The 115,343-nt window shown below is 43.7% G+C and carries 95 protein-coding genes, 9 tRNA genes, 1 other RNA gene and 1 pseudogene (1 of these 106 running past the window's edge); 35 read left to right on the top strand and 71 right to left on the bottom strand.

Features of this window, described 5'->3' with window-relative positions; all coding sequences use genetic code 11:
- The 7 genes from nudC to L1070_RS06370 all read right to left on the bottom strand — a co-directional run.
- Window positions 1-235, bottom strand: partial view of an NAD(+) diphosphatase gene (gene nudC, locus L1070_RS06400; protein WP_170829124.1) — the 5' end (the start) only. It extends 689 nt beyond the left edge of the window; only the first 235 of its 924 coding nucleotides appear in the window; it begins with the start codon at window positions 233-235; its stop codon lies off the left edge, out of view.
- A 148-nt stretch (window positions 236-383) separates the two neighbouring features.
- Window positions 384-1,178 (bottom strand): glucosamine-6-phosphate deaminase, encoded by a 795-nt coding sequence (gene nagB / locus L1070_RS06395; RefSeq protein WP_237124901.1) that lies wholly within the window; start codon window positions 1,176-1,178, stop codon window positions 384-386.
- Between the two features lie 256 nt (window positions 1,179-1,434).
- A complete protein-coding gene (locus L1070_RS06390) occupies window positions 1,435-2,568 on the bottom strand; it encodes a DUF5009 domain-containing protein (protein ID WP_237124899.1) in 1,134 nt (377 codons plus the stop codon).
- Between the two features lie 62 nt (window positions 2,569-2,630).
- A complete protein-coding gene (gene nagA / locus L1070_RS06385; protein WP_237124897.1) occupies window positions 2,631-3,755 on the bottom strand; it encodes an N-acetylglucosamine-6-phosphate deacetylase in 1,125 nt (374 codons plus the stop codon).
- Window positions 3,755-4,666, bottom strand: a complete 912-nt coding sequence (locus L1070_RS06380) for a BadF/BadG/BcrA/BcrD ATPase family protein (RefSeq protein ID WP_237124896.1) — start codon at window positions 4,664-4,666, stop codon at window positions 3,755-3,757. The genes nagA and L1070_RS06380 overlap by 1 nt, the downstream gene beginning before the upstream one ends.
- Before the next feature lie 271 nt (window positions 4,667-4,937).
- Window positions 4,938-5,780: a 2OG-Fe(II) oxygenase family protein gene (locus L1070_RS06375; protein WP_237124895.1), complete on the bottom strand. Its 843-nt coding sequence runs from the start codon at window positions 5,778-5,780 to the stop codon at window positions 4,938-4,940.
- 282 nt (window positions 5,781-6,062) lie between these two features.
- Complete coding sequence (locus L1070_RS06370) at window positions 6,063-6,857, bottom strand: M48 family metallopeptidase (RefSeq protein WP_237124894.1); 795 nt, start codon at window positions 6,855-6,857, stop codon at window positions 6,063-6,065.
- A gap of 130 nt (window positions 6,858-6,987) precedes the next feature.
- Between L1070_RS06370 and L1070_RS06365 the strand changes: the two genes are divergently transcribed.
- Window positions 6,988-8,226 (top strand): Bcr/CflA family multidrug efflux MFS transporter, encoded by a 1,239-nt coding sequence (locus tag L1070_RS06365; RefSeq protein ID WP_237124893.1) that lies wholly within the window; start codon window positions 6,988-6,990, stop codon window positions 8,224-8,226.
- A 28-nt stretch (window positions 8,227-8,254) separates the two neighbouring features.
- On the opposite strand, the gene grpE is transcribed toward L1070_RS06365, so the two are convergent.
- Both grpE and L1070_RS06355 read right to left on the bottom strand, forming a co-directional pair.
- Window positions 8,255-8,857 carry a nucleotide exchange factor GrpE gene (gene grpE, locus L1070_RS06360; protein ID WP_070984877.1) on the bottom strand — a complete coding sequence of 201 codons (603 nt, stop codon included), beginning with the start codon at window positions 8,855-8,857 and terminating at the stop codon, window positions 8,255-8,257.
- Between the two features lie 58 nt (window positions 8,858-8,915).
- Window positions 8,916-9,860 (bottom strand): HrcA family transcriptional regulator, encoded by a 945-nt coding sequence (locus L1070_RS06355; protein WP_237124892.1) that lies wholly within the window; start codon window positions 9,858-9,860, stop codon window positions 8,916-8,918.
- Between the two features lie 86 nt (window positions 9,861-9,946).
- Between L1070_RS06355 and nadK the strand changes: the two genes are divergently transcribed.
- From nadK to recN, 3 genes are all read left to right on the top strand, one after another.
- Window positions 9,947-10,831, top strand: coding sequence for an NAD(+) kinase (gene nadK, locus L1070_RS06350; RefSeq protein ID WP_070984872.1), 885 nt, complete (start codon window positions 9,947-9,949; stop codon window positions 10,829-10,831).
- Window positions 10,832-10,897: 66 nt separating this feature from the next.
- The gene (locus tag L1070_RS06345; RefSeq protein ID WP_237125011.1) at window positions 10,898-11,491 is read left to right on the top strand and encodes a hypothetical protein; all 594 of its coding nucleotides are present in this window, start codon (window positions 10,898-10,900) and stop codon (window positions 11,489-11,491) included.
- Between the two features lie 90 nt (window positions 11,492-11,581).
- On the top strand, window positions 11,582-13,255 hold the full coding sequence (gene recN / locus L1070_RS06340) for a DNA repair protein RecN (RefSeq protein WP_237124890.1): 1,674 nt from the start codon (window positions 11,582-11,584) through the stop codon (window positions 13,253-13,255).
- 180 nt (window positions 13,256-13,435) lie between these two features.
- On the opposite strand, the gene L1070_RS06335 is transcribed toward recN, so the two are convergent.
- The 3 genes from L1070_RS06335 to L1070_RS06325 form a co-directional block, all read right to left on the bottom strand.
- Window positions 13,436-14,851 carry an FAD-dependent oxidoreductase gene (locus L1070_RS06335; protein ID WP_237124889.1) on the bottom strand — a complete coding sequence of 472 codons (1,416 nt, stop codon included), beginning with the start codon at window positions 14,849-14,851 and terminating at the stop codon, window positions 13,436-13,438.
- An 8-nt stretch (window positions 14,852-14,859) separates the two neighbouring features.
- Entirely contained in the window at window positions 14,860-19,314 is a 4,455-nt protein-coding gene (gene gltB / locus L1070_RS06330; RefSeq protein WP_237124887.1) for a glutamate synthase large subunit, read from the bottom strand.
- 525 nt (window positions 19,315-19,839) lie between these two features.
- Window positions 19,840-20,187 carry a Grx4 family monothiol glutaredoxin gene (locus L1070_RS06325; RefSeq protein ID WP_070985589.1) on the bottom strand — a complete coding sequence of 116 codons (348 nt, stop codon included), beginning with the start codon at window positions 20,185-20,187 and terminating at the stop codon, window positions 19,840-19,842.
- Window positions 20,188-20,428: 241 nt separating this feature from the next.
- On the opposite strand from L1070_RS06325, the gene L1070_RS06320 reads away from it, so the two are divergent.
- The 4 genes from L1070_RS06320 (at window position 20,429) to L1070_RS06305 (ending at window position 25,971) form a co-directional block, all read left to right on the top strand.
- On the top strand, window positions 20,429-21,010 hold the full coding sequence (locus L1070_RS06320) for a Fe-Mn family superoxide dismutase (RefSeq protein ID WP_070984864.1): 582 nt from the start codon (window positions 20,429-20,431) through the stop codon (window positions 21,008-21,010).
- 203 nt (window positions 21,011-21,213) lie between these two features.
- Window positions 21,214-23,136: a PrkA family serine protein kinase gene (locus tag L1070_RS06315; RefSeq protein ID WP_070984862.1), complete on the top strand. Its 1,923-nt coding sequence runs from the start codon at window positions 21,214-21,216 to the stop codon at window positions 23,134-23,136.
- Window positions 23,137-23,163: 27 nt separating this feature from the next.
- Window positions 23,164-24,447 carry a YeaH/YhbH family protein gene (locus L1070_RS06310; RefSeq protein ID WP_237124886.1) on the top strand — a complete coding sequence of 428 codons (1,284 nt, stop codon included), beginning with the start codon at window positions 23,164-23,166 and terminating at the stop codon, window positions 24,445-24,447.
- An 18-nt stretch (window positions 24,448-24,465) separates the two neighbouring features.
- Complete coding sequence (locus L1070_RS06305; protein WP_237124885.1) at window positions 24,466-25,971, top strand: SpoVR family protein; 1,506 nt, start codon at window positions 24,466-24,468, stop codon at window positions 25,969-25,971.
- Window positions 25,972-26,007: 36 nt separating this feature from the next.
- On the opposite strand, the gene L1070_RS06300 is transcribed toward L1070_RS06305, so the two are convergent.
- Window positions 26,008-27,006, bottom strand: coding sequence for a sensor domain-containing diguanylate cyclase (locus L1070_RS06300; RefSeq protein WP_237124884.1), 999 nt, complete (start codon window positions 27,004-27,006; stop codon window positions 26,008-26,010).
- 4 nt (window positions 27,007-27,010) lie between these two features.
- Window positions 27,011-28,015: a response regulator gene (locus tag L1070_RS06295; RefSeq protein WP_070984852.1), complete on the bottom strand. Its 1,005-nt coding sequence runs from the start codon at window positions 28,013-28,015 to the stop codon at window positions 27,011-27,013.
- 220 nt (window positions 28,016-28,235) lie between these two features.
- Between L1070_RS06295 and tpx the strand changes: the two genes are divergently transcribed.
- Window positions 28,236-28,817 (top strand): thiol peroxidase, encoded by a 582-nt coding sequence (gene tpx / locus L1070_RS06290; protein ID WP_070984849.1) that lies wholly within the window; start codon window positions 28,236-28,238, stop codon window positions 28,815-28,817.
- A 70-nt stretch (window positions 28,818-28,887) separates the two neighbouring features.
- Here the strand turns inward: tpx and adk are convergent, their stop codons facing one another.
- From adk to recR, 3 genes are all read right to left on the bottom strand, one after another.
- Window positions 28,888-29,532, bottom strand: coding sequence for an adenylate kinase (gene adk / locus L1070_RS06285; protein WP_070984846.1), 645 nt, complete (start codon window positions 29,530-29,532; stop codon window positions 28,888-28,890).
- 156 nt (window positions 29,533-29,688) lie between these two features.
- The gene (gene htpG / locus L1070_RS06280; protein ID WP_237124883.1) at window positions 29,689-31,602 is read right to left on the bottom strand and encodes a molecular chaperone HtpG; all 1,914 of its coding nucleotides are present in this window, start codon (window positions 31,600-31,602) and stop codon (window positions 29,689-29,691) included.
- A gap of 387 nt (window positions 31,603-31,989) precedes the next feature.
- Complete coding sequence (gene recR / locus L1070_RS06275) at window positions 31,990-32,595, bottom strand: recombination mediator RecR (protein ID WP_237124882.1); 606 nt, start codon at window positions 32,593-32,595, stop codon at window positions 31,990-31,992.
- A 175-nt stretch (window positions 32,596-32,770) separates the two neighbouring features.
- On the opposite strand from recR, the gene L1070_RS06270 reads away from it, so the two are divergent.
- Window positions 32,771-33,145 (top strand): hypothetical protein, encoded by a 375-nt coding sequence (locus L1070_RS06270; protein ID WP_237124881.1) that lies wholly within the window; start codon window positions 32,771-32,773, stop codon window positions 33,143-33,145.
- Window positions 33,146-33,370: 225 nt separating this feature from the next.
- Here the strand turns inward: L1070_RS06270 and L1070_RS06265 are convergent, their stop codons facing one another.
- The 7 genes from L1070_RS06265 to L1070_RS06240 all read right to left on the bottom strand — a co-directional run bounded on the left by L1070_RS06265 (window position 33,371) and on the right by L1070_RS06240 (window position 39,022).
- Window positions 33,371-33,697 carry a YbaB/EbfC family nucleoid-associated protein gene (locus L1070_RS06265; protein WP_070984834.1) on the bottom strand — a complete coding sequence of 109 codons (327 nt, stop codon included), beginning with the start codon at window positions 33,695-33,697 and terminating at the stop codon, window positions 33,371-33,373.
- A gap of 57 nt (window positions 33,698-33,754) precedes the next feature.
- On the bottom strand, window positions 33,755-35,986 hold the full coding sequence (gene dnaX / locus L1070_RS06260; protein ID WP_237124880.1) for a DNA polymerase III subunit gamma/tau: 2,232 nt from the start codon (window positions 35,984-35,986) through the stop codon (window positions 33,755-33,757).
- Window position 35,987: 1 nt separating this feature from the next.
- Complete coding sequence (gene apt, locus L1070_RS06255; protein ID WP_237124879.1) at window positions 35,988-36,533, bottom strand: adenine phosphoribosyltransferase; 546 nt, start codon at window positions 36,531-36,533, stop codon at window positions 35,988-35,990.
- A gap of 159 nt (window positions 36,534-36,692) precedes the next feature.
- Window positions 36,693-36,815, bottom strand: a complete 123-nt coding sequence (locus L1070_RS20330) for a hypothetical protein (RefSeq protein ID WP_275423248.1) — start codon at window positions 36,813-36,815, stop codon at window positions 36,693-36,695.
- 69 nt (window positions 36,816-36,884) lie between these two features.
- Complete coding sequence (locus L1070_RS06250; RefSeq protein ID WP_237124878.1) at window positions 36,885-37,631, bottom strand: putative DNA-binding domain-containing protein; 747 nt, start codon at window positions 37,629-37,631, stop codon at window positions 36,885-36,887.
- On the bottom strand, window positions 37,631-38,473 hold the full coding sequence (locus L1070_RS06245; RefSeq protein ID WP_237124877.1) for a DUF692 domain-containing protein: 843 nt from the start codon (window positions 38,471-38,473) through the stop codon (window positions 37,631-37,633). The genes L1070_RS06250 and L1070_RS06245 overlap by 1 nt, the downstream gene beginning before the upstream one ends.
- Window positions 38,474-38,536: 63 nt before the next feature.
- Entirely contained in the window at window positions 38,537-39,022 is a 486-nt protein-coding gene (locus tag L1070_RS06240) for a hypothetical protein (RefSeq protein ID WP_070984825.1), read from the bottom strand.
- A gap of 154 nt (window positions 39,023-39,176) precedes the next feature.
- Here L1070_RS06240 and L1070_RS06235 point away from each other — a divergent pair, with 154 nt between their 5' ends.
- A complete protein-coding gene (locus L1070_RS06235) occupies window positions 39,177-40,169 on the top strand; it encodes a tRNA-dihydrouridine synthase (protein ID WP_070984823.1) in 993 nt (330 codons plus the stop codon).
- Between the two features lie 29 nt (window positions 40,170-40,198).
- Window positions 40,199-40,558 (top strand): conjugal transfer protein TraR, encoded by a 360-nt coding sequence (locus L1070_RS06230; RefSeq protein WP_070984821.1) that lies wholly within the window; start codon window positions 40,199-40,201, stop codon window positions 40,556-40,558.
- Here the strand turns inward: L1070_RS06230 and L1070_RS06225 are convergent.
- From L1070_RS06225 to L1070_RS06180, 10 genes are all read right to left on the bottom strand, one after another.
- Entirely contained in the window at window positions 40,555-41,553 is a 999-nt protein-coding gene (locus tag L1070_RS06225; protein ID WP_237124876.1) for a hypothetical protein, read from the bottom strand. The genes L1070_RS06230 and L1070_RS06225 overlap by 4 nt on opposite strands.
- Window positions 41,554-41,613: 60 nt before the next feature.
- Window positions 41,614-42,873 carry a tetratricopeptide repeat protein gene (locus L1070_RS06220; protein ID WP_237124875.1) on the bottom strand — a complete coding sequence of 420 codons (1,260 nt, stop codon included), beginning with the start codon at window positions 42,871-42,873 and terminating at the stop codon, window positions 41,614-41,616.
- 11 nt (window positions 42,874-42,884) lie between these two features.
- Complete coding sequence (locus tag L1070_RS06215; RefSeq protein WP_070984817.1) at window positions 42,885-43,499, bottom strand: energy transducer TonB; 615 nt, start codon at window positions 43,497-43,499, stop codon at window positions 42,885-42,887.
- On the bottom strand, window positions 43,499-43,903 hold the full coding sequence (locus L1070_RS06210) for a biopolymer transporter ExbD (RefSeq protein WP_070984814.1): 405 nt from the start codon (window positions 43,901-43,903) through the stop codon (window positions 43,499-43,501). Before L1070_RS06210 ends, L1070_RS06215 begins: the two co-directional genes overlap by 1 nt.
- Window positions 43,904-43,917: 14 nt before the next feature.
- Window positions 43,918-44,442, bottom strand: coding sequence for a MotA/TolQ/ExbB proton channel family protein (locus L1070_RS06205; protein ID WP_070984812.1), 525 nt, complete (start codon window positions 44,440-44,442; stop codon window positions 43,918-43,920).
- Window positions 44,442-45,806, bottom strand: a complete 1,365-nt coding sequence (locus L1070_RS06200; RefSeq protein WP_070984810.1) for a MotA/TolQ/ExbB proton channel family protein — start codon at window positions 45,804-45,806, stop codon at window positions 44,442-44,444. The genes L1070_RS06205 and L1070_RS06200 overlap by 1 nt, the downstream gene beginning before the upstream one ends.
- A 6-nt stretch (window positions 45,807-45,812) precedes the next feature.
- Window positions 45,813-46,583, bottom strand: coding sequence for a DUF3450 domain-containing protein (locus L1070_RS06195; RefSeq protein WP_070984809.1), 771 nt, complete (start codon window positions 46,581-46,583; stop codon window positions 45,813-45,815).
- Window positions 46,584-46,996: 413 nt separating this feature from the next.
- Window positions 46,997-47,635, bottom strand: a complete 639-nt coding sequence (locus tag L1070_RS06190) for a CatA-like O-acetyltransferase (protein WP_237124874.1) — start codon at window positions 47,633-47,635, stop codon at window positions 46,997-46,999.
- A gap of 72 nt (window positions 47,636-47,707) precedes the next feature.
- Window positions 47,708-48,748: a Glu/Leu/Phe/Val dehydrogenase dimerization domain-containing protein gene (locus tag L1070_RS06185; RefSeq protein ID WP_237124873.1), complete on the bottom strand. Its 1,041-nt coding sequence runs from the start codon at window positions 48,746-48,748 to the stop codon at window positions 47,708-47,710.
- A gap of 343 nt (window positions 48,749-49,091) precedes the next feature.
- Window positions 49,092-50,618: a fumarate hydratase gene (locus tag L1070_RS06180; RefSeq protein WP_070984802.1), complete on the bottom strand. Its 1,527-nt coding sequence runs from the start codon at window positions 50,616-50,618 to the stop codon at window positions 49,092-49,094.
- Between the two features lie 156 nt (window positions 50,619-50,774).
- On the opposite strand from L1070_RS06180, the gene pabB reads away from it, so the two are divergent.
- The 3 genes from pabB to L1070_RS06165 all read left to right on the top strand — a co-directional run bounded on the left by pabB (window position 50,775) and on the right by L1070_RS06165 (window position 54,171).
- The gene (gene pabB, locus L1070_RS06175) at window positions 50,775-52,124 is read left to right on the top strand and encodes an aminodeoxychorismate synthase component I (RefSeq protein WP_237124872.1); all 1,350 of its coding nucleotides are present in this window, start codon (window positions 50,775-50,777) and stop codon (window positions 52,122-52,124) included.
- Window positions 52,125-52,135: 11 nt separating this feature from the next.
- Window positions 52,136-52,705 (top strand): NUDIX domain-containing protein, encoded by a 570-nt coding sequence (locus L1070_RS06170; protein WP_237124871.1) that lies wholly within the window; start codon window positions 52,136-52,138, stop codon window positions 52,703-52,705.
- Window positions 52,706-52,794: 89 nt separating this feature from the next.
- On the top strand, window positions 52,795-54,171 hold the full coding sequence (locus L1070_RS06165; RefSeq protein ID WP_070984798.1) for an L-serine ammonia-lyase: 1,377 nt from the start codon (window positions 52,795-52,797) through the stop codon (window positions 54,169-54,171).
- 98 nt (window positions 54,172-54,269) lie between these two features.
- Here the strand turns inward: L1070_RS06165 and L1070_RS06160 are convergent, their stop codons facing one another.
- The gene (locus L1070_RS06160; RefSeq protein ID WP_237124870.1) at window positions 54,270-55,703 is read right to left on the bottom strand and encodes a serine hydrolase domain-containing protein; all 1,434 of its coding nucleotides are present in this window, start codon (window positions 55,701-55,703) and stop codon (window positions 54,270-54,272) included.
- Between the two features lie 129 nt (window positions 55,704-55,832).
- On the opposite strand from L1070_RS06160, the gene L1070_RS06155 reads away from it, so the two are divergent.
- Window positions 55,833-57,929, top strand: coding sequence for a winged helix-turn-helix domain-containing protein (locus L1070_RS06155; RefSeq protein ID WP_237124869.1), 2,097 nt, complete (start codon window positions 55,833-55,835; stop codon window positions 57,927-57,929).
- Window positions 57,930-57,980: 51 nt separating this feature from the next.
- Entirely contained in the window at window positions 57,981-58,595 is a 615-nt protein-coding gene (locus tag L1070_RS06150; RefSeq protein ID WP_237124868.1) for a LysE family transporter, read from the top strand.
- A gap of 66 nt (window positions 58,596-58,661) precedes the next feature.
- Here L1070_RS06150 and L1070_RS06145 read toward each other — a convergent pair whose 3' ends face one another.
- The 5 genes from L1070_RS06145 to dapB form a co-directional block, all read right to left on the bottom strand.
- Window positions 58,662-59,243: a rhomboid family intramembrane serine protease gene (locus L1070_RS06145; RefSeq protein WP_237124867.1), complete on the bottom strand. Its 582-nt coding sequence runs from the start codon at window positions 59,241-59,243 to the stop codon at window positions 58,662-58,664.
- Window positions 59,244-59,371: 128 nt separating this feature from the next.
- A complete protein-coding gene (gene greA / locus L1070_RS06140; RefSeq protein WP_070984787.1) occupies window positions 59,372-59,848 on the bottom strand; it encodes a transcription elongation factor GreA in 477 nt (158 codons plus the stop codon).
- A 45-nt stretch (window positions 59,849-59,893) separates the two neighbouring features.
- The gene (gene carB / locus L1070_RS06135) at window positions 59,894-63,112 is read right to left on the bottom strand and encodes a carbamoyl-phosphate synthase large subunit (RefSeq protein ID WP_237124866.1); all 3,219 of its coding nucleotides are present in this window, start codon (window positions 63,110-63,112) and stop codon (window positions 59,894-59,896) included.
- Between the two features lie 15 nt (window positions 63,113-63,127).
- Window positions 63,128-64,264 (bottom strand): glutamine-hydrolyzing carbamoyl-phosphate synthase small subunit, encoded by a 1,137-nt coding sequence (gene carA, locus L1070_RS06130; RefSeq protein ID WP_070984783.1) that lies wholly within the window; start codon window positions 64,262-64,264, stop codon window positions 63,128-63,130.
- 209 nt (window positions 64,265-64,473) lie between these two features.
- Complete coding sequence (gene dapB, locus L1070_RS06125; protein WP_237124865.1) at window positions 64,474-65,277, bottom strand: 4-hydroxy-tetrahydrodipicolinate reductase; 804 nt, start codon at window positions 65,275-65,277, stop codon at window positions 64,474-64,476.
- Window positions 65,278-65,504: 227 nt separating this feature from the next.
- Here dapB and L1070_RS06120 point away from each other — a divergent pair, with 227 nt between their 5' ends.
- The 3 genes from L1070_RS06120 (at window position 65,505) to L1070_RS06110 (ending at window position 68,880) form a co-directional block, all read left to right on the top strand.
- Window positions 65,505-66,812, top strand: a complete 1,308-nt coding sequence (locus L1070_RS06120; protein WP_070984780.1) for a Na+/H+ antiporter NhaC family protein — start codon at window positions 65,505-65,507, stop codon at window positions 66,810-66,812.
- 82 nt (window positions 66,813-66,894) lie between these two features.
- Window positions 66,895-67,683: a nucleoside-binding protein gene (locus L1070_RS06115; RefSeq protein ID WP_237124864.1), complete on the top strand. Its 789-nt coding sequence runs from the start codon at window positions 66,895-66,897 to the stop codon at window positions 67,681-67,683.
- A gap of 153 nt (window positions 67,684-67,836) precedes the next feature.
- Window positions 67,837-68,880 (top strand): hypothetical protein, encoded by a 1,044-nt coding sequence (locus L1070_RS06110; protein WP_237124863.1) that lies wholly within the window; start codon window positions 67,837-67,839, stop codon window positions 68,878-68,880.
- An 89-nt stretch (window positions 68,881-68,969) separates the two neighbouring features.
- On the opposite strand, the gene L1070_RS06105 is transcribed toward L1070_RS06110, so the two are convergent.
- The 14 genes from L1070_RS06105 to L1070_RS06040 form a co-directional block, all read right to left on the bottom strand.
- Window positions 68,970-69,920 carry a hypothetical protein gene (locus tag L1070_RS06105; protein ID WP_237124862.1) on the bottom strand — a complete coding sequence of 317 codons (951 nt, stop codon included), beginning with the start codon at window positions 69,918-69,920 and terminating at the stop codon, window positions 68,970-68,972.
- A 228-nt stretch (window positions 69,921-70,148) separates the two neighbouring features.
- A tRNA-Leu gene (locus tag L1070_RS06100) sits at window positions 70,149-70,235 on the bottom strand.
- Between the two features lie 35 nt (window positions 70,236-70,270).
- Window positions 70,271-70,344 (bottom strand) — tRNA-Cys (locus L1070_RS06095).
- A gap of 15 nt (window positions 70,345-70,359) precedes the next feature.
- Window positions 70,360-70,435, bottom strand: a tRNA-Gly gene (locus tag L1070_RS06090).
- Window positions 70,436-70,542: 107 nt separating this feature from the next.
- Window positions 70,543-70,618 (bottom strand) — tRNA-Gly (locus tag L1070_RS06085).
- A 30-nt stretch (window positions 70,619-70,648) separates the two neighbouring features.
- Window positions 70,649-70,735 (bottom strand) — tRNA-Leu (locus L1070_RS06080).
- Between the two features lie 27 nt (window positions 70,736-70,762).
- A tRNA-Gly gene (locus tag L1070_RS06075) sits at window positions 70,763-70,838 on the bottom strand.
- A 107-nt stretch (window positions 70,839-70,945) separates the two neighbouring features.
- Window positions 70,946-71,032: transfer RNA gene (locus L1070_RS06070), tRNA-Leu, on the bottom strand.
- Between the two features lie 35 nt (window positions 71,033-71,067).
- Window positions 71,068-71,141, bottom strand: a tRNA-Cys gene (locus tag L1070_RS06065).
- Between the two features lie 15 nt (window positions 71,142-71,156).
- A tRNA-Gly gene (locus L1070_RS06060) sits at window positions 71,157-71,232 on the bottom strand.
- 221 nt (window positions 71,233-71,453) lie between these two features.
- A complete protein-coding gene (pgsA, locus tag L1070_RS06055; RefSeq protein WP_070984773.1) occupies window positions 71,454-71,999 on the bottom strand; it encodes a CDP-diacylglycerol--glycerol-3-phosphate 3-phosphatidyltransferase in 546 nt (181 codons plus the stop codon).
- A 42-nt stretch (window positions 72,000-72,041) separates the two neighbouring features.
- Window positions 72,042-73,865 carry an excinuclease ABC subunit UvrC gene (gene uvrC / locus L1070_RS06050; RefSeq protein ID WP_070984771.1) on the bottom strand — a complete coding sequence of 608 codons (1,824 nt, stop codon included), beginning with the start codon at window positions 73,863-73,865 and terminating at the stop codon, window positions 72,042-72,044.
- Window positions 73,866-73,877: 12 nt separating this feature from the next.
- Window positions 73,878-74,528: a UvrY/SirA/GacA family response regulator transcription factor gene (gene uvrY, locus L1070_RS06045; protein WP_070984768.1), complete on the bottom strand. Its 651-nt coding sequence runs from the start codon at window positions 74,526-74,528 to the stop codon at window positions 73,878-73,880.
- A gap of 178 nt (window positions 74,529-74,706) precedes the next feature.
- Window positions 74,707-75,852, bottom strand: coding sequence for a dicarboxylate/amino acid:cation symporter (locus L1070_RS06040; protein ID WP_237124861.1), 1,146 nt, complete (start codon window positions 75,850-75,852; stop codon window positions 74,707-74,709).
- Window positions 75,853-76,068: 216 nt separating this feature from the next.
- Between L1070_RS06040 and L1070_RS06035 the strand changes: the two genes are divergently transcribed.
- The 3 genes from L1070_RS06035 to L1070_RS06025 all read left to right on the top strand — a co-directional run bounded on the left by L1070_RS06035 (window position 76,069) and on the right by L1070_RS06025 (window position 80,533).
- The gene (locus tag L1070_RS06035; protein ID WP_237124860.1) at window positions 76,069-78,408 is read left to right on the top strand and encodes a DUF5916 domain-containing protein; all 2,340 of its coding nucleotides are present in this window, start codon (window positions 76,069-76,071) and stop codon (window positions 78,406-78,408) included.
- Window positions 78,409-78,542: 134 nt separating this feature from the next.
- Window positions 78,543-79,511, top strand: coding sequence for a cysteine synthase A (cysK, locus tag L1070_RS06030; protein ID WP_237124859.1), 969 nt, complete (start codon window positions 78,543-78,545; stop codon window positions 79,509-79,511).
- 122 nt (window positions 79,512-79,633) lie between these two features.
- Window positions 79,634-80,533: a transporter substrate-binding domain-containing protein gene (locus L1070_RS06025; protein WP_170829123.1), complete on the top strand. Its 900-nt coding sequence runs from the start codon at window positions 79,634-79,636 to the stop codon at window positions 80,531-80,533.
- Window positions 80,534-80,579: 46 nt separating this feature from the next.
- Here the strand turns inward: L1070_RS06025 and putP are convergent, their stop codons facing one another.
- Window positions 80,580-82,058 carry a sodium/proline symporter PutP gene (putP, locus tag L1070_RS06020; RefSeq protein ID WP_237124858.1) on the bottom strand — a complete coding sequence of 493 codons (1,479 nt, stop codon included), beginning with the start codon at window positions 82,056-82,058 and terminating at the stop codon, window positions 80,580-80,582.
- Window positions 82,059-82,337: 279 nt separating this feature from the next.
- Between putP and L1070_RS06015 the strand changes: the two genes are divergently transcribed.
- From L1070_RS06015 to L1070_RS06005, 3 genes are all read left to right on the top strand, one after another.
- A complete protein-coding gene (locus L1070_RS06015; RefSeq protein WP_237124857.1) occupies window positions 82,338-83,570 on the top strand; it encodes an EAL domain-containing protein in 1,233 nt (410 codons plus the stop codon).
- Window positions 83,571-83,678: 108 nt separating this feature from the next.
- Window positions 83,679-85,697, top strand: a complete 2,019-nt coding sequence (locus L1070_RS06010; RefSeq protein WP_237124856.1) for a TonB-dependent copper receptor — start codon at window positions 83,679-83,681, stop codon at window positions 85,695-85,697.
- A 102-nt stretch (window positions 85,698-85,799) separates the two neighbouring features.
- The gene (locus L1070_RS06005; protein ID WP_237124855.1) at window positions 85,800-86,027 is read left to right on the top strand and encodes a DUF3820 family protein; all 228 of its coding nucleotides are present in this window, start codon (window positions 85,800-85,802) and stop codon (window positions 86,025-86,027) included.
- Here the strand turns inward: L1070_RS06005 and L1070_RS06000 are convergent.
- The 5 genes from L1070_RS06000 to ilvY all read right to left on the bottom strand — a co-directional run bounded on the left by L1070_RS06000 (window position 86,024) and on the right by ilvY (window position 93,589).
- On the bottom strand, window positions 86,024-87,010 hold the full coding sequence (locus L1070_RS06000; RefSeq protein ID WP_237124854.1) for a sterol desaturase family protein: 987 nt from the start codon (window positions 87,008-87,010) through the stop codon (window positions 86,024-86,026). The genes L1070_RS06005 and L1070_RS06000 overlap by 4 nt on opposite strands.
- Before the next feature lie 63 nt (window positions 87,011-87,073).
- Window positions 87,074-89,299, bottom strand: a complete 2,226-nt coding sequence (locus tag L1070_RS05995) for a TonB-dependent receptor (RefSeq protein WP_237124853.1) — start codon at window positions 89,297-89,299, stop codon at window positions 87,074-87,076.
- Window positions 89,292-90,560, bottom strand: a complete 1,269-nt coding sequence (locus tag L1070_RS05990) for an imelysin family protein (protein ID WP_237124852.1) — start codon at window positions 90,558-90,560, stop codon at window positions 89,292-89,294. The genes L1070_RS05995 and L1070_RS05990 overlap by 8 nt, the downstream gene beginning before the upstream one ends.
- An 87-nt stretch (window positions 90,561-90,647) precedes the next feature.
- Window positions 90,648-92,396: a DUF4856 domain-containing protein gene (locus tag L1070_RS05985; RefSeq protein ID WP_237124851.1), complete on the bottom strand. Its 1,749-nt coding sequence runs from the start codon at window positions 92,394-92,396 to the stop codon at window positions 90,648-90,650.
- 299 nt (window positions 92,397-92,695) lie between these two features.
- A complete protein-coding gene (gene ilvY, locus L1070_RS05980; RefSeq protein ID WP_237124850.1) occupies window positions 92,696-93,589 on the bottom strand; it encodes an HTH-type transcriptional activator IlvY in 894 nt (297 codons plus the stop codon).
- A 122-nt stretch (window positions 93,590-93,711) separates the two neighbouring features.
- Here ilvY and ilvC point away from each other — a divergent pair, with 122 nt between their 5' ends.
- The 4 genes from ilvC (at window position 93,712) to L1070_RS05960 (ending at window position 99,639) form a co-directional block, all read left to right on the top strand.
- Window positions 93,712-95,184 (top strand): ketol-acid reductoisomerase, encoded by a 1,473-nt coding sequence (ilvC, locus tag L1070_RS05975; RefSeq protein WP_237124849.1) that lies wholly within the window; start codon window positions 93,712-93,714, stop codon window positions 95,182-95,184.
- A 285-nt stretch (window positions 95,185-95,469) separates the two neighbouring features.
- Window positions 95,470-97,383: a methyl-accepting chemotaxis protein gene (locus tag L1070_RS05970; protein WP_237124848.1), complete on the top strand. Its 1,914-nt coding sequence runs from the start codon at window positions 95,470-95,472 to the stop codon at window positions 97,381-97,383.
- A 200-nt stretch (window positions 97,384-97,583) separates the two neighbouring features.
- Entirely contained in the window at window positions 97,584-98,762 is a 1,179-nt protein-coding gene (locus tag L1070_RS05965; RefSeq protein ID WP_070984737.1) for a tetratricopeptide repeat protein, read from the top strand.
- Window positions 98,683-99,639: a M28 family peptidase gene (locus L1070_RS05960; RefSeq protein ID WP_237124847.1), complete on the top strand. Its 957-nt coding sequence runs from the start codon at window positions 98,683-98,685 to the stop codon at window positions 99,637-99,639. The genes L1070_RS05965 and L1070_RS05960 overlap by 80 nt, the downstream gene beginning before the upstream one ends.
- On the opposite strand, the gene L1070_RS05955 is transcribed toward L1070_RS05960, so the two are convergent.
- Window positions 99,567-99,887, bottom strand: a complete 321-nt coding sequence (locus L1070_RS05955; RefSeq protein ID WP_237124846.1) for a GIY-YIG nuclease family protein — start codon at window positions 99,885-99,887, stop codon at window positions 99,567-99,569. The two genes, L1070_RS05960 and L1070_RS05955, sit on opposite strands and share 73 nt — an antisense overlap.
- Window positions 99,888-100,009: 122 nt before the next feature.
- On the opposite strand from L1070_RS05955, the gene L1070_RS05950 reads away from it, so the two are divergent.
- A complete protein-coding gene (locus L1070_RS05950; RefSeq protein ID WP_070984732.1) occupies window positions 100,010-100,369 on the top strand; it encodes an outer membrane protein assembly factor BamE in 360 nt (119 codons plus the stop codon).
- An 80-nt stretch (window positions 100,370-100,449) separates the two neighbouring features.
- Here the strand turns inward: L1070_RS05950 and L1070_RS05945 are convergent, their stop codons facing one another.
- Window positions 100,450-100,770: an RnfH family protein gene (locus L1070_RS05945; protein ID WP_070984729.1), complete on the bottom strand. Its 321-nt coding sequence runs from the start codon at window positions 100,768-100,770 to the stop codon at window positions 100,450-100,452.
- Entirely contained in the window at window positions 100,770-101,204 is a 435-nt protein-coding gene (locus tag L1070_RS05940) for a type II toxin-antitoxin system RatA family toxin (RefSeq protein ID WP_237124845.1), read from the bottom strand. Before L1070_RS05940 ends, L1070_RS05945 begins: the two co-directional genes overlap by 1 nt.
- Before the next feature lie 140 nt (window positions 101,205-101,344).
- Between L1070_RS05940 and smpB the strand changes: the two genes are divergently transcribed.
- Window positions 101,345-101,827 carry an SsrA-binding protein SmpB gene (smpB, locus tag L1070_RS05935; protein ID WP_070984725.1) on the top strand — a complete coding sequence of 161 codons (483 nt, stop codon included), beginning with the start codon at window positions 101,345-101,347 and terminating at the stop codon, window positions 101,825-101,827.
- 103 nt (window positions 101,828-101,930) lie between these two features.
- On the opposite strand, the gene fabB is transcribed toward smpB, so the two are convergent.
- Window positions 101,931-103,145 (bottom strand): beta-ketoacyl-ACP synthase I, encoded by a 1,215-nt coding sequence (gene fabB / locus L1070_RS05930; RefSeq protein WP_070984722.1) that lies wholly within the window; start codon window positions 103,143-103,145, stop codon window positions 101,931-101,933.
- Window positions 103,146-103,320: 175 nt separating this feature from the next.
- Here fabB and mnmC point away from each other — a divergent pair, with 175 nt between their 5' ends.
- On the top strand, window positions 103,321-105,306 hold the full coding sequence (mnmC, locus tag L1070_RS05925) for a bifunctional tRNA (5-methylaminomethyl-2-thiouridine)(34)-methyltransferase MnmD/FAD-dependent 5-carboxymethylaminomethyl-2-thiouridine(34) oxidoreductase MnmC (RefSeq protein WP_237124844.1): 1,986 nt from the start codon (window positions 103,321-103,323) through the stop codon (window positions 105,304-105,306).
- A gap of 59 nt (window positions 105,307-105,365) precedes the next feature.
- Here the strand turns inward: mnmC and L1070_RS05920 are convergent, their stop codons facing one another.
- Window positions 105,366-106,202, bottom strand: coding sequence for an OmpA family protein (locus tag L1070_RS05920; protein WP_083330471.1), 837 nt, complete (start codon window positions 106,200-106,202; stop codon window positions 105,366-105,368).
- A 198-nt stretch (window positions 106,203-106,400) separates the two neighbouring features.
- On the opposite strand from L1070_RS05920, the gene rnt reads away from it, so the two are divergent.
- A complete protein-coding gene (rnt, locus tag L1070_RS05915; RefSeq protein ID WP_070985583.1) occupies window positions 106,401-107,069 on the top strand; it encodes a ribonuclease T in 669 nt (222 codons plus the stop codon).
- Between the two features lie 351 nt (window positions 107,070-107,420).
- Here the strand turns inward: rnt and gap are convergent, their stop codons facing one another.
- From gap to L1070_RS05895, 4 genes are all read right to left on the bottom strand, one after another.
- The gene (gap, locus tag L1070_RS05910) at window positions 107,421-108,425 is read right to left on the bottom strand and encodes a type I glyceraldehyde-3-phosphate dehydrogenase (RefSeq protein ID WP_070984714.1); all 1,005 of its coding nucleotides are present in this window, start codon (window positions 108,423-108,425) and stop codon (window positions 107,421-107,423) included.
- 17 nt (window positions 108,426-108,442) lie between these two features.
- The gene (eda, locus tag L1070_RS05905; protein WP_237124843.1) at window positions 108,443-109,063 is read right to left on the bottom strand and encodes a bifunctional 4-hydroxy-2-oxoglutarate aldolase/2-dehydro-3-deoxy-phosphogluconate aldolase; all 621 of its coding nucleotides are present in this window, start codon (window positions 109,061-109,063) and stop codon (window positions 108,443-108,445) included.
- A 25-nt stretch (window positions 109,064-109,088) separates the two neighbouring features.
- A complete protein-coding gene (gene edd, locus L1070_RS05900; protein WP_237124842.1) occupies window positions 109,089-110,942 on the bottom strand; it encodes a phosphogluconate dehydratase in 1,854 nt (617 codons plus the stop codon).
- Between the two features lie 365 nt (window positions 110,943-111,307).
- Window positions 111,308-112,936 (bottom strand): FapA family protein, encoded by a 1,629-nt coding sequence (locus L1070_RS05895; RefSeq protein WP_237124841.1) that lies wholly within the window; start codon window positions 112,934-112,936, stop codon window positions 111,308-111,310.
- Window positions 112,937-113,184: 248 nt separating this feature from the next.
- Here L1070_RS05895 and ssrA point away from each other — a divergent pair.
- Window positions 113,185-113,541, top strand: a transfer-messenger RNA (tmRNA) gene (ssrA, locus tag L1070_RS05890).
- Window positions 113,542-113,624: 83 nt separating this feature from the next.
- Here ssrA and L1070_RS05885 read toward each other — a convergent pair.
- Both L1070_RS05885 and L1070_RS05880 read right to left on the bottom strand, forming a co-directional pair.
- Window positions 113,625-114,542 (bottom strand): pirin family protein, encoded by a 918-nt coding sequence (locus tag L1070_RS05885; RefSeq protein ID WP_237124840.1) that lies wholly within the window; start codon window positions 114,540-114,542, stop codon window positions 113,625-113,627.
- Window positions 114,539-115,100, bottom strand: a pseudogene (locus tag L1070_RS05880) (hydrolase); the annotation flags it as partial. The gene L1070_RS05885 and the pseudogene L1070_RS05880, both read right to left, overlap by 4 nt.
- Window positions 115,101-115,343: the final 243 nt, after the last annotated feature.

Here is a 115,343-nt window from a genome sequence, read left to right as displayed (position 1 = left end):
AAGCAAAATAACTATGTTGTTCATCAACACCGAGTAAAATGGCATTTTTTTTATCAAATCGACTGACTTCACTTAGGCTGAGTAACTGCAACTCACAACACGCGACATTGACTAGGTTTCGGTCTTTGTCAATGAGTAGCCAACGGCTGTTTGAATTTATTTGTTGTTTTAACCACTGCTGATCTTTGCGTTCGTTAGTGGCACGATTGAGGTGCATATACGAGTAATGTAACAAAGCCTGTTCCTTGTCTAAAATGTTTGCATAAAGCTACCACATACACGCAAAAAGCTAAACTCTTACCACCTTGCAGGGCACACCATGACTCCTGAAAAAAAACAAAAAAAAAGCCCTTTCGGGCTTAAAGCTATAGTGTAACTCCACACTACAGAGAGGCAAGGTAGTCTTGAAGCTTTTGGTTTTCAGCTTCAATATGTTGATAAAATTCAATATCTTTAAGCTTAGATGCTGCTTTTAAGTCAACCACGATCACTGCATCTTTGTGCAATTGCAAGGCTGAAGCTGGACAAGCGGCTGTTAATGGCCCTTCAACCATTGCATGAACAGCTTCCGCTTTGTTTTCACCAGTGGCCAGCAAAACCACTTTTTTGGCATCTAAGATAGTGCCAATACCCATGGTGATAGATAGGTGTGGTTGGTACTCCCCTTCTTCAAAGAAACGTGCGTTGTCTTCGATAGTTTCTCGGGTGAGGGTTTTAACACGCGTGCGAGACGTTAAACCAGATGAAGGCTCGTTAAAGCCAATGTGACCGTTACGACCAATACCCAATAGCTGTAAATCAACGCCCCCAGCGGCTGCCATACGTGCTTCATAATCTTGACATGCAGTAAGTGGGTTTTTGGCATCACCCGGTGGAACATGTGTCTTGTCTTTATCAACATCAATATGATTGAACAACTGCTCATCCATAAAATAGCGATAGCTTTGTGGGTGGGAGCCGTGTAGTCCGAGGTATTCGTCTAAATTAAACGTGGTTGCGTCTTTGAAACTAACCAACCCTTCTCGATTACGACGAATAAGCTCCTGGTACAGAGCCACTGGTGTTGAGCCAGTTGCCAAGCCTAAGACTGATTCAGCTTTGCGTTGTAACTGAGTTGAGAAAATATCTGCGCCATAGGCTGCCACTTCTGCGGCATCATTCAAAATAACAATTTGCATAGTATAGGCTCGGTGTTGAGTACAAAGAAAAATGGGATCTGAACCTTACTTCGCGTGCAATCAAAGCAAGGCCAGATCAAACCTAATTGGGATACACTGTAATTAGGCATTACCATTATGACAACGCTGTCATTATTATCAGAATAAAAAGCTTTGTAAAGTAAAAGTGAAGAAAATTTCTCTATTTTTAGGTCAAAAACACGCAAGCCCGCAATAAATGCGGGCTTGCTAACGTTGAAATAAATTAATTTTGCTATCAAACACTGACAAAAATCTTGCGTTTATACATCCAGTGCAATACCAATAACTGCACTAATAATAGCGCTACAACTGAGAGCAAAGGCTGCCATTGCGGAGCTGACGCACTCACCAAGCCGCCAAACACACTTTTACTAATGTAACTCCAATTGACCAATGAAGAAGCGAGATAAATTATGATGGAGTTGGCACCAATGATGATAAATGGATAAGCAAGACGCTGAGTATTCAAAATATCCACTAAGGCATAGAAAGCTGCAAATAATATTGTACTCCAGCCTACCGTTACTAATACAAATGAACTGGTCCATAACTCTTTATTCACGGGAAAATACCAATCCCATATCCAGCCTGCCAAGACACTTACCAGCCCTGCCGAGAATAGCGTTATCACACTACGCCACGGACCAAAATGCTCCGCTTGAGCGATAAAGCGGCCAACAAATACGCCTGCAATCGCATTCACAACTGCTGGTAAGCTTGAAAGGATACCTTCAGGGTCAACAACACGGTTTTGGTAACTTATCCCAGGGAGAAAATGTTTATCGAACCAAGCGTTCCAGCTGCCCGCACCCATGGCACCCAAGTCGCCAGACATGCCTCCCGGTACAGGAATAAAACACAGTAAAAACCAATAAAACAGTAGAATACCAACTGCAACCATCGCCTGCACTCGCGCACTGGTATGCCACACTAATAACGCACAAAAAAACCAAGCAATTGCAATACGTCCTAATACACTCGAATAGCGTATTTCGTCCAGCGCAGCGGGTATACCCGTTCCCCAACCGTGATTGTATAAAACACCTAAAAAACACAATAACAACAGTCTTTTCACTGCTTTTTGATAATAAAGCTTGCGCTCGGAAAAAGGGAGCGAATCAATGCGTTTAGGAGCAAGCCCCATCGCCACGCCCGAAAGGAAAATAAATAACGGGAATATTAAGTCATAAAAAGTAAAACCATGCCAAGGACTATGCACCGTATGTGCTTCAAAAAGCTTCCAACCTTGCCAACCGGTCAACACAAAGAGTGCGGCAAAAATTGACTGCCCTCCTAAGATCCAAAACATATCCATTCCTCGCAATGCATCCAGTGACGCGAGGCGCTTTTTCTTTGTTATTGTATTCATGCAAGCCCTCTTAAAAGGAAAAAGCCCCGTTAAACTGCAACGGGGTTTTCATTCAGGGAAATCTATATTTGATGTCCAGCGATGTAAGTCGATTGCGAAAACAGTTGCTCATCCAAGACAACGAAGTCTGCGTCAGCTCCTTGGAGTAGGTGTCCCTTGCCCTTAAGCCCTAAATACTGAGCAGGATAGAGTGAAGCCATTCGTAGGCTCTCGCCCAATGACACGTCTAAATCATTGACCGTATTGCGTACGGCACTGGCCATATCTAATACGCTGCCCGCCAGTTCTCCTGTGGTGGAGTTCAGCCTATCACCTGTTCTTATCACCTTACGGCCGTCAAAAAAATCGAATTCCATATCATTTGTACCCACAGGCGGCATGGCGTCCGTCACCAGCATAACTTTACCGCGTTGCTTTGTACGAATCGCTAATTTGGCCGAAGCGCTATGTACGTGATGTCCATCAACGATTAATCCACACCAGCTATTGTCATCCCACAGTGCTGCACCAACAACACCTGGTTCACGAGATGTAAACGCAGACATCGCATTGAACAGATGTGTAAAGCCATCGGCACCGACTCGCAGTGCGGCCATTGTCGTGTCAAAGTCAGCATTTGAATGACCAATGCTAACTTTAACTCCCAGTGCTACCAACCGTTTAATATCATCAAGAGGTACTGTTTCGGGCGCTAACGTCACCATTTTGATGCCTATATCTTGACGAGCATAGATAGCAAACTCTTGCTCCGAAATAGGCCGGATGTATTGCTCGCTGTGGGTCCCTTTTTTAGGATAAGACAAATGAGGCCCCTCGAAGTGAATACCTACAATGCCCTTTTGCTTCTGAGCCAAAGCTTGCGCAGTGGCGTCAGCTGCCGCTTTCATCACATCAACTTTGTCAGTGATCAAAGTTGGCATCAACGCCGTTGAGCCAAATTGTCCATGAGCTGATACCATTTTATCTAAACATGCGGTGGACTGCTGAGCATTGAAAAACGCCCCCCCACCACCGTTTACTTGAACATCAACAAACCCAGGGACTACTAGCCCCGACAGAGTTTTAATTGAGTCGCTGCAAGCGTCAACATCAAAGCAAATTTTCCCGTTCTTAACGGCAAAACAAATGTTTTCTTTAAAATCAAAACCGTCAAATAGCTTACTCGCTCGATATAGGTGTGTCGTCATTAGTTAACCTTTTCCAAATTCTGCTCTACATTTTGAATCGCAAAATAAATTGCGCCCATCTCTGGCGGCTGCTTGGGAAGCTCAACTCGCGCAGCAATATCTGGGTCCAACCATTTATTTAATGGCTCAGCCAACCCGCCAATCATGGACAAACGTGGCGGTTGGTTTTCTAATAAACGTTTTGCCAAACGGCTAATATAGTCGGCACCTTGAGTAACAATCGCGAGCGCAACTTCGTCCTCTTGCTCTGCAGCATTAAACACAAAGCGCGCTAATTTAGCGTATCCACTAGACGGTTGCCCTGCCATTTGCTCAGCAATGCCCATAGCGGTCAACGTGTTGAAATGAGATTTAAACATGTCACTCATTGCCGTTGCTTTGCCTAGACCATCTAAATCTAGTAATACAGCTTTTATGGCTTCCAATCCCATCCATGCACCACTACCAATATCACCTTGCGCAAAACCATGGCCGCCATAGTTCACGGAGCGACCACTGACGATAGAAAAACCACACGAACCAGTGCCGGTAATAATCACTGCGCCATCTTGCCCTTCATGTGCACCAATGCAGGCCGTATGCAAGTCCGTAGTTAAGAACATTTGTTGGAATGGGTGATCCCACTGCATAATTTTGTCATATAAAGCTGGTAGATTGACACCAGCGAGGCCCATACCAGCGTTGAGTTCATGAACTTGTTCCACTCGCAAACCAGCATCTTGCAAGGCCAACTGGGTAGAAACCATGATTGACTCTAACGTACGTTCAAGACCATGAAGTGGATTCGCCGGACCTCCCAGTCCAGTGCCTAGCACACCGTGTTGCTTCGAGTAGATAGTAGCGCGGCATTTCGTTCCTCCGCCGTCTATACCTATATATAACTGGTCTTGTTGCACCTGTTTAGCCATCATGTAGCGACCTCTATCGATTGGAGTTGGCTCAATTTTATAATTATTGCTGAGCATTGAGTCGTGTTGAATTAATGTTACACACAAAATGACAGCGTTGTCATTATTTTTTTGACGATTTTGTTCGACATTGAAAAATTCTAATATTGCACAGAATCATCAGGTTGTCAGCGTAAATTTGATGAGTATATTGATATTATAGGAATAAAACTGCCGAGTTAGGGTTGTTAAACGATTGAATTACATAAAAATAGAGCGGCTAAGCCGCTCTATTCTATTTAACGCCAAGTTCAGTTAATCTTTCCTGAAGATAGCTATCTGCTGTGTATCGCTCAGACAACACAACGTCAGGACGAGGATGTAAAAACAGCGGTAAAGAAATACGAGACTTCGTAGAAGCTTTTCCTGTTGGGTTAATTACTCTGTGAATCGTTGATGGAAAATATCCACCAGATGCCTCTTGCAACATATCACCAATGTTGATGATTAGAGAACCAAAGTCACAAGGCACATCAAGCCAACCGCCCTCTTTGGTTTGCACCTGTAAACCTGGCTCATTGGCCGCTGGCAGTACCGTTAACAAATTAATGTCACCGTGCGCTGCGGCACGAATTGCCCCAGGCTCTTCATCGCCCGTCATTGGTGGGTAATGTAATATACGCAGCAAAGTTTGCTCTGAGTCAGCAATCATATCTTTAAGGTCGATTGAGAACTTTGCTCGCACATCTTCCGGCGCTTGCGCTTGCACCCAGCTTAACAACTCTGCAGCAAACTCGTTTGCTAATCGGTAGTACTCACGAACTTCCGCCTCTAGTTGCTCAGGTACACGGCCTTTAGGGTAAACATGAAAGTATTCTTTGATGTCTTTAACGGTAAAGCCTTTTGCAACCTCAGATACATCAGGTGGAAAATAGCCATCTTGAGTTTGTTTGTCATACAAAAATTCATGCTTTTGCTCAGAGTTAAAAAACTCTTGCCAGTTTTTGTAGATAGACTCAACTAATTGCTGTGGGATTGGGTGGTTTTTCAACACACCAAAGCCTGTATTGCGTAAAGACTCGACAAATTGTGCTGCGGCATCTGGCGCACGATAATCGACCGTAGGTAATTGTTGCATAATGATTCCACTTGATTATTGCATGAGTTCACTGGTAAATAAGCAATTGGTATCTAAACCCGCCTATCTATGTGTTAGCCCTGTGTAGATAACTGGCGAGGATAGATAAATAAACCCCCTCAGATAAGGACTTTTGTCCTCTCCTATGTTGTGTTGCCACCTATTTTGAGCCAGATCAAATTTCACTAAGACACGACGGCTAAACTACTTATTTAATGTGCGAATTAAACTATAGCAGTCAATTCGCACTCTATAAGGTTAGCTCTATAACTTGTTCGCCGTTTATTTACACTGGGGTTTACGGCCTGATTGCCAAGCCTGCTGCTTGAGTGCTAGGGCGTTATTCATGCCTTGTTGCAAGTTTGCGATACGAGTATTTGGCGCAGGGTGCGTAGACATGAATTCAGGAGGGCGCTCGCTAGAGGCAGCCTCCATATTACGCCATAAAGCCACAGACCCTTGAGGGTCAAAGCCTGCTTTGGCCATTAGATCTAAGCCAATTACATCCGCCTCACTTTCATGAGAACGACTAAAAGGCAGTGCCACACCAAACTGCGCCCCGAGTCCTAACCCTTGCATGATGGCATCACGATATCGAACATCCCCCATTTGCAACGCCACATTACTCGCCTGCAAGCCAAACTGGAGTAAACTATTTTGCGATACACGTTCATTGGCGTGCTGGGCAATAACATGCCCCACTTCATGGCCCATCACCGCTGCAAGTTGATGCTGGTTTTTCGCCACCTCTAATAACCCTGTATGCACACCAATTTTGCCTCCTGGTAATGCAAACGCATTGGCACTGGGTTCTTTAAATACCACAATTTCCCATTGCTGATTCGCATATTCAGCAGGCAATTGGTCAATCAGGTGATCCGCAATACATTTCACATAAGTATTAGTCGCCTTATCCGCCTCAATAGGCTGCTGTTCTTTCATTTGTGCAAAGCTGGCAAGCCCCATCTCACTCATTTGCTGGTCTGAATATAACGTAATCTGTGTGCGCCCAGTCGGTGAAGTTTTACACCCCGAAATAGCGAACGTAATCACCAAAGCGGTAAGTATTTTTTTCATGCAGTTAATTCCCGTAACATTAAGTTTGTCGCTAGTTTAAAACATTTGACTTGCTACTCAAGCGTCGATTCGAGCAAAAGCCAAGTCTTGTCTCAAATTATTGCACTCTGACTCAGAATTTTCCCTGAATATGTCTCAGTTTGTTAGACTTACCACAAACTCATCATTTTGGACGCCTGTGCAAAACGCTCACCCTCTTGGTCGATTATTCTTACCATTATTAGCCAGTATAGTGGCGTTAACACCGCTTGCAATAGACCTATATCTACCAGCTATGGTCGTGATAGCTGAACAACTCAATACGTCTTTGGAGAAGGTGCAGGTTTCTTTGAGTAGCTACTTGGCAGGTTATGCGTTAGGTATGTTGATTTTCGGCCCATTAGCTGACAGGTTTTCCCGTACCCTCTTAGCACGGTTTGGATTGTTTGGGTTTGCCATCAGTTCAGCACTACTTGCGCTTTGCACAAACATAGAAACATTCAATCTGCTTAGGGTCATTCAGGCCTTTACAGGCGCTGCCGCAAGTGTCGTGGTACCTGGAATAATTCGGCATTATTATCAGCAAGATACCGCCAAAGGCATGTCTTATGTATCTATGATCATGATGCTAGCTCCGCTGCTGGCACCAAGTATTGGTGCAGGTCTGATGCTCATTTGGCATTGGAGTGCAATATTTTGGTGCTTAACTTTATACGCCATCGTAGTTTTTGTTTTTATTACCTTCGCTGATATCGATGTACCAAGGTTTAACAAAGATAAGATCTCTGCACGCTTCTTTTTTAAAAACTATCAACAAGTATTGTCCAACAAGCTATGTCGCATGGATATACTCACGTCTATGGCTGCGTCATTTGCATTCTTTTGCTTCCTTACGTCCGTTCCTTTCGTCTACCTTGATTACTTCAAAGTCTCCGAGCAGCTGTTTGGTATTCTATTTGCGCTTAATGTGATGGCGCTCATGTTTGGTAACTTCCTAAATACACGGCTAGTACCAAAGCTGGGTTCAAGACGTTTACTCTATCTTGGCCTAATCATAGGAATGATAGCGGGCACCACCTTAGTGTTCGAAAGCACTCAACAGGTCAATGTATGGGTCTTCGCCAGCACCATTGCACCATTGATGATGAGCCTAGGGATTATCGCTAGCAACGCAGATGCCTTAATTTTAATCGCTTTTGAAAAGCACACCGGAACCGCCACTGCTGTAATTGGAACTTTGCGTTTTGGCAGCGGTGCCTTAGTCGGGCCTATTTTAGCACTCATTAAGCCAAGTACCGCATTGCCGTTTGCTTGTTTGATGCTAAGCGCCGTTATAGCGTGTTGTCTGTATCAAGTTTGGCAAAAATCAGGCATAAAAAAAGCCGATTAACTCGGCTTTTTTTATGCCAAAGATATGCTTATTCCGCTTCTTTAGAAACCATAACCATCGCAGGTCGTAATAAGCGACCGTTTAGCGTATAGCCTTTTTGCATTACCGCAAGCACGGTGTTTGGTGAGACATCATTGCTTGGTTGAATAGACATAGCCTGATGTAACTCTGGGTTAAATGCTTCTCCTTGAGGATTAACAGTTTCAACACCAAATTTGGCAACTGCGTCAGAAAAGCTCTTTAATGTCATATCGATACCTTCGAGCACCGGCTTTAAGGTCTCATTTTCTTTATCAGAGAATTCAATCGCGCGTTCTAGATTGTCAATCACAGGCAAAAGCTCATTGGCGAACTTTTCTAAAGCAAACTTATGCGCCTTCTCAACATCTTGCGCTGCTCTGCGACGCATATTCTCAACGTCAGCAGCAGCACGTACAACACTGTCTTGTTGATCAGCAATAGTCTGCTTTGCAGCTTCCAGTTCAGCGTATAAACCAGCTATTTCTTCCTCTGGGCTTAACTCAGCTTGCGCTTCATCTTCTACTTTTGTTTCTTCTTGTGTTTGAGCTGCTTGCTCTACTTGCTCAGCAGCGTCTTGTTCATGTTCAGGGGCATTGGTTTGCTCAGACATGTAAGATTTCTCCAATTCTTTACAACTGTGGCTAATTATGGGGATTGAATTTTGAGATTCAAGCCCCTAATGGCGTGATTTGGGAAAATTGTGTAATGATAGCCTCAATCGGCGCATTAGATGGGCAAATTACACAAAATCTGCTTTGATATTCACCTTTTTGAAAATACGGAACACTCAAAACAACGGACTGTTTAACATTGAGTGTGCTCAGCTCAGTACCAAGTACAACAGACAAACCATTCTTAAACGCTAACTTATCTTCAACCTGATGCAAGAACGACACACCAATATTGAGTTCGGTTTCTATGTCTAACCCTTGATATAAATATCTTTCACCTACAACAATACTGTTATCAGTGCCTAGCTGGTGGTGAAGTTCTCTCGTCCATTGAGCTAATTGCTCTCGACAATTTTCAGGGGCGCTGTGCGCCATCGCACGCATCCGGTGTAAACCTTCAATGAGAGTCTGTTGACTAAATACCGTATTCATCCAAGCCGCGAATAAATACCTATGCTGATCACTGTCATCTTTAGGTTTATTGATACAAATATTTTGTGACTGACCTGCTCTATCAATTAGGAGCACCAACCAAGAACTACTATCAAATGCGAGTACTTCAACACGAAATACCAACTGTGAACTTGCTTGCGGTAAACCAACACAACAACACACATTGAATTTTTGGCTTAAGTTGTGCGCAAACTCTATCAACTGGTTTTGTTCTGGCTGCCAGTAATTGGCTATCTGTGGGAGTGCAAAATACTCGTCCAGCCAATATTTCAAGCCAGAATCTGTCGGAACTCTCCCGGCTGAGGTATGGGGAGAATAAAGTAAGCCTTCTCTTTCTAATCTGGCCATTGCATTGCGAACGGTTGCAGAGCAGACTGCCATGCCTTTTTGCTTCGCTATTTTACTCGAAGCAACAGGATGCCCCTCGCCGTTACAGTACAAGCTCATTACGGCAAAAAAGATTTGTTGGTCGCGTGCTGTTAATTTCATATTATTTATGTAGTGACATCATTTGCCAGTTTCAAGTCATAACTTTTTAAGTTAGTCTTGCGCTATTATTATCAAGGACATTCAACATGACGACTCCCTTCAAAACCATTGGTTTAATTGGTAAGCCGAGTCATGAAGGCGCGGCGTTGACCTTACAACGCTTATATACCTTTTTGCAAGCACTTGGTTACACCGTATTGGTTGAAGCGCGCGTAGGAGCGCAAATATCTAACATTGATAACAACTCACTTACAGAACTGGTGGAGCTAGGCAATCAATGCGACTTGGCCATTGTCGTCGGTGGTGATGGTAATATGCTAGGCGCAGCACGCGTACTGGCGCGCTTTGACGTGGCAGTAATAGGTGTAAACAGAGGTAACCTTGGCTTTTTAACGGATTTGAATCCAGATGGGTTTGAAGCAAGCCTTGAAGAAGTGTTGCGTGGGGAATTTATTTCCGAGTCTCGCTTTTTATTAGAAGTAGAAGTGTATCGTCACGCAGAGCTCAAAAGTGCAAACCTTGCAGTGAATGAAGCCGTACTTCACGCTGACAAAGTTGCACACATGATAGAGTTTGAAGCATTTATCAATGGAGAATTTGTTTTCTCACAGCGCTCAGACGGACTGATTGTTTCGACGCCGACTGGGTCAACTGCATATTCTCTGTCTGGTGGTGGGCCAATTCTCACACCTCAGCTTAACGCCATGGCGCTAGTCCCCATGTTTCCGCACACGCTTTCAAGTCGCCCGTTAGTGGTTGACGCTAACAATGAAATTCGGCTCAAACTCAGCCTTGAGAATACCGATAGCCTACAAGTGAGCTGCGATAGCCATGTGGTGCTCGCTGTGCTTCCTGGTGACGAAGTGGTCATAAAAAAAGCAGAGAAATCTTTGCGTTTAATCCACCCAAAATCATACTCGTACTACAACGTACTTAGACAAAAATTAAATTGGGGTAGCAGGCTTTACTAATACCTGTAAGATACCGCAAAATACATAAAAACTATTTTTCTAATTTAGGAAAGTTGAACCGACATGATCAGTTATATTGTTTTTTTCACACTACTTCTTCTGATTACATTACTTGGAGTGTACGTTGTGATAGAAAATAATCGTAAAAAGGCACGTGAAGCCGAAAAGAAAATTTTTAATAACCGTTTAAAAGAGATAACAACACACTTTAAACAAAGAACGGCCGAGTATGTAGACGCTAAAATCCTGCGCCCTAAATACGCGCCAAAAATTAACGCTATTGTCGGTAACTTTTTTGTCGTTCAAGCACACACGGAAGCCAATCTGACTCAGCTTGAAGTTGTTAGTGAGTTATTTACCCGTACCGTCGGGACTGAATTAGGTAAGTGTCGAGTAACGGGTAATACCGAGCTACTCGCAGAACAGCTACAGTACTTTGTAGCGGAATTACCCAGTAATGGTATTGCCTACAACAAAGATTTTTACTATGAAATCTTACCTGCGTTGATCACCTTGATTAAAACACCCGATGTTCCGATGAACCTAGAAATCGATGAAGAACCACTAGAGGACAGCGCACAAAGCGACAATGACAATGAGCTCGGCGAACAAACAAAGCAGCAAATGCTAGATGCAAGACAAAGGCTAACAGCCAGCTAGCCAATATTGTGCTGATTTAGTCAAATTCGAGTTGCTTTTAATCAGCATACTGTATAGATTAACAGTATAACCACTGTTTGGATGCACAGTATGCTTATTAACTTAGAAATTAAAAACTTTGCTATTGTAAACGCGCTACAAGTTGAATGGCGTTCGGGTATGACCGCCATCACAGGCGAGACGGGCGCTGGTAAGTCTATTGCTATAGATGCGCTTTCATTGTGTTTAGGTGAGCGAGCCGATGCCTCAGCCATTCGCCCCGGAGCTGACAAAACTCAAATAAGTGCACACTTTGATATCTCAAAATTACCCGTCGCAAAACAATTTTTAAGTGAGCATATGCTCAACAACGAAGATCAAGATTGCATTTTACGCCGCGTCATTGGTAAAAACGGCCGCAGCAAAAGTTATATCAATGGTATTGCTGTTACCGCAGGCCAACTTAAAGAGCTAGGCCAACATTTGATCTCTATTCATGGTCAGCATGCTCACCAATTGTTACTCAAACCAGAGCATCAACTCCACCTACTCGACGCTTATGCTGGGCACCACGCTTTACTTAACGCAGTCAATGCGCAATACAGCCACTTCAATAAACTACAGCGCGAATACAGCGAGTTGCAAAAGCAGCAACAAACGCAAGTTGCAAAGCAACAACTGCTTGAATATCAAGTTGCAGAATTAGATGAGTTTGCTTTACAAAATGGCGAGTTTGAGGAAATAGAAACAGAGCACAGTCGCTTAAGTCATAGTCAAACGATACTAGAAACCTGCCAACGTGAGCTTGCGCATCTATACGAGGATGATCAAACCGTACTGAGCCAACTTCAACACAGCGCGCAAAAATTTTGTGAGTTAGCCGGCTACGACAACCAGCTCAGTTCTATCGCACAAATGCTTGAAGAAGCCGCCGTACAAATAGAAGAAGCTTGCCGAGAAGTACGTAGCTATGGGGAAAACATCGAGCAAGATCCAATGCGCCTACAAGAGGTGGAAGAGCGCTTGTCAAAAGCAATGGACTTAGCCCGTAAACATGCAATTAAACCAGATGAGCTATTTGCCTTTCATCAGCAATTAAAACGAGAACTCAACGAAATCTGTTCAGATTCTGAGCGCTTAGATGCGTTAGAGCAAGAAATTGCAGACGCCATACATGCCTACAACATTGCCGCAAAAGGGCTAAGTGAAAGCAGGCAAGCAGCCGCTGGGCAACTTAATGAATTGATCTCCAAAAGCATGGCATCACTCGCCATGGAGAATGGCCGTTTTGCGATTGAGTTGACACAAAAGCCACAACAAAAACCTGCGGCCAGCGGATTTGATGATATTGAGTTTTTGGTCTCAACTAACCCTGGCCAACCATTACAACCACTAGGTAAAGTTGCCTCTGGGGGAGAGCTTTCACGTATTAGTTTGGCAATTCAGGTTATCATCGCCCAGCGTGTCACCACGCCAACACTCATATTCGATGAAGTAGATGTAGGTATTTCTGGCCCCACCGCATCGCAAGTAGGTAAGTTGCTCAGACAATTAGGTCAATCCACTCAAGTTATTTGTGTCACGCATTTACCACAAGTTGCATGTAGTGGCCACCAGCAGTTTTTTGTTGCTAAAGTTGTTGAAAATGGCGAAACCTTCACGTCTATGAAGCCACTAGAGCATGAGATGCGCGTTGAAGAAATTGCCCGTCTGATCGGTGGTGATAAAATCAGCGCTACCACCAAAGCCAGCGCACAAGAGTTGCTTTCGGTGCAAAGTGCATAGATTAGTGGCGTTGGTCGAATAAGCGAAACGCCATCCTGCTTTTTGAAAATATAGCCATGCGGGATGGCTCTACTTCGCAGCTTATCGAGCCTAAAAGTGAAAGTTCGCCACAAAAAAGCCCGCTGTCGCGGGCTCGATGGTCTTACTACTTAGTTTGAATCTTAAAGCCTTTATTGGTGTTTACACATCCAAATAATCCAGTATTCCCTCGGCCGCATTACGGCCTTCAAAAATAGCGGTTACAACCAAATCTGAGCCTCTGACGGCATCACCGCCGGCAAAGATTTTTGGATTGCTGGTTTGGTGGGTGAACTGCCCTTTTTCTGGCGCTTCAATACCACCCCAGTGATTAATTTCTACATCATATTGTGCTAACCAATCTAAGCTATGTGGCTTAAACCCGAATGCCATTAATACCGCATCGGCGTCCAAGGTATGTTCAGAACCGGGGACTTCTTCGGCTCTTCTTCGGCCATTCTCATCTGCTTCACCGAGCTGAGTTTGTACCATTTCAACACCTTTAACATGGCCATTGTCATCCACCACAATGCCCTTGGGCTGGAGGTTGAACTTAAACTCAACCCCTTCTTCTTTGGCGTTCTTTACCTCACGACGAGAGCCAGGCATGTTCTCTTCGTCACGGCGATAGGCACACACTACTGAGGCTGCATTTTGTCTCACCGATGTACGTACACAGTCCATGGCCGTATCTCCGCCACCAAGCACAACTACCTTTTTACCTGCCATGTCGATGAAAGGCTGTTTTGTTTCATCATATCCCATCACGCGGTTGGTATTACCTACCAAAAATGGTAGCGCATCATATACACCCGGAGCATCTTCGTTTGCCAATCCTCCTCGCATGCTTTGATATGTACCAACACCTACAAACACGGCATCATACTGAGATAGCAACTCATCCATACTGATGTCTTTGCCCACTTCAGTATTCAACTGAAACTCAACACCCATTTCGCTAAATATTTCTCTGCGCTTCTCCATTACCGACTTTTCAAGCTTGAATGAAGGAATGCCAAAGGTGAGCAGTCCGCCAATTTCTGGGTTACGGTCAAACACTACCGGCTTCACGCCATTACGAACCAATATATCAGCACACCCTAACCCTGCTGGACCGGCTCCAATAATAGCAACTTTTTTATCACTCCAAACAACGTAAGACATGTCTGGCTTCCAGCCTTGGGCAAATGCGGTATCTGTGATGTATTTTTCAATATTACCAATGGTAACCGCGCCAAATTCCTCGTTTAGTGTACAGGCGCCCTCACATAGCCTATCTTGTGGACAAACACGGCCACAGACCTCAGGCAAGCTGTTAGTGCGATGAGACAGCTCAGCCGCTTCGAATATACGCCCCGTTCTGATCAGTTTTAGCCATTGTGGTATGTAGTTGTGTACCGGGCATTTCCACTCACAATAAGGGTTGCCGCAGTCAAGACAGCGATCTGACTGCGAATTTACCTGACTGGTAGAAAAAGGTTCGTAAATCTCCACAAAAGATTGCTTGCGCGTTGAAATTGGTTTCTTACGCGGGTCTACCCTTTGTACGTCAATAAACTGATAAACATTTTCGCTCATACTTCCCCCTATTGAGCCTGCACACGAAGCTCTGCGCTACTGCGCGCTCTATGCCCTAATAGGCTTTTTACATCGCTCGATTTTGGCTTTACCAATTTAAACATTGGTAAGTACAAATCAAAATTAGCTAACACCTGCTCTGCCCTTGACGAACATGTTAATTCAAGGTGTTCGGCAATCAGGCCGCGTAAATGCTCTTGATGAGATGGCAATTGTGTTAGCTCTACAACTTCAACCAATTCTGGGTTAATGCGTTTAGCAAAGTCGTTACCTTCGTCTAAAACATACGCAAAACCACCAGTCATACCCGCACCGAAGTTGACACCGACAGCACCTAAGATACATACAACGCCACCGGTCATATATTCACAGCCATTGTCTCCTACTCCTTCGACAACGGCTTGCACGCCCGAGTTACGAACAGCAAAGCGCTCGCCAGCTCGGCCCGCAGCAAACAACTTACCGCCCGTTGCACCATACAAACAGGTGTTACCCATAATAGTGGCTTGGTGACTGGCAAAGCTTGACCCCATGGGCGGTCTAATAACCAACTTACCACCGGCCATGCCTTTACCCACGTAATCGTTCGCATCACCCACCAGCGTCATTTCTAGGCCGCCAGCATTCCAAACACCGAAAGACTGACCCGCAGTACCATGTAATTCAATCGCAACTGGGTCCGCTGCCATACCCTGATTACCGTGTTTACTGGCAATATAGCCCGATAGCATGGCACCTACAGAGCGGTCTGTATTACTGATGCGATTAACTAAAGAGATCCCTGTTTTGTCATCAATTGCTTGCTTTGCTTTATCCAACAGAAGCTCGTTCAACTGACCTTGGTAGTGAGAAGTATTTGCTGCGCTGCAGTAAAGCGTTTCACCCGATGGGTTATTTGGCTTAGCAAGTAAACCTGACAGGTCTAATTTAGCCTGTTTGGCAGTGCGCCCTTCTATCATCTCTAGTAAGTCGGTACGACCAATAATATCAACCAAGCGAGTGACACCCAATGCCGCCATCAGCTCTCGAGCCTCTTGCGCAATAAACTTAAAGTAGTTCATCGCCATGTCTGGTAAACCGTGATAATGCTTTTGGCGCAATGTTTCATCTTGAGTAGCAACACCCGTTGCACAATTGTTCAAATGACAAATACGCAAGTACTTGCACCCCAAAGCAACCATAGGACCTGTGCCAAAGCCAAAGCTCTCCGCACCCAAGATGGCAGCTTTGATGATGTCTAAGCCCGTTTTCAAGCCACCATCTGTTTGCAAGCGAATACGGTGACGTAGTCCATTTTCAACCAAAGCTTGTTGAGTTTCGACTAAACCCAACTCCCACGGGCTACCTGCATACTTAACTGATGTCAGTGGACTCGCGCCTGTGCCTCCGTCATAACCTGCAATGGTAATGAGATCGGCATATGCCTTTGCCACACCTGTCGCTATCGTGCCAACCCCAGGCTCCGATACCAGCTTGACCGAGATTAAGGCATTTGGATTCACCTGTTTTAGGTCGAAAATAAGCTGCGCCAAGTCCTCAATTGAATAGATATCGTGATGTGGTGGTGGTGATATTAAAGTCACACCAGGCACAGAATAACGCAGCTTGGCAATATAAGGCGTGACCTTTTCACCCGGTAGTTGCCCACCTTCACCCGGTTTAGCACCCTGTGCCACTTTGATCTGAATTACATCAGCACTATGTAAATAATGAGGTGTGACACCAAAGCGACCAGAGGCTACCTGTTTAATTCGTGAATTTTTCTCAGTGCCAAAACGAAGTTTATCTTCACCCCCTTCACCTGAGTTAGAGCATCCACCTAAGCGGTTCATCGCAATGGCTAATGCTTCATGGGCTTCGGGAGACAGGGCGCCAATACTCATCGCTGCTGAATCAAAACGCTTGTAAAGCTCTGTTGCAGGCTCTACATCATCGATATTGACTGGGGTCTGAGTTTTTAGCGCCAGTAAATCTCGTAAGTTCGTCACTGGGCGATTGTTTACCAGTTGCGCATATTTCAAGTAGTCTTCATAACTACCCGAACGTACCGCTACTTGAAGGCTTTGCACAACATCTGGGTTGTAGGCATGATATTCACCGCCGTGAACATACTTAAGCAATCCACCATGACTTAACAGCTTACGCTTGCTAAACGCTAGTTTATGTAACTTTGCCTGATCCTCAGAAAAGTCTTCAAAACATGCACCTTGAATGCGATTAGCAACACCTTTAAAGCACAGCTCAACCACACTATCTGACAGCCCTACCGCTTCAAATAACATTGAGCAACGATATGACGCAATGGTGCTGATCCCCATTTTCGACATGATCTTGTACAACCCTTTGTTAATCGCATTGCGATAAGCCAAGGTGACTTCTCGATAAGTTTTTTTGATCACGCCCGAGTCACACATCGCAACCAAAGACTCATATGCCAGATAAGGGTATATCGCTGTTGCTCCAAAACCGAGTAATACAGCAAATTGATGCGGATCTCTGGCACTGCCTGTTTCAACAATAATGTTTGAGTCGCAGCGCAGGTTACTATTTACTAACCTTTGTTGCACCGCTCCAACAGCCATCGCCGCAGGTATCGGAAGCGTGCCTTCACTAATCTCACGGTCGCTGAGTACAACCATTACGCAACCAGCTTGCGCTTTTTGCTGAGCTTCATCACAGACTCGAATAATGGCATTTTGTAAGCCTTCTTCCTGTGTGTACTGCAAGGAAACTTTACAGATAGAGTAATGTTCGTCATCTGCATTGCGTAACTGCTGCATATCAGAGTAAGACAATACGGGTGAATCAAATTGTAAGCGCTTGGCGTGTCCGGTCGTCTCATTAAATACGTTTTGCTCTCGGCCAATACAAGTTGCCAATGACATCACGTGATTTTCACGAAGTGGGTCGATCGGTGGATTGGTCACTTGCGCAAACTTTTGACGGAAATAGTCAAACAAAGAACGGTAACCCTCTGATAGTACAGCAAAAGGTGTATCATCTCCCATCGAGCCAGTTGCTTCTTGGCCGTTTTGGCCCATCACCCGAAGCACCTGCTCTAGCTCTTCGTTGCTGTAACCGAATAATTTCTGATATGTCAGTAGCGTTTGCTCATCTAAATCTCGACCACCAGCCTGCTGTTCGTCTAGTTGTTCAAATGGCGTTAACCGCTTGACGTTTTGTTCTAGCCAAGCTTTGTAAGGGTGTCGAGCCTTGAGGTCTTGGTCAATTTCATCCGATTGCCAAATTTTGCCATGTAACGTATCGACTACCAACAACTCCCCAGGACCAACACGACCTTTATCGATAACTTCATCCGCCGCATAATCCCAAATACCCACCTCAGATGCGAGCGTGATAAAACCGTCTTGCGTCAGTACATAACGCGCGGGTCGCAAGCCATTTCTATCTAAGTTACAAGCTGCAAAGCGCCCGTCAGACATAACAATACCTGCAGGCCCATCCCATGGCTCCATATGCATTGAGTTAAAGTCATAAAATGCACGTAAGTCTTCGTCCATCGCTCGGTTCTTCTGCCACGCTGGAGGTACAAGCATACGCATAGCACGAAATAGATCCATTCCGCCTGCTAGAAACAGCTCAAGCATGTTATCTAAGCTAGATGAGTCAGAACCTTCTTCATTAACAAATGGCGCTGCGCTTTGTAAGTCAGGCAATAAAGGCGAAGAGAACTTGTAAGCACGTGCTCTAGCCCATTGACGGTTACCCGTGATGGTATTGATTTCACCATTGTGAGCCAAATACCTAAACGGCTGAGCTAACGGCCAACGTGGTTGTGTATTAGTTGAAAAACGTTGGTGGAACACACAAATCGCGCTGGTCATACGCATATCAGCTAAATCAAGATAAAAGTTTGGCAAGTCCGCTGGCATCATTAGCCCTTTATAGACGGTGACCAAACCAGATAAGCTCGATATATAAAACTGTTTATCATCGAATAAACGCTTCTCGATGCGACGTCTAGCAATGTACAAGCGACGCTCAAGATCTTTAGGGCGCCAACCTTCAGGCGCACTCACAAATACTTGCTCAAACTTTGGTAACTGTTTTAACGCAATTGGACCTAGCATAGATGGGTCGGTGGGTACTTCTCGCCAACCAACAAGCGTCAAGGTTTCTTTTTCTAATTCTTCATTAACAACTTTTCGTGCTGCTTGGGCAAGTTCACTATCAGTGTTTAAGAACATCATACCAACCGCATAATTCTTTCCTAACCGCCACTGTTGCTCAGCAGCAATAGCACGGAAAAAGCTATCGGGTTTTTGTAATAATAATCCGCAGCCATCACCAGTTTTACCATCGGATGCAATACCACCACGGTGCTGCATTCGGTCTAACCCAAGAATTGCCGTGCGAATGAGTTTGTGGCTCGCCTGACCATTGATATGTGCTATCAAGCCAAAGCCACAGTTATCTTTTTCTAGTGCCGAGTCATATAACATGGACTCCTCCCCTTGCTACAACTGCCATTGGTTACACTTCTAACGAGATTTTTGACAGATATTCAAAACTAGCGAGGTTTTATATTGGAGTCAATACAATTATGAATACATATTCATTAATATGAATATTTCTCATTGGTATGACAAATTAACCGAAAGTAAGAAAAATCGCTCCACACCGTAATAAATGACTAAAAAAAGACCATGACACCAGTGTCAATTTAAAATAAAAGTTAACAAAAAAGCTATCCACATTCAGTTTACGTAAACGTAAGCCAAGTAACAAATGAATAATTATTCACTCAATCTTTACTTACCAAGCGTCGTTTTAGCAATGCAGTGCATATTATTCAATAGCCTTTTTGATCACATCGAGTTGGCATTTGTAATGAAGAGAAATTGTCGGAAGATAAAGTTAACGTTGACGTCAACTTTCATTCAATACTAAAGAGTTACTTGCATGCTAGGTACAAAAAAGCCCAACTTTTAGTTGGGCTCAAAGTGAATTGCTCTGATTGCAGTGGCTTACTCAGCCGAACTAGACTCTTCAGTCTTATATTTTGCTGCTGTTTCTTGAATTAGTGGCTGTAACTCACCACGTTGAAACATTTCAATGATAATGTCGCAGCCACCAATCAGCTCACCTTCAACCCATAGTTGTGGAAAGGTTGGCCAATTAGCGTAATGTGGTAATTCAGCGCGGATATCTGGGTTAAGAAGGATATCAACATACGCAAATTGCTCGCCACATGCCATTAATGCTTGCGCAGCTTGTGACGAAAAACCACAGTTAGGTAATTTTGGAGAGCCTTTCATATAAAGAAGAATCGGGTTTTCAGAAATTTGCTGTTTAATTTTATCAATGGTTTCCATCTTTAACCTCAAAGTGACGATAGCGTTTTGGTCTGTGATAGTAATGCGTGCTTGAAATATCACCATTAAGACCACATTTACGATTAGTATTAAGGCAACGCCATTGCTGTTTGCCAAAACTTGAGTAAAATACTCGGGAATTATAGTATCACTATAATGCCAATTCGTATAGAACAGAGCAGTTATCTACGCTATGTTTGGTATTCTGATTTGGCATTCAAACAACAAAATGGAGATTAACATGGCATTTGAACTACCGTCACTACCTTATGCAATCGATGCGCTTGAGCCTCACATTTCACAAGAGACTTTAGAGTTTCACCACGGTAAGCACCACAACACTTACGTTGTTAAACTAAACGGATTAGTTGAAGGCACTGAATTCGCTAACAAAACTTTAGAAGAAGTGGTATGTAGTTCAGAAGGTGGAGTATTTAACAACGCTGCGCAAATCTGGAACCACACATTCTACTGGCACAGCCTATCACCAAACGGTGGTGGCGAGCCGGCTGGTAAAGTAGCAGAGCTAATCAACGCTAAATGGGGCTCATTTGCAGCATTCCAAGAAGCGTTCAACGACAAAGCCGTTAACAATTTCGGTTCAAGCTGGACTTGGTTAGTGCAACTAGCAGATGGTTCACTAGATATCGTGAACACTTCAAACGCTGCAACACCGCTTACAGAAGCAGGCGTAACACCAATCCTAACTGTTGACCTTTGGGAACACGCGTATTATATCGACTACCGCAATGTTCGTCCTGACTACCTGAAAGGTTTCTGGGCATTAGTTAACTGGGAATTTGCGAATAGCAACCTAGCTTAACAATTACGACTTATTCGGCAATAGAATTATTGCAATAAAAGGCACTTTCAGTGCCTTTTTTATTTCCTCGTTTCCCGCACACAAATGCATTAAATATTTGGAATTTTTAGGCAAATTTCAAATATCAAGACTAAGCTTAAGATAACCTTTTCCTTTGTAGATAAAACAGCTTTTTTTATGTAAGCAGGTTATTGGAGGTCGTTATGACGATATTTGAACACTACCAAGCCAGATACGAAGCCGCACAAGAAGAAGAGTACAGTATCGCCGAGTTTCTAGAGATCTGTAAAGAAGATAAATCGGCCTATGCAAGTGCTCCTGAACGCCTATTGATGGCCATTGGTCAACCTGAAATGATCGACACTGCAAGCGATGCACGCCTTAGCCGGATTTTCTCTAACCGCGTGATTGCACGCTATCCTGCTTTTAGCGAATTCTACGGAATGGAAGACGCGATAGAGCAAATTGTGTCTTATTTAAAACACGCCGCCCAAGGACTAGAAGAATGTAAGCAGGTACTCTATTTGCTAGGCCCCGTTGGTGGTGGTAAGTCATCCATTGCTGAAAAGCTAAAATACTTGATGCAACAAGTACCTATATACGCAATCAAGGGCTCGCCTGTAAATGATCATCCACTTTCCTTATTTAACCCAATTGAAGATGCTGAACTACTAGAAAAAGAATATGGTATTAAACCCCGCTACCTAAAAACAGTGATGTCACCATGGGCGGCAAAAAGGCTACATGAATTTAACGGCGATATTAGCAAGTTCAGAGTGGTTAAGCGCTATCCATCTATTTTGGACCAGATTGCTATCGCTAAAACAGAACCTGGCGATGAAAATAATCAGGATATTTCGGCCCTTGTAGGTAAGGTAGATATCAGAAAGCTTGAGCACTATGCCCAAAATGACCCAGATGCTTATTCGTATTCGGGTGCTTTGTGTCTTGCAAACCAAGGCTTAATGGAATTCGTCGAAATGTTTAAAGCGCCAATCAAAGTGCTTCACCCGTTGCTTACAGCCACTCAAGAAGGCAATTACAACGGAACCGAAGGGATTTCAGCACTCCCCTTCAGTGGCATGATTTTGGCGCACTCAAACGAGTCTGAATGGCAGACCTTTAAGAATAACAAAAACAATGAAGCGTTCTTAGACCGTGTTTATATTGTCAAAGTACCTTACTGTTTGCGTGTCTCTGAGGAAGTTAAGATTTATAACAAACTCATAGAAAATAGCGAACTGGCGCTTGCTCCATGTGCTCCAGGTACGCTTGAGACTTTAGCAAAGTTTGTTTCACTGTCACGAATTAAAGAACCTGAAAACTCAAGCATCTACTCAAAAATGAGAGTATATGATGGAGAAAGCTTAAAAGACACAGATCCTAAAGCAAAATCCTATCAGGAGTATCGCGACTATGCGGGTGTTGATGAAGGTATGACAGGGCTATCTACCCGTTTCGCGTTTAAGATCCTCTCTCGCGTATTCAACTTTGATCACGCAGAGGTTGCTGCAAACCCCGTACATTTGTTTTATGTACTAGAACAGCAAATTGAACGTGAGCAATTCAGTGCCGAATTACAGGAGCGCTACTTAAGCCACCTTAAGGGCTATCTCATTCCTCAATATGTTGAGTTTATAGGTAAAGAGCTACAAACCGCTTATCTAGAATCTTACTCTGAATATGGCCAAAACATTTTTGACCGCTATGTTACTTATGCTGATTTCTGGATCCAAGATCAGGAATACAGAGACCCCGATACCGGCCAGTTGTTTGATAGAGCAGCCTTAAATGCTGAACTTGAAAAAATTGAGAAACCTGCTGGGATCTCTAACCCTAAAGACTTCCGTAATGAGATAGTTAATTTTGTTCTACGTGCTCGTGCGCACCATAATGGGCAAAACCCTGTTTGGACCAGCTACGAGAAGCTACGTACCGTTATAGAGAAGAAAATGTTCTCTAATACCGAAGAGCTGCTTCCTGTTATTTCGTTCAACGCTAAAACTTCGGCTGAAGATCAGAAGAAACATGAGGACTTCGTAAACCGCATGGTTGAAAAAGGCTATACCCAGAAGCAAGTACGATTACTCTCTGAATGGTATCTAAGAGTTAGGAAATCACAGTAAGACGATTAGAAACTGAGAGGGTGATTTATGGCGCATTTTATAGACCGTCGCCTGAACGGTAAAAACAAGAGTACCCTAAACCGACAACGTTTCATTAGACGTTATAAAAAACAGATAAAAGAAGCCGTGTCGGATGCTATCAATAAACGCAGTGTTACTGATACAAGTAGCGGTGAGAGTATCTCTATACCACAACGAGACATCAGTGAACCTATTTTTCATCAAGGTAAAGGTGGAGACCGTGAGCGGATCCACCCAGGCAATGATCAATTTAGTACTGGTGACAAGATCCAACGTCCCCCTTCGGGTCAAGGAGGGGGCGCAGGCCAAGGCGATGCCAGCGACCAAGGTGAAGGCGAAGATGATTTTGTGTTTTCTATCTCCAAAGATGAATATCTGGACCTACTATTTGAGGATTTGGAGCTACCAAACTTAAAACAAAGTCAGCTAGATAAGCTAGTACAAATGAAAACGCATCGTGCTGGTTTTTGTAACGATGGGATGCCAAGTAACTTAGATATAGTGCGCTCACTACGCGGGTCGCTCGCACGTAGAGTTGCCATGTCTGCGAGTAAACGTAGACGTCTGGCAGATGCTGAAGAAGAGCTACAGGCTCTACTAAACGAACCTGTACCACCTCAACAAAAAATTACTGAGCTTGAAGCGGAAATAGCTGATCTAAAGCAAAAAATCGCAGCGGTCCCTTTTATAGACAACTACGATTTACGGTTTAGAAATTATGAAAAACGCCCTCACCCTACAAGCAAAGCGGTAATGTTCTGTTTGATGGATGTGTCTGGGTCGATGGACCAAGCAACAAAAGACATGGCAAAGCGCTTTTATATTTTGCTGTATCAGTTTCTTACACGCACTTACAAAGATATTGAAGTGGTGTACATCAGACACCATACTCAAGCCAAAGAGGTTGATGAGCAGGAGTTTTTCTACTCGCAAGAAACTGGTGGAACAATTGTTTCTAGTGCTTTGAAGTTGATGGATGAGATTGTCAAAGAGCGCTACTCTCAAGGCGACTGGAATATTTACGCTGCACAAGCTTCGGATGGTGACAATTGGGCAGATGACTCTCCTCATTGTACGGATATTATGACCAATAAATTACTCAAGGTTGTGAGGTACTATGCCTATATTGAGATCACTACCCGCGCACATCAGAGTTTATGGCGGGAGTATCAAGCAATTGCTAATACTCACGATAACTTCGCAATGCAGCACATTCGCACCGTGGAGGATATTTATCCCATCTTTAGAGAGCTGTTCAAGAAAAACCGTCAACAACAAGGCGCAGCTTAGCCACATTGGAGGAAGCTTATGAGTTATAAGCCAATGAATGATGGGCCTGATTGGACCTTTGATCTGCTGAATGAATATCAAGTTGAAATTGCCCGTGTCGCAGAACATTACAGGTTGGATACATACCCTAATCAAATAGAAGTGATCACCGCTGAGCAAATGATGGATGCGTATTCGAGCGTTGGCATGCCAATTGGCTATAGTCACTGGTCATTTGGTAAAAAGTTTATTGCAACCGAACAAAATTATAAGCGCGGACAAATGGGGTTAGCTTATGAAATCGTTATTAACTCAGATCCATGTATAGCCTATTTGATGGAGGAGAACACTCTTCCGATGCAAGCACTTGTAATGGCACATGCGTGCTACGGGCATAATTCATTTTTTAAGGGGAATTATCTATTTAAAACGTGGACTGACGCATCATCTATCATTGACTACCTAGTCTTTGCGAAGAATTACATCGCCGAATGTGAAGAAAAGCATGGCATCGATGAAGTAGAAAACTTGTTGGACTCATGCCACGCATTGATGAACTACGGCGTTGATCGATACAAACGCCCCCAGCAAATTTCAATGTACGAAGAGCAAAAACGTCAAAAAGAGCGTGAAGACTATCTGCAATCACAAGTAAACGAACTTTGGCGTACCATTCCAGTGAGCCAGCAGGAAGAACGCATGAAGAAAGTGCGTTTTCCCAGTGAGCCACAAGAAAATATTCTTTACTTTATTGAGAAAAATGCCCCTTTATTAGAATCATGGCAGCGTGAAGTCATTCGCATTGTGCGCAAAATATCCCAGTACTTTTACCCACAAAGACAAACCCAAGTAATGAATGAGGGCTGGGCTACGTTCTGGCATTATACAATTTTGAATCACCTCTACGATGAAGGAAAAGTGTCAGATGCCTTTATGTTGGAGTTTCTACAAAGCCATACCAATGTTGTATATCAGCCTCCATACAACAGCAAGTTTTACTCCGGTATAAACCCCTATGCGCTTGGCTTTAACATGATGGTCGATATTCGTCGCATCTGCGAGAACCCAACCGATGAGGATAAATACTGGTTCCCCGAATTTGCTGGAAGCGACTGGCTGGATACGCTGCATTTTGCAATGGAAAACTTCAAAGATGAAAGCTTTATTAGCCAATTTTTATCTCCAAAGCTAATTAGAGATTTCAAGTTATTCACCATTATCGATAAACAAGCAAACCCGCACCTAGAAGTGGGTGCCATTCATAACGATGAAGGCTATCAAAAAGTGAGAGCATCGCTGTCTGCGCAGTACAATCTGAGTAACAACGAGCCGAATATTCAAGTGTATGACGTGGATGTTAGAGGGGACCGTTCCCTGACCCTAAGGTATGTTCCACAAAATGGCATTCCGCTTGCGGAGTCAAAAGCAGAAGTTTTAAAACACCTCTACAGACTTTGGGGCTTTGCTGTAAGGCTTGAACAAGCCAACGAAAATGGGGAAGTACAAGTCATTGCACAATGTCCCGTTGTTGAGGAAGAAGATTAGTCACTTATTTAAGTAACACAAGCGAGCTTGTGTTACTTAATTTGCTTTACTCGCCTTACTGGTGTCTTTTTTCAACTCTGGCGTATATTGAGTAACTTGGTTTCGACCAGACTCTTTTGAATGATATAAAGCCATGTCAGCGGCTTCAATCCATTGTTCATGCTTATTAAATTTTGGGCTATAAGTGGCAAAGCCCACACTCACAGTGATCTTTATTTGCTGTTCGTCATAAAAAATGGATGACTTTTCTATGAGGCTTCGCAAGCGCTCTGCAAATACTTTAGCCCCTTCGGCATCCGTATCCACCAAAGTTACTGCAAACTCTTCACCACCATATCTGCCCGCGGTATCCGTTTCACGTAACGTTTTCTTTAATAGATCAGAGATATGCCTTATCGCTTCATCACCACCACTGTGACCATATTCATCATTTACCGTTTTAAAATGGTCAATATCAAACATCAATAATGAGCTACAACCATTACTACGCTTTAGCCGTAAAAACTCATTACGTAATCCAGCTTCCCAATAACCCCGGTTGGCCAGCTGTGTCAAACTGTCGGTTCGACTAATACGCTCCAGTTCATGGTTAGCCTTTTCAAGCTCAATCTTGTTCATCGCCTCATCGGTGACATCATAAATAATGATGCATATGTGCCCTACTTCGCCCGTCACCATTGACAATGGAATAATGGTAGAGTTTTGATACATGTAATCCGCTTTCCCAGTAATTGGGCGATAGTTTTTAAAACGGAAGATATAAGGCTGCTGCTCCCAGATAGTGAATGAGCGATTCTTCAGAACAAAGACCGACTCAGCTTTAGAGCGAAACCATTTTTCATCAATACTTGGAAAAATATCAAAAATATCTTTATCTTTTACTGCACTGGGCAATAGCCCTGAATGGTTTTCCATAAAACCATTCCAAACACATACTCTATACTCTCTGTCTAGCACCACTAGGCCAATGTCAACGGTATTGAACATATCCATTAACCAGTGTATTTCATTCATTTCAAAATCAGCAGCAGGCATAGTTTTAATCTTCTAATAAATAGGCGACTTTATATTTTAGGGTTTTCAGTGAATCTTCTGTAAACAGCAACATCAGGTCACAGTTAATATTATGGTTTTCTATACCATAACTGATCTCTATCGCTAACGTTCTTTGCCATCGGCTCTTATTTGCCTTAACTAAGTCAGATACATCGCAATGTTGCCCTAAAACCACGGGGTGCCCTTGGCTAAAAGACATATCCAGTTGTTTTGATAAACCAGTTAAAATAGCACCGATCAAGATATTGCTAATATCCATCAACAGCTCTAATTCTACCTTATCGTTTAGCTCACCTTGATAGTTCATAAGCGATGCGACTTCTTTAAAACTAGAGTCGTTTAACAAAAGAAGCGCTTCACCAGAAACACCACCACCAATAAACCCTTGGCATACACCCGATGTACTGGCATTAGCATCAATGGCTTGCAGTGCCATATGTAACTCGCTTACTTCTAACACGTTGACATTAGGAATTGGTAACTCTACAAACACATTCAATAAACGCGCAAGCAAGTCCCCCGCTTGCCCCATTGCCACGTTTGTCAGCTCTTGATATATGTCTCTGATCTCGGGCTCTAGCTGCTCCCCCAGTTTATGGACCAAGCTTTCTCTAATCGCTCTGTCACGAATACCATGATGTTCTATGATCTCCACGAGCTTAGCTGCATCACAAGGTTTGCGAATAAAGTCTATTGCACCAAGCTCAATAACTCGCTGATGTGCGTTTGGCTGAATGTCTCCAGAAACCACGACGGTGAGTACACTTAAACCTTGTTCATTGATTGCTTGCAGAACGCCATAGCCATCCATTTGTGGCATGTTCAAGTCTAGGAAAAGAATTTCTGGTGAGTATTTTTTAATTTTTTCAATACAATCAATACCATGCTCTGCAAATTCGACTTTTATGTCCCAATCACTTGGCAACGAGCGTGCTAGCTGTCTGCGCGCCAGTTTTGAGTCATCACATATTAAGACCAATGTTGACATAAAAGCTCTCTTACATTGACAAACCACAATATTAATGAGATGTTATTAAATGGTTGCATTTATTATTATAGGTATTCTGTATTTGAATACCGCTTATTTTTACGGCACATGTTAATAAAATCAGCCTTGATTTACAACGTTATTCCTACCGTAGGCTTGGTTCATAGCTAACAGTATAATACACTCTTCATGATTACGATAACTGACTTAGGACTTGTTTATGCATAAAGCAATCATACTGGCTACAGCATTGTTTTCAGCGCAAATTTTTGCAACAGATTTTAAAGAAAATCAAATAGATAATGGCAAGGTTAACGCGAATGGCAAACCTGTAACTTTATTAGGTAATGGCGTAAAAGTAGGCCAACAAGCCCCTGATTTTAAGGTTGTTGATGGTTCGTTTGTTCCAGTTACATTAACAGACTTCAAAGATAAAGCTGTTTTAATTAGTGTGGTACCAAGTTTAGACACCGGCATATGTAGTTTACAAACCAAACATTTTAATGAAAAAGTTGCTGGCGAATTTGGTGATGTAGTCATGCTAACCATCAGCGCCGACCTGCCTTTTGCACAAAAACGTTTTTGCCAAACTGAAGGCATAGACAAAATACAAACACTCTCAGATTCAGTTTGGCATGACTTTGGTAAAAACTACGGTTTGTATATAAAAGATATGGGATTGTTGAGTCGTGCTGTTTTCGTGCTGAACAAGGAGCACAAAATAGTGTACAAACAATTGGTTGAAAACTTGGCTACCGAGCCAAATTACGACCAGACTTTAGCGGCACTAAAAGCGCTATAAAACAGCCGTTGTAAAATATCTAGTCATAAAAAATGCCAGTCACTGACTGGCATTTTTTTGTAATCTACAATTACCCTAACAATTGTGCTAACTGCTGGCTTACAGCGTCAACTGCCTGTGTACCATCAAGTTTGTGGTATTGCGTGTTACCTGCATCAGCTTCAGCCTGATAGTATGAAACTAACGGCTTTGTTTGGTCGTGATAGATACCAAGACGCTTACGAACTGTTTCTTCAACGTCATCATCACGAATGATCAAGTCTTCGCCCGTCACATCGTCTTTACCTTCAACCTTTGGTGGGTTGTAAACTACGTGGTAAACACGTCCTGAGCCTGGGTGAACACGGCGTCCGCCCATGCGCTCAACGATGATCTCGTCAGCAACATCAAACTCAATAACATGGTCGATGCTGATGCCATTTTCTTTCATCGCATCAGCTTGAGGAATAGTACGAGGGAAACCGTCAAGCAAGAAACCTTTTGCACAATCTTCTTTAGCGATACGCTCTTTTACTAGGCCGATGATGATTTCATCAGAAACCAACTGACCTGCATCCATCACTTTTTTAGCTTCTAGGCCAAGTGGTGTTCCCTCTTTGATAGCAGCACGTAACATGTCACCAGTAGAGATTTGCGGAATACCATATTTGTCCATTAAAAACTGTGCTTGAGTGCCTTTACCTGCACCCGGCGCGCCTAAAAGGATAATGCGCATAATTATGTTCCTCGTTTTCGGAGTTTATTTGAAGTTGGCTAAATTTTTTCACATGCGTCCAAGATTCTCAAGCGACTTATACTAATTGCCTACCTTAATAGTCATATAAATGCAAAAAAGGGCCGCTAAGGGCCCTTTTAAATTTAGAACTTGAGCTTATTTACTCATTTCAAGCATCAATTTGTTCAAGCGTGTTACGAATCCTGCTGGATCTTTTAGGCTACCACGCTCTGCAAGTAGTGCCTGATCTAACAACACTTCTGACCACTGTGCAAATTTATCTTCGTCTTGTTCCACATTTAAATGTTTAACAAGCTGATGCTCAGGGTTAAGCTCGAACACAGGTTTAGCTTCTGGTACTGCCTGCCCTACTGACTCCATGAGTTTTTGCATTTGTGAGCTCATATCATGATCGTCTGCAACAACACATGCTGGTGAATCAGTTAAGCGGTGCGTAAAGCGTACTTCTTTAACCTTGTCACCAAGTACACCTTTCACGCGATCAATTAAGCCCTCAACTTCTTTTTCACTTTCTTCTTGAGCCTTTTTGGTTTCTTCGTCATCCAGTTCACCTAAGTCTAGGTCGCCACGTGTAATTGACTGTAGTGGTTTTTCAGCAAACTCTGTCAGGTGGCTCATCATCCACTCATCTACTCGATCTGAAAGCAACAACACTTCAATGCCTTTCTTGCGGAAGATTTCGAGGTGAGGAGAATTCTTCGCCGCTTCAAAGCTGTCAGCTACCACGTAGTAGATCTTGTCCTGACCTTCTTTCATACGCTCAATGTATTGCTCTAAAGACACATTCTGAGTGCTTTCATCTGTATGTGTTGAGCTAAAGCGCAGTAATTTTGCAACAGTCTCTTTATTGGCAGAGTCTTCCGCTGGACCTTCTTTAAGTACTTGGCCAAACTCATCCCAGAAAGTTTGATACTCTTCTGGCTTGTTTTTACCCATACGTTCTAACATTTTTAGCACACGCGATGTACAACCCTTACGAATAGCTTGGGTGATCTTATTGTCTTGCAAAATTTCACGCGATACGTTCAATGGTAGATCGTTTGAATCTAATAGACCTTTCACAAAACGCAGGTAGCTCGGCATAAACTGCTCAGCGTCATCCATAATGAATACGCGTTGTACGTAAAGCTTTAAACCACTTTGACGTTCACGATTCCATAAGTCAAATGGCGCTTTTTTCGGAATGTACAATAAGCTGGTGTATTCAGTTTTACCTTCAACTTTGTTGTGCGCCCATGTTAGAGGCTCTTCCCAATCATGACCAACATGCTTATAGAACTCTTTATATTCTTCGTCGCTGATTTCAGACTTATCACGTGTCCAAAGTGCAGTTGCGCGGTTAATCGCTTCCCACTCGCCAGGCTTGCCTTCAATCTTCTCGCCATCAGGGCCCTCTGACTCTGGCACTGGCGCTTTATACATTTCAACAGGAATTGAAATGTGATCTGAGTATTTGGTAACGATGCCACGTAATCTAAAGTCATCTAGGAATTCTTTCTCATCTTCACGAAGATGAAGAATGATATCCGTACCACGGCCTTGCTTTTCAACCTCTGCAAGCGTGTACTCGCCTTCTCCTTTAGAGTGCCATTCTACGGCGCTCTTTTCACCGGCTTTACGGGTAACGACGGTAACCGCATCGGCAACAATAAATGCTGAATAGAAACCAACACCAAATTGACCGATTAGCTGTGAGTCTTTGGCTTGGTCGCCTGTCAGGTTTTGGAAAAACTCAGCGGTACCCGATTTTGCGATAGTACCCAGTGAGCTGATCACCTCATCGCGTGTCATACCAATACCATTATCAGAAATGGTGATGGTGTTGGCATCTTTGTCTACGCTAACACGTACGCGAAGCTCCGCGTCGCCTTCGTATAAGTCACCATTTGATAAAGCTAAAAAGCGTAGTTTATCTGCTGCGTCAGATGCGTTTGACACCAGTTCACGTAAAAAGATCTCTTTGTTTGAGTACAAAGAATGGATCATTAGGTTTAATAGTTGTTTGACTTCTGTTTGAAAGCCTAATGTTTCTTTTTGAGCTGCGGTCATTGTTCTCTCCGGTATAACCAATAGATGCAGTGTTAATATGTCAAAGGATATGGGGTGGAGTTTTTCGACTTCAAGGGGATGGTGTAAATTTTTTTGAGTAAATTGAGGGCTTAAACTTTAGTTATTTGCGAGATATAGGATAAAACTATCTAAATCGCGGTGCCGACGACTCAAGTTAGCACTCATGAAGCCACCTTTAGTGCAGCAATATTGTTTTTAAAAAACCGAGAAGATTACGCTTACAATGTATTATGTCAGGAAGACGACCGCCGTATATCAGCGCATTGTCGTCTTATTAATTAGATCCATTGTTGCTGCTATTTTGTCATCCTGAACTTGTTTATGGATCTCATCACCTTACGAGTAACGTAAAACAAATATGCGTGGTTATTGATTCAAACTACGCCTGCCAGAAAACGCATGCATCAGTGTCATGCCATCAACGAGATCCAACTCACCACCCACAGGCATACCGTGCGCAATACGCGATGCCTCTACTTGGTATTTTTGACACAACTCAGCAATAAAGTGAGCGGTTGCTTCGCCTTCAACGGTTGGATTGGTGGCCAAAATCACTTCATCGATGTTGCCTGCCATCAGCTTTTGCTCTAAAAGGTCTAAGCCAATTTCTTTAGGCCCAATACCATCAATGGGTGACAAATGACCCATCAAAACAAAGTACAACCCCTGATATTGACCGGTTTGCTCAATCGCCAGCACGTCTGTTGGCGACTCAACAATACACAGTAGACGGCTATCTTGGCGTTTAACACTCTGACAAATATCACATTGCGCAGACTCAGAAAACGTTCGACACGACTCACAATGACCAATCACTTGCATCGCCTTAGTCAAACACCCACCAAGTTGCGTACCACCATCTCGGTCTCTCTCAAGCAGATGAAACGCAATGCGCTGTGCTGATTTAGGGCCAATGCCAGGTAAGCAACGTAATGCTTCGATTAATGCGGTTAAGCTGGGTGATAATTGCATAAATATGATTTTCTGAGTCTAATTAGGCCTAGCGCGTACATCTTTGACTAAGCGTTGAGTGATACGCCGAAAAATATCATAATCACCACCCAGAGTACATAAACGCCGGCATAAGGCAAACAAAATAACTATTCACACGCATCTAAGTGACAACATCGATGCGGGGAACCTGCCCATGAGAGAAAAACACCTTAAGCCAATGGCTGCTTTGTTATTGCTGGTAGGCGGTATCTTATCGCTATACAGGGTTGCTCACGCAAGCAATGGATCGCTATCTGAATTCCATGTACTTTCGTGCACTAAAATAAAGCATGAGAACCAACGATTGCTACTTCATCTTGGTCAAATAGATACCGAAGCGGCTCACGCAATGCAACAACAAGTAGACAAAACATTGGCACAAATGAACGTGGCGCACAAGCAAGCTTTTCGATGTACGCAGCTTATTAATCAGCTAAAAAACAAAGGCCAAAAAGTAGCGACCAACTATGTGTTAGTGATTGCCGACGCACCATTAACCCCCCCTATACAACATACGAAAAACTTTTGAAAAGCAAGGTATGAAAGGAGTTTATATGTTCTTGAAATCTCCATCTCAAGATGTTCGTCTGTGTTAGTTCAGCGCGGAAAAGCGTCTTCAAAGTGAACAAAAAACCAGAAATATGTCTGAACCAATAAACTTTCGAGTTTTAATGTTTACCGTCAGCACAACTTTAAAACAAAAAAATAGCGCCTAAAGGCGCTATTTTTACTCAAACTTTTAAAGCATTCTAAATTAGAACGGCATTTTGAAGCCTGGTGGTAATTGCATACCGCCTGTAACTTCTGCCATTTTCTTTTCAGACTCTTCAGCAACGCGGCGCACTGCATCATTACATGCCGCGGCTAGTAGGTCTTCAATCATGTCTTTGTCATCTTCCATTAGACTTTCGTCAATTTCAACACGACGTACATTGTGGCTACCTAGCATGGTCACTTTAACCAGACCTGCGCCAGCTTCACCTGTTACTTCTAAACTTTTAATGTCTTCTTGGGCTTTTTGCATGCGCTCTTGCATTTGCTGCGCTTGCTTCATCATGTTACCCATTCCACCTTTAAACATAATATGCTCTCTTACATCAATTCAATTGGGCTAAAAGATAAGGGCTATTGTCGTTGATTACAATGCCTGAACTGTATTTTCGTCGACCGTTGCATCAAATTCTTGCACAAATTGTACTACGTTAGCATCCTGATTAATGACATCTACAGCCTGCTGATAACGGTCGGCGTCTATTTTCTGTTGTATTAAATAAGGTGAATCAATCACCCCTGGCGCAAAACTTATGTCCAGTTGTACTTCGTAGCCATATATCTCACATAAGGATGCTGTTAACTTTTGCCTTAACATCGGGCTATCTAGATGTTGCTGGCTTTGGTCTACTTCTAACTGAAAAGTATGCCCATCTTTGGTAAAAATTGAATGCAGTGCAAATTGGCGCATTCGTCCACCAAGCCCCATACGTTTAATTAAGTGTGCCCATTCATCTTGCTGGTGGGCAAATTTAATATCACTGATTGGACTGCTGAAGTCTTCAGGCACAGGAATACTTGGTGCTTGTGGCTCGACCTCTTTTTTACTTTGAACAGGCGCTATTTGCTGCAATAGCTCTGGCGCTAGTTTACTTTCATCCGTTTTATGTCGCGTTTTAAAGTCAGCTTTCTTTTTGACTGGTGTCGGTGCCTGGCTTATTGGCGCTGGCTGCGCCTGCGGCTTTTTTGCACCATCCTCCGACGCTCGTGCCAACTGGCCCGCACCGGATATATTTCGGTTTTGCAAGATACGAGCAATCGCCGATTGCGCTTGTTGCTCTTTGTCAGCAAGGTTTGCAGCTGGGTTTTGGCCCTGTTTCACCTCAGGTGAAACAGGTGGTGCTTGCTCAGGCGCTGCCGCAAAGCCCTGTTCACTTGCTTGTGCCATCACCTGTTCATACTGCTGTGAAAACTCTTGTTGTAGCGCATCGTCAATATCATCTGACTCAGCATGCACGACCGTCTCAATTGGCTGCAGTTGAGGTGCCAAAGGCTCATCAGAAGTTTCTACTACAGGCTCCGTCACTGGCTCTTGTACTGCTGGCTGCTGAACCTCAGTTTGCTGCGGCACAGTCTGCGCCGCCTGTGAAACAGGGTTCAGTGTTTCAGGCTCTACCAAATGCGTGGTGGCAGTAGCGCTATCTGATTTTTTAAGTAGCGCACGCAAGCCCCCTACTTTGCCGTTAGCATCTTCTGTAGGTTGAGCTGGTGTTGACGGTGCGGTTGTTTGCAAGTTCGTTTTTTCAAACGCCAACAAGCGCAACATTAGCATTTCAAACCCTAGCTTTTGCTCTGGAGCCCACTGTAGGTCTCGTTTACCATTAAGTAGCAATTGATAATATAGCTGAACCTTTTCTGGGCTAAGCTGCTGCGCCAAAAGCGCAACATCTTGAGGTTCAAAATCGCTCAAGCGGGCCGCTTGTGGTACCAACTGAGCCAACTGCATAGCATGAGTCAGTGCTATCAAATCATCTAACACACTAACAAAATTGCCATTTTGCATTGCTATATTGTCCACCGCTTGTAGCAATGTTTCAGCTTCCTGACAGGCAATCGCCGTCAGTAAAGTGACTGCATGTGCGCTATCCATCAACCCCAGCATTTGCTGTACTGCAGCTAGCGTAAGCGCACCATTGGTTTGCGCAATAGCCTGATCAGTCAAGCTCAAAGCATCTCGCATACTCCCGTCAGCCGCTTTTGCTAACGCTTGTAGTGCTGGCAGCTCAAAACTAACTTGCTCTTTGGGCAAGATATCGCTCAATTGCGTAATAATCTCTTGCTGTGACATCGCATTGAGGTTGAACTGTAAACAGCGTGACAAAATGGTGACGGGTAACTTTTGAGGATCCGTTGTTGCAAGCAAAAACTTGACGTGTAGCGGTGGCTCTTCAAGAGTTTTCAATAAGGCATTGAAACTATGCTTGGACAGCATGTGCACCTCATCGATTAGGTACACCTTGTAACGGCCGCGAGTCGGTGCATACTGCACGTTATCAAGAATTTCTCTGGTATCTTCAACTTTTGTTCTTGAAGCCGCATCTATCTCAATGAGATCAATAAATTTACCGGCTTCAATATCCAAACAGCTATCACATTGACCACAAGGGTTAGAGGTAACGCCTTGATCGCAATTAAGGCTTTTGGCAAAAATACGGGCGATGGTCGTTTTACCAACGCCCCGGGTTCCGGTAAATAAGTAAGCGTGGTGCAACCTTTGTTCATTCAACGCATTGACCAATGCCTGCTTAACATGTTGCTGTCCCACCAACTGGTGGAATGTTTGCGGACGCCACTTTCTTGCCAGAACCTGATAACTCATATTATTCGCCTTCGAATTCTACGAGCTTAAGCACCTTAATGCCCATATCCACCACACGCTGTTCGCCGCCAAGCTCAGGTAGTGACACAACAAATGCGGCATCTGTCGCATTGCCACCTAAACGAGCAACGAGTTTAGCTGTTGCTTCAATGGTTCCGCCTGTCGCGAGCAGGTCATCAACTAACAGCACTTTGTCTCCTTCAACAATTGCATCAGCGTGCAATTCCAGAATGTCTTCTCCGTATTCTAGTTGATAAGCCTGTGAAATGACTTCTCTTGGTAGCTTGCCTGGTTTGCGTACCGGGATGAATGGAATACCTAAGGCATAAGATAAAGGCGCTCCGAAGATAAAGCCACGCGACTCAGTACCGATTATTTTTGTAAAACCTTGGTCTTTATAAGCCGCAACAAAACTATCTACGGTTGCTTGAAACGCTGCTGGGTTTGCCATAAGCGTTGTTACGTCACGAAACATAATACCCAGCTTAGGGTAGTTAGGAATAGTAACAATACTGTCTTTGATCATAGACGAATTAACTTGTGTCATTTTGGCACGCTTTGTTAAATAAATATTCAAAACATTGATTATAACAAGATTGACCAAACATGGAACGCTATGGAAAGGGAATCTGAAGGAAACTGCTCAGAACGATGCTAAAATGTACAAAAAAGGCTGCAAATGCAGCCTGTTCAATTCTTAGTTCACTTAAACAGCGAGCGCTGTTGCCCAACCAAGAATCGCATTTAAACATCCAATGCCTGCAAAAACAGCAAGGAATGCAATGAAGTAAGTTGCATTGAACGGATCTTTAAATTCACCTTTAGACATAATACTACCTTATTTTTAGCACGACAAAACGGCGCACATAATAATCGATATGCCCTAAGGGTTAAAGTCTTAATGTGAGTTTTTACTCGCAATAATGCCCAGTTGTGTAAAGGCTGATAATGTTTGCTGCGCACCTTGGTAAAGTTGTTCAAAGCTAAACTGTGGTAGCTGCTGATGCACAAGCTCAATTAGTTTTCTCAGCACAATACCCGGGTTTTGCGCTATTACTTGTAGTAGCATTGCGGTCATTGCATTTGACGATATGAAAGCAACTTCCTCTTCCTCGTCTCGATAAATGACAAAACAACAAGGTTGCTCACTGGGTTGTTGGGGCTGAAAATCTTTGCTTATTTGATGTACAGGATACTGATAACTCAGATTTCTAGCCGTGTCTTTAAAATACAGTGGTTGCTGCTCAATATCATCAATAGTGACGTAGTCATCGCTACTTTGATATACAGCCACATCAAGCTCCGACCACTCATAATGGGCAAGTTCCAGCATAAACTGAGGATCATTTGCTTGGCGCTCATACTCAAATTGTAAGTAATGTAAAAACTCCTGACTGATCTCTAAAAAGTAAGGCGATTTGCAATCGTGCTCGACAAAAAATTGTCTCACCAGTGCTTGCCAGGTTGATTCATCATATAAACTTTTCAGCACGGGAAATGCTGACGATACAAAGCCCTCGATATTATTGAAAAATAACTCTCGATAAACTTCAAGTCGACGGTCTTCGATGTTATCAGGGGCCGATTCTTTTTCTGGGTTTCTAATATGCGCCATAAAAGCGTTTTGTACATCGATGAACGACATTAAGCCACCCCTTTGACATGCTCAATAAACGGCTTTTGGATAGTCTGAATATGTGCCAGCTCTGATTGTAAATCAGCCATACTAGGAATATTGAAGTCTCTTTCTAGTAAAGTTGGAAATACGCCGTGTGATCTGTACGCCTGTTCTAGAAGTTGCCATACAGGATCACAAACCGGCGCGCCGTGAGTATCTACTAGTAAATCTGCGGCTTCTTCATAGTGACCGGCAACATGTCCGTAGGCGATTCGCTCCCGTGGCATAGCTTGTAAAAACTCTAATGCGTTATACCCGTGATTAATACTGTTAACATAGATATTGTTTACATCGAGAAGTAAATCACAGTCAGCCTGTTCTAATACCGCTAGCGTAAACTCTAACTCTGACATCTCTTGGCCAGGCGCGGCATAATACGACACATTCTCTACCGCTATGCGCCTTTGTAAAATATCCTGAACCTGTCTGATCCGCTTTGCAACATGATCCACGGCTTCTTCTGTAAACGGGATTGGCATTAAATCGTACATATGCCCTGTTCCGGAGCAATAACTTAAGTGTTCACTATAAAGAAGAATATTATGTTCATCAAAAAACTGCTTTAACTCCTTCACAAAATCAACATCTAACGGGGCGGGAGATCCCAGCGATAATGACAAACCATGGCAAATAAATTTATGCCTTTGGGTCAACTCCTTAAATTGACGACCGAACTTGCCGCCCATTTTGAGCCAGTTTTCAGGGGCTACTTCAAAAAACTGCGCCTGTTTTGGAGCATCAATCAATAGCTCATCCAGCATTTCCCTGCGCAATCCTAGCCCTACCGCACCTAGTTCACTAATTTGCATTCTCTACCTCTACATAAAGACAGAGCAACCTAGGTTGCTCTGCATTGTGCAATTAATCAGTGATTAGCGTGAACCGCATTTACCTTCGCCACACTTACCTTCTTTTTTGCCTTTGTGCTCGCCGCCACATTTGCCTTCGCCGCACTTACCTTCTTTTTTGCCTTTGTGCTCACCACCACATTTGCCTTCGCCGCACTTACCTTCTTTTTTGCCTTTGTGCTCGCCACCACATTTACCTTCGCCGCACTTACCTTCTTTCTTACCTTTGTGCTCGCCGCCACATTTGCCTTCGCCGCACTTACCTTCTTTTTTGCCTTTGTGCTCGCCGCCACATTTGCCTTCGCCGCACTTACCTTCTTTCTTACCTTTGTGTTCACCACCGCACTTGCCTTCGCCACATTTACCTTCAGAACCGTCCAACTGATAACCAGCTGTCATAGTTTCAAAAGCGAAAGGGTTTGCTTGCACATCAGTTGCAGTTAAACCAGCTGTACCAACAACAACAGCACCAAGTGTTAAAGCTATAGAGTTTTTCTTTATTGTGTTCATAACGGTTTCTCTTTTAGGAATAAACGATTCTTTCTACAAGACCATAGATGAACTAAAAATATTTCATCAAAAAGCGAAAAAAAGCAAATTTACACTTAGCAAATCTTTACTGCTCGTTTAAAATGGCCGCCTTTTTAGCCAAGCACTGAGTAGTATGAAACTAGTATTAGCCCCAATGGAAGGCGTTGTAGACTTCAAAATGCGCCAATTACTTACGGATATTGGTGGCTTTGACCTGTGTGTTACAGAGTTTATTCGAGTTGTTGATTTAACTCTGCCACGACGTGTTTTTACCCGCTATTGCCCTGAGTTACTCAATAAAGGTAGAACCCGCTCCGGTACACCTGTGCGCATACAATTACTTGGACAAGTACCTCATGTGTTAGCAGCAAATGCGCGAAAAGCGGTCATGCTTGGGTCGCACGGTGTCGATCTTAACTTTGGCTGTCCTGCAAAAACGGTGAATAAAAGCAAGGGCGGAGCCGTATTGCTCAAAGAGCCCGAGCAAATCTACCAAATTATTAAGGCCGTTAGAGAGGCGGTGCCTGCTGAGCATGTTGTTAGCGCGAAGATTCGTCTTGGCTTTGATGACGATAGCAATAGCACTGAAATAGTAGATGCCGTACAAAGTGCAGGTGCTTCAAGTCTTGCTATTCATGCACGAACAAAAAGAGATGGCTATAAGCCACCGGCATATTGGGAAAAAATCCCACCGCTGCTATCGCGGTTATCGATTCCCGTTGTTGCAAATGGCGAAATATGGCAGGTAGAAGATGCCTTGTTATGCCAGCAAAGGAGTGGCTGTAACGATTTAATGCTAGGGCGAGGGGCGTTAGCGATGCCCGATTTAGCAGCAAAAATAAAAGCCAAAGTATATAACCGTTCCCACCAAACATTGAGCTGGGAGAACGTTATATACCATATCCTTCACTCTTCTATGCACCAAGACCCTAATGTAAGCGAAAAGTACTTTTCGGCCAGAACCAAACAGTGGTTAGGTTATTTAAAGCGTCAGTACCCACAAGCTCATGGTCTATTTGATGAAATAAAAACCCTTAAGCATAAAGATGATGTGGTTTTAGTGCTTGAGAAATATGCAAAGTGTCCGTCACTTGATTCAAATCATATTAGTCTGCTACAAAGCTGATGATAATAGACGCTCACAGGAGGGCGACTATGAATTCAGACACAACAAGACACTTTCAAGATCAATTGCAGAGCGAATTAACTGCGGTTAGAAAAGCTTTGCTGGAGGAGTTGAAACAATCTAGCCAAAAATTTGCTAACGAGCTTGCCAAGTCGTTAGAGCAAAGCTCACCTTCTGAGTGGCTGGATATTGCAGCCACCCAGCTCAACCCACAGCAATACCCGAATTTCCAGAGATTGTTAAAACTTGAAGCGGCATTGTGCCAAATCGACATAGGTCAATTTGGCTACTGCTGTGATTGCGAAACTCAGCTTAACATGGCTGAGTTAAAAGCCGATCCTACCATTCAACGATGTAATAGTTGCTGCCAAAAACGCCATACTAGTTAAAGACTCGCGAGAAACACCAGTACGCTAGCCGGATGCAGCACAACATTTTCCACAAGACTTAGAGCTTGCTGATCGGTCAGCTCTATTCGTGCCTGTAGGGTTACTTTTGCTTGTTTATATGACCACCCTTGGTAGTGGACACCTAAATCAACTTCCATGAGTGCCAGCAAGGCGTGTTGGTCATGTAAGGACAATTTAGGCTGACAGGATGAAAGAGTTTCTGGCAAATTAACATAGCCGTCTAGCCAGTTCAGTCCTCTTTGTGGCGAACAAAGCCTCTTTATCAGGCTAAGTGCCACGGACTCGCTCTCATCAAACGATAAAACATTTGCTGACGTGCCACCTCCTGTGACGAGCCTTTGCTGCAACTTGGTAAGTAGTTTATTTGGTGCGATTGGCTTTCCATAGTAGAAATTAAGCTTACTTTGGTACCATTCCTTTCCGTTTGGTAACTGATATAAACCAATGCCACTTCGTGGTTTGTAATCATCTAGATAGTTGAGCAGCACTTGACCCTCTGGCTGGCCTGCTAAATAGCCTTTTAATCGATTAAGTTCAATTCGAGACAGATGGATGTTGCTGTCTTTGGCACTCTCAAGTTTCTCGACTACCAGTTGCATCCACTGGCTTATACTTGCCGAGTCGACACCCTGTTGCTTGGCATTGCTAATTACGTTTACCTGTGCAGGCCATGGCAGGTAACGCTCAGGATAGCGCTCTTGAATCTTTAAATAGTTTAACTCTTGAAGCTGAGCTGATGTGAGCCCTGTTTCATCAAGCTGTTGATAAGCCGAATGCCTAAGCTTTAGGTAGGCCTCAGAAAAAGGAAAAATATGGTTGTTTACTGACAGCCCAGAGGGAAGTAAAAGGCTGTTAAGCACGCGTAACTCTTGCTGTGCTGCGTGGTAGTCCAAATGAGGTTTACGCTGTTCACAACCCGCTAAATAAATGACTATGGCCACGCTTGCCAGCAGTCGCAAGAAATTTGAAATCATATTGAATATATAACTTAGGTAGTATCAGATAATAAAAAAGCCCCTTGCGGGGCTTCTTTGTTAGATCTTAACGCCGTTGCGTTGTGCTTTGTCTTTAATAAACGTCGCCCAACCTCTAGCAAACTTGCGTGTTCTAGGATCTTCTTGTGCTTTTACGATGGCTTGGTATGCCTGCTTATACTTTGCTTGATATAAGTAAGCTTCAGCTAAGTCAGAGTATGTACTCCCTTCCTTATCTGTGCCAAGCTCGAGTGCTTTATTCAAACGCTCAACCGCTGCACTAAACTTCTGCTCGGTTAACAGTAAGCTACCCGCCTTTCTATAAAGTTCAGCATCGTCATCAAACTTCGCTGCTTCTTCATAGTACTTCGCCGCATCAACTAAGTTTTTGGCTTGGTGGTGGTAACTCGCTATCGCAGATACATTGCGCTTATTACGTTCAACTTTTCCTTCCTTAACCGCTCTTTCAAACACTTTAGCGGCCTTGTTAGGAATTTCATTCAACGAATAATAGCTGCTCAAAATCTTATAGTGATTCTCTTTATCAAAGTAGCCTTTGTTATATGCCACTTCCATCACAGTTTGACCTTTTGAATATTCTTCAACCTGCATGTAGAAAGAACCCAGTTGTGTCCACATTTTCGGATCTTCTGGGAATAACTTCACTAGTGTTTCGGCAACTTTTACCGCATCTTTGTATCTCTTAAGTTCGAAGAAAGCACCAATCTTAATCATATGATATTGTTTGTTTGGTTCTTTTTCTAACTTAATCGCTTTGTCAGCCGGTTCTTCAACTTTAGCGTACTGCTTTAACTCGTAATAACCTTGAGCGATACGTGCATATACCTTTGAATCTTCTTCACCTGTGAAGTCCATCCACTCTTTATATGTCTTGATCGCTTCTTGGAATTTACTCGTTCCTGCGTACAAATCACCTAACAGTTTGTACAAATCTGCTTGGTCTTTAAAGTTGAGCGCATCTGGAGCAATCGCTAGGCGAATATACTTAATCGCTTCGTCATACTGCTCTTTTTGTGCATACATGTTACCTAAGTAACGGTTAACCGTTGCTTTGTCAAAATCATCAGACGGCTCAAGCTCTTTCAACAAAGCGATTGCTTCGTCAATCTTGTCTTCATTGTATAGGTCAAAAGCTTTAACTACTTTTTTACCTGTACGCTCGCCCATGATTTTGGTTTTAGCGTTTTTACGTTCCTCAATCTCTGCATAATCAGGTGCTGCTACAGCTGCTGTGCTGTAAACAGTTCCTGATAAAGACATAAGTAGCGCAAGAGCTGTAGCTTTCTTGAATTGCGTCATTTCTTGCCTCCTTAACCTTGATTGAGTTTAAAGTCTAGCTGAACTGTAATGCCAGGTTGTTTCTGAGGTTTCCCATCAACAATCTTTGGACGGTATTTCCACTTACGTAATGCACGAATTGCTTCACGGTTAAAAATACGCTTTGGTTCAGCATCAATAACTTCTACATCTTCAACACCACCTAGCTCGTTGATAGTAAATGAAAGTTGTACCCAACCTTCTTTACCGTCACGTGCCGCTTGAACCGGATACTTTGGTTCAATACGTACGATAGGTGTTGCGTCGCCGTCGCGACCGAATTCACCAGGGCCACTCAACCCGCCTGATGTTCCCCCTAAGTCGATGCTTGGCATATTAAAACCAATTGCACCAGCTGCAGGGTTAGCAGTTTCTGGTTGAGGCGGCTGCGGTTTAGGCGGCTGCTTCGGTGGAGGTGGCGGCGGAGGCGGAACACGCTTCCGCTCCTGCACCTCAGATTCAGGTGGATTCGTCAAAATTTCGACCACTATCTGTTCTTTTTTCTCATCAGCCCTATCAGCTCCACCGGAGATCAGGTATGACATGAAAAAGAATAAGCCGAAAGTAACTGCCCCACCTGCAATCAGTGAAAACAGAAAACGAATCATTACTTAGCTCCAGCTATTGAAATCTTCAGGCCGTCATCAGTCGCCTTGATTTGGTCCATTACTTTTACAACCACACCGTGCTTAGCGCCCTTATCCGCTTGGATAATAACAGTCTCAGTCGGTTGTTCAGCTAGGATACTCTCAAGGTTTGCACTAACACGTTCAACATCTACCTGACGCTTGTCCATCCAAATCTCACCATTCTCACGAATAGCAATAAAGATGTTAGCGTTTTTAGTTTGTTGAGCTTGCGCAGCCTTTGGCTTCTTAACTTCAATACCAGCTTCTTTTACGAAAGAAGTGGTAACGATGAAGAAGATCAGCATGATGAATACGATGTCAAGCATCGGCGTCATATCTACTGCTGCTTCTTCCTCTTCACGAAAACGTTGTTTACGTGCCATATTTATATCTCTCTCTAGTGATGTGGCAAGCTGTCAATCAGCTGTTCTTTAGCCATTTTCGCTCTAGCTTCCAAACGAGTGCTGAAGAATACACCTGACAGTGCCGCAACCATTCCTGCCATTGTTGGTACCGTCGCCATTGAGATGCCTGAAGCCATCAAACGTGCATTACCAGTACCCTGTGTAGCCATGGTTTCGAATACCGAAATCATACCTGTTACTGTACCTAGTAAGCCGATTAATGGACACATTGCAACCAATGTTTTGATAATCAACATACGCTCATCTAATTTCTCAGACGCTTCAGAAATCCATGCATCGCGGATTCTGTGTGCGTACCAAGACGTGGTGTCTTGGCGGGCGTCCCACTTAGCTACGATATCCGCTTTCATTTTTGGATATTCAGCTAGTAGGAACCAATAGCGCTCAATCATTAAAACCCACATAATAAAGAGTGCTATCGCGACCACGTATAAAACCTGGCCGCCTGTGCCAACAAAATCCCTGATAGATTCCCAGGTCTCCATCAGGACTAGCATTAGGCTTTCTCCTTCTCCGCGTGTGCAGCAACGATGCCTGCACTTTGCTCGTCAAGGATATGTAGAACTGCTTTACTACGACCTGAAACGATAGCGTGTAATAGGATTAGAGGTAGAGCAGCTATCAGACCTAGTGCTGTTGTTACAAGCGCTAGAGAGATGTTACCTGCCATGATCCTAGGATCACCAGTACCAAATAGTGTGATTGATTCGAAGGTTAAGATCATACCAACAACCGTACCTAGTAGACCTAGTAGCGGTGCAATAGCAGCTAAGATCTTGATGATGTTGATACCAGCTTCAATGCGCGGCGTTTCACGTAGAATCGCTTCGTCTAATTTAAGCTCAAGGTTCTCAACGTCTTGGTTCTTGTTGTCATGGTAAACTTTCAAGATACGACCAAGCGGGTTGTTTGTGTTAGGTGTGTTGATATTTTTGATTTGTGCTTTGATTTTCGCACCAACCATCATTAGGTCTAGGAAGCGAATTAGCGCAAGTAGTGCACCAACTGCTAACAATGCCGTGATGATGTAACCAACTGTGTCACCTTGGTGCCAACGCTCTTCAACGGTTGCACGCTTCGTGTTTAGAAGCAAGATTGAACCACGAGTTGGGTCAACGTAAAACTTAGTGTAAGTACCTGCAGAAGTGCTAAGTAGCGAATCAACAGTGTCTAACACATAGCCATCTGGTTGCTTACCTAATGGCGTGATCGCTTTGTTAGCCGCGTCATAAAGTACATAACCGTCTTTAGTAACTAGGTTAAAGTTACCAACACGAGTTACCTGCTTAACGTTGATTTCACCGCTAAGTTCAGCAACTTGAGCTTCAAAAGTAGATACTTTTGCAGACTCAGTCATTTCAGTTTGGAAAGCAATCCAAAGCTCTTCTAGTTCACGAGTAGTTGGTAGTTCTTTTGCAGCTGCAAGAGAACGAAGAACTTCAGCGCGCCCTGGTTTTTCAGCAGATACTAGTGATGCTTCAATTGAACCGATAGCTTCTGAAGCTGAACGACGAACAACACCGAACATCTCACCTAGAGTACCCGTTGCGTTTGCTAGCTCAACTTCTTTTTCAGCAAGCGTGATTTCGTTTTGCTTGAACTCTTTGTTCAAACGCTCACCACGTGCTTTTTCAGCAGCTAAGTCGCTTTTCGCTTTGTTAAGAAGCGATTGTTGGTTTGCGCGAGAAGATAAGAACTCTTGCTCACGTTGCTTGTTGATTTTACCTTCAGAAATACGGTTTTGTTTTACTTCTTGTAGGATTTTATCAAGAGCTTCTGTATTTGCGTGTGCATTTAGCGCGGCACCTGCAGAAACAGATAGTGCAGCGGCTACTGCAAAGCCTTTAAATAGTTTCTTCATTTTCACTTACTCCGCGCCAAAGATTGGTAATGCAACTAGATCTGGGGCAGCCTGACCACGTGCGATACGGATCATGTCTTTTACTGGCTTAAGGTATTCTTCACCTAGCTCATCCCACTGTTTAGCAGTATTGTTCCAAACCCATGCGTGCTTTAAGTCAAAAGACTGAGCTACATAAGCTACGCGGCCAAGGCGTGCAAAATCAACGTTGATGTTTTTGCCGTTGATTTCAAGTGAACCTTGAGAAGCAGCCATTACTGAACTGTAATCAGTTTCAATAGTGTAAGCTTCTAGCACTTGACGGAATTTTTCTGAAGTAGTTACTTTAGAATTTGAAAGTAAGTCACGTAGTTTCTCAACGCGACCCATACGTGTTTCAGTATCAAACGGAACGTCCGCTTTGATGAATTGCTCAAGCGTATCGATCATGCGATACATCAAAGGCACAACGTCCTGTTTTGTCTTTTCAATTGTTCCGATCTGACGATCAAAAGATTCGATGCCAGCTCTTTGGTCTGCGACCAAACGGGCAACGTGGTCGTTATAAACTTTTAGCAGTTCAGTTTCGTCAACAACACTGCGGTATTCGCCGATCATTTCTTGCGTTTGACCGAAGATTTTGTCGATCTTTTCTTGAGACTTTTTAGCAGCCATTTGAGTTTGTTGACCTACTTTTTGTACGTCGTTCAAAGGATCTGCAATCACATTGCTGCTTGCAAATGCTGTTGCGCCAAGAAGCGCAGTAGCTACAAGACTCTTTCTGATTTTAACAGACATAGTTCCCAACCAATTAAGTAATGTTACTTTTATAATTTTATCACCCCCTATTAGGGAGCAACCCTGATATCTTTTAACAGATATCAACTGTCCAATAATGCTAAATGCAAGTCGTCGTGTCAACTTCACTCGCAAAACAAATTTTCCAGTTTTAAAAAAATAAACTCGATATAAAACAAAAAATTAACATGGTATTTTTTGACTCCCTCCTATAGCCGTTGATAATAAAGCAGTTACATCACAATGTTTACATTTGATTACAACTAAGCTTTGCTTTGTGATCTCTTCTTTAATTTTGCGATAATCCGTTATAAACCTTTGAATAATATAAACAATAAAGTTTATAACCAAAAAATAATTGCCATTTTTGCATCATTTTAAGATTTTTCGCTAATTGTCTACATTTCAACCGCTTATTTAACCACCTCGGAAATAACTTTATTAAGTGTAGTCAAAAATTGTGCAACGTGAACACCATCTAACAACGCGTGATGCACTTCTATATTCAATGGCATGAGACCTGACTCAATTTGATACTGACCAAAAACAAACTTTGGGATCCCAACACAAGTCCCCTGGCTTGTTGCAGCATGACTGAAGCTGCTGAAATTAAACCAAGGTAAGATGGACACATGAATTTGCGCTGCACTGGTTTCACGCAACATAAACTGTTCATCAAGTAAGGTTTTGTTTAGGTATATCGCCTTTTGTTTTGCTGTATGTGCTGCAAACTCAGTGATATTTTGTTGCAACGACAAAGGGATAAAACGAAATGTATCATCTTCTTTTAAAAAAACAGTACTCGCCATTAATTCATCGACTTCAACAGGAAGGCCATCAACTATTCTATAGCGCATCGGAGTGTAGCTATTTACTGCTTTGAGCAAACAGTAGAGATAGCAATCGGTAAACGAATATTGCTGTTGTTTGGCGTATCGATATAACAACGATAAATCAAGGTTGGTAGTAATGTTGAAGTGAGGCTTATCAAAGCCTTTAAAAAAATGATAATGCTCGGCGCGTGGCCAAGTGTCTAAATTAATCTTTTTCATATACAGCACACATAAAAAAGGATATGCAGAGCATACCCTTTTCAATCGTTTGGTTCGAATAAATTTAAAAAATTACAAACCTTGAGCGATGATCTCTTGAGCCAGTTCATCTGCAATGATGTGCGTTGACTTTTGTTCGCTCTCAGAACGCGCAAAAATTTCCGTCAAGGTATCATAAATACCTTCCACATGTTTTGTGGCTTGTTCTTTATTATAACCCTCAGGCTTTGTCTCATAATATACGTTGATGATACCACCTGCATTTATCACATAGTCAGGCGCATACAGGACACCCTTTTCACGTAATATTTCACCGTGACGTGATTCAGCTAACTGGTTGTTAGCGCAACCTGCGATAATCGTCGCTTTAAGACGTGGAATAGTATTATCGTTTAGCGTCGCCCCTAAGGCGCAAGGAGCATAAACGTCAACATCCAAGTCATAAATCTCATCAATACCAACAGCGGTCGCACCAAACTCAGATACAACTCTATCTATTGAGGCTTGATTGATATCAGTTACAAACAATTGCGCACCAGCTTCATGTAGATGTTTACATAAACCATACGCAACGGCACCTAACCCTTGAACCGCTACTTTTACGCCAGCTAAGTCCTGATGGCCATGCTTATGTTGGTAAGCTGCTTTAATTCCTAAGAACGTACCTAGTGCAGTAAAAGGTGATGGGTTGCCACTTTTGCCCTCTAGGCCAAGTACGTAATTGGTTTCTTTATGCATCATCATTACATCACCTGTGGTGATGTTCACATCTTCAGCGGAGTAGTAGCTTCCACCCAAACGCTCCAAATGCTTACCAAAAGCTCTGAACAAAGCTTCAGATTTAATTTCTTTTGCATCACCGATGATCACTGATTTACCACCGCCGAATGGCAAACGTGCCACTGCATTTTTATAGGTCATCCCCTTAGATAAACGCAGTACATCGTAAACTGCATCTTCATCTTTTGCGTAATCCCATAAACGGCAACCACCTACTGCAGGGCCTAACTTAGTGCTATGTACTGCGATGATGGCGCGTAAGCCCGATGCTTCATCGGCACAAAATACCACTTGTTCATGATTATCAAATTCAACTTGGTTAAATACAGCCACTTTTAGTTCTCCGATAATGTCTCACCTTGAAGGTGTTGATAGCGCTGAAATTGGCAAAACTCTAACACTAACTTAGCGCACACGCCAGAAAATGAGATGATCATCCTACTAATTACAATTAGTTTGAATAATATAGTTAAATGTACTTGCAAAATGAAATATACAACCCTTTAACATGGCCATTACGGGATTAATTTAGCTAATAAATTTTAATATATCGCAAGGGATGTTTACGTAAACGTAAAGGGCAAGTCGAATGTACAGTTATAGTTACAAAAAAGCCGTGTGATTGCATATCACACGGCTCTATCTGTTCAATGCGTGCTGAAATTACTTCAGTTTGCTATTTCAGTTTGCTATCTAGCTCTTCAATCTTTGCTTTCCAGATTGCCGGCCCTTGTTCATGGGCATTAGCACCTGTGCTATCAACCGCTACAGTCACTGGCATGTCTTCAACTTCAAACTCATAAATCGCTTCCATACCCAAGTCTTCAAACGCAACAACGCGCGCCTTCTTAATCGCTTTTGCAACCAAGTATGCAGCACCGCCCACCGCCATTAGGTAAATAGATTTGTTGTTTTTGATTGATTCAACCGTCGCAGGACCACGCTCAGCTTTACCAATCATGCCAACAATGCCTGTGTTCTCTAGCATCATATCAGTAAACTTATCCATACGAGTTGCCGTTGTCGGACCAGCAGGACCTACCGCTTCGTTACCAACAGCATCAACAGGGCCTACGTAATAGATAAATTTATTCTCAAAGTCGACACCTTCTGGCAAGCCTTCACCTGAGCTGATCATGTCTTGTAAACGCTTATGCGCAGCATCACGACCCGTTAGAATTTTACCTGACAATAAAACAGTCTCACCCATTTTCCAATCTTGGGTATCTGCTTTAGTTAATGTATCTAAATTCACACGGCGAGTATCTTCGCCCACTTCCCAGGTCACTTCAGGCCAATCTTCCAGTTTAGGCGCTTTTAGATCAGCAGGGCCTGAACCATCTAGTGTGAAATGCACGTGACGTGTTGCCGCACAGTTTGGGATCATGACCACAGGTTTTGATGCCGCGTGAGTCGGTGCTGTCTTAATTTTTACATCGACTACAGTAGTTAAACCGCCCAAGCCCTGAGCACCAATACCCAACTTATTGGCACGCTCAAAAATTTCTAAACGCAGTTTTTCTTCAGCTGTTTCAGCACCGCGTTCCATGAGCTCGTGGATATCCACAGGATCCATCAAAGACTCTTTTGCTAGTACAGCCGCTTTTTCTGCTGTACCACCGATGCCTATGCCCAACATACCAGGTGGACACCAACCCGCTCCCATTAATGGGAGGGTTTTTTCTACCCATGCAGCAACATCGTCAGACGGGTTTAGCATTACCATTTTTGTTTTGTTTTCAGAGCCGCCACCTTTTGCCGCTATCATTACTTCAACTTCAGCACCTGGCACCATGTCAATGTGTACTACCGAAGGCGTGTTGTCTTTAGTATTTTTTCGGCTTCCTGCAGGGTCAGCAACAATCGATGCTCGTAGCGGGTTATCTGGGTTCAAATAAGCACGACGGGTACCTTCATCTACCATCTGTTGAACGGTTAGATCTGTCTTATCCCACTTAACATCCATACCCACTTTTACGAAGCAAGTCACAATGCCGGTGTCTTGACAAAGCGGGCGCTTACCTTCAGCTGACATGCGTGAGTTAATTAGAATTTGTGCAATGGCATCTTTGGCCGCTTTGCTTTGCTCTTTGTGATAGGCTTTTTCTAAAGCTTGTACAAAGTCTAAAGGGTGATAAAAAGAGATATATTGCAAAGCATCTTCAATACTGTCGATGAAGTCTTGCTGACGGATCATACTCATGACGGTTCCTTAGTTTGTGTTATTAAACGCCTCGGTCAATAACTTAATACATCTAAACATAGTGAACTTTTATGTGAGTCACTAAGCCACTATAGAAAAATAGATAAGTATGATAACCTCCCCGCCCGTTTCGGGCTAGTTTTCAGGTTCAAGTAAATGCTAAATGACCAAATCAATTGTAAAAAGTTAACTCTCAATCTTTCAACTGACGTCGTTTTTGAGCACTTTGCACACCTCCCTCATGCAATATTACTTGATTCCAGCAACGCCAAGCACGTGAATAGTCGCTTTGATATCATCAGTATCAACCCCAAACATCTGTTAGAAGCAAAAGATGGTCACATCTATCTTGATGGTGTACAGCAGCAACATACCTGCTTTACCATTATGAAAGACAAGCTTAAAGAGTTGAGTGATCAAAAAGCGCCTTTTGATTTACCCTTTAGCGGTGGCTGGCTGGGCTATTTTGGCTATGACCTTGGCCGCTATATTGAACAACTTCCCATTCACGCTACCAAAGACATTTCGCTGCCTGATATGAGCATTGGCTTGTATTTAGATGCCCTGATTTTTGATAACCATAACCATCAGTGGTATTACATCTCGCAGCCCAGTTTAGATAGAGTGAGCGACTACCTTGATATGCTTGCAGCTAAATCTCCTACATATCGGACATTTAAACTCACTTCCAAGTGGCAATCAAATATGACGCAGGCGCAATACAACACCCAATTTGAAAAGATTCATCAATATTTGCTCAGTGGTGACTGTTATCAAATTAATCTAGCTCAAAGATTTAGCGCCGAGTTTAGCGGCGAACCTTGGCTTGCGTATAAAAAGCTGCGTGCGCACAATAAAGCCCCTTTTTCTGCGTACATGAATACCAGTGCGGGCGCTATTTTATCTGTGTCTCCAGAGCGGTTCTTACTGGTCAGCGACAAGCAAGTTGAAACCAAACCAATCAAAGGCACCTTACCACGTCTGGCTGACCCTATTGAGGACAAGCAACAAGCTGAACGCCTAGCCAGCAGCAGTAAAGACCGTGCCGAAAATGTCATGATTGTGGACTTATTGCGCAACGATTTAGGTAAAGTTGCCAAGCCCGGAACTGTTCAGGTCCCCAGCTTATTTGCCATAGAAAGCTTTCCTGCGGTACACCATTTAGTAAGTACAGTAACCTGTGAATTAGCAGAAGAACACTGTGCTGTTGACCAACTTGAAGCCGCTTTTCCTGGAGGCTCTATCACCGGCGCGCCCAAAATACGTGCAATGCAAATCATTGAAGAACTGGAACCTCATAGACGCAGTGTGTATTGTGGTTCAATAGGATATGTAAGCGCTTGCGGTAGAATGGATACATCAATCACAATTCGCACACTGGTATGTTGTGATGAGAAAATTCACTGTTGGGCTGGCGGCGGTATTGTTGCTGACTCACAAGCTGAACTTGAGTATCAGGAAACCTATCATAAAGTGAATAAGATCTTACCCATTTTAGATAATTGAGAGCACAGCTTGTGACATTAGACGAAGTCATCACCCGCTTTTATACTAGCTCAGTTCAACAGGCAGAATCGCGTATCGTCGCCCGCCAATCGGTCAAAGCCAGTGCGGTGTTACTCCCGTTAACAGAAGAAAATGGGCTGGCCGCGTTATTGTTTTGCAAACGTTCAGCTTATTTAAAACATCACCCTTCACAGTTGTGTTTTCCAGGAGGGAAAGTTGAACCAAGCGATGTAAACCTACAAATGACAGCAATACGAGAAACCCAAGAAGAGCTTGGCATTGCTGCGCATCACATTACGCCCATTGGTACACTCAACAAACACATCACACTCACTGGGTTTAACATCTTCCCAGTTGTTGCGAGATTGTCACCCAAAGCACAATGGCACACCGACAGTGCCGAAGTTGAAAAAGCGTTCATCATTACCATTGAAGAGTTAGCTGCCCCTCAAAACTGGCAAACCTACTCGTTACAACTTGCAGGTAAGACGCGCCAGCTGCCGGGTTACATTACGCCGCACGGGCTTCTTTGGGGAGCAACAGCAAGCTTAGTCAAAAACTTTATAGCTTTGCTAAAATAGGCATAGTAATTTCATAGCACAACGGGTTACAAGGCTGCGTTTTAACGTTATGATGTGCGCCCGTTCAAAGGCAATGTTGAGTAAAAATTATGATTAGTGCATTCGATATGTTTAGTATCGGTATTGGCCCTTCTTCGTCTCATACCGTCGGTCCAATGCGCGCATCGCGATTGTTTGTTAAAGACTTACAAGATAAAGGTTTATTAGCACAGACAACCGAAGTTAAAGTAGAACTATTTGGCTCTCTAGGTCAGACCGGTATCGGTCACGGCTCTGGCAAGGCCGTCATTTTAGGCTTAGCGGGCTACGATCCTGAAACCATTGATGCCGATGCAGTTCCAGATATCCTAGAAAAGATAGAACAAGAACAAGTGATATACCTGGACCAAAGCCACAAAGTTAAGTTTCCAAAACAAGGTGCTATCGTTTTTCATCGTAGAAAAACTTTGCCAAAACATTCCAATGCTATGGAGATTGTCGCACTCAATGGTAAAGACAAAGTTCACAGTCAAATTTACTACTCTATCGGTGGTGGCTTTATCGTAACCGATGAGCAGTTTGAGCAAGAAAAACAAGCAGCACTGGATATTCGCGAACAAAACCCCGCGCCTTATCCGTTTGATACCGCAGAACAGCTGCTTAATTTATGTAAAGAGTCAGGCTTAAGTGTGTCTTCATTGATGATGGCAAATGAAAAAACGTTACGCCCTATGACCGAAATTAAGGCTGAATTATTTAATATTTGGCAAGTAATGAAAGCCTGTATCGAACGCGGTATGCGAACTGAGGGTATTTTACCTGGTGGTTTAAAGGTGAAACGCCGCGCACCTAGCTTGTACTTAAAATTAAACGTTGAAAATAGCAATGACCCACTACGCGCAATGGATTGGGTTGACTTATTCGCGCTTGCCGTAAATGAAGAAAATGCAGCGGGTGGACGTGTCGTTACAGCCCCAACAAATGGTGCAGCAGGAATTTTACCAGCAGTACTGATGTACTATCACACTTTCATCAAGGAAGTGGACGAAGAAATCGCAACCCGTTACCTGCTAACAGCCGCCGCTATTGGTATTTTATATAAAAAGAATGCGTCAATCTCTGGTGCTGAAGTCGGTTGTCAAGGAGAGGTCGGTGTAGCCTGTTCAATGGCCGCCGGTGCGCTGACTGAAATCATGGGCGGCAATGTATTACATGTGGAGAACGCGGCAGAAATCGGCATGGAACACAACCTAGGTTTAACCTGTGACCCTGTAGGTGGTCTGGTGCAAGTGCCATGTATTGAACGTAATGCAATGGGGGCTGTAAAAGCGATCAACGCCTCGCGTCTTGCTATGCGTGGTACTGGTGAGCAGAAAGTATCACTCGATAAAGTGATCAAAACCATGCTCGATACGGGCAATGACATGAAGACCAAATACAAAGAAACCGCTCGCGGCGGTTTAGCTGTAAATATCATTGAGTGTTAATTGGTTAACGAGTGTTGAACAGCTTATACCTGAACTTCAGGTATAAGCTGAATACTCACGCATGCGTCATGTATGACTGTCAGTGCTCCCCTTTCCTTTTAGAGTTTTTGGATCAGCTCATTCACTGCAAAAACAATGGGTTCGCCCGCAGCATCACTATTGCCAAGTACCGCGAGTATATAACCCTTATCACGATAAATGTTTAACTGCGCACTGGTCCCTAAGTAACTTCCATTATGACCAATCACTTGATTTCCAACGTCACCTCGTACTGAGAAACCATAGCCATAATACGGTGAGTGCAACTGTGGTTTAGCAGATGTGGCTTCGACTGTGAGCTCTGAGTTTAGTAACTGATGATTAATTAAAGCCAAGGCAAAGTGATGTAAGTCACTGACCGTAGAGTACCCACCGCCAGCCGGTCCACCTTTTACGCCTTGCATCATAAAGTTCTCGGTGAGAGTTTTGGTTTCTGTAGAATACCAATAGTTTCTTGCAGTATTCTTGATTGGTACGTCAAGATCGAAACTACCACTATTTGTCATACCTGCTTTTTTATAAACATGCTGTTCTATAAAATCGTAATAACTCTGTTTAGACACCACTTCAATTACATGGCCTAACATACGCATGCCGGTGCTACTGTACTGCCAGCGACTCCCAGGCTCAAAATTAAGCTTTATCCCTTTGTACAAAGGTAGAGAATCTTTAAGCGAACGCATCTTCGATTGTTGATTATTCGTATCAGGTATTGCTCCCAACCCCGATGTATGAGTGAGCAATTGCTTTATTGTTATGTTATCAAAGTGCCCTTCACCAAAGTATTTCCTGTCTAAATACTGAGTGAGCTTATCGTTTACCGACAACTTTTCTGCTTCGACCAATTGCATAATGGCCACACTCGTAAACATTTTGTTCAATGAGCCAATTTGGAATTTAGTGTCGATGTTATTTTTAACGTCATATCGCCTTGATGCTAAACCATGTGCCTTTTGAAACAACACCTTGTCACCCTTTGCAAGCATTACCGTGCCTGAAAAAGCCTCGTTTTTTGCAAGGTGGTCGGTTAGCTTTTCTAATGTACTAAGCAGTGCTTCTTCAGAATTTGATTGTGCTGAAAATTGGCCTAAACCGGAGGGTCGTATATACCAACCCGAGATTTTCGACTTGTCATCTAACATGATCACTAAAGAATACTCTAAAGCGGTATTTTGTGATAAAACATCGCCTGTCAGTCTAATCTGCTGATCTCGTTCTGTTCGCGTAACCTGCTTCAAACTCAGGGTATGATGCAACAAAGCCATATTCATTGTATAGCCTATATATCGCTCTCTTCCCGAGCCCTGCCAGCGCGATAAACTCTCCTGTGAAAAATGGCTGTCAACATAGCGAGTGATCGTCTCTAAGCTGTTAGTATTTAGCGTGCTAATAAATTGTTTAACTAACTGCTCGTCTTGGTTTATGGTTGTACTATCTTGTGCAAACGTTTTTACACTCAAAAAGAGCAATGACCATATCAGTAAGTAACGCATCTTGTTTTATTCCTTCTGTCTTTATATTTGATAAAAGCGAGTTAACTTGGCCTATGTAATAACGTTAAAAATGAATTTCAGCGATGAATTAGCACTTAAAAAACAATTAAGAAATAATTAAGAATAAAAATGAGCAGTAATAACAATCAGTTAGAGAAAGCATTGGGTGGCAATGCATTTACTAGTACATTTTGCATCAACCAAATACGGGTCCAGCCACGCCCTGGTGAAATCATCGTTAATGGTATTACCCATGTACTCGAACCAAAAGTCATGGCCTTGCTTATTACTTTATGTGAACACGCCAACACTATTATAAGTGCTGAAGCTCTATTTGAACGTGTGTGGCCTCGCTCTGTTTACAGTCCCAATTCTGTTAGGCGCAATATCGCGCTACTACGTAAACTGTTGTGTGATGAAGATAAGTCGCTTATCAAAACACATCCAAAGCGAGGCTATAGCTTACAAGCGCAAGTGACATTCTCAGCTGAACACTCCCCCCCGGCTGTCACCGAAACAAACGCTGAAAAATCAAAACACACCGACTTCAAGCCAATAGTAGCAATAGCATTCACCATTATTTGCCTCCTAAGTACATTGCTGTATTTTTGGTATCTTGATAGCAATGACACTAACGAAGTCAGTGTGTTGACCAACCTAAAGCCAATCACCTCAAGCAACGCGCTAGAACATTACATGCGGGTAAGCCCCGATGCCAGTTATATGGCGGTAGTGACTAGTAGTTCAGACAAAAGTCAAGAAAAGCATATTGTTATTCGAGATCTAAAACACAATACCACATGGCAAGTAAGTACAATTTCACAACCGTACCGCTACCTTGCATGGCGCAACAACCACACGCTCATCTATTCAAGCTTTAATGGAAGCAGTGTCGAGTTTGGTCAAATCGAACTGAATGATATGCGTCAAACTTTACTTCAAACAAGCTTATTCGAACGCCACGATATTGACTGGAGCAGTCCGCTGTTCATTGATAAAGCAAATAACCTATTGTACTTGGCAAATCAGAATGCATCTGAACATAGTCGTAATGTATCGCTTTACAAGCACAACCTCATGTCTGGAGAAGTCACAACGCTACTCCCTCCTAACGATGAGTTTAAACCCTATAAAATAAGCCTATCAGAGGATGAAAATACGCTCGCTATGGTAGGGTTCAATACCCAATCAAAATCCATTGTGAAGCTGTTTGACCTTAATACATTAGAGCAAAGAACCGTTGCACAGCTTAACCACGATTGGTACTTTTTAACATGGCATAGCAGCAAAAGCTCGCTGCTACTGAGCAACGGTAGTCAACTTTCAGCGCTAACACTCGACGGCCAATGGTCTATGCTTACGTATAGTAACTATCATTTTTTACAGTATATTCAATTGGTTAAAAGCAAGCTCTATTTCATTGAAAACCGAATTGACGAAGACTTATATCTCGCAAAGCGACACGCCCCTGCAAACGTCAAAACAATCGCTAACTCCAATGGTGTAGATTGGGGAGCATCGCTATCGCCCGATGAAACAAAAGTCGCCTATATTTCAACACGCAATGGCTATGCACAGCTATTTTTAAAACATTTAGACTCAGATACACAGACACTTATTTTCGAAAACAGTGCCAAAGAGCTGGCCATCGCCCCTCCTATTTGGCATAGTAATCAAAGTCTTATCAGTGCACTTAATAACCGTCCTTTTTTACTCGAACTAACCAATAACAAGGTTAGCGTTAAGTGGTTGGAAAATATAATTGGTGTGCCGCTTGCACGATTAAATAATAGCGATACCATTATTTATGCTGATAAGTCTGCTCAAGGCGACACGTTATTTGCATACAACCTGACTAGCTCGAAGCGTAAAGCACTCAATGTCCATTTACAAAATCGTCAGCTGGTTGTAACTGACAAGAATCAGCTCATTATCAGCGCAAACAATACGATTCAAAATATCAGCACCAAAACTGAGATAATGAATGCTGAGAGCGCAAATATACACTTGTACGCCTCCCCATCTGGTATGTTTTTTAGAACTAGAAACGCCAATGGCTACCACTTGGGCCGTTATGATTATCAAAGTGGAAAAATACAGAGCACACACGCACTGAATGCGCTATGTAAACAACACTGTGACCAGTTAATCGGAATATCGGATAGTTACTATTTATTAGCAGAAAAACAAAGGCAATCTGATATCTTGTCATTAGATATTAACTAAACATATTTGGCGCATGATTGTGATGTGCTTACATGTAATAAGGAGTTCTTAGTGACGCTTGATACTTATCTCGCTTTATTTAGTGCAATGTTTATCGTTGCCATCGCTCCAGGCCCTGCCGTATTTGCCATCAGTAGTACCGCTATGGTTGGTGGGTTTCGTCGCGGCGCATTTATGACAGTGGGTATTTTGTGTGCTGACTATATTTTTATCTTATTTGCGGTATCTGGACTGTCACATCTTGCACAGTTGATGGGGAGCACTTTTATTGCAGTAAAGTATCTGTGTGCGGCCTATTTAATTTGGATTGGCGCAAAGTTACTTTTATCAAAACCCAACGCGTCCAATATGAACATGCTCCCCAAAACAAGCAAGCTTGATGTACTTTCAGGTTTTTTAATCACCATGAGTAATCCTAAGGCGATTCTGTTTTACCTCGCGCTATTTCCTGCATTTGTAAGCTTTGAGGACATCACAAACTATGATCTTTTGGGCATGCTTGTCTGTGCCACTTTAGCGTTTGGCTCCGTAAACTTAGGGTACTCTTACCTCTTTTCAAAAGCGAAAACAAAGGTGTTAAGTTCACACAAACGCCAAGGCATGTTTAACAAATTGGCTGGTGCCGTTTTGTCTGTAACAGGCATTGTTATAGTCGTTAGAAATTAATGGCGTTAAAAACTTATTGAATGGCACCACAAAGCGGCTTATCTATGTTGCCAGCAGCTGTTTTAGCTAACTCACTGCCCTTTTAGTAGGCCTCCCTACGCCTCTAAACAGATAAGCCGCAACACAGCCACTGATAAAACCAAATATATGACTCGAAGCACTGGTGCTTTCATCAAATGAGAATAGTGTACCAACCAAGCTGATTTGAAAATATTGTGTGATAGCAAGCAGCGCCAGCGCAATAACAAAGCTCCATACATTTCGCCGAAAGATAGCGCTTCCCATGATGAAGCCAAAGTAGCCCATTACAACCCCTGATGCACCAATGTGAATTGCAAAGCTGGCGAATAGCCAAACGAGTATACCGGTGAGTATAAATATCACCACCGTGGAGCGCTTAAAACATGGCAATTGACTCGCCAAATAACCACTAATTAATAAACCAAATGTGTTGCCTATTAGATGTTGCCAATCGCCATGAATGAATGGATAGGTGATAATTCCATACAACCGTGAGGTATCCCAAGGTACAAGTCCATATTGGCTAAATGCGATACCGGTGACGCTCGCCATTAGATGCACACTCCACATCACTACTAACATAGCTACAACCAACTTGAAATTGCTTAATGAGAACTGCTTTTTCATAGCCACCCTTATAGTTTTCTCTACCCTATTCTATGCACAGCAATAATGCGAATACCAGATATCTCGTTATGGAGCCAATAAAAAACCGGGCATAAGCCCGGTTTTTTAGGTTCTAAACTTGAATTCAGTTAGATATATTCAACTTCGATGATTTCGTACTCAACAGTACCATTTGGTGTTTGAATATTAGCTGTATCATCTAACTCTTTACCAATTAAGCCACGCGCAATCGGTGAGTTAACCGAGATAAGGTTGCTTTTGATATCAGCTTCATCATCGCCCACGATACGGTATTTAACTTCTTCATCGGTTTCAACGTTACAAATAGTGACTGTGGCACCAAAAATAACTTTGCCGTTATTTTCAATCTTAGTAACGTCAATTACTTGAGAAGTCGAAAGCTTAGCTTCAATCTCTTGAATACGGCCTTCACAAAAACCTTGCTGTTCACGCGCTGCGTGATATTCAGCATTTTCCTTTAAGTCTCCGTGTTCGCGTGCTTCCGCGATATCGGCAACAATTTTTGGGCGAACCACCGATTTTAAATGGTTAAGTTCTTCACGAAGCAACTGCTCGCCTCGTACTGTCATCGGAATTGATTGCATAAGTATCTCACTTAATACCAGGGCCGTCAGACCCTGGTTTAGTCCTTAGTTCAATCGTTGGTGTAGCTCTTGTACAGAATTTACTGTGTTTCTGTCATCTGCAGCGTGTGCAGAGCAGTTAGCAAATGCTGCATTAAGCGTGGTGGTGTAATTTGTCTTATGTTGCAATGCACCACGACGTAACACCTTCGAGTCTTCGATCGCTTGGCGACCTTCAGTGGTATTTACTATGTAGCTGTACTCACCATTTTTGATTCTATCAAGAATGTGAGGGCGACCTTCGTATACCTTGTTCACGCGACGTACTTCAATGCCTGCCTCTTCAAGTGCTTTGGCGGTACCATTCGTTGCATCTAGCTCAAAACCAATTTCTTTCATGATTTTAGCCAGTTCAACAACACGTGACTTATCGCTGTTACGCACAGATAGTAGCGCGCGACCACCGCGTGGTAAAGCATTACCAGCGCCTAATTGTGCTTTTGCAAACGCTTCGGCGAAGTTTTCACCAACACCCATTACTTCACCTGTTGAACGCATCTCAGGACCACGAAGTGGGTCAACGCCTTGGAACTTAGCAAATGGCAATACCACTTCTTTTACGCTGTAATATGGTGGAATAACTTCGCTGGTAACACCTTGGATTGCTAATGATTGGCCAGCCATACAGCGTGCCGCAACTTTCGCCAGAGCAATGCCCGTCGCCTTAGATACAAACGGTACAGTACGCGCTGCACGAGGGTTCACCTCGATAAGATAAACTTGACCATCTTTGACAGCAAACTGGGTATTCATCAGACCGATAACTCCAAGTTCAAGCGCCATATCCGTCACTTGCTTGCGCATTACGTCCTGAATTTCTGATGATAGCGTATGAGCTGGAAGCGAACACGCCGAGTCACCTGAGTGAACGCCTGCTTGCTCAATGTGCTCCATGATACCACCGATGATCACTTGCTCACCGTCACAGATTGCGTCTACGTCTACTTCGATTGCGTCATCAAGGAAACGGTCAAGTAACACTGGCGCTTCGTTTGAAGCTGACACTGCTTCTGTCATATAACGACGTAAGTCATCTTCGTCATATACGATTTCCATAGCACGACCACCCAATACATATGATGGGCGAACAACTAGTGGGAAGCCAATCTCTTGAGATTTTGCTACCGCTTCTTCAAGTGATGTTACTGTTGCGTTTTCGGGCTGAAGTAGGTTCAAACGTTCAACCATTTGCTGGAAGCGCTCGCGGTCTTCAGCACGGTCAATTGCATCTGGCGAAGTACCAATGATTGGAACCCCATTTGCTTCAAGTGCACGAGCCAGTTTAAGTGGTGTTTGACCACCGTACTGTACTATTACACCTTTTGGCTTTTCAACGCGTACGATTTCCAGCACGTCTTCAAGTGTGATTGGTTCGAAGAACAAACGATCAGAAGTATCATAGTCCGTCGATACTGTTTCAGGGTTACAGTTTACCATGATGGTTTCGTAACCGTCTTCACGCATTGCCAGTGCCGCGTGTACACAGCAGTAATCAAACTCAATACCTTGGCCGATACGGTTTGGACCACCGCCGATAACCATAATTTTATCTTTGTCTGATGGATTCGCTTCACACTCTTCGTCATACGTAGAGTACATGTAAGCTGTGTCTGAACTAAACTCCGCCGCACAAGTATCAACACGCTTATAAACTGGCACGATGTTAAGCTGGTGGCGCTTTTTACGAATTTCTTTTTCAGATACGCCTGCGATTTCCGCAATACGTGCATCAGCAAAGCCTTTGCGCTTTAAGCGACGTAAGAAATCTTTGTTCAAGCCAGCCAAGCCCACTTCTGCGATTGTCGCTTCATCTTTAATGATGTCTTCAATCTGTACCAAGTACCAGCGGTCAATTTTAGTAAGCTCAAACACATCTTCCACGCTCATGCCGTGACGCATCGCATCAGCAACATACCAAATGCGCTCTGCGCCTGGCTCGCGTAGTTCACGAATAATGGTTTCTTTTGCCTTAGGGTCATCCAGTGCAACAATCGGGTTGAAGCCCGTAGCACCCACTTCTAAGCCACGTAAGGCTTTGTGCAATGACTCTTGTTGGTTACGACCAATGGCCATCACCTCACCCACAGACTTCATCTGTGTGGTTAAGCGGTCATTTGCACCGGCGAATTTTTCGAAGTTAAAGCGTGGGATCTTAGTCACAACATAGTCAATTGACGGTTCAAATGAAGCTGGTGTTGCCCCACCCGTGATGTCGTTTTGTAACTCATCTAGTGTGTAGCCAACCGCGAGCTTCGCTGCAATCTTAGCGATAGGGAAGCCTGTCGCTTTAGACGCAAGTGCCGAAGAGCGAGATACACGTGGGTTCATCTCGATGATAACCATACGACCATCATCTGGATTTACACCAAACTGAACGTTTGAACCACCCGTTTCAACACCGATTTCACGCAATACCGCCATCGAGGCGTTACGCATGATTTGGTATTCTTTGTCCGTCAACGTTTGCGCTGGCGCAACCGTGATTGAATCACCAGTGTGAACACCCATAGGGTCAAAGTTTTCGATTGAACAGACGATGATACAGTTGTCGTTTTTGTCACGAACAACTTCCATCTCATACTCTTTCCAACCAATTAAGCTTTCGTCGATTAACAACTCGCTTGTTGGTGAAAGATCTAGACCTCGTGTACAGATTTCGTCGAACTCTTCTTGGTTGTACGCAACACCACCACCGGTGCCACCCATAGTGAATGACGGACGAATAATACATGGGAAACCAATTCGAGATAGCACGTCATGCGCTTCTTCCATTGAGTGGGCAATTTCTGCACGTGGACACTCAAGGCCGATATTTTTCATCGCTGCGTCAAAACGCTCACGGTTTTCAGCTTTGTCGATGGCATCAGCTGTTGCACCAATCAACTCAACGCCGTGTTTAGCCAATACACCGTGCTTATCTAAATCAAGCGCACAGTTCAATGCTGTTTGACCACCCATTGTTGGCAATACCGCATCTGGCTTTTCTTTTTCGATGATTTTCTCTACCACTTCCCAATGAATTGGTTCGATGTACGTGGCATCGGCCATTTCTGGGTCGGTCATGATAGTTGCTGGGTTTGAGTTTACGAGAATAACTCGATAGCCTTCTTCTCTTAGCGCTTTACAAGCTTGCGCGCCCGAGTAGTCAAACTCACACGCCTGACCAATCACAATTGGGCCTGCGCCTAAGATAAGAATGCTTTTTATATCAGTACGTTTTGGCATTGTTACTCCGCTCTCTTAAGCTTTGTGGGCTTGCATTAGGTCAATGAAATGGTCAAACAACGGTGCCGCATCATGCGGGCCTGGGCTTGCTTCAGGGTGGCCCTGAAAGCTAAACGCTGGCTTGTCTGTACGGTGAATACCCTGCAATGTACCATCAAACAGTGATACGTGAGTGGCGCGTAATGTCTCTGGCAAGCTTGCCTCATCGGCCGCAAAGCCGTGGTTTTGCGCAGTGATCATGACCACATTACGGTCTAAGTCTTTAACTGGATGGTTACCACCGTGGTGACCAAACTTCATTTTTACTGTTTTTGCGCCTGATGCAAGCGCCAGTAATTGGTGACCTAAACAGATACCAAAGATAGGCGTATTGGTTTCTAAAAATGCCTTTATAGCTTCAATAGCGTAAGTACATGGCTCAGGGTCGCCAGGACCATTTGAAAGGAATATACCGTCTGGATTAAGTGCCAACACGTCTGCAGCGGAGGTTTCTGCAGGCACTACGGTTAATTTACAGCCACGGTCAACTAACATGCGCAAGATGTTTTTCTTAACGCCGAAGTCATAAGCAACTACGTGAAATCTTTCTTCTTCTGCCGATAGACTCTTGTAACCCTCGCCAAGTGTCCAACTTGACTCTTTCCAAGTGTACTGCTCTTTAGTACACACCACTTTGGCCAAATCCATGCCCTTCAAACCTGGGAACGCTTTTGCAGCTTCTAATGCTTGATTCTCATCAAGCGAGTCACCTGCAATGATACAGCCATTCTGTGCGCCCTTATCACGTAAGATACGTGTCAGTTTACGAGTGTCTATATCAGCAATTCCTAGAATATTACGAGCTTTCAAATAATCGCTTAACGATTGCTCATTGCGGAAATTACTGGCTAGTAAAGGCAAATCACGGATCACTAGGCCTTTGGCCCAGATCTGGTCCGCTTCTTCGTCTTCACTGTTAGTACCGGTATTACCGATGTGCGGGTAAGTCAGCGTTACGATTTGTTCCGCGTAAGACGGGTCAGTCAAAATTTCTTGATAACCAGTCATAGACGTATTGAATACTACTTCACCGACTGACATACCGTCAGCACCGATAGCAGTACCGCGAAACACTGTGCCGTCTTCTAGGACTAACAGGGCGGATTTAGTCAAGTTAACCTCCTAATGGTAAAAAACGGGAGCAAGCTACAACGCTTTTCATCCCGTTCACAAAGCGCTTGGTAACACGCAGTTATTAATTTTTGGCAAATTCGTTATAGTCTACAGCAATTTCATAGATTCGTCTAACCCAAGAGACAAAAACATTAAAAATATCGCTTTTTATAAAAAAAATTCACGAAAGCGCTAAAAAAGTATGTTTACTACTTCAATCCGAGTACATCTTGCATGTCATAAAGTCCATTTGGTTTATTTCTCAACCACTTCGCAGCCCTTACCGCACCAGACGCAAAGGTCAGACGAGATGTCGCTTTATGAGTTAATTCAAGCCTTTCACCCATAGTTGCGAAATAAGCTGTATGTTCACCTACTATATCTCCGGCTCTGAGCACCGAATAGCCTATCTCATTTTGAGATTTGGCCTGTTCTATCGCAGTGCGGTCATAGCGTGCTACCTGCTCATGATCCCAGCCTTTCGCCTCAGCAATAGCCTCACCGATTGCCAGTGCTGTACCAGACGGCGCATCTATTTTATTTCTGTGGTGTGCTTCAAAAATTTCAATATCCATTTCATCCGCTAACTTAGCGGCGGCCGTTTGCACCAGATCCAATAATAAGGTCACACCCACGCTAAAATTGCGAGCAAAAACGATTGGAATGTGCTGTGCTGCGTCCTTTAATAACGCCATATCTTCTGGTGTTAAACCTGTCGTTCCGATAACCATAGGTAATTTATTTGCAATCGCCAGCTGCAAATGACGTTTCATACCTTCAGGTAAAGTAAAGTCGATAAGTACATTAGCATCAGTGTGCGTTACTAAGTCTTCATCGGTGAAAAGTAACGTTTCTGACGCACATGGCTGCTTACTTTTGACCGAGGCGCCGAGCAACTCAGAGCCAGAACGTACCGCTGCGGCAGCTATATCAGTGTCATTTGCTTGCGTACACGCCTCTACTAGCGCCAAACCCATACGGCCATTGGCACCAAAAATTCCAATTTTATCCATGTCTTAACTCTATCTGAAAGGTTAGCTAATTGTCTTAGGCTATAGAGTTTATCAATTCTCTATGCCATAGTCAGTGAAAGAACAATAATAACAGAATACCGTGGACTTTGGACGTCTAAATGTATAAACTTCCAGCTTTCGCCGATTTACTTATTGCGGGCGTTTGAAGTTTAAATACAGCTAATAAAGGATCTCTGGCTGTGGTATTGATTTATTTGGGGAGCACAATGCAGCCAAACACTCTACATGCGAAGCTATCGCTATTACCCTTACTCGTTTTTGTCGGGCTTTTTCTCGGTGCAGGATTATACCTTCAATCTCAGGGGGTTGATTATGCGTTTTATCAGCTACCAGCACCTGTTGCCATCTTGCCTGCGATCGTGATCGCTTTTTTAATTAATAGAGGTAGCATCAATAATAGTGTCGAAACCTTTATCAAAGGCGCTGGACACAACAACATCATCACTATGTGTTTAATTTATCTACTTGCAGGTGCCTTTTCGGCCGTTGCCAGTGCAACAGGTGGTGTTGATGCAGTCGTTAATGCGGGTTTATCATTGATCCCAGCGGCTTTCTTGCTGCCGGGCCTATTCTTGATCTCCGCTGTGGTTTCCACTGCCATGGGAACCTCAATGGGCACCATAGGGGCTATTGGTCCGATAGCTTATGCAGTATCACTGAAAACGGGTATTGATCCTGCTCTGATGGCAGGCACAATTGTCTCTGGCGCTATGTTTGGCGACAACTTATCCATTATTTCAGACACAACAATTGCGGCAACACGCACGCAAGGCTGTGAAATGAAAGACAAATTTAGAGAAAACCTGAAGATAGCCTTGCCTGCCGCGCTACTCACTGTATTGCTTTTGGTTTTTCTGACCCCAGAACCACAAGCAGTTGAAGCCAAACCTTTTGATTGGCTACTGGTGTTGCCATACATTTTTATTCTGGTACTGGCTGTTGGCGGATTAAACGTTTTTGTTGTGCTATTCAGTGGTATCGTGTTCGCGGCCGCGATGGGCTTTACCGGTGACTATCAAGCTGGAAGCTTTGCCAAAGACGTGTACAAAGGCTTCAGTGATATGCAAGAGATTTTCTTACTATCAATGTTTATTGGTGGTTTGTCAGAGTTTATTCGCATTAACGGTGGTTTGGATTATCTGGCGCTAAAAATTCAGAAATTAACCGCTATTATAGCTAAATGGCATCGAAAAGTTGCTGATCAACTCGGTATTGCCGCACTGGTTCTCGTTAGTAACTTATGTATTGCCAATAACACCGTCAGTATTATCGTAGCAGGCCCCGTCGCTAAAAAGCTGGCAGATGACGGTAATATCAGCGCAAAGCGCTCAGCAAGCTTATTGGATATTTTTGCCTGTGTGATGCAAGGATCACTACCTTATGGCGCACAAGCTTTGTTACTGGGTGCAACGTTTAAAATCAGCCCATGGGATGTATCAAGCTCGTCATTCTACTGTTTTATACTCGCCTTTACCGCCATTGCCGTTATCTGCTTACGCAGAAACAAAGCCTAACACCTTTTTATATAAATGCGCTCCGACTGTGAGCGCTTTGTCTATAATTCATACGATACCACTTCAAGAATCTGGAATATCTATGAATTATAGAGCTTTACTCTGTGTCCTCGGTTTAATTATATTTTCATTCCCCTGTGTAACCTACGCAGCAAAGTGGAGCAAAACACAAATTCACCTGAATCGCGGCGAGCTCATCAACCCATTTAATAAGCAAGAATCTATAACCGACATCATCTCTTTGCAACACGTATCCGGTCATAATTTCGGGGAGGTATTCTTTTTCATTGATCATCTAGACGATGACCACACGGACGGCTTCAATGACAGTGATATTTATTCCGAGGCCTATATCACGTTCAGTACTCAGGCTTTGTTTAACGCAAGCTATGACTTTTGGCGTTTGAAAGATGTGGGTTTGGTGATGGGCATAAATGCCGGTGATGACCCAAAGGTGATGAAATACTTGCCAGGTATTAAACTCAGCTGGGACATTCCTGGATTTAACTTTTTCACCACCACCTTCACCGGATATTTTGACGATAACGCAGGACTTGCCAAACATGGTGCCCCTCAGACCAATAACTCCTTTATGCTCGATTTGGCATGGGGGTATCCATACCAACTTGGGTCCCAGAAATTCTATTTCACCGGTCATGCAGAATACATCGGCTCTAGACGCGATGAAATAGGAAGATACGTGAATGACTGGATACTCGCGCAAATGGCATTTCAATGGGACCTAGGAAGTGCGCTGGGCCACAAAAGCGACACCCTGATGCTCGGTATTGAATGGCAGATTTGGCGCAATAAGCTGGGCACATCTGTCAATGAATCATCCCCGCAACTACATGTGGTATGGACATTCTAATTGGCGTCTAAAACCCCAAGAAAGGCCTGTAATCACCAGTAATGTTAAATGACCACGTTTTGTACTTTAATTGGAGTACCCACTACTGCCACTGAGCTTTACCACGTGATGTACAGTAGGCATAACCCATAAGCTAAGCCTAAGGAGAAGCAAATGTCTCATGTTATCGTCAAAGCCGTACGCTGCCAAAATGCAGAAACATTGAGTGAGTATAGAGCAAGTCAAATGAAAGAAGCGCGCTGGAAAAACGTCACTCAAGGCATATCTGACAAAGATTTAGATAGCAACTTTGAGTTTTTAAATGGCGCTGTTTTAAATCGCGATGCCGGTGGCGAAATATTGCTGACCACGACAGGCTTGTTTGGGCCAATACGTTCAGGAACACTCGTACATCTCGATGCCAATGCTCATAATCAGGTGATTCAAAGTGAGCGCGCACCATCAGATGAGCAAGATACACTCATCACTCATTTAAACAACCTTCACAATGAATACACGCACCGCCCACCTTCACGCGAACATGCATTATTGGTTAATGGCTTTTGGAGTGCAGCGGTTGACGGTGCGGGTATTACAGGCCTTGATGGCTCAGCAAATGTGTTTGGCAGCACTGGCCAGTTGATTTGTGATGTGGATGAATTGTGCTTTCCTTTACTGCGCTATGGTGACAGTAGAGAATCTCAAGAACATTACGAAAGAACACTTGCCTACTATGGTGGTAAGCTACTAAAACCGCATGAAGAATTTGCGCTTGGCTTCAATCAGGATCTTTGGGGCATCCAGTATGACCAAAAATTGCCACAGTATGTGACTGAGTACCAGTTTGGGCCAACTAAAGGCGGTGGTTTATTTGTAGAGCATCACCCTTTCCCACACATCTGGTTACCTGCTCAGGGCAAAGACCCTGTATTTGGACGCCATACAACTTCGCACATTTTACTGGGTAGAAGAGTCGATACTCAGCAAGAGGATAACTACTTTAGAACAGTGACCACCGAGCAGTACCACTTCAGCATGTTTGAGATCCCACTCAACGGCAGTGCACTGGCCATTCGCCCTCAATGCATTCACAACGATAGCTTTACCGATGGGGCACAAACGGTATTTTTAGCTAATACTGCTGCTAATACCGTTGCACTACGCCACAGTGCGCCAATCAATAGAATGTTTGCAGGTGATATGTCATTTCACAACTAATCTAAGCTGCCTGTTTTGGGCAAGTTGTTAATCATGCGGCAACCACCGCATGATTAGTTCATTGAGTTAAAGTCATACTCAACTAAATATTAATACCAGTAGCAGGTTACAACTTTTACTTTGTGTGCCTCTGAGATAACGCAAGCCAATTTGCCCAACCCACCAGCACCTCCACCGTTACCATCACCACCGTCATATTCTGAGTAATTGGGGCTAAAAACTTCACGCAGATGATCTGAAATCGACTCTGGCTCGCCTCGCTCTTCAAGCCTATCAATATCAGTACCGATTCTGCCAAAATATCGCTCCAACCCAAATTTAGTTTTCGGTATCGACATGCCTTTTTTATCTTTAAACTTTAGATTCTTAAAACGCATTCTTACCTTTGAGTCCGCATACATCATGCTTAGGTCAACATCCGCTTCAACCTTAGTACCGTCCGCAAAAGTATATACCACAGTCATTTCTTTATCAGACAGCCCAACGGAAATTACCCCTAAACTTAAGCCAAATCCCTTGGCGGCAAACTTCGCGAACTCTGAGTCAATCACACTAAATTCATCTGCAAAGTTCTGGGCATGATAATCAGCGAGCCAATCACCAAATACACTGTCTGACATGCGTACTGCATCAAAAGCGGACTTAAAATCAGCTTCCTGATACTGAAAGCTCCCAGTGACCTTGTCCATCGCTATGGTGGTTTTTATATCGGTTGTTTTTAGCTCAGAGCTCAGAGGAGATGACGCTGAGTGAGTGCGTCTGAGTGTCACCGAAGAGCCACTAGCCATAGCAGGTCCTGCCATCGCCACGTGATATTCTTGCACAGTGTAACGACCTGAACGCGATCGATCGGCAATATAAATTTTTTGTCCCCATGTATAGGCTGCATTCGCCGCGACCTGCCGCTTTTGAGAGTCAGAACAGCCATGGCACGGCAGAATTAAATCTACCTCCATACTAGGGCGCGCTGAGGCATTAAATACACTGCACAACATAAGCATTGCGATGCCCATACAGGCGATTTGAAGATTAAATTTCATAAAATATCCTTTTTATGTCTGATAGAAAATTAAACTGCCAAAATAGTAATTCAATCGAATATGAAAAAAAACATTAAAATAACATTTTTTACATTTAATTAATTACTTCGTATTCGAAGAGACAAGAGGACACATTAACTTTATGAGTATCAGTGAAAGTAGTTGCTAAAAAGCACGAGAGTACAAAGAATAAAAATGTGGTATGAGAGCTGGTGAAAAAATTTAAAATGGTGCCCGGGGCCGGACTTGAACCGGCACGTTGTTACCAACGAGGGATTTTAAATCCCTTGTGTCTACCAATTCCACCACCCGGGCGTCGGGTTGCTTTCGCGTGTGGAGAGTTTGATAAATGGAGGCGGAACCCGGAGTCGAACCGAGGTAGACGGATTTGCAATCCGCTGCATGGCCACTCTGCCATTCCGCCGTCTTATCGAAAGTTTGGAGCGAGTAACGAGGTTCGAACTCGTGACCTCGACCTTGGCAAGGTCGCGCTCTACCAGCTGAGCTATACTCGCATCACTAATGCGTATCACCAGTTGAAATTATTAAACGCTAGGTTGCATCTTTCTAATTCCAGCTGAGCTGTACTCGCAAACTTCAAAAAGAGGACCTGATATTTGATTGGAGCGAGTAACGAGGTTCGAACTCGTGACCTCGACCTTGGCAAGGTCGCGCTCTACCAGCTGAGCTATACTCGCATCTCAAAGAGATTTTTATCTCTAATCAAATGGTGCCCGGGGCCGGACTTGAACCGGCACGTTGTTACCAACGAGGGATTTTAAATCCCTTGTGTCTACCAATTCCACCACCCGGGCATCGGGCCTTATACAAAAGCGTTAGATTGGAGCGAGTAACGAGGTTCGAACTCGTGACCTCGACCTTGGCAAGGTCGCGCTCTACCAGCTGAGCTATACTCGCATCACGAAATGCGCTTTCATCAGTTGAAAATATCAAACGCTAGGTCGCGTCTTTCTAATTCCAGCTGAGCTATACTCGCATCTCACAGAGAAATACTCTAATCTAAATGGTGCCCGGGGCCGGACTTGAACCGGCACGTTGTTACCAACGAGGGATTTTAAATCCCTTGTGTCTACCAATTCCACCACCCGGGCATCGGGTTTGCTTTCGCATGTGGAGTGTTGAGATATGGAGGCGGAACCCGGAGTCGAACCGAGGTAGACGGATTTGCAATCCGCTGCATAGCCACTCTGCCATTCCGCCGACTTAATTAAAGATTGGAGCGAGTAACGAGGTTCGAACTCGTGACCTCGACCTTGGCAAGGTCGCGCTCTACCAGCTGAGCTATACTCGCATTACCAATGCGTTTTTTATCAGTTGAAATCATCAAACACTAGGTCGCGTCTTTCTAATTCCAGCTGAGTTATTCTCGCAATCTTTAATTTCAAAGGCGTGCTGCCCTCTCAACACGGACGCATTCTACAGAAGTTACGAAACGCGTCAATATAAAAAATGAATGTTTTTAATCGTTTGTTCAAAATTTATCTAAACTGATGTGTTAATAGGCACATCTAGTTAAGATTTAGTCAATTCTGCTTTTGCAGCATATAAATAAGCGACCATCGACGTCACCGTTAAGAAGGTGGCAATTGCTAGTAGCGCATAACTTAAATGAATCATCCACGGGGCGTATTGCCATATCAAACCGATAATGGCCAACATTTGCGCCGCCGTTTTAAATTTCCCAAGTGAAGAAACGGCAACGTCATCACGCTTACCCAGCTCCGCCATCCACTCTCTTAGTGCAGAAATAACTATCTCGCGACTGATAATAATAATCGCAGCCGCCGTTACGAAGTAATTTTGATAATAGGTCGCCAGCATAACCAGAGCAACACTCACCATCACTTTATCAGCAACTGGGTCTAAGAACGCTCCAAAAGGAGTCGATTGCTCTAATTTACGTGCTAAATAGCCATCAAGTATATCAGTCACAGAGGCGAGCCAAAAGATAAACGCAGCAGCAAAAAATGCCCATGAGTATGGCAAATAAAACAAAACTGCAAATACAGGAATGAGTAACAACCTAAATGTTGTAAGTGTGTTTGGAATATTCCACATAACTACTTAGTGAGGTCTTTTTCTTTATGTTCGCATGAATGCTTAAGCTTTGTCATGCAAATGGTTAAATATCTTTTCAGCCGTTTTAGGGCTGATCCCGGGAACTTGTTTTAACTGGTGGATGCTGGCGGCTTTCACCCCTTGCATTCCTCCTAAATATTTCAAAAGTGCCTGACGACGTTTAAGACCAACACCTTCAATTTCTTCCAAAACGGATTGAGTGCGCTGTTTTTGTCTTTTGTTGCGATGCCCTGCAATGGCAAACCGATGCGATTCATCCCTGATGTGCTGAATTAAATGCAGTGCAGGTGAATCACTATCTAAATTAACCGTTCTACGCCCACCATCAATTAATAGTGTTTCTAGACCAGGTTTACGACTTGTGCCTTTGGCAACACCAACGAGTAATGGTAACTTATCTAACGGCCAATCAGCAAAAAAAGCTTCAGCTCGGCCCAATTGGCCTTTACCACCATCGATAAAAATAACGTCTGGAACCTTTGTCTCGTCCTGCAATTTTGCGTATCGTTTATTGAGCGCAAAGTCCATAGCGGCATAATCATCACCAGGTGTTATCCCAGTGACGTTGTAGCGACGATACTCTTTGTTATTTGGGCCTTGCGAATCAAACACCACACACGATGCCACAGTATTTTCACCCATGGTATGACTGATATCAAAACATTCCATTCTTTGTATATCACTCACTTGTAATGCTTCTTTGAGTAGCGCATAGCGTTTGTTAATAGAATCTTGTGCGCTTTGTTTTACAGCGATGCTATTGGCCGCGTTTTTATTTGCCAGCGCCAAATATTGAGCTCTTTCGGAGCGCACTTGTGCTCTGAATAACACTTTTCGCTGTGCCACTTCACTCAAAGCGTCTGCCAGTTCCTGTTGCGCGTGTATTGTAAACGGTAGAATAATTTCTTTTGCAATACGGCTATTTGTACCGCCACTGAGGTAATACTGACCAATAAATGAGGTGAGTATTTCATCCTCCAATGAATCTTTTGGGACTTTCGGAAAGTAAGTTTTTGTGCCCAACACTTTATGCTCTCGGATCATCAACATATGTATTGCCACTAAGCCATTTTGCTGTACAAAGCCTATGACATCCATTTCTGCGAAGTTACCTGCTACCGATTGCTGTTCCTGCATTTGTCTCAGTAAGGCAATTTGATCGCGATACTTGGCAGCCAATTCAAAATTCAAGGCCATACTTGCGGTTTCCATACGCGCAACTAATTTTGCAATGACCTGTTGTGATTTACCGTTTAGAAACTGACGAACCAAATCAACCTGATCGAGGTACTCTTCATCTGACACCTTGCCAACGCACGGCGCGCTACAACGCTTTAGCTGATACTGCAAACATGGACGACTTCTAGCACGATAGTAAGCATCTTCACACTGGCGCACGGGAAAAATCTTTTGCATCAAACGCAAGCTTTCTGAAACCGCAGCACTGCTTGGGAAAGGACCGAAATATTCACCTTTGTACTTTCTCGCGCCACGGTGAAATGCCAACCTTGGGTGTTTATGACCACTTAGAAAGATATACGGGTAAGATTTATCGTCTCGAAGTAAGATATTGTATCTAGGTTGGTATTTTTTAATTAAGTTATTTTCTAGCAGTAGCGCTTCGGTTTCTGTGTTGGTGAGCGTAACTTCAATACTACAGATATTACTTACCAGTACTCGGGTCTTGCTATCAGGAATGTTGGCCCGAAAATAACTCGAAACTCGCTTTTTGAGATTTTTGGCCTTGCCCACATAAATAACCTGATGCTCGTCGTCGTACATACGATAAACACCAGGTTCTGTGCTCAAGGTTTTGAGAAACGCTTTGTGATCAAATACAGCCATCTAAGTGATAGGTTAATGTGTGGTATCAATGTCTATCATTTTATGACGAATTGCTAGGTGTGTTAACTCCACATCGCCGCCTACGTTGAGCTTTTCAAACATTCTGTAGCGATAACTATTGACTGTTTTTGAGCTCAAGTTCAAACGCTCTGCAATGTCTTGAGCTTTTTCACCCTTGGTGATCATCAGCATGATTTGTAGTTCACGCTCAGAAAGAGATTGAAATGGGTTTTCATCGTTGCGGCCACTGAACTGAGCCAGAGCAATTTGCTGCGCGATTTCTGGCGCTATATAGCGCTGCCCAGCATTCACTGCACGAATTGCATTGATCATCTCGTCGGGACCTGCCCCCTTGGTCAAATAACCGTGCGCACCTATTTGCATCACCTTACTAGGGAAAGGATCCTCACAATGAACGGTTAATACGATCACCTTAACATCCGGGCAGTAACGACATATCTTTTTTGTCGCTTCTAATCCACCAATGCCAGGCATGTTCATATCCATTAACACAATGTCTGGCTCACCTTGACGACAAAATGCCACCGCTTCTTCACCAGTTTTAGCCTCTCCGACCACTTTAAAACCACGTACATCATCCAATATACGTTTAATACCTGTTCTCACAAGTTCATGATCATCAACTAAAAGCACGTTAATCAATAGTACATCCCCTCACTGTTACCTCGGCCCCTGTGACTTTAAATCACAACACGCCCAGATTACCATAGAAATATATAAATAAATAAATTATTCACACGTAAATAACGCATGCTGTTTACAAAATAATCACACAAAGGTGACGTCTAGATCACCTTTGAGTTTAGTGCATTATGTGGGGTTATGCGCGTTGCGAGAAACGGTTAACCCAAAGCGCTATCACACCGTCGCCTGTTACATTACAGGCAGTGCCAAAACTATCTTGTGCCAAGTACAGTGCAATCATCAACGCCACCGCTGCTTCGTTGAAACCCAGCATTGATGTAAGCAGACCTAGTGCAGACATCACCGCGCCGCCTGGTGCCCCAGGAGCTGCGATCATCACTACACCTAACATAAAAATAAATGGCAACATTTGTACTAATGAAGGAACCGCCATCGAAGGAGAAAGAAGCATCACAGCCATAGCACAGGTAACAATAGTAATCGTCGAACCTGATAGATGAATAGTCGCACATAGTGGCACTGAGAAGTTCGCAACCTCTTCTTTGACACCATTGGCTTTACTAGACCTAAGTGACACTGGAATAGTAGCGGCACTTGACATGGTTCCTATCGCTGTAAAATAGGCAGGAAGCATGTTCTTGATTAATTCAAAAGGACTGCGCTTGAGTAGCATGCCTGTGCCAACATACAACACTGTCAACCACAACCAGTGCATAACAATGGCCGCAACCAACACAATACCAAAAGTGCTTAGCGTATCAGCAACAGTACCCGCAACCGCCATCTCAGCGAATACCCCAGCGATATAAAAAGGGAGCGCTGGAATGATCACTTTACTTAATAATCCATCTATTACATCTCTGCCCTGATCAGTGACCTCTTTTAATGTCGTTAAATTTAACTGGCTGATCCCAATACCAAAAATAAAAGCCGTTGCTAATGCTGTCATTACTCCCATTAGCGGCGGGATCTCTACATTGATATAACTGCCAATCTCAGTTGCTGACGACGCTTCGTAACTCAAAGCACCATCAAAAAATGGAATAAAGGCATTTACTAAGATAACTGCCAGTGTACCGGCAATAACAGTCGAGCCGTACGCAAAACCGACGGTTTTTCCAAGTAAGTGTCCTGATCCCTTTGGTAACCCCGCAATACCTGATGCAATAAAAAACAATATAATCAGAGGGATAGTAAAACTAATGAGTTGACCAATAATAACTTTAGCAGTGTACAAAAGCTCAACCAGCGCCATAGGCAGATAGAAACCGGCGGCAATACCGACCAAAATACCAGCAATAAGTTTAAGAATTAACGACATAATACTTCTCTAACTAAAATGATGCGTTGTTGTATCACGTTTTACAGCGCAATTGCCACAAATCCCTGAATATTACATGTAAACCGCTGTAAAGCCTGCAATGCGTTGAGTAAAGGACATTTAACTTATTAAACTGCAGCCCAACGCGAAAGGTTTGTTAACATTACCTGCATATTATTAAATAGCCGTCTACTCTATGACGATATATTTAGCAGCATGATAAACAAAGTTATTTTCGCATTAAGCTCTCTTCTCGCTTTGAGTGCAAACGCCAATGAACTCGGTGAACCACTCCCTTTTATCGACACTCGAGCAACAATTGACGGTAAACTTAACGACCCTGTGTGGCAGCAAGCAAAGAAAATTGCCATCGATAATGTAACTTGGCCGCAAGAAAACATCCCCAGCCCAGTCACAACCACGGCCTATGTATATGAAAATGGCGAGTCACTATTTGTCGCCTTCAAAGCAGACGATCCCAATCCTGAGCTAATCCGCGCTTTCTTTCGAGACAGAGACCGTGCTTGGAATGATGACTTAGTGGGTATCAAAATTGATTCTTTTAACAATAAACGTAGTGCCTACCAGTTTTTTATCAATCCACTTGGTGTTCAACAAGATTCAATCGAAAATGAATTAACGAAAAATGAGAATAGCTCTTGGAATGGCATTTGGGACAGTGCTGGAATGATACATGAGCAAGGCTATAACGTAGAAATAGAAATACCACTACGCGTGCTCAATTTCGATGATTCCAAAAAAGTAAAGCATATGGCCATGGAGTTTCTAAGGTTTTTACCAAGAGATCAACGGCTCAGACTATCCAATATGCAAATCTCCCATGCAAATAACTGCTGGATATGTCAAATGCCGCTGTACAGCGGTTTTGAGTCAGCTAAACAAGGTAACAACATTGCGATTATTCCTTCATTAGTGTTGAGTAAATCGCAAACACGAGATATTGACGAGCGTGACATCGCCGAATGGGAAGATGAAGATAATACCGAGCCTGGGCTAGATTTAAAATGGGCGATTACCCCAGATACCACTTTAAATGCTACGCTGAACCCTGATTTCTCACAAGTAGAAGCTGACACGGGCCAACTCAGTATCAATGATAGCTTCAGCCTGTTTTTCCCTGAAAAGCGTGCCTTTTTTTTAGATAACTCAGACTACTTCTCTTCACATTTAAACCTGATACACACCAGAAACATTGCTGCACCCGATTATGGTGTTAAATTATCAGGAAGCAAGTCTGGTCACACATACGGGCTGTTTGTAACCAACGACGAGCATCTCAATGTCATGGTGCCTGGCAATCTGGGTTCAAATATCGTGTCACTAGAGCAAAAAAGTAACAATGCTGCATTGCGCTATCGTTTTGATGCTAACGATGGATTGTCGATAGGCTCAACGGCTACCCTAAGAGACAGTGACAATTACAAAAATAAGGTAGTGAGCATTGACACTAAATACCAGCCCACCGCCAGCGATACATTTAAAATTCAGATACTAGGGTCCAATACCCATTACAGCCAAGCGTTTGCGGATGAACTATGTGACGGCGATGAGGGAAATTGTTATAAGCTGCCCACTGAAGTATGTGTAGCTGGGCAAGACTGCGATTACAACGAAAGTGTTTTGCGAGTGCTAGAGCAGGATGACCTAAGCGGTTTGGGGTATTTTGTAAATTACGAGCACAACACCAAACATTGGCGAGCATTCACCAGCTATCAGAGCTTTGATGCAGATCTTAGAGCTGACATGGGCTTTATGTCTCAGGTTGACTTCAACAAATTTCTGACTGGTTTCGAATATCGCTGGTACGGTGAGCAAGACAATTGGTGGAACCGTGCTCGCTGGTATACCGATTGGGATATCACACACAATGATGACGGTGAGTTACTGGAAAAAGAAGTTCAGACCAATTTAGCAATTGATGGACCGCTGCAAAGTTTTATTGACTTTGGTGTAGAACATAGAAACCGCCGTGGTTTAAGGCATAACAAAGCCAGTCTGGAAATACAAAACAATAGCGATCTATTTTCTGAAAATGTGATCTGGACCTACATGGAAATAAAGCCTGTTTCAGGACTATTCGCGGGACTGAATTTGCGCACCGGAAATAAAGTGGATCTGGCCAATAATCGCGTCGGTAAAATGTACTTTGCGCGACCTGTAATAAACCTCAATTTAGGAAAACACTTTGAAGTTAACTTTAGACACAGCTACGAAACATTAGACGCGGATGATGCAAAGGTCTACACAGCCAATCTAACCGATGCCCGTTTGACCTATCAATTTAATATTAATAGTTATTTACGTATCGCAGTCATCTATACTGATATCGATAGAAACACCAGTAACTATATTGATGAAGTTGACGCGAACTATAAAGGGCTGAGCACCCAACTGCTCTACTCTTACAAGTTGAATCCCCAAACCGTGTTCTTTGCTGGCTACGCCGACAATGGATATCAGGATGACGACCTATCGCGACTCACAAAGGATGAAAAAACCTTCTTTGCTAAATTTAGTTACGCTTGGCTAATGTAATAAGGAATCACATTTATATTTCTTTTGGCTATAAGCATATTTGATATATCTTATAGCCATTCTTTACTTCAGTTTTATACAAAGCTAAGTAAAGTGTGATGTTAAGTAAAACCTAGAGCACCTAAGGGAACACAATGTCTAAGATATTCGCAGATAACAGCCTAACAATTGGCCAAACGCCGGTTGTAAAATTAAACCGCGTGACAGGTGGTAACGTATACGCAAAAATTGAAGCTCGTAACCCAAGTTTCAGCGTTAAATGTCGTATCGGTGCTTCTATGATTTGGGAAGCAGAAAAATCTGGTCTTTTAACAAAAGACAAGGAACTCATTGAGCCGACTTCTGGTAATACAGGTATCGCTTTGGCATTTGTAGCAGCTTCTCGTGGCTACAAGCTAACATTGACTATGCCAAATACTATGAGCCTTGAGCGCCGCAAGCTACTTAAAGCATTGGGTGCAAACTTAGTGCTAACTGAGGGTGCTAAAGGTATGAAAGGCGCGATTGAAAAGGCCAATGAAATCCAAGCAAGCAACCCAGACAAATACATCTTGCTACAACAATTTGAAAACCCTGCTAACCCTAAAATCCACTTTGAAACTACCGGTCCTGAAATTTTCGAGGCAATGGATGGCAAAGTTGATTATTTCGTTGCAGGTGTTGGTACAGGCGGTACTATCACAGGAACTACTCGCTACCTGAAAAATGAAAAAGGTTTGCAAGTTAAAGCGATTGCCGTTGAGCCTTTAGACTCACCAGTGATCACACAAACACTTGCTGGCGAAGAAGTAAAACCTGGTCCTCATAAAATCCAAGGTATTGGTGCAGGCTTCATTCCTGGTAACCTAGATCTTGAGTTAATTGACGGCACAGAGCTTGTTTCAAACGAAGACGCGATTGCCATGGCGCACCAGCTAATGAAAGATGAAGGCATCTTAGTGGGTATTTCATCAGGTGCTGCCGTTGTTGCCGCAAAGCGTATTGCTGAAAAGCCAGAGAATGCCGGCAAAAACATTGTGGTTATTTTACCAAGCGCAACTGAGCGCTATCTATCAAGCCCACTATTTGCAGACGAGTTTTCAGAGCAAGAGCTTGTACAGTAATAATCTTTATTGATATCAAAAAACCGGCGTTAGCCGGTTTTTTTGTGCCTCAAACATCGTGGCAAATTTCGCTCCATTTTCTAAACTTAGTAAACATACTGTTTATTCAACCATAAATTACCATGCATATAGCTTTAATCTTAATGATGGTGTTGTTTACACCTTTGGTATTCGCTCAAAATGCCACAAATGTGGGTTACTTTAAAGATGCAAGCTACCACCTTGTGCAAGGGGTTGAGCATGAAAACGGTTATCTCTATAACCCTAAGGGTGACAAAAAGTTACTACGAGTTGTTACATTAGATTGGCCGCCATATATCGGCCAAGCTCTGTGTAATAAGGGTTGGGTATTCCAATTCGCAGTGGCAATACTGGCCGAACAAGGCTATAAAGTTCACGTTGAGTTTTTACCTTGGGCACGCGCGGTGAGAGCCGCCGAAACAGGTAAAGCGGACATATTAATGCCCGAGTATTACATCGAAGACTCCGCACCATCGGATTACATACCAGGTAAAACGCGCAGAGAAATGCTAGCACTGTCTAACTCGTTTCCAGGGGGAGAAATAGGTTTTCTCAAGCGCAAAGGCGAGAAAGATCGATTCGATGGCAATTTGCTTTCACTAAAGGGGCAAAAAATAGGTGTAGTTCGAGGCTATCAAAATACCCCTGAGTTTGACGCCATGATGGATAACGGAGAGTTCGTGATTATTGAAGCGGTTGACGATCTGCAACTAGTCAAATTGCTGGTTGGCAAACGTGTTGACTTAATCATCGGCGACCCTAAAGTCCTGCGATTTACCGTTAATTACTCACAACTGAGTAAGCCCGAAAAGGTTAACTTGTTAAGTAATATAGAAAATGAATCTAAGTTACTGAAGTATAACTATCTATACTTTGCTTTAAGTAAAAGTAAACCTCAGTGGCGTCAAGTACTCGATGATATTAATAAAAGCCTGTACCAGTTTAGCAATAGCGGCGAAACTGAGCGTATTATCGAAATGGGAAATTTAGAGTGCTTTTAAAAAAAGCGCCATACGGCGCTTTTCTAGTCAATAACTCAGTGTCGCTTTATAGCTCACTTTGTACTTTCTTAAACAGGTTTTGAATCGGTTCACTTGGCTCTGATGTTATTAAACTAACACCAACAATCGTCGCCGTTGATACGATAAAGCCAGGTACGATTTCATAGATGATCGAACTTAACGTTTCACCGCCTATCGTAATAGGCGCGTAAATCCACACAAGCACAGTCACTGCGCCCGATATCATCCCCGCCAATGCCCCAGCAAAATTCATGCGTTGCCAACATAAGCTCAACAACACTAGTGGACCAAACGCAGCACCAAAGCCCGCCCACGCATTACTTACTAAGTCTAAGATAGAGCTATCTCTATCATAGGCTAGGTAAATAGCACATAATGCAACGGCTACTACGCTTAGACGACCAACCAACACAAGCTCTTTGTCTGTTGCTTCTCTGTGTACAAAAATTTTGTAAAAGTCTTCTGTAAGCGAGCTTGAACTTACAAGCAACTGAGATGAAATCGTACTCATAATTGCCGCCAAAATAGCAGCTAGTAGGAACCCAGCAATTAATGGGTGGAAAAGTAACTGAGAAAGAATCAAGAAAATAGTTTCAGGGTCGTCAACAACAATCCCTTTTTCATGAGCGTAAGCTGCACCAAACAAACCTGTACCAACTGCCCCTAGTGCTGCGATGATCATCCAAGACATACCAATACGACGCGCCGTTGGCATATCTTTAACGCTTCGCACTGACATAAAGCGCACGATAATGTGTGGCTGGCCAAAATAACCTAGGCCCCAAGACATTGCAGAGACAATACCGATGGCCCCACCAGCCCCAACCCAGGTTAGCATTTGTGGATTAACCGCATCTAACGTTGACGATAACGGTGCATCAAGTAACGAGTAGGTTACCACTGGCACCAGAATTAGCGCGATAAACATGATGCAACCTTGCACAAAGTCAGTCAGACTGACCGCTAGGAAACCACCAAACAAAGTGTAAAGCACAACCACGCCCGTGGTGATGTATAACCCAGACTCATAACTCATACCGAATGAGCTTTCGAATAGCTTACCACCTGCTACCACGCCTGATGAGGTGTATAACGTGAAGAACACAATGATCACTAATGCAGACACAATACGTAGTGCATTGCCTCTATCTTCAAAGCGATTAGCAAAGTAATCTGGAATCGTAATTGAATCGTTAGCCAGCTCGGTGTAAACACGTAACCTTGGTGCAACCAACAGGTAATTTAACCATGCACCGATTACCAAACCAATTGCTATCCAAGTGCTACTGAAACCTGTAACGAACATGGCCCCGGGTAACCCCATCAGGATCCAACCACTCATATCAGAAGCGCCTGCTGACAGAGCAGCTACACTTGGCGGTAAACTACGACCTCCAAGCATGTAACCAGAGACATCACTGGTTGATTTGCGATAGGCATATAAACCAATGCCCAACATAACCACAAAATACAAAACAAGCGAAATTATCGTGCCTAATTCCAAAGTTACCTCCTCAGTTATCAGCACCCTACTCAATGACAATTATCCAGCACAGGCCTTTCTTATTGGCATTAAATAGAGGGCATTATTAGTGTAGCCTGACTATATCATGAATATTCTGCACACCCCAGCATAGTCGCTAACGTTTCACGGTCAACTTATGTTCAGTATCCATACAGCTTTGGTTAAGTAAAAACGGATGAGGCTAAAGCTTTTAAATAATGAATTAGCATTAATGTTTGACTATTATTAACAACAGAAGGGTTCTATTTTTTGGTGTGTATGAACTTTTACGCGGCACGGCAACCTATTTTTGACAATAACAATGAACCAATAGGCTATGAGATATTATTTCGCAATGGTCCGCATAATGTATTTCCGAATATTAATGCTGATAAGGCAACTTCTCGGTTGCTAGAAGGTAGCCAGTTTTACTTTGAGCTCGCTGAGCTTAGCAACCATAAACCCGCATTTATCAATTTCACCTTAAATACCTTACTACTTGGCTACCCCTTTATGCTGCCGCCCAAGCATATGGTCATTGAAATAGTTGAATCTATTGAACCGGGAAAAAAACTATTAAACACTGTAAAAGCGTTGCATCAAAAGGGTTATCGTATCGCCTTAGATCACTACCGCCACCAATCTGCTTGGCGGCATTTTTATCCATACATAAAATATTTAAAAATAGATGTTAGCTGCACACCGTTGCCCGAAATACATCTCATAATGAAAGAAATTGAAAAGCATAAGCAGATAAAATTAATCGCAGAAAAAGTTGAAAACCACCGGCAATTGGAACAATTAAAGCAACTCGGGTTTTCTCTGTTCCAAGGGTTTTATTTTGCCAAGCCCGAAATGCTCACCAGTAAAATGTTCAGCGCCAGTGAATTATCAATCGCTCGATTACTCAGCGAAACGGCCAATGAATATGTCGACATTAAAAAGCTCACACCAATATTTGAACGTGATATTAATTTGTCTTATAAACTTTTACGCTATACCAACTCAGCAATATTTAAACGACGAGCGAAAATAAGCAATATAAAACAAGCTTTGGTCGCGCTAGGTAATGAAGAACTAAAACGGTTTTTATCACTAACATTTGCCGCACAAATCTCCCCAGAGAAGCCAGCTGAACTGATAAAACTTTCTTTAATGCGGGCACGATTTTGTGAACAACTGGCGTTAAATGCCAACAGTAAAAAGTATGTGGGCCCTGCATTTTTGACAGGTATGATGTCACTGATAGATGCAATTCGCGATGACAGCATGGAAAACATCATGGATAAGCTCCCACTGGTTGACTCTATCAAACAGGCGTTGGTGAGTGGCGAAGGTCCATTGGCACACTTACTATTGATAGTACAAAGCTATGAACAAGCCGATTGGCAAGCCGCACAAGCGCAATGCCGTGCACTTAACATCGACCCTGATGTACTACCTTTAGCATATAATGATGCGCTCAATTGGTGTAACGAGCAAATGCAAGTGCTTGCTTGCGAGATACATTGATCCCTCGAAAAGCGCCTTCCCATCACTTTAGGTGCGACAATCTGTCGCATTCCATACATGCCCACAATCTATAAAATTAGAAGCAAGTTAATAACTTGGAACCTGTCAATGAAACACACTTTGCTCTGTAGTGCTCTATTTAGCGTTTTTTATAGCTATGCCAATGACGATAAATTTGAACATCTCGTAGTGATTGCCCCCATGCAATCTCCCATGCTAATCGTTACCGACCCAAAACAACCAAGACAGCCTCTTCCCGCTCAAGATGGCGCGGATCTACTCTCAAGTATTACGGGGTTTTCTTTGATAAAAAAAGCAGCCGCAAGTGGCGACCCTATCTTCAGAGGTATGGCAGGCTCTCGTCTAAACATTATTACTGATGGTGGGCTAACATTAGGCGGATGTGGTAGTCGCATGGACCCTCCCAGCGCCTACATTACACCACAAGCATACGACACATTAACTGTTATTAAAGGTCCACAATCCGTCAAATACGGTTCAGGCAACAGCGCCGCAACCATTATTTTTGAGAGAAATCAGGAGCGCTTGCAAGCGCAACAAACAACGGGATTTGTCAATGCCACGCTTGCCAGTGCCAAGCGACGCACAATTAATACAGATATAAAAGCGGGTACCCCTGATTACTATGTCCGTATCTCTGGTAACGTGGCTCGTGCTGATGACTATCATGATGGTGACAATACCCGAGTGCATTCAGCATATCAGCGCTGGAACTTGGATACTGAGCTTGCCTATACGCCTACCGATGACAATATTATCAGTGTATCTCTGGGTCGAAGTGATGGTGAGGTTGCTTATGCTGATCGCATGATGGATGGTAGCCTGTTTAAAAGGACCCATGCGGGGCTCTACAGCAAATGGCTGTTGGCTATAAATGGGATCAATCATGTAGAAGCCAAATGGTATTACAATGAAGTTGACCACATCATGGACAACTATAGCTTACGCCCCTTTACTCCAAATATGATGATGAAAGCGCCATCGGCCTCAAACCCAGACCGGCGATCAGTGGGTGGTAAAATTATGTTTGATGCATCTCCTACTACAAATCAAGTATTTGTGTTTGGTGTTGACTATCAACAAGATCATCACCGTAACCGTAGTACCCGTGACCAATTCAACCACCCTGTTGAACATCTACCTCGTTTAACAGATGCCAAGTTCGATAAAGTCGGCCTATTTGCCGAGCACGAGTACACACTTAGTGCGTCTGAACAGATTGTTTCAGGACTGCGCTATGACCGTTGGCATGCGAAAGACTACCGCCAAGAGATCAGCATAATGTCAAATCGCCAACCTAACCCGACTTCGAATATGAAGCGCACAGACGATTTGCTCAGTGGCTTTACGCGATACGAACGCCATTACGATACCCATCATTATTTTATCGGCTTTGGACACGCGCAAAGATTTCCTGATTACTGGGAGCTGTTTGGAGGAAACCGAGCATCGGTCCAGAGCCTGAGTGCTTTTGATACTGATGTAGAAAAAACAAATCAACTTGACTTGGGCACTCAGTACACACATAAAAAGTGGCACGGTACTATATCCATGTTTTACAATCGTATTGACGACTTTATCCTCATCGATAACGCCTTTGGCCAAGGGCCGATGCAGCGTCGCGTCACCCGCAATATCGAGGCTGAAACCTTTGGCGCTGAGGCTGAAGCAAGTTACAACATTACTAAACAGTGGCGGGCAAGCACTAGCATAAACTATGTACGAGGTAGCAATCTGACGGATGGTATTGCACTCGCTCAGCAACCCCCTTTGCAGGTTCGTTTTACACTTGACTATCAAACTGATAATTGGCGTCTAGGTATGTTATGGCGTGTGGTATCAGCGCAACACCGAGTCGCACTGGCGCAAGGAAACATTGCGGGGCAAGATATTGGCCCAAGCCGTGGCTTTGGCGTACTGGCATTCAATGCCCTATATCAACCATCTCCGGATGTTAGCGTAAGTATGGGTGTTGATAATGCCCTAGATCAAACCTACTCGGAACATTTAAGTAAGTCAGGTGCTGCTGTGAGTGGCTATAGTCAAATTGACCGTATTAATGAAGCGGGCACCACCTTATGGGCTAATCTAAACTGGTATTTTTAAGGCCTAATCATTGTGTACGTTGGCTCCCCGACTTTGGGGGGCTACTGTACAGTCGAACCAGCCATGGCTACAATGCGCCTTTGAGTTAAAATAAGAAAGGTCATGAATACTCAGCAAGAAATGATTGACGCCATTAATACCAAAATGCCTTTTGGAAAACACGCTGGCACCCCACTACTTATGCTGCCCGAACCCTACTTGGTTTGGTTCAAGCAGCAGGGCTTTCCAAAAGGTAAGCTGGGAGAACAACTCGCGATGATCTACGAGGTTAAGCTCAATGGCTTAGAGAAGCTACTCATGCCCCTGCTACACACCAAACCAAACCGCTAGTCTAATTTATCAATGGGTTGTTTGGACACTCGCTTGTTTGGAAGTAGTGTCAAACATGCCTGTTTAAACGGCTTCAAATAAATTGCAGTTAGTGAGTCATGCCCTGCATCGTACTGTCCCACACCGATACTAATATGCGGCGCAGCTGAGGCTTTTATCAAAGAGCCATACATTCTGTCCCAAATAGCCAGTGCCGACCCCAAATTGGTATCAAAGTGCTGTGGGTTGTCGCTATGGTGTATTTGATGCTGCGCAGGACTAATAAACCACCCTTCAAGCCAATCACCCCAAGTAAAGCGAATATGAGAATGTCGCAAGTTGGCACCAAAAATATTGAATAAAAACACAAATGCATTGGCACCTAGAATGTCGTACATACTGAGTTCTGTGCCAAAAAAGTGATAACCCAAACCCACAACAAGTCCCTGCGTTAGTGCCATTCGGCAAGCATAGAGATAACTTTCAACAGGGTGTGAGCGATAAATCGTAAACGGCGTTAGCACCTTGGCGGAATGGTGTACTTTATGAAACTCCCAAAAAAACGCCACTTTGTGAAGCAGTAAGTGCAATAAGAAACGCGTTAAATCATCGACAATAAATAACATTAAGGTAAATATCGCGATGACCGCCGACTCTGGCCATGGGAGGTGTAGCGGTTGACCAAAGCACCATTCTAGAATTTCTGTTGTCGCTATCGCAACAGGCACCATAGTTAACACAATCGGTGCAAACAAGGCAGCTTTGAGCAGAACGTTACTCACCAGCAAACAGTAGTCTAGTCGAGCGCTTTTACATAACCAGACGTTTTTGGGAAACAAGAATTGTAAAAAGCCACGCATTGAACGCTGGGGCAATTGAGCAGCAAAATATACGGGCACCGCCATGACAACCGCGCTGAATAAGTAAGGTAGATAAATACGCTTATTAGCATCAAGCAAATAGCTTGGCAAAGAGATAAAGCTCTGCCACATCTGTTCTAACATGATTACCCCAAAAAAAGGGCCACATTGTGACCCTTAATTTAACCTTTGTATCAGCAAAACCCATTAAAACTGATACTTATAGCCCAACGAGAACTGACGAGGTTTGCCTGGTCTTGCACCATACGGGCGACGACTCACCACTTCTGTTTCATCTAAGAGATTGTCTACTTTGGCATACACGCGGCCGTAGTCCCCAAGCTCATAGCTTGCTGATAAATCAACGGTGATATTAGACGGCACATCCTTACCAGCAAGAGGAATGTCTACTGAAATACCTGCATCCGCATCTGCCCAACTCACACCAGCAGCCTCTGGCATTGAACTGATGTATTTAACCGCCATTGAAAGCTGCCAGTTTTGCGCAGCTAAGCCAATATTAAAGGTTGCCTGGTGGTTAGGCAAATAAGGCAGTTCATCGCCTTTTTTAACTTCCCCCCACTGTGCAAATTCAGAGCGCAGGGCGTGCTGAAATTCACTTTTGGTATAGGTATACACCAAGCTGTAAGGTATTTCTAAATCTAGGCTCAATGGGTAACGCTGTGAGAATTGCGCCTCGACACCGTATACATCCACTTCTCCGCCATTAAACTCTTGATCTATTTGAGCGTTAATACCGCAGTTCGACTGACTACAGCTCTCTTTTAGGTTGCTGTAATCATTATAAAAGCTGACTAATTCAAACTGAGTTACACCGTCATTAAAGCGGCCACCAAACTCGTAATTAACGCTCTTTTCTAACTTAATATCATCTGCTTGTGCTGGGGATGATGGTACAAACCCTTGATGCACACCAAATAACAGACCCGACTCATCAGATAGCTTATAGAAGCCACTTAACCCAGGCAACCAGATGCGCGTTGTTTTAGCTTGCCAATCTTGCGCATCTTTGTTGTTTTGGTAGTGCATATCCATCAACTCACCACGCACACCAACACCTAAGGTCAATGCATTAACCGTGATTTGATTTTCAAGATATACAGACCACGCATCGGTGGATTCTGTATCTAGGGTTGTAAATACCTTGTCTTGACCCGTATTTGCCACTGACCCCGATGTCATCGCATAGGTCTGTTCAAAGTGTTTACGCTCAATTTCATCTTCATGATAACGCACACCCGCTGAGAGCTTATGCTGTAAATCAAACAAGTTAAACTTGAATGAAGCATCAACCTGCACACCTTGTGAATAGTACTCACGGTCGTTCGTGCCCATGGTCAAGAATATTGAGTTGCGACCCGCCAAAATAGAGTCTTGTTGCCCTGTTATCACTGCATACTCATCAGCATACTGCTCAGGGTTGGCTAAAATCGCCGACAGCGAGCCACTGTTATTGGTTAAACCGTTAAGCTTGCGCCATGCACGTTCGTAATCATTACGGTAAACACGAGTCGTCACGCGTACATCTTCGCTTTCTAGGTAATGTGAAAACATCACCTGCTGATGCTCTGTCTCCATCAAGGCATCTTGAGATGCTGCGTAGCGACGATACGGCGTGCTGGCAAAATCTGAATCTGTCAAACCTAGGTATGTTTCATCCGACTCTTCATCTGCATAAGACAATTTCAAAGCAAAAGTATGGTCAAACTCACCCATACGCATTTTGTAGTTAAACTTAGCGAGCAAGTCATTTTTGTTAAACCCAGTGTTACCACCACCATCTAACTCTTTAAAACCGTCAGCCTGTAAGTTAACGCCTTCCAGTAAAAAGCCCACATTGTTGACCACAGAACCAAAATACCCGTGGGCCTTTTGATATCCATCACTACCGGCTGCGATATCTATACCGCCCTCGGTAAACTCTGGTACTTGACGAGTGATCAAGTTCAGCGTTCCCGCCACTGTTTGCGGTCCGTACTTAATTGCTGCAGGGCCTTTAAATACTTCAACCGCCGTCATGCGCGTGGTTACTGGAAAATAATACGCCGCAGGCGCAGAATAAGGAGATGGACCAATCAAGACACCATCTTCTAAGATAGTGATTTTCTTACTGCGCTCAGGTGTCACACCACGAAAGCCGATATTAGGACGCAAGCCATAACCATCTTCTTCACGAATGTTGACACCCGGCACTGAGGCCAGAATACGGTGAATGTCATCGTATTCGTACTTCTCTAATTGTTCTTCACTGAGCAACGTGGCAGAGCCCGCTTCAGTGCGAAGTTTGTCGTAGTGACTTAGGATCTGAATATGTTCTAACTCACCGTCATTATCCGCTGCCAACGCGTTAGGTATCGCAACTGCGACGGCCAACGCCAACAAAGATTTTTGCATAAAAGGTCCTTTAGTCATTGTCACCTGCCGACGTTTTTGGAAGTTCTAGTGCAAGTTTATTGATGAAGTCATTTTTAAGCTGATCGGTCACCGATTTCACTTGAGTATGTGTATTAGTAACGCTGGCTTTATCGTTAGTCAGTGCGCTTTGCAAATTACCTTCCAATGCATTAGCCGCAGCTTTAGCATTAGCGATACCTTGCAACATGGTTTGTTTAGTATCTGATGCCTGTTGCTCATCTAGAAAATCGTCAAAGCCAGTGCTGTTACTTTCACTGCTACCACCTAGGAATAGCTTCTCAAACACTTCAATGTTTGCTTTGATGTTTTCTATCGAGTGCTTTGCATACACAGATTCTACTTCTTGCGGACAAGCTTCTAGACCACAGCTGTTCGCAAACAAGCCTAAAGGCGTAGCTAATTTGTAGTCTTTTAACTCTTCTGTCATGTAGAACAGCGCATCAGAGATTTCATTGATGGCTTTGGTTTGGGTTGTAAACTTATTACCCGGTTCACCTGCGTTCTTCAGTACTTGGCTGTAGCCTTGTTCACCATTCCAATGATTTATCAAGGTTTGCGCAGAGTGGCTCAAGTCGCTGGCCACTTCTACAGCAAAATTACAACGCGCCACCTTACGAAGCTGCTCACTGCGTGTATTCCAGTCATCCAGAATATCACCGGCAGCGATTGCACTACAGCTGTAGTCTTGGTTCTCGTTGAACAGCAAATATTCAAGAGCATCAAGACCTTTACGCTTATCAGAACGATTACGGATATTGTAGGCCGTGCCATTCACATTGCCCTGTTCAAAAAACACTACATCCTGGTCAACACTACAAGTACTTGCCTGTGGCCAAGAGTAAATGTCGTTGCGCAGTGCTTTGTCGTTATCAAGCAATGGCCCTACAATCATAAGCTCAGCATGTTGCCAGCTGATCATCGCTTCACGCCATGCATCTTGAGAAACCTGCTTCGCAGCATCCAGTGCTTGTTTGGCAGCATCATCTTGCATGCTCGGATCATAGGCGGTTTCTAAGTCACAGTAGGCTTTAATTTGACTCGGTAATGATTGTGCTTTGTCTGCAAATGCTTCAAATGTTGGCGTGATTACGTTGTCAGTGAGGTTAACCAATAATGCTTTTTGGTCAAAGCTAGTTACCACGTCATTTTTGTTATCAGCAAAGTTTTCACCCGCTGAACTTGAGGTACTTTCACCACACCCGCTTAACAGTGCCGCGACGGTACTTGCTAATAGTAAAGGTTTTAATGTTGGTGCCATCAATTGCCTCTTTTTATAGATTTTTTATACGACAAAAGGTTAGCTTATAAAAGCTAACCTTTTTTAAAAGTCTGACTTGTGTGTTAATTACCAGTTGGCAACAACATCAGCGTCAAAGCCATATACTTGCTCTAAAATATCACGCGCTTGTTGTAGTTGCGCAATGTATGCTTCCATATCAGCTTGCGCACCAACAACAGGTTTATTACCCATCAACTCGTTCATTTGTGCAAACTTGCCAGCGTTAGCTTCGCTGTTAAACGGTGATTCTGGGTTAAACTGTAGGTTAAGCGCAAAGCCTTTCATTTCTGACCAATGCTTAGCTAAAGTCACAAATTTATCGGCCTCATAGGTGCCCGCTTTCATGTCTTCTAAATCTTGCACTGTATCGTTGATGTAGTGTACAACCGTTGCTGAGATTGACTTTTCCCACGCCGCGGTTGCAGCAACTGCGTATGCTTTAAGCTCAGTTAGCTGTGCGTCTGTTAATTCCGTACCTACATTGTCAGAGATAAGCTTACGACCTGCGAAGAACGCATCAAATGCTTCTTTGCTGTAATCAGTTGAAGCCTCAGCATCTGTCGAACCTAAGTCACGCTTTGCAGCATTCGTTGAGTTACCGAAGTTGTACTCAGCGTTTAGGTCAATTTTACCGTCTGCATTGTAGTCATTGTAACCCTGCCAGCCTTCACGGCCACCTTTACCTGCGATTTCTTCATCTGTGTAGCTCATGTAGTTACGCGCAGCACCGAAGTAACCAAAACCTTCGTCCCACTGGTGCTCAAGGTTGCTGTACTTTGCATCGCCTTCAATGATGTTGCTGGTTAGTAAGCCTTTACCTTCCGTTGCATTGTCTAGGTAATCATCCGCACCTTGTGAGAATGCCACGGCACCATATAAAAACTTTTGCGTAAGTTGCTTAAGGTCAACACCATCAGCCGTTACATAAAGCGTTTCAATTTCTTTGCCGTTTGGTGTTGAAACTGAAGAAGCCTGCGCACGTTCAACAAGTTGAGCAAATAACGCATTGATTAGGCCCTCTGGCGTGTTAGTCTCAAGACCCGCCCAACCTTCAAAGCTTGTACCATCATTCCAGTTGTTATGTTGGCCTGTAGCATCGTTACCCGCAATTTTACCGCTTAAGTCTTTGTGGCTACCAGAAATGTCAGAGAGCGTCATTTGCTCAGAATCGCTCACAACCGTCAATGTCATCGCGACTGCAACCGCATCGTAATCACCATCAGCGATTTTGTAGTATTTGTTTAGCTGAGCGAGTAGCTCTTCAGCTGTCATTGTTTGTGCATCAGCTAACAAGCCATCAGCGCTACCAATGTAGTTGTAAAGCTCTTTAATCAATACGTGACGTGCAATTTGGCCTGAGTAAGATACGCTTGACTCACCAGATGTGCTGTTCACAAAATCATAATCTTGTTCGTCTGCTACCTCAAAGGTTACCGTTTGCGTAAACGTATTGTTGGCGCTGTCTTTTACGGTAACGTCAACTGATACTTCTTGCTCAGCTTCATAGTTAAGTGTCACTGCTGGTTTTAGCGCAAGTGAAGTGCCATCGATTGTGAAACGCTCATCTTCAGTTGAGAAGGTGAAAGTTTCGTTTGCATCTGCATCAGTTGCAGACAACGTACCAACCACTTGACCTGCCACGTTCTCATTTACGTCACCTTGTGCTGCCAATGCAATTGCTGTTGGTGCTTTATTCGTTGGCGTATCTGTATCTGGGTTGTTGTTAGAGCCGTCAGAGCTTGAACCGCCACACGCAGTTAAACCCAATGTTGCAACCAAAATAGAAGTAGCTAAGAGAGACTTTCTTAAAACCATCAATGATTTCCTCAGAAAATTATTAATATTTATATTTCTTGATATGGGGGTAAAGTATACACATATCTAAATGACAATCAATATTATTTGCGTTGCCTGCATAAAGATCGGTAAAATCATCAACAAGCCATGACTAATCTGTAAACAGAAAAGTCTTTATAAATAGTATATGGTGTCAAATATACCGAGGAATGTAGGCCAAATTTGTAGACCCATTAAGATGTAGACTGTGTGTAAAACGCCGTAAAACCTTGTGAATCATCATTTTTAAAAACAAAACAATATTATCTCAATCACGCTTAAAATAATTCTGTTGCGCATTGCCACAGTGCATTCACTACTGGGTCTTGTAGCCGCTTTTGTTTACAGACGAGTCCAATTTCAATGCCTTCCAGCATTCCCCGAGTATCTAAGTATTGCACTTGTTGTTGAAAGGGGCTTTGATCCAACACAATTTGCGGTACACATGCCACCCCAAAGCCTAAACTTGCTAACGCCACCATGGCTTCATGTCCAGATACATGAGCATATACTTTTGGAGTGAGCTTTTGCACAGTGCAAAACGCGTCAACCCGCTCTTTGAGCACACCGTGTTCGGGCATAATAAATGGCAAATTTGCCCACAGTGCACTGCTGTTTTGATAACGATTTAAAATGTCTGTGAGCGGGCAATCCATCACAGGGGCAATAACAACAAGCTGAGACTTACCTAGCGGTAAATATGCCAGGCCTTGCGGTAGGGTCGATGGCTTCACCGCCACCGCTAAGTCTTCTTTTCCTGTTTGTACATGATTTATCGAAAACGCAGGGTCGCCCGTGTTGAGGTTAAGCTCAACCGCAGGGTACTGCTTACGAAACAGCGCAAACAATTCATAGGTAAAACTATAAGTGGCGGTCACCGAGCAATACATGCTCAACTCCCCGCTAAGTGGACCTTCATTATCCTGACAATGACTTTTAAACTGTCGCCATTTGGCCAGTGTGGCTTGAGAATACTCAACAAATGCCTTGCCGTGGGGTGTTAGAATCACGCTGCGATTGTCACGGATGAAAAGTTCAGTGCCAAGCTCTTGCTCAAGTTGCTTAATTTGGCGACTGAGCGTTGGTGCACTCACGTGGCATAGCTCACTGGCTCTGGCAAAGTGCAGTGTTTCAGCCAATGTGAGAAAGTAGCCCAATTGTTTATGGTCCATACCTTACCTTTCATTAAATGAAATATAATAATTCAAATATATCATTTTACGTAATCAATAACAGCGCTTATGCTCAACCTATCATTATTTCTAACAACAAGTGATTTTATAAAGGTAATATCATGGCGAACTATTTCAATACATTACCCCTAAGAGAGCAGCTTGCTCAATTAGCACAATGCGAGTTTATGGACCCTAGAGAATTTGACGATGGGGTAAAGGTATTAGAAGGCAAAAAACTGGTCATTGTTGGCTGTGGCGCACAAGGTTTAAATCAGGGTTTAAACCTACGTGATTCGGGTTTAGATGTAAGCTATGCGCTGCGCGAATCTGCTATCAAAGAAAAGCGTCAATCGTTTATCAGTGCGTCAGAAAATGGTTTTACCGTAGGCACCTACCAAGAGCTAATCCCAACAGCAGATCTTGTGCTTAACCTAACACCTGACAAACAACATACAGCGGTAGTGAGTGCAGTCATGCCACTGATGAAACAAGGTGCAACTCTTGCCTATTCACATGGCTTTAATATTGTTGAAGAAGGCATGCAAGTACGCCAAGACATTACCGTGATCATGGTAGCACCTAAGTGTCCTGGTACAGAAGTACGTGAAGAGTACAAGCGTGGCTTTGGTGTACCAACGCTTATTGCTGTTCACCCAGAAAACGACCCAGAAGGAAAAGGTTTGGCACAGGCTAAAGCTTATGCAGCTGGCACCGGTGGCCACAAAGCAGGTGTATTACACTCTTCATTTATCGCAGAAGTGAAGTCAGACCTAATGGGTGAACAAACCATCCTGTGTGGCATGTTGCAAACTGGTTCATTACTTTGTTTCGATAAAATGGTCGAGCAAGGCATTGATGCTAGCTACGCTTCTAAACTCATCCAATATGGTTGGGAAGTGATCACAGAAGCCCTCAAACACGGCGGTATCACCAACATGATGGATCGCTTATCAAACCCTGCAAAAATCAAGGCGTTTGAGTTAAGTGAAGAGCTAAAGCAAATAATGCGTCCGCTTTACAACAAGCATATGGACGACATCATCAGCGGCGAGTTCTCAAAAGGTATGATGGCAGACTGGGCAGAAGACGACGCCAAACTACTTTCATGGCGCGAAGAAACCGCTAACACCGCATTTGAAAAGCAACAAAATACCGATGAAGAAATCTGTGAACAAACGTTCTTTGATAAGGGTATTTTAATGGTTGCAATGGTGAAAGCGGGCGTTGAGTTAGCATTTGAAACCATGACCGCTGCGGGCATCATTGATGAGTCGGCTTACTATGAGTCACTACATGAAACACCTTTGATTGCCAATACCATTGCGCGTAAGAAGTTATTTGAAATGAACAGAACGATTTCTGATACCGCAGAATACGGCTGTTATTTATATAACCATGCATGTTTACCGCTACTTAAGCCATTTATGAGCAAAGTGAATGCAGATGTCATAGGCCAAGGTCTAAGTGAGAGCGATAACTACGTTGATAATCAGGCGCTGATCAAGGTAAACCATGCTATTCGTACCCACCCTGTTGAAGTAATTGGTGAGACATTACGTGGTTACATGTCAGCGATGAAGAAAATCGTTTAAACCTTCTCCCTAGGCAAGTAACTGAGCGACCTTGCCAGTTTTTAACAGTTCGCTTGTTAGAAACCAAAGCCCATCAGCCTATGCGATGGGCTTTTTCTATTATAGATCCAATATCCATGTTCAGCCTGTATAAATCACCAATTAGAGTTATATAACTAATTTATAGGTTTATATAATAAAACCTGTGTATACAAACACATCGGAAACTTATGGCGCAGAAATAATATGCCCTAATAATCCGTTATGCTAGAATATTTAATTCAGTTCGGTAAAAAGTGTAATTAAATGCGGATGTATAACTTATCTATCACTCAAAGGATCACCCTACTGGGTAGTTTAATCGCAATCATAGTTGCCAGTGTCATTGGTGCCACAGCGATTTATAGTGCCAAGACCATGACTGAAAAAAGGATGTTGGAGTCAGAGCTACCAAGCAAAGTAGAAAGTATAAATAAATCAATAGCACAACAAATTTTGCAACTAAAAAGTGCAGCCCAACAACTCTCCAGTAACAAGTTCATTCTTGAGATGGCCAAGCAAGGCCAACTGGATGAACAAACACTGGTGGATGAACTTAAGCGCATAGCTGGGCAGTACGACCTAGTGACTGCGTCTTGGGCCAATCGACAAAGTGCTCAATATTGGAACCAAGACGGATTTCTGCGCGTTTTAAATCAACAACAAGATGGTTGGTTCTTCGGGTTTACTCAAAGTGGCGAGGCGTTCTCTATTAGCATTTTCCAAGAAGCGCCAGGTGATGTAAAAATGTTTGTAAATCATCAACAAACTAATGGTATTGGTCTGGCAGGGTTGGCCAAAAGTATTGATGATATGCAGCGTATGCTAAGCGAGATGAAAATAGAAAAAACAGGCTTTGTATACGTGGTCAACTCACAAGGTCAGGTACAGCTTCACCCGGATGCATCTAAAGTTGCCAAATCTAATTTGAGTGATTTTTATGGCCGTAACGCCAACAACCAGTTGCTAACACGTAAAACATTTTCATCTGGGTCCTTTGTGATTGATGGTCGTAATACTATCGTTGCCGCAAGCCCAATCGAGCAGACCGACCTGTATGTTATCGCACAAGTCCCCTCTAAAGAGGTATTTGATGAAATTAACTCTTTGCAATGGCAAATTATCCTGTTCGCTCTGATCACGGCAATAATCGCAAGCTTTATCAGCTTATTAATGGCGAAGAACCTGAGTGCACCACTGTCAAATATGGCACAATTATTTGCACGCTTGGGCAGTGGTGACGCTAAGCTACATTACCGAGTACCACAGTCCAACCAGCCTGAATTACAAGCCTTGGCAGATGGCTTCAACGAGTTTATTTCAAAAATTGAGTCGGCAATCAAAATGGTTGCCAGCGAAAGCCGTGAGATCCGCACGGCCAGTGAGCAGGTGTTTGAACAAAGTATCAAAAACTCAAAAGCACTGGACGAACAAAAGTCTCAAACAATTAGTGTTGCAGCAGCTATCAATGAGATGGGCGCAACTGTACAAGAGATTGCTGGCAGTGCCAATAATTCGGCAAAGCTTACTGAGCAAGGCAAAGCATCATCCGAACAAAGCCATCAACGCGTACAGCAAAGCCAGCAAATTCTGCAAACCTTGGCTGGTGACATTGACGCCATGGCGCATGAGGTTGAGACCTTAGCTCAGAAAACACAGTCAATCGCCAATATTGTTGATGCGATTCGCGGTATCTCTGAGCAAACTAACTTATTGGCGCTCAATGCAGCGATTGAGTCAGCCCGTGCCGGTGAGCATGGCAGAGGGTTTGCCGTGGTGGCCGACGAAGTGCGTGCGCTTGCAAGTAGAACCTCAAAGTCTACCGATGAAATACAAGCGACAATCAGTGAGTTGACTCAAACATCTGATGCTATTGTTGTGCAAATTAATCAGTCAAAACAACAGGCTGAACACAGCGTAGAGAGCATGCAAACGTCAGTTGAATTGATGTCAGAAGTCACCGAAGCTGCCAATCAAATCAATGATATGACGACACTTATCGCAGCTGCAACCGAGCAACAAAGTAATGTGGTGGCTGATGTAGGGCGCAGTATAGAGCACATCAGCACTATTAGTGATGAAGTCACCAATGCTCAGCTTAATACAGAACATGCGATTCAAGCACTCGCAGACTCCGCTAAATCGCTGGATGATTTAGTTGCGAGTTTTGAACAAAAATAACCTCTTTCACTGGCGGTCTTGATGACCGCCAAACTTCCTTCCTCGCATAATTACTCATATTCCATCAGCTTTGTGAAATATTTCACGCTTGATCACGGTCTCTGTCAGTACTAACCGAAATAATTTGTAACCCTTAAACTGCCAAAGGACTTGAAATATCAACTATGCTATAGATATGTAGCTGTATCAGGAAATATGTTATGCCAATATTTAAACAAACCCTATGCCTAAGTGCCTTATTGAGTGCGCTGATACTCACGGGCTGCAATAGTACATCTGGCTCGATACACATTGACCAGAACATAGGCCTCAATAGTACATTCAAACGCGTAGCGGTTGAATCTGAACATGATGTATTTCACTTAGACCCAAAAATTACATCACAATTAACACTCTTTTTTAAAAATGGTACGCCTCAGCTAGCACAAACCAAGGCACTGATGCAGTTTCTGGTTGATAATGGCGAGTCATCACTGGCCTATCAATCCGACGCGAACTTAACCGCATCACAAGCCTACTACAACTTGAACGCAAACTGCCTATCACTATCAATCCTAGCCTATAGCTTGGCTGAACACTTAGGGTTTGATGCTCAATTTCAGCGGGTTCATATTCCTGAATATTGGGACCAAAGCCAAGGATACAGCTTATTGACAGGTCATGTAAATTTGGTTGTCTCTGAGACGAATCGTAATGTAGATAACAGCCATATCTTATATACACGCCCAAAATCAATCGTCATCGATTTTGATCCAAATAGTCGTAGACAAGCATTTAGCACTTCCAACATCAGCAAACAACGCATTTTAGCGATGTTTTATAGCAACAAAGGCGCAATGGCTTTGGTAAATGCTGATAACGATAAAGCCTACAGCTATTTATCAGCTGCCGTAAAAGCAGATCCAGAATATTCTGGGGCGTGGGGAAACCTAGGAATTTTGTATCGAGTTGCAGGATTTCATGAACAGGCAGAGCAAGCCTATCAACAAGCACTCACGCTTGATCCTGAAAACAATAATGTATTAGGTAATCTGGCCTTGCTTTTCAAGCTCACTGACCGAGTAGATGAAGGTGAGAAAATTCTTGCCCGCCTTGAAGATAAGCGCAAAAATAACCCCTATTACCTGATTGTAAAAGGTAACGAAGCGCTTAATGCGCAACAATACTCACAAGCCCTGTCATTCTTCCGCAGAGCCAAAAAGCTTGATCATCATCTACACGACAGCTATTTTGGCATGGCAAAAGTATATTATTTGAGAGACGACCTTGAACGTGCGAAGTATTATTTATCAAAAGCTTATGAGCTTTCTGAATTTGACCATGACCGCAACCGTTATCAAGGCAAATTGCAATGGCTGCAAGCTGTGGCTAAGAATTAGTACCATCATACTTTGTTGCGCATCGCCTTTTGCGGTGTCGCAACAGCTATTCGACGACTTAGCAACACTCACAAGCCCAGCACATGCAGGCAGAAGTGCCGGTAGCGATGAGCCAAACCTCAGCGCTCAATTCCTCTTTGCAAGATTCACACAACTTGGCCTACAAACCGAGTATCAACGCTTTTCGTTCAAAACTGGTTTTACATCAGAGGCCACTGGGCACAACGTTGTAGCTAAACTCCCTTGTAATACTCCGCGCTGTGGAAAAGCAATCGTTGTGTCAGCACATTACGACCATTTAGGCACCAAGGGCAGTAAAATATATGCCGGTGCAAATGATAACGCGTCGGGTACTGCAGCCTTGCTAGCCTTAGCACAGCAACTAAAAACTGCTAAGCGATATTACCCAATTATCTTGCTTGCCACAGATGCTGAGGAGAAAGGTCTTCACGGCGCTAAGCATTACGCTAGTAAGATAAATAGTACGGAGTATGCGCTCAATATTAACCTTGATATGTTGGCATTAAACCAAAAAAGTACGCTTTATGTGATGCATTCTAGAACGGCTAAACCTTACGTAGAGGTGTTAGCCAGATTACCAGTACATGACTTCAAATTGAAGCTCGCCAGTTCACCACAAAGAATGCGTAGGTTGGTTGGCACCGAACGTGTTGATTGGCTCAAAGCCAGCGATCACTATGCCTTTCACAAAGCTGGGCTACCCTATTTGTATTTTGGTATGGGGGAAGATAAACACCATCACAGTGTTAAAGATACACTTGAGCAAATAGATTTTAAAAAGTATCAACACGTGGTCAACTTCATCAATGATTTTATCGTTGCATTGCTTGATTGTCCTTTAGATTGCACCAGCTGAATTTTTTGCGCCTTAGAAAGTTTTTTGATTTGCCACTCTAACTTACTGGCTTCGCTTTTATCACCTACTGCGTGACTAAAAATCAAGGTTAATGGTCCCTTCCCTTTTAAGTTTTTAGCCCCAGTCCCAGCACTGTGCGCTGCAAACCGTTTAGCGACATCCGTGGTTATGCCTGTGTACCAATGGCCAAACTTTGTCTCTACAATATAAACAAACCATTTTTTAGTGTCTCTTGGCTCTATCACCATGTCAAAATACCTACTATGGAGAAACTTTTTGCTGCATGTATGGTCGAAGTTCCACAAGAAGCTTTACCTTCTGCGCTTAATCAGTATCATGCAAATAACACAAAACAAGGATACACAAATACATGCTGTCTAATAAATCCCTTTCTGTATGGCTCAGTGCTGTTGTCATTACTGTGATGTTGTCTGGTTGCTCAAGTTGGGTATACCGCATCAATGTGCCACAAGGTAACTTTTTAGAGCAGTCAGATGTAGATAAACTACGTGTCAATATGACTCGCGAGCAAGTGTTGTTCGTCCTCGGTAGCCCTATCGCTAAAGACGCTTTTAACAATCAAAAGTGGCATTACGCTTATGTATTCAACATCGACCGTGAATCTGAGCAACGTAAATCACTTACCGTGCATTTCGATGGCGATAAGCTGACGAAAATTACTGGTGATTTTGACGAGCCAGAATCATTTAATACTCCACTAGATGAATAACTCTTGGGTAGTTGACTAAAAAAGGGCGATTCGCCCTTTTTTAATGCCTATAAATAACCGTCAGGTGCCCTACTAGATTATTAGCTTAAAGGGCGGCCGCCAGTTATCTTGTTCGCACGCCCTTCTTCTTTGGCCTTTTCAGCTCTTCTGCGCCTTGCATCCTTGGGATCCGCTATTAGCGGGCGATAGATCTCAATTCGGTCACCTTCTTTTACTACTTGGTGATTTTTTACGGTGCGATTCCAAATACCTAAAGTTAAATTGCCCGCATCAATTTCTGGGCATTTTTCTAAAATGCCTGATTGCATCACCACTTGCTCAGCAGAGGTTCCTTCTGCTACATCGACTTGCAGACATGTCGCTTTGTGTGGAATCGCAAATACCACTTCAACTTTAATCATTATCTGGCCCCGTAAACCGTTCTAGCACGTTGTGTGAATGCAGCAACCATGCTCTTTGCAACCTCGTTAAATACCTTACCAAATGCCATTTCAATCAGTTTGTTAGCAAATTCAAACTCAAGCTTTAGACTTACTTTACACGCTTGATCGTCCAATTCAATAAATTGCCAGTGTCCATGTAAAGATTTAAATGGGCCTTCAACTAACTGCATATGCACAGTCATTCCATCAAAACTGTTTTTTGTGGTAAACCATTTTTTCAGTCCCGCTTTAGATATTTCTAAGCTCGCCGTCATACTCTGTTCATTTGCTTGTAGTATTTTTGCATCAGAGCAATTAGGTAAAAAAGCTGGATACGCGTCAACATCATTGACTAAATCAAACATTTCTTGGCTGCTATACATCACCAACGCGGTTTTTTCTATTTGTGGCATAGGTACTCCAATTCATTTGCGCCGATTTTAGCAAGCTTTTTAAGATTTATCTTGTATGTGCGCCCCTGCTAAGGGAAAATAACCTGCAAAATAAAAAAAGCGCTGTTTTCTATTCTCTTTTCTAGGTAAACTAGGCCATTATGGCAAAGAAAAAATCATCAAAATCAACAAGCAATACCATCGCGCTAAACAAAAAAGCGCGTCATGAGTATTTTTTAAACGATAAATTCGAAGCAGGTATTGAGCTACAAGGCTGGGAAGTAAAAAGTATCCGAGCTGGTAAGGTCAATATTTCTGACACCTATATCCACCTAAAAGATGGCGAAGCGTTTCTGCTAGGCAGTCAGATCCAACCATTGAATAGTGCCTCTACCCACGTAATTTGTGATCCTATGCGGTATCGTAAATTACTGCTCAACAAGCGCGAAATTGACCGTCTTGTCGGCGCCACCGAGCGTGAGGGCTACTCTCTTATTGCCACAGCTATGTACTGGAAAAAATGCTGGGTAAAATTAGAGTTCCACTTGGCCAAAGGTAAGAAAATGCACGACAAACGTGCTGATACCAAAGAAAAAGATTGGTCTCGTGAGAAAGAGCGCTTAATGAAACACAAAGCCAGATAGTAAAAAAGCCTCACTATGAGGCTTTTTTACTATCTATTGCTCATATGCAATAAAGTAATAAAAAGCCCCGCATAAGCGAGGCTTCAGACTAGGTAACTAAGACTTAGCCTTTGTATTTTTGCATCACTAACGTTGCATTTGTTCCGCCAAAACCAAAGCTGTTTGACATCACAGTGTTAAGCTCCACATCACGACGTTCAGTCACGATATCCAGACCTTTCGCTTGCTCGTCCAGCTCATCAATATTGATTGATGGAGCCACAAAGCTATTTTCTAGCATCAGCAACGAATAAATCGCTTCATGTACACCTGCCGCACCCAAAGCATGACCTGTCATTGCTTTAGTTGCACTAATCGCAGGTGATTTCTCACCAAATAGCTCTTGAATCGCACCAAGCTCTTTAACATCACCTACTGGTGTTGATGTGCCGTGTGTGTTTAAGTAATCCACAGGTCCTGTAACGTCGGCCAGAGCTTGCTTCATACAACGTACTGCCCCTTCACCTGATGGCGCAACCATGTCATAGCCATCTGAAGTTGCACCGTAGCCCACAATTTCTGCGTAAATATGTGCACCGCGAGCTAAAGCATGCTCTAGCTCTTCTACAACAACGATACCGCCACCGCCTGAAATAACAAAGCCATCACGATTTGCATCGTAGGTACGAGATGCTTTCTCTGGTGTCTCGTTATACTTGGTTGACAATGCCCCCATCGCATCGAACTCCATTGCTAAAGTCCAGTGCAACTCTTCACCACCACCAGCAAAAATCACATCTTGCTTACCAAGTTGAATTTGTTCAACCGCATTGCCAATACAGTGCGCAGAGGTTGCACACGCAGAGCTAATTGAATAATTAACACCCTTGATCTTGAACGGCGTTGCCAAACACGCAGACGCTGTACTTGCCATGGTACGAGGTACCATATATGGTCCAACTCGCTTTACACCCTTTTCACGTAGGATATCCGCTGCTTCCACCTGATATTTTGATGAGCCACCGCCAGAACCAACAATCAGGCCAGTACGCTCATTTGAAACCTGCTCTGGCGTCAAACCTGAATCTTCAATCGCCTGTGCCATTGAAATATAAGAGTATGCCGCTGCATCGCCCATAAAACGATGTGCCTTACGATCAACAAATTGCTTCACATCGATATCAATGTTTCCAGAAACGTTACTGCGTAATTTATAGTCAGCAAACTCTTGGTTGAACGCAATGCCGCTTTTGCCTGCTTTCAAAGATTCCAATACTTCTTGCTTGTTGTTGCCGATGCTAGATACAACACCGATCCCCGTAATTACGGCTCTTCTCATGGGTAAATTCCCTTAGTCTTTACTTAATTGCGATTATTCTACGCTGAAATCAACATCAAAGTGGTCAGCTTTCCAGCGTACACACGTACTCTGAATTAAATTAGCACAAATTACAACGGACGTATCATGAGAAAACGCGTAAAATATGGGAAATTTTTAATTTCCTCGTAGCTTTATGATCCAAAACGCACAAATTCATTTCAACGATATGGGTACACCTGTAGCCGATAACTTCGATGATGTTTACTTTTCGAATGATGACGGACTGGCTGAGTCTCATTATGTGTTTTTCACTCAAAATCATATCGCCGAACGCTTAACTAAGCATGACCAAAAGCACTTTGTGATAGCCGAAACAGGCTTTGGTACTGGTTTAAACTTTCTCAATGCATGGCAACAATACGATGCGCTTAAGACCAAAGGAGAGCTGCCTAGATTGCACTTCATTTCGTTTGAAAAGTTTCCCATAAGCCACACTGATCTAGTTAAAGCACTTGCTGCATGGCCAACTTTAAGCGGTTATGCACAACAATTGTGCGCACAGTACCCAATAGCCCTAGCGGGCTGCCACCGCCTCGAGTTTGACGATGGTAATGTCACTCTCGATTTGTGGTTTGGCGATGTACATGACTCACTACCAAGTATTAGTTGCCAACAAACAGCGCTGGTTGATGCTTGGTTTTTAGATGGCTTTGCACCGAGCAAAAACCCTGACATGTGGCAACAGTCCTTGTTTGATACGATGGCAAATCTGAGTCGCAGCAATGCCACTTTTGCAACCTTTACCGCCGCGGGGTTTGTACGTAGAGGACTACAACAAGCAGGCTTTGAATGTAAAAAAGTAAAAGGCTATGGTCGAAAAAGAGAAATGGTCGTCGGTACGTTAAGTGCAGCAAATGGCTACGCCAGTACACCCGATTATTATGCTACGGCCGTGTCGTCTCTTAGCAACGTAGCGATCATAGGCGGCGGTATCGCCAGCGCTTGCCTTGCCTATCAATTGAGTAAGCGCAATATTAAAAGCACACTACTGTGCCAAGATGACACATTAGCCAAGGGCGCATCTCACAATCGCCAAGGTGCAATTTATCCAAACCTTCAAGCTGATAATAATCCCCCAAGTGAGTTTTATGCTCATAGCTTTTTATATGCAAAACGCTTTTATCAGCATATTACGGAGTTAGGCTTTCATTACGACCATGATTGGTGTGGTGTGCTGTTACAAGCTATCAGTGAAGCAAAACAAACACAGCAACGCACTTTGGTTGAGAAGCGCAACTGGCCAGAAGCCCTTATCCGCCAAGTCAACGAGCAACAAGCATCCAAGATAGCCGGTGTATCTGTGCCCTACTCAGGGCTATATATCGAACAGGCTGGCTGGGTAAATCCAGCGCAGCTTACGCATGCCATCTTTGCAGCGGTTCAGAAAAAGGAGCTCTGTCAGGTACAGTTTAACGCTGACATTGCACGTCTTGAAAAGACCAGTGAAGGCTGGATGTTACACGCACAAAATACACGCTACGGCCCGTTTAGCGATGTCTTCATTTGTGGCGGTGAGCATAGCGACCGATTTGAGCAAACCAAAGACATTCCCATTCAAGGAGTACGTGGGCAGGTGTCTCACGTTCGTGCAAGCGAACAATCGGCACACCTGCAAACCGTGCTGTGCCACAAAGGTTACTTTACCCCGGCCAATGACGCTCTACATTGCATGGGCGCCACATTTGAGAAAAACACCAAGAGCCGCAGCGTCACTGAACAGGATGATCACATCAACCGTGCTCAGCTCAATAAATTTTATGGTAATTGTGACTTTGCCAACACCCTAGGCGAGATAGCCAGTGCTAAGGCCGCAGTGCGCTGCTGCTTTGCAGATCACATCCCCATGTTAGGGCAAGTACCTGACAATCAAGACCTGATGTACGCTTTTGCTAACCTGCGCAAAGGCAAGCACTATGGCTTTGCAAGCCAAGTGCAACCACATGCAGGGCTCCATATTGTGACAGGCTTTGGTGCACGAGGGCTGTGCAGTGCCCCACTAGCAACCGAGCATTTAGTCGCGAGCCTATGTAACGAGCCTCGACCATTTAGCGAGCGTGTACACCAAGCAATTCACCCTAACCGATTTATTGTTCGCGACCTTATTCGCAATAAGATTTAGTCGCTCAAATAAAAACGCCGCTTAATTAGCGGCGTTTTTATAGCTTATATCTCAAACTGTTAGGGTCTAGAGATTTGAATGACCACACGACGGTTGCGATTACGGCCAATTTCGTTATCGTTCGCAGCCACATGGCGCTTTTCACCCAGCCCTTCAGTAACAATACGATCCGCGGCAACCCCTTTGGCTGTAATGTATTCTTTGATTGCCTCTGCACGTCTACGGGAGAGCTCTAAATTAGGCCACCGCCCACCATGGCTATCCGTATATGCAGAAATATAAATCGACTCGATATTTGGGTCGTTATTGAGATATTCCCCTATCATATCCAAGCGCTTACGTGATGACTTCGTCAACTCGCTGGAGTTTTTCTTATAGTTCATTACCGTAAATGAAATATCTTCAAAACTATAGGGCAACAGATTGTCTCTACATTGCAAAAACGCCCAATAGGCTTGCTTAAAATTAACTGATGATAGCGCTACAGAGATCTGGTCCTGGCTATTTTGCCAATCTTTATAATGGAAAGTGGGAAAATACCCCTTTTCTAATTCACTGAGCATTTCCCAAGACAGCACATTATCTAGCTCACCATCAAATTTTTTCAGTAATTGCATTTGCCCAATGTCTCGGGCTGGCACACCCGCACGCCATACAGGGGGAACCGATTGCAAGCCCGCAAATGCATACGTCTCAGGACGCACCACCATATCAAGGTTAAAAGTCAGATCTTTATTTTTGCTTGCGGTGACACTAAAAATTGCATCACCATAGTAAGGTACCTCGTGGTTTAGACTACATTCGAGCCGTGCTTTCTTATCGACAGTCCAATGGGATGAGTCAGCATCGGCGCTGTATTGCCGCATTGCCGCCTGAGGCTGACTCATCATAGCCATCAGTACTCCAACTCCAAAAATATTAACCCGTATACTCACCGCTTTACTCCGCTTTGCCAATTTATTGCTATGGCGTCACTACTGTGCTCATTGATGCAATAACTATGCCCATAACTTAATAACACCCACAAACTCTGATTCGCATATTTTTATGCACCTTGTATAATGGGCGGCTCAAATTTAGCAACCAATAAGATTATGGCAGATCAAGAGCAAACTCTATACTCACAACGTTTTCGTGGCTTCTTTCCTGTAGTTATCGACGTAGAAACCGCAGGCTTTAATAAAGATACAGACGCCTTGTTAGAAATCGCCGTTACCACATTGAAAATGGACGAAACAGGCATCCTTAGTTTAGACCAAACTTTACACTTTCATGTTGAGCCATTCGAAGGTGCCAACATCGAGCAATCTGCCATAGAGTTTAACGGAATAGACCCTTTCTCAGCGCTTCGTGGCGCAGTTGTAGAAGCTGACGCCATCAAAGAAATTTGCAAAATGGTGAGAAAAGCGCAAAAAGCGGCGGGCTGTTCGCGCTCAGTGGTGGTCGCGCATAACGCCGCCTTTGATCATGGCTTTTTAAACGCTGCGATTGAACGTAACAACATCAAGCGCACTCCGTTTCACCCGTTTGTCAGTTTCGATACCACCTCACTGGCTGGCTTAGCACTGGGTCAAACGGTTTTAGCTAAAGCATGTCGTACTGCGGGGATTGAGTTTGATAACGCTCAAGCACACTCTGCGTTATATGACACAGAGCGCACCGCTGAGCTATTTTGCTATATTGTCAATAAATGGCAAGCGCTGGGCGGTTGGCCCTTACCTGTAGTTGAAGATAGCGAGTCAACAACACAAAGCCCCGCATAAGGCATTGGGCTGCTTGTGCCTCTAGGTTATTCAACGCCTTCCATGCCTTTGTATAATTTTGCGTACACGAGCGCTGATATAGCGCTTTGTAGCTTTCTGTATCACACTACTTTTTTGTATTGCTGTATGATTCTCATCATTCCCTTCGTTGCTCACAGGAGCAACAGTCAAGCTTTTACAACCTGATATGTATACAAAATAATAATTAAGCACAGCAACATACTTATACGCGATAACTGATTCATAGGCTTTACGGCAAAGGAGAAACGGCCACGGGTGTCCCATTTAATAGACAAATAAAAAAGCCGCTTTAGCGCGGCTCTTTATCACAAGTCTTAACGTGTGGGATTTTTATAAAAACTGGCCCAGCGCTTTAACTTGGTCTAACATGCGGTTTGAGAAACCCCATTCGTTATCATACCAAGCCATCACTTTAACAAGTTTGCCATCCACTTTAGTTTGCGTTGCATCAAACACAGAAGACGCTGGGTTATGGTTAAAGTCGATAGAAACAAGTGGTAGTTCGTTGTATTCCAAAATACCCGCCATTGCCCCTTCTGAGGCAGCCTTTACAACCTGATTAACTTCTTCAATGGTTGTGTCACGCTTAGCAACAAAAGTTAGGTCAACTAACGAAACATTGATAGTTGGCACACGTACCGCCATACCGTCTAATTTGCCCGCCAACTCTGGTAATACCAAGCCTACCGCTTTGGCAGCACCAGTTTTAGTTGGGATCATAGATTGAGTCGCGCTACGCGCACGATATAAATCAGGGTGATACACATCACTTAGATTCTGGTCATTGGTGTAGGCATGAATGGTTGTCATGCTACCTTGCTCGATACCAATGACATCGTTAAGCGCTTTTGCAACTGGTGCTAAGCAGTTTGTGGTACAAGAAGCATTTGAAATGATGTTGCTTTGCGCGTTTAGCACTTCACTGTTTACACCGTGTACAACCGTTGCATCCATATCTGTGCCCGGCGCAGATACGATCACCTTCTTCGCACCAGCTTCAATGTGTTTAGCCGCTGCATCTCTTGAGGTGAACAGACCCGTACATTCTAAAACAATGTCAACGTTCAACGCTTTCCAAGGTAGGTTTGCAGGGTCACGCTCTTGCGTTAGGGTAATTTCATCACTGCCAACAACCAGCGTGTTGTCATGCAAAGTTACCGTTTGGTTGAAACGACCGTGTACTGAATCGAACTGAGTCAGGTGGGCGTTTACATTAGCTGGTGCTAAATCGTTGATAGCAACGATTTTAATTTGTTCATTTTGGCCAGACTCATAAAGCGCTCGTAAAACATTGCGACCGATACGGCCATAGCCATTAATTGCGACGTTAATCATGCTGCGATTCCCCTTGATTATTTAACTTCACTTGCTTGTTTTGCAAGCGCTTCAATGGCTTGCCAGTCTTTGTTTGCGATAAGTTGTTTGTCCAACATCCACGTACCACCCACGCAAATTACGTTGCTCAGTGAGAGGTATTTTGGCGCACTCTCTAAAGTGATCCCCCCTGTTGGGCAAAACGTTACCTGCGGTAAAGGGCCACCGATGGATTTCAACATGGCAGCACCACCTGCAGCTTCAGCAGGGAAGAACTTAAGATATTTAAAACCGTGAGAAGCCAGATTCATCACTTCGCTTGGTGTAGCAGCACCAGGTAAAAATGGAATATCAGACTCTTTGGCAAGCGCCAATAGTTCGTCATTCACACCAGGGCTCACCATAAAATCAGCGCCAGCAGCAACCGATGCTTCAAACGTAGCTCTATCAACCACAGTACCCGTGCCCACGTAGGCATCTGGTACTGTTTCTTTCATAATTTTTACCGCCTGCGCAGCCACAGGTGTACGCAAAGTGATTTCCAATGCTTTTAAACCACCGTTATACAAAGCTTGCGCTAGCGGCGCGGCATCTTCTAAGTTGTCGATAACAACTACAGGGACTACCGGTGCCGATGATAAAATCTTCTCTATGCTCATAACCTTCCTCATTCCCAATGCTCTTTTATTCTTCTAGACCAAAGGCACTCGCACCTAAGTCTGCACTGCTAACAATATTTCTAAATCCGTTGAACAACTCACGGCCTGTGCCATAAGTCATTTCAGGCTGTGTCAATTGCGCTTCACGATTGGCAAGCTCATCATCTGATACGTGAACTTTCAGAACACCCGCTGGTGCGTCCAAAGTGACTAAGTCGCCGTCTTGAATCTTGGCGATCAGTCCACCTTCTACCGCCTCAGGCGCGAGGTGAATCGCTGCTGGCACTTTACCCGATGCACCAGACATACGGCCGTCGGTCACAATCGCCACTTTGAAACCTTGGTCTTGTAGCGTTGCCATCACTGGCGTTAATTTGTGTAGCTCAGGCATCCCTTTTGCTTTCGGGCCCTGCTCTTTAATCACTGCGATAAAATCTTGATTAAGCTCACCATTAGCAAACGCTTCTTGTAGCGCGCCTTGAGAGCTGAACACTTTTGCAGGGGCACTCACCACACGATGTTGCTCCTGCACAGCTGATACCTTAATGACTGCTTTACCTAGGTTGCCCGTCAATAATTGCAAGCCACCTTGTTTGCTAAATGGGTTGTTAACAGGGCGAAGTACTTCTTCGTCCAATGACTTCTCTGGCACTGGCACCCATTTCACTTTGCTAGGACCGTTACTGTCAGTCATGATCAGATTGCTATCTGTTGCTAGCACAGGTTCTTGGGTGTAGGCGTCTAGGCCCTCACCGACAATGGTTTTAACGTCATTGTGTAAATACCCAGCATCACGCAGTTCACGCATCAAAAAGCCCATACCGCCCGCCGCTTGGAAGTGGTTCACATCCGCCGAGCCATTTGGATAAATACGCGCAAGCAGAGGCACTACCTCAGACAAATCAGCCATATCTTTCCAAGTGATCTGTACGCCCGCCGCTTTTGCCATAGCCACTAAATGAATAGCGTGGTTGGTTGAACCACCCGTTGCCAGTAACCCAACTAAGCCGTTAATCACCGTTTTTTCGCTCACAACATCCGCCAAACAATTCGCGTCTTTGCCATCAATGAGTTGCTGCAACATGCGCTCAACCGCATTGCCAGTTAGACCATCACGTAATTCGGTATACGGGTTAATAAATGAGCTACCCGGAAGGTGAAGACCCATGATCTCCATCAACATTTGATTTGAGTTTGCAGTGCCATAGAAGGTACAAGTACCGGCACTGTGATAAGACGCACTTTCAGCCTCAAGCAGCTCTTCACGACTGACTAAGCCTTGGGCAAACTTTTGGCGAACACGCGCTTTTTCTTTATTTGGAATACCTGATTGCATCGGACCTGCTGGTAAGAAATACACAGGTAAATGACCGAACGACAACGCGCCAATCAACAGCCCAGGGACAATTTTGTCACACACGCCTAAACAAAATACGCCGTCAAATACATCATGTGACAACGCCACGGCGGTCGACATGGCAATCACATCGCGTGAAAACAGCGATAATTCCATGCCGTCACGGCCTTGGGTAACACCATCACACATCGCTGGCACACCACCTGCAACCTGTGCTGTGGCATCAAACTTTTGTGCAATCTGTTTAATTAAATCTGGATATTCTTTGTAGGGTACGTGAGCCGACAACATATCGTTGTATGAATTGATAATGGCAAGGTTTGGTTGCTCGTCTGCTTTTAAACGTGCTTTGTCATCACTTGAACATGCTGCCATTACGTGAGCAATGTTGCCACATCCAAGGCCTGCTCTAACACGCGTTTGTTTTTTTGCTTTTTCGATGCGGTCTAAATAGGCGTGACGTGTATTTTGGCTGCGCTCAATAACACGTTCGGTAACTTCTTTAATTCGAGGATGCAACATATATTCGACTCATTCTCTATATAGGTTAGAGGAAAAAGGCTCAGCGCGATTAAAGACTCCACTCCAATCTTTGCACTGAGCACATTTTGATTTACCCGTTCAAAGGTACGCTATCAGGCTGTCTCTCACCCCAACCTGACACCGGTGTCACTGTATTAACGCATATCGTTGACACCGGTGTCAACCTTTACTCATAAATTTAGTCTAAAAATACAAAATGACCAAATAATGACCAAAGTCTAAAAGGCGTAAAATATGGAGCGATTAACAGTGAGCCAAAACTCTAGGGGATTGGTTAGTAAGTAATTATCAATATGTGACTGTAAATACGAATGTACTTTTAAGAGAGTAAGCCATTAACCTTATTACAGGTTAAACTGCTGAGTGATCTTACCTTCGTCAAGCATCACCGAGTGCGGCGGATAAATACGGGTAAACTGTTTTGAGTCTTTAGCAATGACCACTTCAATGCCGGGGTGCATTAACTCATTAACCTTAACACGACAGGTATGCAGTAGACGCGCTAACTTTTGTTGGATAATTTTGATGTTGCGCTGATTGCGCTTGTAATGCATATCGAGCTGCTTTTCGCTCGCTTCTAACTTTTTCAAAAACTCGTCACGCTTACTAGATTGTGGTGACTTAGTGGCCTTGGCTTTAGCCTTTGACACTTCCATGACCTTTTCGGTTAAGCGCCTTTCAAAGGTTCTAAACTCTTTTTGTTTTTCTTTAAGTTCAAACCAATTTTGCGCAATGGCGATACGAGTACGCGTGCCAGATGGTGCTCCCAGCTCACCCGTCTCAAGGCGCAGGGCATTGAGCACATTACCACCTATCAACTTGCCTCTTGGGTTTTCACCCTTACCGATACGGATCAAGCGTCCTGCCGATAAATCGCAGTGCAACGCCTGACGTTCCACAAACAAATCTTGCTGTGTTTCAATAAGACAATACTGGGCATAGCCAATAGAAACCGTTCGCGCCGATTTGATAGAACACGAAAACTCGTCATTATCAGCGCGCTTTCTGCCAATTGCCCCTTGAATGATAGTAACCGCACCAGCGCTTTCAATTTGCGCACACTCCACAAAACCAATCACGGTAATATCACCGGTGGCTTTGATGCGCATGCCATCTCTTACGTCACCGCTGACAATCACACTGCCGTCAAACTCAATATGACCCGTACTGACATCCACGTCTTGATAGCATAAAACGTCATCAACACGCATACCGCGGGGCACAGCTACTGGCACACCTTTAGAATCGGCAACCAGAATATTTGGGTCATTTTCGTCAAGTTTAGTGCCCTCAAGCACCTGCATTTCAAAATCACGGCCAGGTTTTGGGTCAAGTACGTCACCAAATACGGTATAGCCTGTTTCGCCTTTTGTGGGTGGAATGCGTTTCATTAATGGCGCACCCGGCTTAACGGTGATGATGGCCCCTAGGTCACGCATATCAACCTTACCGCCCTCTTTGGCTTGTGGGCTGAGCACTCTGTCCTGCGCTGTCATACACAGGCGCACAAATTTGGCATCATCGCCATTTTTAGCGCGACGACCGTGCGCGACGATGGTTTTATACACCTCGCCCGCTGACAGTTCTAATTGTTGCGCTAAAAATTGCTCAAGTACGGTTTTGTTAATACCATGTTTCACACCCGCGTCTTTCAGCGCTTGCTCGGCTGCATCCATAGAAATCATGTTGCCGCCACGCGCGGTGACTATGGTTGCCTCAGCAATCATATTATTATCATCAACACGGATAGAGATTTCGGCGCCTATGGCCATGGCAATTACGAGGGATTCGTTGTCTGAGTCTTTGCTTGTGAACAGTTTACCGATGTTTGCGTGGACAATATCAAAATCGGCATATTCAGATTGCTCAAGCAATTCAACCAGCTGAGAAGCACTCGCTGGAAAACCAGATTCTGATGGATGAGAGAGTAAATACAACGCTCCCATATCTTTATCATAACGAAACAACGACATCGACTTAATTCCTACGAAAACAAATCCACTTTGTTATTGACAACGTAACTAAGCCATTTGAGCACAACAATGCAACAATGTTAAGTAATATATGGCTACATTGGCACACAAATTATAAACGATTGTAAATGCACTTTGTACAATAATCACCCAAGCGATTCATATTTAATAAGTTACCTGAAAAAGTTCCTTGAGCTATTGCCCTCCGCTGGGCTATACTGGCGTCACTTCACTGAATAACACATTCAGGGGCTGATTAGGATTCGACGGGATTCATGAAGCCTAAGGTGCATGTCGAGGTGCGGCTGGCCTCGTAAAAAAGCCGTATTTAAAGTAATCGCAAACGACGATAACTACGCTCTAGCGGCATAATAGCCCGCTAGCACTCCTCCAAGAAATGCTTGTGGTTCTGGTTCTGGAGTGTCACCCTACACAAGATCGCTACGGAAACCCTGGCCGGGGTTGAAGGGCTAAAACTAAGCGGCCTCGCCTTTACTTATCGTGTTCGTCCGAGATTTAAAGGTTAACCAATAGACGATACTAAACATGTAGGACCGAAGGTCGACGCTTTCCGGACGGGGGTTCAAATCCCCCCAGCTCCACCAAATAGCGAAATGAAAAGCCATCAAAACTTTGTTTTGATGGCTTTCTTGTTTGTTCTAAAGTTTTACTGCAATGTTCAATCCAATCACCACTCGGGCAATGGGATAGACTCAACCTCATCATTGGGGACTTTGGGAAACTGGCCTGCTTGCCAATCTTGTTTGGCTTGTTCAATCAGGGATTTATCGCTGGCAACAAAGTTCCAATCCATGTAGCGCTTGCCAACAGGTGCACCGCCGATAAGGGCGAGCGTGGTGTCGGCTTCGGCTTTAACGCTAATGCCACTGCCTTTTGCAAAGATGGCCATGTTGTGTTGCTCAAGCGCTTTATCTAACACGCTTAAACGCCCCGTTACCACATAGAGCGCCAGTTCATCGGTTGTCGGTAGTTCTAACGTCTGCCCCGCTTGCATTCGCGCTTCTATATATAAAGTTTCTGAAAAGGTTTTAACGGGCGAGGCCACGCCGTACGCTGTGCCAATTAAAACCCGAACGGGCACACCGTTTACTGTTACGCTTGGAATATCACCGCTGGCGTAATGATAAAACGCGGGGTCACACACCTCGTCTTGCGTTGGCAATGCCAACCACAGTTGTAAACCATGGATATCTTGTGGGGCTGTTTTTATCTCCTCTCGTTGGCGCTCTGAGTGCACAATGCCGCGCCCCGCTACCATCAAGTTAGTATCGCCAGGCACGATAGTTTGCTCGCTGCCTAACGAGTCGCGATGTAGCATTTCCCCTTCAAAAAGGTAGGTGACGGTCGCCAAACCTATATGTGGATGGGGCCGTACATCAATGCCCTGCCCCGCATTAAAATGCGCCGGACCCATATGATCGAAAAACACCCACGGCCCCACGCTACGGCATGCTCTCACAGGCAGGGTTCGCCGCACTTTAAACCCACCCAAATCTTTATCTTTGGGTGTTAAAACCAACTTCAATGCGCTACAACCAGATGCCACCGTGCATTCATGCTCTAAAGATTTTGATAGGTTACTCATTGCGGGTGTCCTTTAAGCTTTCTTGTAAGCGTAGTATAGCTGGTGATTAGATTACGATAGTCAGGAATATGGTTTGAAAAGCGCGCACCCAACACTGGGAAGTATTGGGTGACACGCTGAGTTATCGCACACTAGCCAGTCGCGGTGCAGTTCACACGCTGTACCAAACCAAGCTATTAACTGAGCGCCTGCTTGTGACATACGATCCCAAGCGGCATCACGTGTCATGAGGTTGAATGTTCCTGATGCGTCTGTGACTACAAACACCTCGTAACCTTCTTCCAACGCAGAAAGCACAGGAAACGCCACACACACTTCAGTTACGACACCAGCAATGATCAATTGCTTTTTGCCGGTGGCCTTAACCGCCGCTAAAAACTCTTCGTTGTCCCACGCATTAATTTTCCCTGGGCGCGCGATATAGGGCGCATCTGGAAAGATGTCTTTTAGCTCAGGCACCAGTGGGCCATTTGGACCACTCTCAAAACTGGTAGTTAGAATGGTCGGTAGGTTAAAGTATTTAGCCAAGTCGGCCAGCGCGAGTAGGTTATTTTTGAATACGAGTAACTCGGTTTCGCTGCCCTCATCTGCTTCTGTTTAAAGTATGAATACAAACCACCTATGTGGAGGGGTTGTAAATATGGTATACCTTTGCAGAACAAGAACGTAGCACGGCATACCACAGTTAAAAATTTACAAAATAGCCATGAGGTAATTAGTTTTAATCAGAGCCAAGTGTAGGAACCAAGAAGCTTGCGCAGTTCTTTCTTTTTAAAGTTAATTTAATCAACTAGGTCGCTG

The sequence above is a fragment of the Pseudoalteromonas sp. MMG022 genome, from assembly GCF_021654245.1.
Classification (GTDB): Bacteria; Pseudomonadota; Gammaproteobacteria; order Enterobacterales; family Alteromonadaceae; genus Pseudoalteromonas; species Pseudoalteromonas amylolytica.
The sequence above is the reverse complement of the archived record's forward strand: the minus strand, read 5'-3'. Positions and strand labels throughout refer to the sequence as shown.

Excerpts from the sequence above, each read along its gene's own strand:
- nagB (WP_237124901.1), bottom strand. The coding sequence starts at position 1,178 with ATGCAAATTGTTATTTTGAATGATGCCGCAGAAGTGGCAGCCTATGGC.
- L1070_RS06390 (WP_237124899.1), bottom strand. The coding sequence starts at position 2,568 with ATGAATACAATAACAAAGAAAAAGCGCCTCGCGTCACTGGATGCATTG.
- nagA (WP_237124897.1), bottom strand. The coding sequence starts at position 3,755 with ATGACGACACACCTATATCGAGCGAGTAAGCTATTTGACGGTTTTGAT.
- L1070_RS06380 (WP_237124896.1), bottom strand. The coding sequence starts at position 4,666 with ATGATGGCTAAACAGGTGCAACAAGACCAGTTATATATAGGTATAGAC.
- L1070_RS06375 (WP_237124895.1), bottom strand. The coding sequence starts at position 5,780 with ATGCAACAATTACCTACGGTCGATTATCGTGCGCCAGATGCCGCAGCA.
- L1070_RS06370 (WP_237124894.1), bottom strand. The coding sequence starts at position 6,857 with ATGAAAAAAATACTTACCGCTTTGGTGATTACGTTCGCTATTTCGGGG.
- L1070_RS06365 (WP_237124893.1), top strand. The coding sequence starts at position 6,988 with ATGTCTCAGTTTGTTAGACTTACCACAAACTCATCATTTTGGACGCCT.
- grpE (WP_070984877.1), bottom strand. The coding sequence starts at position 8,857 with ATGTCTGAGCAAACCAATGCCCCTGAACATGAACAAGACGCTGCTGAG.
- L1070_RS06355 (WP_237124892.1), bottom strand. The coding sequence starts at position 9,860 with ATGAAATTAACAGCACGCGACCAACAAATCTTTTTTGCCGTAATGAGC.
- nadK (WP_070984872.1), top strand. The coding sequence starts at position 9,947 with ATGACGACTCCCTTCAAAACCATTGGTTTAATTGGTAAGCCGAGTCAT.
- recN (WP_237124890.1), top strand. The coding sequence starts at position 11,582 with ATGCTTATTAACTTAGAAATTAAAAACTTTGCTATTGTAAACGCGCTA.
- L1070_RS06335 (WP_237124889.1), bottom strand. The coding sequence starts at position 14,851 with ATGAGCGAAAATGTTTATCAGTTTATTGACGTACAAAGGGTAGACCCG.
- gltB (WP_237124887.1), bottom strand. The coding sequence starts at position 19,314 with ATGTTATATGACTCGGCACTAGAAAAAGATAACTGTGGCTTTGGCTTG.
- L1070_RS06325 (WP_070985589.1), bottom strand. The coding sequence starts at position 20,187 with ATGGAAACCATTGATAAAATTAAACAGCAAATTTCTGAAAACCCGATT.
- L1070_RS06320 (WP_070984864.1), top strand. The coding sequence starts at position 20,429 with ATGGCATTTGAACTACCGTCACTACCTTATGCAATCGATGCGCTTGAG.
- L1070_RS06315 (WP_070984862.1), top strand. The coding sequence starts at position 21,214 with ATGACGATATTTGAACACTACCAAGCCAGATACGAAGCCGCACAAGAA.
- L1070_RS06310 (WP_237124886.1), top strand. The coding sequence starts at position 23,164 with ATGGCGCATTTTATAGACCGTCGCCTGAACGGTAAAAACAAGAGTACC.
- L1070_RS06305 (WP_237124885.1), top strand. The coding sequence starts at position 24,466 with ATGAGTTATAAGCCAATGAATGATGGGCCTGATTGGACCTTTGATCTG.
- L1070_RS06300 (WP_237124884.1), bottom strand. The coding sequence starts at position 27,006 with ATGCCTGCTGCTGATTTTGAAATGAATGAAATACACTGGTTAATGGAT.
- L1070_RS06295 (WP_070984852.1), bottom strand. The coding sequence starts at position 28,015 with ATGTCAACATTGGTCTTAATATGTGATGACTCAAAACTGGCGCGCAGA.
- tpx (WP_070984849.1), top strand. The coding sequence starts at position 28,236 with ATGCATAAAGCAATCATACTGGCTACAGCATTGTTTTCAGCGCAAATT.
- adk (WP_070984846.1), bottom strand. The coding sequence starts at position 29,532 with ATGCGCATTATCCTTTTAGGCGCGCCGGGTGCAGGTAAAGGCACTCAA.
- htpG (WP_237124883.1), bottom strand. The coding sequence starts at position 31,602 with ATGACCGCAGCTCAAAAAGAAACATTAGGCTTTCAAACAGAAGTCAAA.
- recR (WP_237124882.1), bottom strand. The coding sequence starts at position 32,595 with ATGCAATTATCACCCAGCTTAACCGCATTAATCGAAGCATTACGTTGC.
- L1070_RS06270 (WP_237124881.1), top strand. The coding sequence starts at position 32,771 with ATGAGAGAAAAACACCTTAAGCCAATGGCTGCTTTGTTATTGCTGGTA.
- L1070_RS06265 (WP_070984834.1), bottom strand. The coding sequence starts at position 33,697 with ATGTTTAAAGGTGGAATGGGTAACATGATGAAGCAAGCGCAGCAAATG.
- dnaX (WP_237124880.1), bottom strand. The coding sequence starts at position 35,986 with ATGAGTTATCAGGTTCTGGCAAGAAAGTGGCGTCCGCAAACATTCCAC.
- apt (WP_237124879.1), bottom strand. The coding sequence starts at position 36,533 with ATGACACAAGTTAATTCGTCTATGATCAAAGACAGTATTGTTACTATT.
- L1070_RS20330 (WP_275423248.1), bottom strand. The coding sequence starts at position 36,815 with ATGTCTAAAGGTGAATTTAAAGATCCGTTCAATGCAACTTACTTCATT.
- L1070_RS06250 (WP_237124878.1), bottom strand. The coding sequence starts at position 37,631 with ATGTCGTTCATCGATGTACAAAACGCTTTTATGGCGCATATTAGAAAC.
- L1070_RS06245 (WP_237124877.1), bottom strand. The coding sequence starts at position 38,473 with ATGCAAATTAGTGAACTAGGTGCGGTAGGGCTAGGATTGCGCAGGGAA.
- L1070_RS06240 (WP_070984825.1), bottom strand. The coding sequence starts at position 39,022 with ATGAACACAATAAAGAAAAACTCTATAGCTTTAACACTTGGTGCTGTT.
- L1070_RS06235 (WP_070984823.1), top strand. The coding sequence starts at position 39,177 with ATGAAACTAGTATTAGCCCCAATGGAAGGCGTTGTAGACTTCAAAATG.
- L1070_RS06230 (WP_070984821.1), top strand. The coding sequence starts at position 40,199 with ATGAATTCAGACACAACAAGACACTTTCAAGATCAATTGCAGAGCGAA.
- L1070_RS06225 (WP_237124876.1), bottom strand. The coding sequence starts at position 41,553 with ATGATTTCAAATTTCTTGCGACTGCTGGCAAGCGTGGCCATAGTCATT.
- L1070_RS06220 (WP_237124875.1), bottom strand. The coding sequence starts at position 42,873 with ATGACGCAATTCAAGAAAGCTACAGCTCTTGCGCTACTTATGTCTTTA.
- L1070_RS06215 (WP_070984817.1), bottom strand. The coding sequence starts at position 43,499 with ATGATTCGTTTTCTGTTTTCACTGATTGCAGGTGGGGCAGTTACTTTC.
- L1070_RS06210 (WP_070984814.1), bottom strand. The coding sequence starts at position 43,903 with ATGGCACGTAAACAACGTTTTCGTGAAGAGGAAGAAGCAGCAGTAGAT.
- L1070_RS06205 (WP_070984812.1), bottom strand. The coding sequence starts at position 44,442 with ATGCTAGTCCTGATGGAGACCTGGGAATCTATCAGGGATTTTGTTGGC.
- L1070_RS06200 (WP_070984810.1), bottom strand. The coding sequence starts at position 45,806 with ATGAAGAAACTATTTAAAGGCTTTGCAGTAGCCGCTGCACTATCTGTT.
- L1070_RS06195 (WP_070984809.1), bottom strand. The coding sequence starts at position 46,583 with ATGTCTGTTAAAATCAGAAAGAGTCTTGTAGCTACTGCGCTTCTTGGC.
- L1070_RS06190 (WP_237124874.1), bottom strand. The coding sequence starts at position 47,635 with ATGAAAAAGATTAATTTAGACACTTGGCCACGCGCCGAGCATTATCAT.
- L1070_RS06180 (WP_070984802.1), bottom strand. The coding sequence starts at position 50,618 with ATGAGTATGATCCGTCAGCAAGACTTCATCGACAGTATTGAAGATGCT.
- pabB (WP_237124872.1), top strand. The coding sequence starts at position 50,775 with ATGCTAAATGACCAAATCAATTGTAAAAAGTTAACTCTCAATCTTTCA.
- L1070_RS06165 (WP_070984798.1), top strand. The coding sequence starts at position 52,795 with ATGATTAGTGCATTCGATATGTTTAGTATCGGTATTGGCCCTTCTTCG.
- L1070_RS06160 (WP_237124870.1), bottom strand. The coding sequence starts at position 55,703 with ATGCGTTACTTACTGATATGGTCATTGCTCTTTTTGAGTGTAAAAACG.
- L1070_RS06155 (WP_237124869.1), top strand. The coding sequence starts at position 55,833 with ATGAGCAGTAATAACAATCAGTTAGAGAAAGCATTGGGTGGCAATGCA.
- L1070_RS06145 (WP_237124867.1), bottom strand. The coding sequence starts at position 59,243 with ATGAAAAAGCAGTTCTCATTAAGCAATTTCAAGTTGGTTGTAGCTATG.
- greA (WP_070984787.1), bottom strand. The coding sequence starts at position 59,848 with ATGCAATCAATTCCGATGACAGTACGAGGCGAGCAGTTGCTTCGTGAA.
- carB (WP_237124866.1), bottom strand. The coding sequence starts at position 63,112 with ATGCCAAAACGTACTGATATAAAAAGCATTCTTATCTTAGGCGCAGGC.
- dapB (WP_237124865.1), bottom strand. The coding sequence starts at position 65,277 with ATGGATAAAATTGGAATTTTTGGTGCCAATGGCCGTATGGGTTTGGCG.
- L1070_RS06120 (WP_070984780.1), top strand. The coding sequence starts at position 65,505 with ATGCAGCCAAACACTCTACATGCGAAGCTATCGCTATTACCCTTACTC.
- L1070_RS06115 (WP_237124864.1), top strand. The coding sequence starts at position 66,895 with ATGAATTATAGAGCTTTACTCTGTGTCCTCGGTTTAATTATATTTTCA.
- L1070_RS06110 (WP_237124863.1), top strand. The coding sequence starts at position 67,837 with ATGTCTCATGTTATCGTCAAAGCCGTACGCTGCCAAAATGCAGAAACA.
- L1070_RS06105 (WP_237124862.1), bottom strand. The coding sequence starts at position 69,920 with ATGAAATTTAATCTTCAAATCGCCTGTATGGGCATCGCAATGCTTATG.
- pgsA (WP_070984773.1), bottom strand. The coding sequence starts at position 71,999 with ATGTGGAATATTCCAAACACACTTACAACATTTAGGTTGTTACTCATT.
- uvrC (WP_070984771.1), bottom strand. The coding sequence starts at position 73,865 with ATGGCTGTATTTGATCACAAAGCGTTTCTCAAAACCTTGAGCACAGAA.
- L1070_RS06040 (WP_237124861.1), bottom strand. The coding sequence starts at position 75,852 with ATGTCGTTAATTCTTAAACTTATTGCTGGTATTTTGGTCGGTATTGCC.
- L1070_RS06035 (WP_237124860.1), top strand. The coding sequence starts at position 76,069 with ATGATAAACAAAGTTATTTTCGCATTAAGCTCTCTTCTCGCTTTGAGT.
- cysK (WP_237124859.1), top strand. The coding sequence starts at position 78,543 with ATGTCTAAGATATTCGCAGATAACAGCCTAACAATTGGCCAAACGCCG.
- L1070_RS06025 (WP_170829123.1), top strand. The coding sequence starts at position 79,634 with ATGCATATAGCTTTAATCTTAATGATGGTGTTGTTTACACCTTTGGTA.
- L1070_RS06015 (WP_237124857.1), top strand. The coding sequence starts at position 82,338 with ATGAACTTTTACGCGGCACGGCAACCTATTTTTGACAATAACAATGAA.
- L1070_RS06010 (WP_237124856.1), top strand. The coding sequence starts at position 83,679 with ATGAAACACACTTTGCTCTGTAGTGCTCTATTTAGCGTTTTTTATAGC.
- L1070_RS06005 (WP_237124855.1), top strand. The coding sequence starts at position 85,800 with ATGAATACTCAGCAAGAAATGATTGACGCCATTAATACCAAAATGCCT.
- L1070_RS06000 (WP_237124854.1), bottom strand. The coding sequence starts at position 87,010 with ATGTTAGAACAGATGTGGCAGAGCTTTATCTCTTTGCCAAGCTATTTG.
- L1070_RS05995 (WP_237124853.1), bottom strand. The coding sequence starts at position 89,299 with ATGACTAAAGGACCTTTTATGCAAAAATCTTTGTTGGCGTTGGCCGTC.
- L1070_RS05990 (WP_237124852.1), bottom strand. The coding sequence starts at position 90,560 with ATGGCACCAACATTAAAACCTTTACTATTAGCAAGTACCGTCGCGGCA.
- L1070_RS05985 (WP_237124851.1), bottom strand. The coding sequence starts at position 92,396 with ATGGTTTTAAGAAAGTCTCTCTTAGCTACTTCTATTTTGGTTGCAACA.
- ilvY (WP_237124850.1), bottom strand. The coding sequence starts at position 93,589 with ATGGACCATAAACAATTGGGCTACTTTCTCACATTGGCTGAAACACTG.
- ilvC (WP_237124849.1), top strand. The coding sequence starts at position 93,712 with ATGGCGAACTATTTCAATACATTACCCCTAAGAGAGCAGCTTGCTCAA.
- L1070_RS05970 (WP_237124848.1), top strand. The coding sequence starts at position 95,470 with ATGCGGATGTATAACTTATCTATCACTCAAAGGATCACCCTACTGGGT.
- L1070_RS05965 (WP_070984737.1), top strand. The coding sequence starts at position 97,584 with ATGCCAATATTTAAACAAACCCTATGCCTAAGTGCCTTATTGAGTGCG.
- L1070_RS05960 (WP_237124847.1), top strand. The coding sequence starts at position 98,683 with ATGAGCTTTCTGAATTTGACCATGACCGCAACCGTTATCAAGGCAAAT.
- L1070_RS05955 (WP_237124846.1), bottom strand. The coding sequence starts at position 99,887 with ATGGTGATAGAGCCAAGAGACACTAAAAAATGGTTTGTTTATATTGTA.
- L1070_RS05950 (WP_070984732.1), top strand. The coding sequence starts at position 100,010 with ATGCTGTCTAATAAATCCCTTTCTGTATGGCTCAGTGCTGTTGTCATT.
- L1070_RS05945 (WP_070984729.1), bottom strand. The coding sequence starts at position 100,770 with ATGATTAAAGTTGAAGTGGTATTTGCGATTCCACACAAAGCGACATGT.
- L1070_RS05940 (WP_237124845.1), bottom strand. The coding sequence starts at position 101,204 with ATGCCACAAATAGAAAAAACCGCGTTGGTGATGTATAGCAGCCAAGAA.
- smpB (WP_070984725.1), top strand. The coding sequence starts at position 101,345 with ATGGCAAAGAAAAAATCATCAAAATCAACAAGCAATACCATCGCGCTA.
- fabB (WP_070984722.1), bottom strand. The coding sequence starts at position 103,145 with ATGAGAAGAGCCGTAATTACGGGGATCGGTGTTGTATCTAGCATCGGC.
- mnmC (WP_237124844.1), top strand. The coding sequence starts at position 103,321 with ATGATCCAAAACGCACAAATTCATTTCAACGATATGGGTACACCTGTA.
- L1070_RS05920 (WP_083330471.1), bottom strand. The coding sequence starts at position 106,202 with ATGGCTATGATGAGTCAGCCTCAGGCGGCAATGCGGCAATACAGCGCC.
- rnt (WP_070985583.1), top strand. The coding sequence starts at position 106,401 with ATGGCAGATCAAGAGCAAACTCTATACTCACAACGTTTTCGTGGCTTC.
- gap (WP_070984714.1), bottom strand. The coding sequence starts at position 108,425 with ATGATTAACGTCGCAATTAATGGCTATGGCCGTATCGGTCGCAATGTT.
- eda (WP_237124843.1), bottom strand. The coding sequence starts at position 109,063 with ATGAGCATAGAGAAGATTTTATCATCGGCACCGGTAGTCCCTGTAGTT.
- edd (WP_237124842.1), bottom strand. The coding sequence starts at position 110,942 with ATGTTGCATCCTCGAATTAAAGAAGTTACCGAACGTGTTATTGAGCGC.
- L1070_RS05895 (WP_237124841.1), bottom strand. The coding sequence starts at position 112,936 with ATGTCGTTGTTTCGTTATGATAAAGATATGGGAGCGTTGTATTTACTC.
- L1070_RS05885 (WP_237124840.1), bottom strand. The coding sequence starts at position 114,542 with ATGAGTAACCTATCAAAATCTTTAGAGCATGAATGCACGGTGGCATCT.